Genomic DNA, 115,343 nt, shown 5'->3' with positions numbered 1-115,343 from the left:
TAGAAATACCTGAAGCAATCAGAAAAGGAATAGAAGATGCAAAGAAAAATCTAATTGATGTTGCAATAGTAGGTACTACAGTACCTCATGATATTATAGGAGAGTTTGGTACTGGAAGAGTTCTTATAAAAACAGCATCAAAAGGAACCGGTGTTATAGCTGGTGGACCAGCTAGAGCAGTACTCGAACTTGCAGGAATAAAAGATGTAAGAGCAAAGTCACTTGGAACAAACAATCCAACAAATATGGTAAATGCCACTATTGACGGTTTATCGAGACTAAGAACAGCAGAACAAGTTGCTAATCTTAGAGGTAAAACTGTTGAAGAGATTTTAGGTTAGGAGGTAATACCTTTGGCTAAACTTAAAATAACTTTGGAAAAAAGTTTAATAGGAAGAAAAAAAGATCATATAGCTACGATTCAGGCACTTGGATTAAGAAAGATAAGAAGCGTAGTTGAAAAAGAAGATACTCCTCAGATAAGAGGTATGATAAAAAAAGTTAGTTATCTTTTAAAAGTTGAAGAAGCGTAATAGGAGGAGGTGCAAAAAATGAAACTTCATGAGCTTAAATCTGCATCAGGATCAAAAAAATCTCCAAAAAGAGTTGGTAGAGGTACTGGATCTGGATTAGGTAGAAATGCCGGAAAAGGTGAAAAAGGCCAGAAAGCTAGATCTGGAGGCGGAGTAAGATTAGGATTTGAAGGAGGACAGATGCCTCTCTTCAGAAGAATTCCTAAAAGAGGATTTACAAACATATTTTCAAAAGAATACTCACAAATTAATGTTGAGAAATTAAATGTTTTTGAAGATGGAACAGAAATAACTTCTCAGGTACTTTTAGAAAAAGGCATGATTAAGAAGTCTAAAAATGGATTGAAAGTACTTGGAAATGGAGAGTTAAACAAGAAACTTACAGTAAAGGCAGTTAAATTTACAAAAGCTGCAGCAGAAAAAATAGAAGCCGCTGGAGGAAAAGTTGAGGTGATATAGGGTGTTATCAACCTTACGTAATGCCTGGAAGGTTCCAGAATTAAGAAAGAGATTGTTATTTACTTTAGCTATGGTACTTATTTTTAGGCTTGGTAATTTTATTCCTGTTCCAGGGATTGATACTACAAAGTTATCCAGCTTAACTAGTGGAGGTTCACTTATTGGATTTTATGATTTGATATCAGGAGGAGCCTTTAGTAGATTTAGTATATTTGCTATGGGAGTTGTACCGTTTATCAATTCTTCCATCATAATGCAACTGCTTACAGTAGCTGTGCCCCGTCTTGAACAATTGTCAAAAGAAGGGGAAGAGGGAAGAAAAAAGATACAGGAGTATACAAGGTATGTGTCAGTTCCTTTGGGATTGGTACAGGGTTTTAGTATATATGCAATAATAGCAAGTGCTGGTGCACTTGTAAATCAATCAAGCAAATTCGATATTTTTATGATAATTCTCACTGTTACAACTGCTTCCACGTTTTTGATGTGGCTTGGAGATAAAATTACCCAGCATGGTATTGGTAATGGAATTTCCCTTATAATATTTATAAATATTATTTCAAGGTTTCCATCTACGATAACTGGAATTTTTAAGTTGCAGGAGACTCAAATAGTAAATTTTGTTGAAGTTATAGCTTTTGCAGTAGTTGCCATAGTACTCTTTGTAGCAGTTGTAATTACCAGTCTGTCTGAAAGACGAATTCCAATTCAATATGCTGGTAAGACTGCCGGCGGAAGAATGTATAAGGGACAGTCTACCAATATTCCTATTAATGTAAATGGATCAGCTGTAATTGGAATAATATTTGCTATATCAGTTATGCAGTTTCCAACGACTATAGGACAGTTTTTCCCTAACTCAGCATTTTATAAATTTGTGACTGCGGGTAAATTTAGTCCTTTCAAGGAAAGTAACTGGGAATATGCAGTATTGTATTTTGTGTTGACAATCTTTTTTACATGGTTCTATACTCAAGTAACCTTGAAACCGGATGAAATGGCAGAGAACATGAATAAGTCTTCTGGATTTATTCCGGGAATAAGGCCAGGCGAACCAACAGCTTTATATATAGAAAGAGTTCTGACTAAAGTTTCGATTTTAGGAGGAGCTTTTGCAGGGATAGTTGCAATAGCACCTATATTTTGTGAGGCTTATAGCAATTTCAAAGGAATATATTTTGGTGGAACTGGGCTTCTTATAATTGTAAATGTTGCAATTGAAACTATTAGACAAATAGAATCTCAATTGGTTGTGCGTCATTATCAAGGATTTTTAAAGTAAATATAATTTGGAGATGATGCAGTTGAAGATAATTTTATTGGGTCCTCCAGGGGCCGGTAAGGGAACTCAAGCTAAGTTTATAAGCGAAAAGTATAGTGTACCCCATATATCTACTGGAGATATTTTTAGAAAAAATATCGCTGAAAAAACTCCACTCGGGATTAAGGCCAAAAGCTATCTCGATGCTGGAAAACTGGTTCCGGATGAGTTGACTATAGATATAGTTAAAGACAGACTTGGCATGGAAGATTGTCAAAAAGGATTTTTACTGGATGGATTTCCAAGAACGGTAAACCAGGCTAAGGCTTTAGATGATTTTTTGAAAAGTGATTCTAAGTCCGTAGATGCAGCTTTATTGATAGATGTACCAAAAGAGTTCATTCTTGAAAGAATGACAGGAAGAAGAGTTTGTTCATCGTGTGGTGCAAGTTATCATATTAAGTTTAATCCTACTAAGGTCCATGGTAAGTGTGATGCTTGTGGTGGGGATGTAGTTCAGAGAAAAGATGATACTGAATCTACAGTTAAAGACAGACTTGATGTTTATGCTGAACAAACACAACCGTTAATAGGTTATTACAAAAATGAGAATAAGCTTTTAGCAGTTGATGGAACTGGTGATATAGATGAAGTTTTTGAGAGAGTAAAAAAATCCTTGAATAGTTGTGCATAAATGATAACATAAAGAAGGAAAGAAAAATTGAACTTAAGAGCCATGAGATTTGGAATAACTAAACATTAATTGGACAGAATTTCATATGAATATATGAAATCAAAGAGTACGGTTTTACTATCCGCAAGAATACTTCTGTTAATTTAGAAGTTGCTTATGTCATGTATGCAGAACTTGAAAAAGGGGATGCAATGGGCATTTACTGTGGTGCCATGCTAGATGGATGTATTTGAATTTCTTTGTTGTATGAGATTATACAGGTTTTGGAGAATAGCTCACCATGTTCATGGAGATCCCCCAGTATGTAATTTTAATGAATAAGTTAAAAAGGACCTTAAATTATTGCAATGAATGTGTTTAGCTGTTGGATCTTTATATGGAAGCTCGTTGGCTTATTATGAGAATACAATTGCTTAGTGTAAGATGGTCCGGAAATAGTAACCTTAATAGAATAATAAGAGGTGATTTTATTGGCCATTTGTGATTGTATAGGAAAAGTAGTTTTATCTAAAGCTGGAAGAGACAAAGGAAGATTTTTTATAATAGTAGGAATTTCAGATGAAAATCATGTGTATATAAGTGATGGTGGACTGAGGCCGCTTGAAAGACCGAAGAAAAAAAAGTTTAGGCATCTAGTTTTTCTAAGTCATGGATATTGTGACATGGAAAATTTATTGGGCACCCACCAGAAAACTGCTAATTCAATTATAAAGAGTTTTTTACAGTCTTACGACAAGAGTAAGGAGGTTTGATTACCTTATGTCAAAAGATGATGTTATAGAAATGCAGGGTACGGTTGTAGAGGCTTTACCTAATGCAATGTTTGAAGTAGAATTGGAAAGCGGACAAAAAATACTGGCACATATATCAGGTAAACTAAGAATGAATTTTATAAGAATCTTGCCAGGTGATAAAGTAACAGTTGAACTTTCTCCGTATGATTTAACACGCGGAAGAATAACCTGGAGAGCAAAGTAATTAAGGAGGATTAACTATATGAAAGTAAGACCATCAGTTAAGCCCATTTGTGAGAAGTGCAAAGTAATAAAAAGAAAAGGAAAAGTAATGGTTATATGTGAAAATCCTAAGCACAAACAGAAACAGGGCTGATTAAAGAGTAAGTACTAAGCTAGATAATATTTTAAGGTGCGGCTGTGGCAGGATAAGTATTCTGCTTACCTTAAGATTTTTTATAAACTAAAATTAAAATCCTTAATAAACAGATAATTGGGAGGTGTAAATTAATGGCAAGAATATCAGGAATTGATCTACCAAAAGAAAAAAGAGTAGAAATAGGTCTGACATATATATTTGGAATAGGTTTATCTACTTCCAGAAAAATTCTCAAAGAAACTGGTGTAAACCCAGATATAAGAGTAAAAGATTTGACAGAAAAAGAAGTTAATCTTCTCAGAGATTATATAAAGAATTTAAAAGTTGAGGGTGACTTAAGAAGAGAAACTGCCCTTAATATTAAGAGATTGATAGAGATAGGATCATATAGAGGAGTAAGACATAGAAGAGGACTTCCAGTTAGAGGACAGAAGACTAAGACAAATGCAAGAACTAGAAAAGGTCCTAAAAAGATGGTAGGAGCTAAGAAGAAAAAATTAGTATAAGGAGGTAAGTAGATGGCAGCAGTATCCAAAGTTAAAAAATCAAGAAGAAAAAAAGAGAGAAAAAATATAGAACATGGTTGTGCACATATAAAGTCAACTTTTAATAATTCTATTGTTACTATAACTGACGCTGTTGGAAATACATTGTCTTGGGCTAGTGCTGGTGGATTAGGCTTTAGAGGTTCAAGAAAAAGTACTCCCTTTGCTGCACAAATGGCAGCTGAGACTTCAGCCAAAGCAGCTATGGAACATGGCCTTAAGAGCATAGAGGTATATGTAAAGGGACCAGGAGCAGGAAGAGAAGCGGCAATAAGGTCACTTCAGGCTGCAGGACTTGAAGTTACTCTCATAAAAGATGTAACTCCAATACCACATAATGGATGCAGACCACCAAAGAGAAGAAGAGTCTAGTAATAGGAGGTGTAATTTTAATGGCAAGATATACTGAATCAGTGTGCAGATTATGCAGACGAGAAGGCTTAAAACTATTTCTTAAGGGAGATAGATGTTATACAGATAAATGTGCAGTATCCAGAAGAGGATATGCGCCGGGACAGCATGGACAAGGAAGAAAGAAGATATCAAACTACGGTTCACAATTAAGAGAAAAACAAAAGGCAAAAAGAATATATGGAGTCTTAGAAGGACAGTTTAGAAGATACTACAGGGAAGCTGACAGGAAAAAGGGCATAACAGGTGAAAATTTGTTAAGGCTTCTTGAAATGAGACTTGATAATGTGGCATATAAGTTAGGATATGGACAGTCAAGATCAGAGGCTAGACAATTAGTTACACATGGTCATTTCTTGGTTAACGGCAAGAAAGTTGATATTCCTTCTTATGAAGTATCTGTAAATGATGTTGTTTCTATTTGTGAAAAGAGCAGATCATCTGAAAAATTTAAGGTTTTTGCAGAAAATCCTAAAACTTTACCTGCTTGGTTAGAGGGAAATGTAGAAAATTTTGAAGGAAAAGTTGTAAGGGAACCTTCAAGAGAAGATATAGACATTCCAGTTAATGAAACATTAATTGTAGAGTTATATAGTAAGTAGTTAATATAGAGATCAGTTGCCCTCGAAATAAATTATAATATAAATAGAAGGAGGGTTATATCATGTTGGAAATAGAAAAGCCAAAAATAGAATGCGCAGAGCTAAGTGAAGATGGCAAATACGGAAAATTTGTAGTAGAACCATTAGAAAGAGGTTACGGTATTACTCTTGGAAATGCACTTAGAAGAATACTTCTTTCATCTTTACCAGGAGTTGCTGCTAATCATGTGAAGATTGAAGGAGTCCTTCATGAATTTTCAACAGTCCGTGGAGTTAAAGAAGATGTTGCTGAGTTAATTTTAAACATAAAGTTATTAGCACTCAAAATGAATGATGATGAACCGAGAACTATATATATAGATGCCGAGGGACCAGGAGAAGTAAAGGCTGGAGATATAAAAACTGACGGTGATGTTGAAATAATAAATCCTGATTTACATATAGCTACTTTGGATGATGATGCAAAATTATATATGGAGATCATGGTTAGTACAGGAAGAGGATATGTATCTCAGGCTAAAAACAAAACCGAAGATATGCCTATAGGTACAATTCCTGTGGATTCTATATATACACCGGTAAAAAGAGTTAATTTTAATGTAGAGAATACTAGAGTTGGCCAAATTACTGATTATGATAAATTATCCCTTGAAGTGTGGACAAATGGAACGATAATGCCGGATGAAGCTGTAAGCTTGTCAGCAAAGATATTAATAGAACATTTTAAGTTATTTATGACACTTACTGACCATGCCAATAATGTGGAAATAATGGTTGAAAAAGAGGAAGACAAGAAGGAAAAAGTACTTGAGATGACTATCGAAGAACTTGACCTTTCTGTAAGAAGTTATAATTGCTTAAAGAGAGCTGGCATAAATACCGTCCAGGAATTAACTGAAAGAACTATGGATGATATGATGAAAGTCAGAAATTTAGGTAAAAAATCTTTAGAAGAAGTTGAACAAAAACTCGATGCTTTGGGATTATCTTTAAAGCAAAATGAGGAATAGAAAAAATATATTGCAGATAGGGAGGGATATAGATGGCTTCACATCGTAAATTAGGTCGTCCAACCGATCAGAGAAAAGCAATGCTTAGAAATCTTGTTACTAGTTTTTTGAAACATGAAAAGATCCAGACTACATCTACTAGGGCTCAGGAAACTAGAAATCTAGCAGAAAAAATGATTACACTTGCTAAAAGAGGAGATCTTCACGCAAGAAGGCAGGTGCTTTCCTTTGTAACAGAAAAGGAAGTTGTAAAAAAATTGTTTGACAATATAGCTCCTAAGTACAATGAGAGAAACGGCGGATATACAAGAATGTATAAAATGGGTCCACGAAGAGGAGACGGAGCTGAGTTAGTTATATTAGAATTGGTATAAAAGCTCGGGGGATTAAGTTAGCTTAATCCCCATTTTAATATATTCTTTAATTCATGTATTAAACGTGATATATTTAATATTAGTATAAATTATGATGCTTCTATGTATTGGAAGTGAGGTGCCTGAATGGAAAAAAGTATGATTGATTGTAAAAATTTAAGTTTTAGATATGATGCTGAGAGTGAAAGTAAATCAAAATTAGTCGTAGATCATGTTACGTTTAGTATAAAAAGAGGAGAGTTTGTTGCAATTTTAGGAAGAAATGGCTCTGGAAAATCCACACTGGCTAAACACATGAATGCGTTGCTTGTACCAACTGAAGGAAAGATGTATGTTGGTGATTTGGATACTTCAAACGAAGAAAATACATGGGATATAAGAAATAAAGCAGGAATGGTATTTCAGAATCCAGATAACCAAATTGTTGCCACTATTGTGGAGGAAGATGTTGCTTTCGGTCCAGAAAATCTGGGAGTTCCTCCGGAGGAAATACGTACTAGGGTGGACGAGTGTCTAAAAAGAGTAAATATGTATCAGTATAGAAGAAATGCACCTCATTTACTTTCAGGGGGTCAGAAACAGAGAGTTGCAATAGCAGGGGTCTTGGCTATGATGCCTGACTGTATGATATTTGATGAATCTACTGCAATGCTTGACCCGTCGGGCAGGCAGGAAGTAATGAATACAATAAAAGAGATAAATAGCAAATATGGAATTACTGTGATACTTATTACACATTATATGGATGAAGCTGCACAGGCGGATAGAATAATTGTTATAGATGAAGGAAAAGTTTCTTTGCAGGGTACTCCTAGAGACGTATTCAGTAAAGTTGAAAAAATAAAAAGTTTGGGACTTGATGTACCTCAGATGACTGAATTGGCATACAAACTTGGTAAAAGTGGAATTAACATAAAACCAAATATATTGACTATAGATGAGATGGTGAAAGAATTATGTCGATTGAAATAAAAAATTTGACCCATGTATATATGAAGGGATCTCCTTTTGAAAAAAAGGCTATAGACAATGTTAATGTTAAAATAGAAGAAGGGGAATTTGTAGCTCTTATAGGACATACCGGTTCTGGTAAGTCTACACTCATTCAGCATATAAATGGTCTTTTAAAGCCAGACTGTGGTAGTATAACGATAGATGGAACTGATATAACAGACAAAAATACGAATCTTAACTTTATAAGAAAAAAAGTTGGATTGGTATTTCAATATCCGGAATATCAATTGTTTGAAGAAACTATTGAAAAGGACATCTCTTTTGGACCTAAAAATTTGGGATTAAGCGATGATGACATACATAAAAGAGTAGAGAGAGCCATGACCATGGTTGGACTTGATTATGATAAATATAAAGATAAATCTCCATTTGAAGTGAGTGGCGGGCAGAAGAGAAGAGTCGCAATAGCAGGTGTAGTTGCGATGGAACCTAAAATTCTAATATTGGATGAACCTACTGCAGGTCTTGATCCGGAAGGAAGAGATGAAATTCTCGGCAAGATAAAGGATTTGCACAATGAGTATAATATGACAATAATATTTGTATCTCATAGTATGGAAGATGTGGCGAAACTTGCGAATAGAATACTTGTAATGCATAAAGGAAAATGTATATTAGACGGTCCTCCAAGTCGTGTATTTTCGGAAGTAGATACATTGGAAAGTGTTGGATTGGCTGTTCCGAAAGTAACTTATCTTGTAAGAAAACTTAAAGCAAAAGGGTTCAATATTTCTGAGAACTTGTTTACTGTAGACCAGGCAAAAGATGAAATACTTAAAATATTAAGTAAGTGATAGGGGAGTTAGTTATGATTAAAGATATTACTATTGGACAGTACATACCTGGAAACTCTTTTATTCACAAATTAGATCCAAGAGTTAAAATATTGATATCCATAATCTATATTGTAGATTTATTTATAGTAAATAACTTTAGAGGGTATATTTTTATAGTGATTTTCACATTTTTATGCATAGCAGTATCTAAAGTGAAATTTTCATATATATACAAGGGATTGAAGCCAATTTTAATTCTTGCTCTTATAACAGCCGTTTTAAATGTGTTTATGACTACGGGGGTAAATCCGCCTCTTTTTAAATGGAAATTTATAACGGTATACAGGGAAGGTATAGTACTGGCTGTATTTATGGTTCTAAGGCTTGTATTTTTGATTATAGGAACGTCACTTTTAACTCTTACAACATCACCTATAGAGCTTACGGACGGGATTGAAAAATTGCTTAATCCTATGAGAAAGATTGGATTACCGGCTCATGAATTAGCTATGATGATGACTATAGCACTTAGATTTATACCAACACTTATGGATGAGACTGACAAGATAATGAAAGCGCAAATGGCAAGAGGAGCAGATTTTGAGTCTGGAAATTTAGTAAATAGAGCAAAAAGCCTTATACCAATTCTGGTACCACTTTTTATAAGTTCATTCAGACGTGCAGATGAACTTGCTATGGCTATGGAAGCAAGGTGTTACAGAGGCGGAGAAGGGCGAACCAGAATGAAACAGCTTAAGATCACAAATAAAGATTTTATTGCTTCGTTATCTATGGGATGTTTGGTTGCCATATCAATATTCAGTAGAGTATGGTGGAATTAATGATAAATATAAGACTTATTGTTGAATATGATGGGACCAATTACTCGGGATGGCAGAGACAGAAAAATGCAATGACAATACAGGAAAAGCTGGAAACTTCCATTAAAAAAGCAACTGGAAGTTTTTCCGAGGTTATAGGATGCAGCAGAACTGATGCGGGAGTTCATGCAAGGGGTTTTGTTTGTAATTTTATGACTGACAGCGGTATACCGCCGGATAATTTTAAAATGGTTTTAAATGGAATATTACCCTGTGATATAGTTGTTCTCGATTCGACGCAGGTTTCGGAAAGTTTCCATGCGAGATATAACAGTATAGGAAAAAGATATACTTATACTATTGTCACAGGTAAAAACAAACCGGCCATAAACAGAAATTACATGTATTACTTTTCTAGAAAGCTGGATTTTAATAACATGAAAAGGTCATGTGGGTTTTTTCTTGGAACTCATGATTTTTCGGCATTTAAATCCAGCGGAAGTTCAGTAAAGACTTCAGTAAGGACAGTAAAGGAATTTACTGTAACACAGAAGGGAAAGTTTCTTGTATTTGATGTTGTAGGAGACGGATTCCTATATAATATGGTAAGAATAATGGTGGGTACTGTACTAGAAGTAGGTGTTGGGCGCTTTAAACCTGAAGATGTAAAAGTGATACTTGACTTAAAAGACAGGTCAAAAGCTGGGAAACCAGTGCCGCCAATGGGATTGTGTCTTGAGAAAGTGTTTTATTGAATATAAATATGTATACATTCATCGTTGACACACCAGGGTGATTGTATTATAATAATAATGTTTGTATCTAAGCATGAAAGATCCACTAGCCCCGGGTCTTTATATAGATAACTACGATTATAGTAAAAGATCAAGGAGGATAAACCGGATGAAATCATATATCGCTAAGCCACAAGATATTGAAAGAAAATGGTATGTTGTTGATGCAGCTGGAAAACCGTTAGGTAGGGTGGCAAGTCAGATTGCTTCAATATTGAGAGGAAAGAACAAGCCTATATTTACACCACATGTAGATACTGGAGATTTTGTTATAGTAATAAATGCAGAAAAAGTATTATTGACTGGTAAGAAATTAGATCAGAAATTATTGAGACATCATTCACTTTATGCAGGTGGATTGAAAGAAATAACTTACAGGGAAGCAATGGAAAAGAAGCCTGAATTCGTATTTTCAGAGGCAGTTAGAAGAATGCTTCCAACTGGAGTACTTGGAAGACAAATGTTCAAGAAATTGAAAGTATATAAAGGTTCAGAGCACAACCATGAGGCTCAGAAGCCAGAAGTATTAGAATTAAAATATTAGTTTGTAAGCTGAAGGGAGGATAAAAATGGCTAAGGTTCAGTATTTAGGAACAGGAAGAAGAAAGAAATCAGTAGCAAGAGTTAGACTTGTACCTGGAGAAGGTAAAGTAATAATAAATAAAAGAAATATTGAAGACTATTTTGGTCTTGAAACATTGAGAGTTATAGTAAATCAGCCTTTGGAATTAACATCAACAAAAGGAAAGTTTGATGTACTTGTAAATGTCTATGGTGGTGGATTTACTGGTCAGGCAGGTGCTATAAGACACGGAATATCAAGAGCACTTTTAAAAGCTGATGAAAATTTAAGACTTGAACTTAAAAAAGCAGGATTTTTAACAAGAGATCCAAGAATGAAGGAAAGAAAGAAATACGGTCTTAAAAAAGCAAGAAGAGCTCCACAGTTCTCAAAGAGATAGTAAGTGGGTTTTTCAGGAACATAATGAGTTTTATAAGATGTTTTTCAGATGGATGTATCTATTTGAAAAACATCTTTTTTTATAAAGTTTTTTTGATTTCTGCATATTTTTATATCCTTGTGATAAAAATAATGATTAGATTTCATGAAAGGATAGATGTTTATCATGGAGAATAAAATTAGCAGGAATATACTTGTTTTTCTTATTATGTTTTTATTTATCATACAGGCATTTTGCTATACAGTGGATGCAGAGAGTACTTTCTATCATACAAATCCAAAGGGAGAATTTTCGATACTCATAGATCCAGGCCATGGTGGGATTGATGGTGGAGCTGAAACAAAGGATGGTATTGTGGAGAAGGATATAAATTTAAAGATAAGTATTAAACTAAGGGATATATTGAAAAAACACGGCTATAAAGTATTTATGACAAGAAATGGTGATTTTGGTTTATATACTGATGGTGGAAGAATAAGAAAGAAAAAAATCGAGGATCTTGCCAATAGAAGCAAGATGAAAAAAGATACCAGCTGCAGCATGTTTGTAAGTATACATTTAAATATGTTTCCAGAATCCAAGTATCGGGGAGCACAGGTATGGTATTCAAAAAATGAAAAGAGTAAGCAGCTTGCAGGGATAATGCAGAAAAACCTTATAAATGATTTAGATAAAAGTAATACGAGATGTGAAAAGCCTGCTTTGAATTTATACAAGATACTGAGGGATAATGACACGATGCCATCTGTAATAGTGGAATGTGGTTTTCTATCCAATTATGATGAAAGACAAAAATTAATATCTGACGATTATCAAAATAAAATAGCCAGTTCACTTTTAAAGTCTGTTGATGAATATTATGGAAGTATTAATAACTAAACATTATTGCATATTTATAATTAGTTGTGATACTATTAGTTTGCAGTGTAAGTAATTGGATAGACTTTGAGGTGATTAAAATACAGATTAAATTAGATAAGGTAAGTAATGTTCCGCTTTATCTACAGGTAAAGAAGCAAATAATGTATCTTATAAGAAACGATATTTTAAAAGTAGGAAACAGGATGCCCACTGAAAGGGAATTGTCTGAGAATTTAAAGGTAAGTAGAAACACAATAAGTTCTGCCTATAATGAATTGGAACAGGAGGGCGTTTTGAGATCTTATCAGGGGAAAGGTACTTTTGTTGCAGAAGATACTAATCCCTGGAAGGTTCAAACTTCCAAGGAGAAGATAATAAAGTTTATAGATTTTGCTTTTGAAGAAGCCGTGGAAATGGGTGTAACGCCTAATGAATTCATTGAAATTGTGACTAAAAGAGTAAAAGAGAAAAGAAAATTAATGAAGAAAATTACAGCTGCGTATGTTGAATGTAATATAGAACAATCAAGAATGTTCAGTAAACAGTTAACTGATAGTACTAATATAAATGTAGTACCACTTACCTTGAATGACTTAAAGAGTGGTAAAGGGGAGGTACAAGATGTACTGAACAACTGTCAGGTGATTATATCTACATTTAATCACGTAAATGAAGTGGTAAGTCTCACAAGTGAACTTAAGAAAGAGGTTTTAGGACTTGCAATAAGTGTGGATCTTGAAACAATAGTTAAAATTGCAAGATATCCAGATAAAACAAGATTTGCTTTTGTATGTATTTCAAATGAATTTATGTTCAAGGCAAAGGGTGCACTTGAAAAAGCGGGACTTGGAAATATAGATATTAAATATACAAATACAGTTGATGATGGACAGCTTAAAAAGGTTGTGGATGCTTCTGATGTTATAATAGTATCTCCAGGAAGGTATGAAGATGTGAGGAATGTAATGTCCAAGAACAAACAGGTACTCAAATTTGTGTATAATCTTGATGATGATTCGGTAAAAGCTTTGAAATCAAGAATAGTTGAATTGAAGTATCAAAATTAAATTTTGATAAATATTGTTTGGGGGGGAAAACTGGACATATGAAAGAAATTAGCACTGAACAAATAATAAAAGAAGTAAAAAGGCTTTGTATTGAGGCAAATTATTATCTTTCAGAAGATGTTGTTGATAAGATAGAAAGTGCTAGAAATTGTGAACAATGGCCTAATGCAAAAAATATACTTGACAAAATTTTAGATAATATTCATATAGCTGCAGACAATGATATGCCAATATGTCAGGATACTGGCATGGCCTGTGTGTTTGTAACAATTGGACAAGAAGTCCACATTGTTGGCGGCGGATTGGAAGATGCTATTAATGAAGGTGTGAGGCAGGGGTATATTGAAGGATACCTTAGAAAGTCCATAGTATCTGATCCATTGAAAAGAATTAATACAAGTGATAATACTCCGGCTATAATAACCTACAAAATGGTTAAAGGGGACAAACTAAGCATAGTAGTTGCACCGAAGGGAATTGGATCCGAAAACATGAGTCAGATAAAGATGCTTAAGCCTTCCGACGGTGTTGAAGGGGTTAAAAAATTTGTGCTTGATGTAGTAAAAAGCGCCGGTCCGAACCCGTGTCCTCCAATTGTTGTTGGAGTAGGAATAGGCGGCAGTTTTGATAAGGCGGCAGCTTTAGCAAAACAGGCACTTATAAGGCCACTTGACAGAAAAAATGAAGATGAATTTTATGCAAAAATGGAAGATGAGCTTCTATTTAAAGTAAATCAGCTTGGAATAGGACCTCAGGGTCTGGGAGGAAAGACTACGGCACTTTCTGTGAATATAGAAACATATCCTACTCATATAGCCGGACTTCCAGTAGCTGTAAATTTAAACTGTCATGTTACAAGACACAAAGAAGTTGAATTTTAGTAATATATATGAAAGGAGATGAAAACTGCTTATATTGCAGTGTAAATATGGATAAGATAATAGAGACACCTCTTACAATAGATAAAGTGAAAATGCTCCAGGCAGGTGACAGTGTATTTATTTCCGGAACAGTGTATACTGCAAGAGATGCTGCGCACAAAAAACTCATAGATCTTTTGGATAAAGGTGAAAAACTTCCCTTTGATATAAAAGATCAGATAATATACTATGTAGGTCCAACCCCTGCAAAGCCAGGAAAACCAATAGGTTCTGCCGGACCAACTACAAGTTACAGGATGGATTCTTTTACTCCAAAACTGCTTGATCAGGGACTTAAAGGAATGATCGGTAAAGGGCTCAGATCAAAAGAAGTTGTAGAATCAATTAAAAAAAATTGTGGGGTATATTTTGCAGCTATAGGGGGAGCGGCTGCACTTATGGCTGAATCCATAAAGGAATCAGAAGTTATCGCATATGAAGAACTTGGCTCGGAAGCTATAAGGAAACTTACAGTGGAGAAGCTTCCTGCAATTGTAATAATCGACTATGAAGGAAACAATTTATATGAATTGGGACAGGAAGAATATTTAAAGAGTTTAAATAAACATAGGAGATGAAGTATGAGATCAAGAAGGTCTTTTATTAAAATTTCACTGAGATCCAAAATAATAATTTTTTGCGTTTTGAGTGTTATTGTTGTGATTATAGCTGTAAATGTTGCAGTTACGAATAGAAGAAGCAATCAGGCTAAAACAAACAATGTTGCTGTTTCAGAAAATAATAAGCTTGTTAAGCGGTCAAAAAATCAACAAAAATCAACAAAGGACAATAAATTGGAAATTGAATATAAAAAAGCAGAGGGGCTCTTTAGACAAAAGCAATATTCAAATTCTATAAAACAAGCTGATGAAATAATAAGAAATAATCCTAAGTTTTATAAGGCTTACAATATAAAGGGAATAGCCTTGTGCTACAGTGGAGATTATGAAAACGGCATGAAAAATATAGATTATGCACTTGAAATCAGTCCTGAATATGGATATGCAAGATTCAATAAAGCATTGGCATATGAGCTTTATGGAAAATATGATGAAGCACTTGCATGGTATGACAAAGATCTTGAAATTGAAAAATATGTATGGAGCTATTATGGAAAGGCAAGTATATATGGAAGGCGTGGCGATGTTGAAAATACGGTCAAATATTTAAAAGAAGCACTTCACATGTCTCCAGAGATAAAGAGTATTGCGAAAGAAGAAAAGGATTTTGATCCTGTAAAAAATTCCAGTGAATTTAAAAAACTGATAGAATAAAAGAGAGGGGAACAAACATGATTTTTATATGAATCATAGTTGTTCCTATTTTGACTAGAAGATTAATTTTGTGTGATTCCATATTTTTTGCATTTTAATGAAACAGTGCGGTGGGTAAGGCCCAGCACTTTACCGGCTTTGTTGAAGCTTCTGTATTTGTGTACCGCTTTTTCTATGATTTCTTTTTCGTATTCTTCAATGGTGGCAACTTCACCATTCTTCAAATTTATAAGGTTTTCGTTATCGGAGTTTTCACCGTGTATATAAAATGGAAGATCGTTTAAATGGATAATATTCCCATCACACATATTTATTGCTCTCTCTATTATGTTTTCAAGCTCTCTTATATTACCTGGCCAGCGGTATTCTCTCAAACAATTTAACGATTTTTTGTCTATTTGAGTAATGTTCTTTTTGAGCTTTTTATTTATTTTCTTTATAAAATGTTCAACTAGGAGATTTATGTCTTCTTTTCTGTCCCGAAGAGGTGGGAGGATAATACTTATTACATTCAGTCTGTAATATAGGTCTTCTCTGAATTTATTTGTTTTAAGCATTTTCTCAAGATTTTTATTGGTAGCGGCAATTATTCTTACATCAACTTTATGTGTTATAACTCCACCTACACTTTCAAATTCTTTTTCCTGTAGAACTCTTAGAATTTTTACCTGCATTGAGAGTGGCATGTCACCTATTTCATCTAGGAATATTGTACCTTTGTCTGCCAGCTCAAATTTGCCAGGTTTGCTTTTTACAGCGCCTGTAAAGGCACCTTTTTCATATCCAAACAGCTCGGATTCAAATAAATTCTCTGGTATTGCAGCACAATTTATTCGTATGAAAGCTTCATTTTTTCTATCGCTGTTATTATGAATTGCTTTTGCTATAAGTTCTTTTCCAGTACCACTTTCACCGCGTATGAGGACTGTTGAAGTGGATTTTGATGCCTTCGAGGCAATAACAAGACATTCCTGCAGGGAACCACTGTTTCCTATTATTAAATTGAATGAGGCTTCCATCCTATTATGTCTGTTCAATTCTTCTTTATAGTAATTGAGTTTTTCCTCTGAGTTTTTTAATCTTTGTGCGAGATATTTAAGTTCATCTGCCGTTCGTGATATAGACATTACACCTTTGAATTTTTTGTCTGCAAATATAGGAGTAACAGTTGATATTATAGTTTTATTGTCTTTATGGTAAACTTGATTTTCAATTGGTTTTTTTGAGTTGAATACTTTTATTCGCATACCGTTTGGAGACACATCTATAAGATCTTTTCCAACTATGTCGGAACTTTTTATGTTGTAGTGGTTTTCATATGCTGGATTTATGTAGCTTATTATTCGTTGTTCATCTACGAAGCAGATTAATTCATGAGATGCTTCAAGTATCTTTTTAAACCTTTCGTTTAATTCTTTTATTCCAACGAGATCGGATATATCTTGAAAAACTCCAAGAGCACCTATTATTTTATTATTTGAAAATATTGGAGATCTGTTTGAAATTACTATATTATTGTTTATGTATTGAGTTTCTCCAACTTTTTTTTCACCACATTTTACTATGTCCGGCAAAACAGATGTTGGAATTACGTCTTTTACAAATCTTCCAGTAACTTCATTTATATTCTTTTTAGCTATTTTTAGTCCGTAATCATTCATTGTTGTGATTCGACTGTTTTCATCTATAACTACAATGCCCACAGGTATGTTTTTAACTATTTGTTCATAGGCTATAGTGTTTTGTTCTATTATGTCATCTATTTTTGATATTGCAGGATTATTTGTAGAAAGTTCTGTTGTTATAAAATTACAGAGTTCTTCTACAGCTAATTTACCATCTTTTGAATTTTCATTGCAGGATACTTCAATTGTTTCATCTTGTTTTATTTTAAGCGACACAAGAGCAAGCATGCTTATGGCAAGTGGAGCTTTTGCAGATAGAGCTTTTATGTAGAGATTTATGCCGTATTTATTTTTTATTTGAACAGCTTTGTGAACAATTATTGCTGCTATTCTAGTATGAATTCCATTTGGAATTGGGACAATTATACTTTTTTTGTGCATAAATAGTACCTCCTTGATAAAAAGTATCAACATGTTAAATTGTCTTGATAAAAAGTATCAACTATTATATTATACTAAAAGTCCTGTGAAGTCTATAATATAGCCTCAATTTGGGGACAATTTACATATATAGATATTTACATATGATATTTTTTATCATGAGTAAAATTAAAAATGACGTTGAAAGCTGTAATTTCAATGTTGGCATGAAATTTGCTGTATAAATTATAAATGATTTTAATAAATATAATAAAATCAATAATTAGGGAGGAACATAAATGAAAAAAGGTATTGCGGCTTCAAAGGGATATTCTATAGGAAAAGTTTTTTTAAAAGAGGATAAGGAAATAAAAATAGAAAATAAAAAAGTAAGTAATATTGAAGCTGAATTGTCAAGATTCAAGACAGCTCTTGAAGTATCAAAAAATCAAATTCAGGCAATAAAAGATAAAGCGGAAAAAGAGATCGGCGAAGAAAAAGCTGCAGTGTTTGACAGTCACATAATGCTACTTGATGATCCGGAATTTGCAGGTTCAATAGAATCAGAAATCGAAAGCAACGGCATAAATGCAGAAAAAGCACTTTCAGATGTAGTTAAAACATATATGGCAACATTTGCTGCAATAGAAGATGAATATCTTAGAGAGAGAAGTGCAGATGTAGAGGATGTTGGAAGGAGAATACTCAACAATTTAACAGGAAATACATCTGATATTTCCGATGTTGACGAAAATACAGTAATAGTTGCACATGATCTCACTCCTTCTGATACTGCGCAGCTTGATAGAAACAAAGTTATAGCATTTTTGACTGATATAGGTGGAAGAACTTCACACAGCGCAATTATGTCAAGAACTCTTGAAATACCTGCAGTTGTAGGTATGAAAGATATAACATCATGTGCAAAAACAGGGGATGTTGTAATTGTTGACGGTATTGAAGGCACAGCTATAATAAATCCTGATGAGAAGACCATAAAAGAGTATGAAGCAAGGAAAGAAGCTTACGAAAAGGAAAAAGAGGAACTTAAAAAACTTGCAAGTGTTGAAACAACTACAAAATCAGGAAAACGTGTTTTGGTTGCAGGAAATATAGGAAAGCAGTCTGATGTAGAACAGGTTATTAAAAATGGAGCAGATGCCATAGGACTTTTTAGAACAGAATTTTTATATATGGATAGAGATGAAATGCCTGGAGAAGAGGAGCAATTTGAAGTATACAAGTACGTTCTCGAGAATATGGGGAAAAGACCGGTTGTCATAAGAACTCTTGATATAGGTGGAGATAAGAAACTTTCATATCTGCCGCTTCCAGAAGAGATGAATCCATTCCTTGGGTACAGGGCTATAAGACTTTGCCTTGACAGACATGATATATTCAAGGTTCAGTTGAGAGCACTTTTAAGAGCATCTGTATATGGAAATCTTAAAATAATGTTTCCTATGATATCTTCACTTGAGGAAATACTTCAAGCAAAAGATGTAATTAAAGAATGCAGAGAAGAACTTAAAAAAGAAGGAAAGCAATACAAGGATGATATAGAAATTGGAATAATGGTTGAGATACCGGCAGCTGCAGTAAATTCTGAAGAGCTTGCAAACTATGTTGACTTTTTCAGCATAGGTACAAATGATTTGATTCAGTATACTTTGGCTGCAGACAGGATGAATGAAAAAGTATCATATTTGTATAATCCGATGCATCCTGCAGTTTTGAAGCTTATAAAGATGACTATAGAATCTGCACATAAAGCAGGAAAATGGTGTGGAATGTGTGGCGAAATGGCAGGAGACGAGAAGGCAATTCCTACTCTTGTTGAATATGGTCTTGATGAGTTCTCGATGAGCGCATCTTCAATACTGAAAGCAAAACAGATAATAATGGATAATTAAAATAAGCGACGAAAATCCCCAAATTGTTGAAATTTGGGGATTTTTATGTATAGCGTTGAAAAAATACAGATTTATTGGTAATCTATAAATACAATTAAATTACTTTAATAGGAGGAAGCTGTATGAGAAACAACAAGCTGATAAAGGGTGTTTCTATGATTGCCATTGCTTTGGCACTTACGTTTGGATTTTCTTCGTGTGGAAACAAGACTGACTCGGAGGGTACAAATTCAGGGAGCACTAAAAATAACCAGGCATCTGAGAAAAAAGTTCAGACTAAGAGTTCTGAAAACGAGAGTTCTAAAGATCAGGCTCTAGATAGTCAGAAAGCCAAAACTTCAGGTGGAATCAAGTTTGTAAAAGAGGAACTTTCAGATACATCCAGTGTTGATTTCAATACTCCATGGCAAAAATCACAAAATGGCAGTTATAGCGCTTGCATAGCGGGAAGAGGGGAAGAAGCTCAGGAGGAAGGTCAGGGCAGGATAATATTGAAACAGGGAAATGGTAAAACATATTCCTTTACAGTCAGTGGAAGTAGTAAGAAATCTCCAAAATCAATTCAATGGATAGACAATGACAATATTCTTGTCGTTATTGGGAATCAATCAGGAACAGTATCAAAGGGCGGAAATTTGTATATGCTTAATGTAAAAGATGATAATGTATATCTTGTGCTTGATACTAAAGATCAGAAAAAGGAAGTTATGAAGACCAGCAAAAGTGGTGATAGACTGGAACTAAAAGTAAATGTGTATGATGATGATGTGTATAACAAATCCCACATAGAATACTGGCATATAGATTCTTTCGATTCCACTTTAAATAGTAATATGAAGGTCAAAGATTCCAGCGGAAAAATAATAATGGAAATATAATGTTTTAATTGTTGAGGGGATACATATGGACAAATCTCAGAAATTATATATTAAAGCGCTTAACAAGTATAATGACGGTTATATAGATAAAGCCATTAATTTGTGTGAGAAAAGCATATCGCTTAATATAAGAAATGCTGCTTCTATAAATCTTAAAGGACTTCTAAAGTATTTAAAAGGCGATATAAATACTGCAAGAAAGCTCTGGAAGATGAATTGTAAGGTTAATAATGACGGGGTATCAAAAAAATATATTGAGAATTCAGGCAGCGATGCGGAAAGTCTTGATTTTTACAAAAGAGCTGTAGTTCTTATGAAAGCATTGAAAATAAATGAAGCTTTAATGCTTCTTGAAAAATGCAGTAATAGTGATTTTAATTTGATAAATGTAGGCAATCGTATTGCAGAATGTTATATCAAAAAAGGTGAATATGAGAAGGCTGGTGCGTCAATCGAAAAAGTTTTAAAAGTTGATACACGAAATTCGAAGGCTATTTCCATGAAAAAAAATCTTCAGAGCATGAATATATTAAAAAAGCCTGGAAAAGGGAAAAAAATAATTTTATTATGTGCATGTGTGGGGATAGTTGCAATATTGTCAGGGATTTTCCTTGTATTCTATAAAAATACAGATTCTAGAAAAACCGGTCATGTAGTTTCAGATAAAACTGCCAGTGTCAGTGCGGCAAAGAGCAAGGACAAAAAGAAAGATAAAATTATAAATAAAAGCGATAACTATTTTTCGAGTTCTTTAATGAAAGCATATATTGAAAATAAAAATTATGACAAGTTGTTTTCAGAAATGGAAAAGGTCAAATCTCCAGACAAACTTGCTATAAATGACAAAGTTATATGGACAAAGGCAAAAGATTTTATGTCTTCGGAAGGAGCGGTTTATTTTTATCAGCGAGGATGCAACTATATGTCTAGTAAAGAGTATAATAGTGCGAAAGATTCTTTTCAAAAAGGTTTTAAATACGGTGAATTATCTTCTGTATATCCGGATATAACATATATGCTCGGGTATGATCTGGATTTGAGTGATGATAAAGAAAATGGCATAAAGTATTATGAAAAGTATGATCAAAGTTATTCAAGCGGGGACTATGAAGAAACGGTATTGTATAGGCTTGCTCTTATTTATAAGGATATTAATGCATCAAAGGCCAAAAGCTATGCAGTTAAACTTGCTGATAGATATCCGCAATCAATTTACAACAATTCAACTATAAAGTATTTAATTCAAAATTAAAATGTGCGGTTAAAAAATGTTGACTAAGTTGATAATAGAGTATAAAATATAAATAAATAGCATACCCCTATCGGGTATAAGGAGGCTGAAAAATGATAGAAGAAATAAAAGATGAAAATTTTTCAAAGTCGGTAAGTGAACCATCTGAACCTGTAGTTGTGGATTTTTGGGCTTCATGGTGTGGTCCCTGCAAGATGCTTTCTCCTATAATGGATGAGGTGTCTGAGGAAATTGGATCGAAAGCAAAATTTTTCAAGGTAAATGTGGATGAAAATCCTAACACGGCATCCCAGTTTAAAATTGCAAGCATACCTACCGTAATGGTATTTAAAGGTGGCAGCGTAGTTGACCAGTTTGTTGGTTTTAAGCCAAAGGAAGCTGTAAAACAAGTAGTTGAAAAGCATATATAAATAAATTGAATTCAGGTAAGATGACAAGTTGACAGAAAGTTGATTTGTCATCTTATGTATTAGATGAGGTGATTCGTGTGGAAGAAAGGTATGATATAGCCATAGTTGGAAGCGGTCCGGCAGGTTTGTCTGCGGCAATCAATGCCAAAATAAGGAATAAAAAAATAATAATATTTGGAATAGAAGACTTGAGCAATAAGATGATGAAGGCTCCAAAAATAAATAATTATCTTGGAATTTATGATATTACAGGAACTGAATTTACGGAAAAGTTTAAAAAGCATATAGATCATATGAACATATCTGTAACCTGTGAGAGAATAAATACAATATATGCCATGGGTGAATATTTTGCATTGGATTCAAATGGAAAGATGTATGAGGCAGATTCTTTGATACTTTCCACAGGAATTGAATATACAAAGCCACTTAAAGGGGAGGAAAAATTCCTTGGAAAGGGTGTTGGTTATTGTGCAACTTGTGATGCACCTCTTTACAAGGGAAAAACAGTAAGCATTATAGGATATAACAAGGAAGCGGAGTCCGATGCGAACTATGTAAGTGAACTTGCAGGGAAAACCTATTACATACCTGTGTATAAAGGCGATATTGATTTAAAAGACAATATAGAAGTAGTTAGAGGAAGAGTTTTGGAAATACAGGGGAAAGATAAAGTTGAAAAGATTGTGCTAGATAATGGTGAAATAAATTCAGACGGAGTGTTTGTCCTAAAAGATAGTGTATCACCGGATCAACTTGTACCAGGACTTGAAGTTGAAGACAATCACATAAAAGTCAACTTGAATATGGAAACTAATATAAAAGGGTGTTTTGCTGCAGGTGATTGTACAGGGAAACCTTATCAGTATATGAAGGCGGCAGGTCAGGGACAGGTAGCTGCTTTAAATGCTGTTGCCTATTTGGATTCAATTAAAAACAATTAGAATTTTGAATTAAAAATACGCTGCAATGATGTGAATTATCATTACAGCGTATTTTTTACATGCTTCAGTCAGCTGCAAAAAAGACATGATTTCCAATAGATTTTACATTTCTCTTATTAATATCTCTCATCCATGAAGAAGTAGCTATTCGTGGATTGTAGAAAAATGTAGCCTTGTTTGTAGGGTCTATTCCCTTGAGTGCTTGAGACACAGCGTTATAGTTGTTCTTGTTTGGCACTGCATTTATGGTACCATGTCTTACACATGAAAATGCACCACTTTGCTTTACAACACCTTCCACTGTCTTTGGAAATTTTGGATACGTAAGTCTGTTCAATATAACAGATGCTACAGCTACTTGCCCTTCAAAAGGTTCACAGTTGCTTTCAGCGAAAACAACCTTTGCCATTAAGTCGACGTCTTTTTGGGTTATATATAATTTTTGATTTGAATAGTTAAATACTTGAACCACTTCTTCTTCTCCATTGAACAAATTTGTATTTTTGCTGCTTTTTGAATCTGCTGCCGCTTTTTGAAACGGAGTGAAGGTAAGAAGCAATAGTAAACTTACAAAACAAAAAATCTTTTTCAAGATATATCCTCTCCTTGTTACCTACGGGGTTAGCTGACGGGTTCGGTAAAGGCAAAACCTACGTTATATTACGATTCACCCCAATTGTTGGTTCCCCCGTGTTTTTTTATTAAACTTTGGCTAATGATATTGTGTCCGTTTTATAAAAAAAAATGCAAATTATGATGATTTTATTAAAATTTTATAAAATAGCAGGCGGCTCTGATATAAATAATAGCAAATAGTGTATAATGATAAATAGATATTTTTAAGGATGGTGGAAGGCTTGGAGCTATTGCAGGTGCTTGTTAATTCAATAAAATATATAAATTTTTCATCCGTAATGGATATACTTGTGGTGTCTTATATTTTATACAAAGGTTATATGTTGATGAAAGAAACAAGGGCCGAGCAGCTTTTAAAGGGTATAGTGCTTTTAATACTTTTGATACCCGTAAGCAGCTTTTTTAATTTGACAATGCTTAACTGGATACTTTCAAAAACTTTGACCATAGGAGTTTTGTCAATTGTGATTATATTTCAGCCGGAAATCAGAAGTGCACTTGAACATCTTGGAAGAAGTGCATTTACAGACGTACGGATTCTGGATGATGAGGAGACAATGAAGAAAGTCATATCTGAAATTATGAATTCTGTTGAAGGCATGTCAAAGAGCAAGACCGGTGCCTTGATTGTAATAGAACAAATTACGGGACTTCAAGATATAATAAAAACAGGTACTAGACTTGATGCGGTAGTATCATCGGCGCTTCTTGAAAATATATTTGTAGTAAATACGCCTTTGCATGACGGAGCTGTTGTAATAAGAAATGACAGAATAGTTTCTGCGGGATGTTTTCTTCCGCTTACACACAACAGTGATTTGAATAGAAAACTCGGAACAAGACATAGGGCGGCCATAGGAATATCTGAGAATTCAGATGCACTTGTTATTATTGTGTCTGAGGAGACAGGCACTATATCCCTTGCAGTTCATGGAAGGATAACTAGAGATTATACAAAGGAGAGATTAAGTGGTCTCCTTATTCGTATAATGAAAAACAGATCCAGAAAAAAAGTGAATTTTAAGGAGAGGGTGAATGAATGGAAAGAAAAATTTCACAAAACCAGATCTTCATAAAAATTTGCTGTGTTGTAGTTTCCTTCATAATATGGCTTTATGTTTTCAACGTTCAAAACCCAGTAAGGCAAAGAAAAATTGATGTTCCTGTAAAGATAGTAAATAAAGGGGAGCTTTCAAAGTCGAACCTTGTTCAGGTGGATGGGGGAGATTTGCAGGTGTCACTTGAGATAAAAGGAAATGCCTCCGACGTATTTTCAGTGAAGCCACAAGATTTCAAACTCGAATGTGATATAGGATCTTATGTGGTTAAAAAAGGTGAGAACAATGTTCCTGTAAAAATAAAAAAACAGCCGGGCAATGTAAGTGTAGTAAACAATCAGAATTTATGGATAAGTATTAATCTTGATTCTATTGCGAGAAAGACTCTTCCAATACAGCTTGTGGTAGAAGGGCAGACAAGTGAGGGCCTTAGTGCTGTAAATCCGAGCATTAGTGTAAAAAGTGCTCAGATATCAGGAGCTGCTGAAGATATTGACAATGTACAGAGAGTGGTTGCACATTATAATGTTAAAAACATTAAGGACAGTGCCGAGGTTTATATAAAACTGAAAGCTGAAGATTCATCCGGGAATAATTTGAACAATATAGATATAAATCCTGAACAGGTGAAAGCTATTATACCGCTTGGAAAGGTAAAAAGTGTTCCAATCGGTGTAAAGATAGGAAAGGAACCGGAAGGGGATTTTGTTATAGAGTCTATAACATCTTATCCTGACAGAGTTTATATATCTGGGGATGAAAAGATAATTTCAAAAGTCAGCAGTATTAATACCCAGCCAGTTGATTTGAGCAGTATTTCAAGCAGCGGGAGTATAAAAGCATTACTCAATATACCGCCTGGAGTGAGTATTGCAGATGGAAGCAGTTATGTAACTGTAAAAGTAAATTTAAAAGATGGCGGAAAAAGTGACAATGTATTGGAAAAGAACTTTAATGTGGCTATAAAGCCACTGAACCTTAATAAAGAGTATAGTGCCCAGATGGAAAATCAAAATGTATATATAATTGTTTCAGGAAATGCAGATGCAGTAAAAAAATTGCAAACTGACAATATAGAATGTTATGTTGATCTTTCTTCTGCAAATGAAGGTATGGGTGATTTTACTGTAAATGTAAAGCTTCCAGAGGGGGTTTCTCTTATATCCAAAAACCCTGGGAGTGTTAAAATAGATATTAAAAAGATATCGGAGGATAAGGATGCCAATTAGAATAAGCAACTTGACAATAAATTTGAATGAAGATGAAAAAATTCTCATTAAGAAGGCAGCAGCAAAACTAAATGTAAGCCAGGAAAGCATTGAAAAATTTAGTGTAGTAAGGGAATCCATAGATGCAAGGAGAAAAAACAAGGTAAGATTGAATTATATAGTTGAAGTCTCCATTAGTGGAGAAGAAAAGATTGCAGGCAAAGTCAATGATAGAAATGTAACTTTGGTAGAAAGTAAAAGCTATAAATTAGAAACCGGCAGTGAAAAATTGAAAAGCAGACCTGTAATTGTTGGGATGGGACCGGCAGGAATGTTTGCGGGTTTTATCCTTGCGAAATACGGGTATAAACCTGTAATAATTGAACGTGGAGAAAAAGTAGAAGACAGGCAGAAAACTGTTGAGCATTTTTGGAACACCGGTGAACTTTCGAAAGAATCGAATATACAGTTTGGCGAAGGTGGTGCAGGTACCTTTTCTGATGGAAAACTTACAACGAGAACAAAAGACAAAAGATGCAGAACAGTTCTTGGAACTTTTGTAAAATATGGGGCTCCAGAAGAGATAATCTACAGTGGGAAACCTCACATAGGAACAGATATACTTAAAACAGTAGTAAAAAATATAAGAAAAGAAATAGAAAAAAATGGCGGTACTATATTATTTGGAACAAAGTTAGAAGGTATAAAAATAAAAAACAAAAAACTCTGTGCGGTAACTGCAGGAAAGGATGAGATTGCATGTGATAATTTGGTGCTTGCAGTAGGACATAGTTCCAGAGATACATATGAAATGCTTTTAAAAGAAGGTGTAGCTATGGAGCAGAAGCCTTTTGCAATTGGGGTAAGGGTGGAACATCTTCAAAGCATGATAGATGTAAATCAGTACGGAAGATATGCTGGACATCCAAAATTAAAGGCGTCGGACTACAGGCTTACGGCCAAAAGCCAAGATGGCAGGGGAGTTTATAGTTTCTGCATGTGTCCGGGGGGACAGGTAACAGCGGCATCGTCAGAGCTTGGAGGTGTTGTTACTAATGGAATGAGTAACTATAAAAGAGATGGTAAAAATGCAAATTCAGCCATTGTTGTAACAGTTGGAAGAGATGATTTCGGAAATGACAGTCCACTTTCCGGAATGGAGTTTCAAAGATATTATGAAAAGCTTGCATATGAGATCGGAGGCAGGGATTACAAAGCACCTGTTCAGCTTATAAAAGACTTTTTAGACGACAGGGTTTCAACTAAAATTGGAAGTGTAGCCCCAACGTATGCCCCTGGATATGAATTGCGTGATTTAAAAGAATGCCTTCCATACAAAGTTTCCTCAGCTTTAAAAGATGGCTTTTTAAATTTTGAAAAGAAGATAAAGGGATTTTCTCTTGGAGACGGTATAATGACGGGTATAGAAACAAGGACTTCCGCTCCTGTAAGGATACTCAGAAATGAAAATCTTGAAAGTATATGTGCGGAAGGACTTTACCCGTGCGGTGAAGGAGCAGGGTTTGCAGGCGGAATAATGTCATCTGCAGTTGACGGTATCAAGGCTGCCGAAAAAATAGCAGCCAGGTATAGGCCTTTTGATTAAAAACTCAAATAAGATTGTACAAATGTTTTTAGTATAATATAATATAACAGGAATGTTTTTAAGTAGTGATATTAACAATTGATAAGAGAGGTATTGTAATGCATAGAATGTTTGGAACCGATGGAGTAAGGGGAATTGCAAATAAGGAATTGACCTGTGAGTTGGCATATAAGCTTGGAAAAGCAGGAGCCTGCGTACTTACAGAAGGTGCAAGAAGTCCAAAGATACTTGTTGGAATGGATACTAGAATATCTGGAGACATGCTTCAGGGAGCTTTGGTTTCGGGAATACTTTCAGTTGGAGCAAAAGCAGTATGTGTAGATGTAATACCAACGCCTGCAATAGCTTATCTGACCAAGAAATATGGTGCGGATGCGGGAGTTGTAATATCGGCGTCACATAACCCTGTAGAGTACAATGGAATTAAGTTTTTTAATGGACAAGGATACAAGCTTTCAGATGAGCTGGAAGATAAAATACAGGAACTTATTGAAAATGATTTTTGTGGAGTAGAAATACCAGTAGGTGAAAATATCGGTGTTAAAACTGACAAATCGCATAAAGCCATAACTGATTATATAGAATTTGCAAAATCAACCATAGATATAAATCTGAAAGGGCTTAAAGTCGCTTTGGATTGTGCAAATGGGGCTTCCTCAAAAACGTCGGTCAAGGCGTTTAAAGAACTTGGAGCCGATGTTTATGTCATAAATAATGATCCTGATGGAATAAATATAAACAAAAATTGTGGTTCGACACATCCAGAAGAACTCATGGATTATGTAGTAAAGAAGAAGTGTGATTTTGGTCTTGCATTTGACGGAGATGCTGACAGATGTCTTGCAATAGATGAAAATGGAAATCTCATAAATGGAGATTTTATAATAGGAATAATAGGTAAATATTTAAAATCAAAGAACAAGCTAAACGAGGATGCTGTAGTTGTAACTGTAATGAGCAATCTCGGACTTGATATTGCTCTTAACGAAACAGGTATAAAAACTGTAAAGACAAAGGTTGGGGACAGATATGTTCTTGAGCAGATGAGAGAGTGCGGATATGTCCTTGGAGGAGAACAGTCGGGGCATATTATAATGCTGGATTACAATACTACAGGTGACGGACTTGTAACTGGACTTAATATTGCATCCATAGTAAAACAAAGTGGAAAAAAATTATCCGAACTTGCAGGATTTATGAAGGAGCTTCCACAGGTTCTTGTAAATGCAAAAGTCGCAAATGCAAAAAAGAATATATACCTTGAAGATGATGAGATAAAAGGCGAGATAGAGAAAATGGAGAAAAAACTCGACGGCTGTGGCAGAGTGCTTATAAGACCTTCGGGTACAGAGCCTCTTGTAAGGGTAATGCTTGAAGGAAAGGTTCAGTCTGAAATAGAAAGTATGGCTGAAAGTCTTGCAAGTCTTATAGAGAGAAAGGCAAATGCTTAAAGAAACGTGTTAATATAAAATTAATAAATTATTCCAAAGCATTGAAGTTGTGCCACAATCCAGTATATCTAAATGATATGCTGGATTTTTTATATTGATGAATAGTTGACAACAAATCCGTTTAAATCATATAATGTATTGACGGAGGTTTTAAAACCGTTATTATAGTGATAGTGGAAAGTTGGTGATAGTTTAAATTGAATTGAATTGAAAAGCGCCAGGACTTGAATATTTTAGTTTTTTAACTTTTTCAAGTTGACGAGGATGGGGAGAATCGAATCTTCGGCGGGTGCCCCACGGTATATCGCACTACCGTTAACGGCTGATAAACTCGGAAAGTGATTTTCGAAACAACATCAGTCTGGTGTTGAAACCTCAATATTCATTGAGTGGAGATAATTTCATTATCTTTTTTGTATCAATATATTTTTTGTTTAAAAAATTCATTTTTGATGAGTCTATTTCCTTTACAGTTTTTTAATGAAGGAGTATAGGTTTTATTACTTGTGCAAATTTTTATTTGAAGTGAAAATGAATTGTATTTACAGGACAAATCTAAAATATTAAATTTGAGAGGAAGATTATATATGTGCGGAATAGTTGGATTTATTGGTAATGAAGATGCAGCACCAATACTTGTGGAAGGACTTAGTAAACTTGAATACAGAGGATATGATTCTGCAGGCGTTGCAGTGCTTTATAATGATAATATAAATGTGGAAAAATGCAAGGGAAGGCTTTTAAATCTTGAGAACAAGCTTAAGCAAAAGCCATTGAAAGGTTGTATTGGAATAGGTCATACAAGATGGGCAACACATGGAGAGCCTTCGGATGTAAATGCACATCCACATAGTAATGCAGATGGGACTATAAGTGTAGTTCACAACGGAATAATAGAAAATTATGTTGAACTCAGAAATATGTTGAAATCGAAAGGATACAAGTTCATTTCAGATACTGATACTGAGGTTGTACCTCATCTTATAGATTATTTTTATGATGGAGATCTTACTGATGCAGTTATCAAGACTGCTTCAAAGTTAAAGGGAAGTTATGCAATAGGTGCAATTTCATCAAAAGAACCTGATAAAATTGTTGCAGTAAGAAAGGACAGCCCTTTGATAGTTGGGGTTGGGGATAAAGAGAATTTTATAGCATCTGATATACCTGCTATTTTGAACCACACAAGAGACATCTATCTTTTAAATGACAACGAATTTGTAGTTCTCGACAAAAATGGTGTAAAAATTTTAGATGACAAAAAAAATGAAATAAAAAGAGATATATTTCATGTGACATGGAATGCTGATGCTGCAGAAAAAGGCGGATACGATCATTTCATGATAAAAGAGATAAGCGAGCAGCCAAAGGCTATAAAAGATACTATGACTTCGAGAATAATGCCTGGAAAACCAGTTACTCTTGATGATATAAGTCTGACTAAAGAACAGATTGAAGATATAAATAAAATTTATATTGTAGCTTGCGGAACTGCATATCATGCAGGACTTGTAGGAAAGTATCTTATAGAAAGATTTGCAAGAATGCCTGTAGAGGTTGACGTTGCTTCGGAGTTTAGATACAGAGACCCTATGATAGATGACAAGACTTTGATGATACTTGTAAGCCAGTCAGGTGAAACTGCAGACACACTTGCAGCACTTAGAGAAGGAAAATCAAAGGGAGCAAGAACAATAGCCATTACAAATGTTGTTGGAAGCACAATATCAAGGGAAGCACATGATGTGCTTTACACATGGGCAGGCCCTGAAATTGCAGTTGCCTCAACTAAAGCTTATGTTACACAGCTTATTATAATGTATACAATATCCCTTTTCTTTGCACAAGCCAAGGGAATTTTAAAGGAAGATCAAATAGAACAACTTAAAGCTGAAATGCTGACACTTCCTGAAAAAGCAGAAGAAATTCTCAAGAAAAGTGATGTTGTTAAAAAGTTCGTTGATGAAAACTATGAGCAGAGAGATATGTTCTATATTGGAAGAGGACTTGATTTTGCCGTAGCAAAGGAAGGCTCACTAAAGGTTAAAGAAGTATCTTATATTCACTCGGAAGCTTATGAAGGCGGAGAACTCAAACACGGACCTATAGCTCTCATAGAAAATGGAACTGTAGTTGTTGCAGGAGCAACACAGAGCAAACTTAAAGAAAAGATGATAAGTAATATAAAGGAGCTTACTACAAGAGGAGCAAAGGTTCTTGGACTTGCCATGGAAGGCAGCAAGGATGTGGAGGATGCAGTTGATTCAATTATTTATCTTCCAGAAATAAATGATGTTTTTGCTCCAGTTCTCGAGGTAATTCCACTCCAGCTTCTAGGATATTATATGGCAGTTAAAAGAGGCTGTGATGTAGATAAGCCAAAGAATTTGGCAAAGTCGGTTACTGTTGAATAGAAGTTTGTAAAGATAGAGTATATGTAATTTTGAAATAAATCATAAAAGGCTAGACATTTTAAAATTAAAATGTTTAGCCTTTTTCTGTTAAATATTTTAAATTAATGAGTATAAGCTAATGTAAACATTATAAATTGTATTTATAAGTACATAAATAAACTATATTTCAAATGTAAACCTTTTTACTGTATAATATAAATGAATTCCAGATATTTTACTCTTGCAGGGTGAGGGATCTGGAATTAAATATAAAATTAATATTTTTTATATTCATAATATTTAGTTAAGGGAGGAGTTTTATGAAGAAAGGCTATATGTTTATAATTCTAACTGCATTCTTTTATAGCACACAGGAAATATCGGGTAAATTTCTTGCAAAAAACGGACATATGGATCCGTTTCAGGTAATGTTTATTGTTTTTTTGATTGGAGCAGTACTTCTGTTCCCAGCTGCTGTTAGAGATATCAAGGTTAAAAAGATTAAAATAACAGGAAAGGATATAACTTATTTTGCAGTCTGTGGAATTCTGTCGGCTACAATATCAATGTCAATGCTGCAGTTCGCCGTTACTTATACAAAAGCATCCACTGCTGCAGTTATATTCTGCACCAATGCAGTTTTTACAGTTCCATTTGCTTATTTCATATTGAAAGAAAAAATAAACAAAGCAACTATATTGTCAATGATTATATCTCTGATAGGAGTAATTGTAATTTTTAATCCTGCGGAACTGATGTCTGGTTTCAGCAGTGGCAAAGATATTCTGGGAATACTTCTTGCACTTTTAGCAGCAGTAACCTGGTCTTTATATACAGTATTGAGTAAAAAAAGGATATCTTCTTATGGAGGATATGTATTTAATTTTTTCGCTTTCTGTTTTGGAGTTATAACATTGTTTGGAATATTGATTTTTACAGGAAGACCTGTTTTTTCCGGTATAAATTTTAGTAATTTTTTAATCCTATTATATATGGGAATATTTATAAAGGCACTTGGATATGTATTCTACCTTGGTGCAGTCAGAGAAACCTCTGCAGTTACAGCATCAACTGTATTTTTGATAAAGCCTGCACTTGCATCAATACTTTCTGTAGCAATTCTCGGGGAGAGCATTGAATCAAGCATGGTGATTGGGATCTTATTTATAATTGGAGGGTCGTATATAAATTTTTTAAGCAACAAAAAGCAAGAAATTGTATCTAATATTAATACTAATAACAGCTGATGATATTTACTCATAAATATTATTTATAACTAGATAAGTAAACATTATTTCAAATGTAAATGTTTTGATTATATAATATAGTTGATTAACAAAGAAGGGGGAAATTACAATGGTAACGGACACTCAAACACAAAAACAATCGCCTATAAGCAAAACTTATGTAAAACTTGTTATAGCTGTAGCGGTTGGAATTTTAATATGGGTTTTGCCTGCACCAAAAGGTGTGGGGATTCAAGGATGGCATATGCTTGCAATTTTTATAGCAACCATAGTTGGATGTATATTAAAGCCTTTTCCAATAGGTGCTGTATCTATAATGGGTCTTACTGCCTGTGTTCTCACAAATACGGTAAGCATGAAAATTGCATTGTCTGGGTTTAGCCAGAGCAGTATATGGCTTATAGTAATGGCATTCTTTATTTCGAGAGGTTTTATAAAAACAGGGCTTGGTTCAAGAATTGCATATCAGTTTGTAAAGTTGTTTGGCAAGAAAACTCTTGGGCTGAGTTATTCAATTTTGTTTTGTGATCTTGCGATAGCACCTGCCACCCCGAGCAATACTGCGAGAGCGGGAGGAATAATTTATCCGATAGTAAAATCGTTGTCCGAATCGTTTGGATCAAAGCCTGAGGATGGAACCGAAAGAAAAATTGGAAGCTTTCTCATGTTTTCTGAATTTCATGCAGATATTATAACTTCTGCAATGTTTATGACTGCAATGGCCGCAAATCCACTTGCACAGACACTTGCATCAAGTTTTGGAGTCAATATAACATGGTTTGGATGGTTTCTTGCAGCACTGGTTCCGGGAGTTATCTCACTTATAGTAATTCCACTTGTTATATATAAAATTTATCCGCCTGAAGTTAAAAGCACTCCAAATGCAGGCGAAATTGCACAAAAAGCAATTAAGGAAATGGGCTCTCTTAAAAAGAATGAAAAATATATGTTGTTTATATTTGTTATAGTATTATTATTGTGGGTTACAGGAACAATTACTCATATAGATGCAACGCTGACAGCTCTTATCGGCCTTTCACTGCTCTTGCTTTTAGGTGTGCTTGACTGGAATGACGTTAAAAGTGAAAAAGGAGCATGGGACACGCTTATGTGGTTTTCTGTACTTGTAATGATGGCAAATGAGCTGAATAAACTTGGACTTATACCTTGGTTCAGTAAAATTGTTTCATCAAGTGTAAAAGGATTCAGTTGGCAGGTGATATTACTTGTCCTTGTTATAGCCTATTTTTACAGCCATTATATATTTGCCAGTGCAACGGCCCATGTAAGTGCAATGTATTCAGCATTTTTGGGAGTTGCCATAGCAGGAGGAGTTCCACCTATGCTTGCAGCACTTGTCCTAGGTTTCTTTGGTAATTTATTCGCTTCGACTACACATTATAGTAATGGTCCTGCCCCGCTTCTGTTTGGTTCAGGATATGTAAGTCAGAACAAATGGTGGAGTATGAATTTTATACTAGGAATAATATACATTGCAATATGGCTTGGAATAGGACCTATTTGGTATAAAGTTATAGGAATATATTAATTTATTTAATAATAAAAAATACTATTAAAAAGGAGTGTTTTACAAATGGCTACCCTTAAAGGACAGCAAATGTTAAGAAACCCGTTTTTGAACAAAGGAACTGCATTTTCAATGGAGGAAAGAAAAAAATATAATCTCATGGGACTTTTACCTGGAAAAGTGATGTCCCTTGAAGAGCAGGAAAAAGTGATTTATGAAAGAACCAAGACAATTGAGGATAACCTTGATAAACATCTTTATCTAATGAATATATATGATACAAATCGTGTTCTTTTCTACTATCTTGTATCAAAACATGTAACTGAGTTTCTACCTATTATATATACACCTACAATAGGAGATGCTGTAATCAACTATTCTAAAAATTATGATACTCCAAAGGACGCTGTTTTTCTATCGGTAGACAACTCTTATGATATAAAAGAAAGAATCAAATCATGTATGGATGATCTTGATGAAATAAAGCTTATAGTTGTAACTGATGGTGAAGGAGTTCTTGGAATAGGCGACTGGGGAGTCCAGGGTGTTGACATATCGATTGGAAAACTTGCGGTTTATACTGTAGCAGCAGGAGTTAATCCTAGAAATGTCCTTCCTGTTGTTATAGATGCAGGAACAGATAATGAGAAGCTTTTGAATGATCCTTCGTATACTGGAGACAGGCATAAAAGGATTAGAGGAAACGAGTATTATGAATTTATAGACAGGTTTGTAAAAGCATGCCTTGACATGTTTCCGGAAGTGCTTATCCATTGGGAAGACTTTGGCAGGGGAAATGCCAGAAAGATACTTGAAAAATACAGGCCTAATATATGTACCTTCAATGATGACATTCAAGGAACAGGGGTAATGATGGTGTCTGCAATGAATGCCATTGCAAGAGTTACAAAAATACCTGTAAAAGATCATAGAATTCTTGTATTTGGAGGCGGTACTGCAGGTGTTGGTGTATCAGATCAGATAATGCTTGAAAAAGTAAAAAGCGGTTTATCTTATGAAGAGGCTAAAAATCAATTTTATATTGTAGACAGACAGGGACTTTTAACAGATGATATGAAGGACTTGACAGAGGGACAGAAAAAGTATGCAAGGAGTAAGTCAGAGTTTAAAGAACCTCTTAAGGATCTTGCAGAGATAGTAAAGGTAGTAAAACCTACAGTTCTCATAGGAACTTCAGGACAGCACGGTGCATTTAAGAAGGAAGTAATTGAAAACATGGCACAAATTAATGACAGACCTGCAATTATGCCTATTTCAAATCCTACTAAACTTTGCGAAGCAAGGGCTGAGGATATTATAAATTGGAGTTGTGGACGTGCACTTGTTGTGACAGGAAGTCCATCAGATCCTGTTGAATATAAGGGGGTTGTATATAATATAGGCCAGGCAAACAATGCGCTTCTGTATCCGGGACTTGGACTTGGAATAGTGGTTGCGAAGTCAAAGGTTGTTACAGACGGCATGTTGTCTGCTGCAGCTAATGGAATAGCATCTCTTCAGGATCTCTCAAAACCGGGGGCCCCTATACTGCCTCCTGTTGCAAAGCTGAGGGAAGCTTCAAAACTTGTTGCAACTGCTGTAGTTGAGCAGGCGGTGAAAGAAGGAGTAAATCGTGCAGATATAACTGATGCGAAGAAAGCTGTGGAAGATGAAATATGGGAACCGTGTTATAGATAAGTTGATGCTTTGTAAATATGTACTTCATTATGCTTCGGGCATAATGAAGTATGTTAATATATGAAGAAAGAAGTGTTTTTATGAAATGTAAATTTGGATTTGCAGATAGGGAACTTGAGGTTTCCGTAAATGAGGAGAATTTTGCAGGGCTGCTTCATGCAAATGACATAAAAGCAAACTTAACTGGAAGTGATGAAGTTAAAAGAGCTATTCTAAATCCTATAAATTCCAAAAAACTTTCTGATATAGTGAAACACGGTGAAAAAGTAGTTATAATAACAAGTGATATAACAAGGCCAATGCCGAGTAGTATTGTAATACCTTTAGTAATCGAGGAATTGCTGAGGGCCGGAGTTGAGTATGAAGACATTACCATTGTATTTGCAGTGGGGAGTCATAGAAAGCATTCGGAAGAAGAAAAAAACATCTTGTTTCCGAAGATATATATTCAAAGGTAAAATGTATAGACAGTGACAGCAGTGATTGCGTCCACATGGGATATACAAGTCATAATACACCTGTTGATTTATTTCGTGTTGTTGCCGAGGCAGATAGAAGAATATGTCTTGGAAACATTGAATACCACTATTTTGCAGGATACAGCGGAGGAGCAAAAGCACTTATGCCGGGAGTATCTACTAGGGATGCCATACAGGCAAATCACAGCATGATGGTTAATGAAAATTCATATGCAGGAAACATAAAAACAAATCCTGTGAGAAAAGATATAGATGAAGTTGCAAAGTTTGCCGGAATAGATTTTATAGTTAATGTAGTATTGGATGAAAATAAACAGATAATAAGGGCTGTAGCAGGACATTATATTGATGCCCACAGAGAAGGCTGCAGATTTCTTGACAGTCTTTATAAGGTCAAAATAAGTGAAAAAGCGGATATAGTAATAACATCCCCAGGAGGATTTCCGAAGGACATTAATCTTTACCAGTCTCAAAAGGCTCTCGATAATGCGAAACATGCAGTTAAAAAAAGAGGTATAATAATACTTGTTGCATCGTGCAAGGAAGGATTTGGATCAAAGATATTTGAGCAATGGATACTGAATTCAAAAAAACCTGAAGATCTTGTTAAACGGATAAAAAGCAATTTTGTACTTGGAGGGCACAAGGCGGCTGCCATCGCAATGGTACTTGAAAATTGTGATATTTATCTTGTGTCGGAACTGGAAAATTATGTAGTCCAGAGTATGCATTTTAAGCCGTTTCATGATTTGCAAGGTGCACTGGATGCTGCGTTTTTTAAGATGGGAAAAGAAGCCAAAGTGTTAATGATACCGCATGGAGGTTCAATATTACCTGTGATAGAATAATTGAATGTTGATGTAATCTAAGTATTATAAAGGAGAAAGCCTATGAATATGAGAGACCTTGAATATTTCAATTGTTTATGTATTACCAAAAGTTTTACAAAAACTGCAGAAATTTTGTATGTTTCGCAGCCGTCAATAACAATGGCATTAAAAAGACTTGAAAATGAACTGGGAACCAAACTCATAATAAGGAATCATTCTCCAAAACAAATAGATCTCACGAATACGGGAAAAGCTTTTCAAAAAAGAGTAAATAATATTCTTTACGAGATAAAAGAAGCTAAAATGGAGATAGGAAGAATAAAGGGCGGCAAGATAAAATTGGGAGTACCACCGATAATAGGGGCCTATTATTTTCCGACAATAATGAAAGAACTCGCCAAAAGAAATCTAGTAAAGTATATAAAACTTGTAGAAACTGGTTCCGTAGCTATGGAGAAACTTATAAAGTCATGTGATGTTGATATTGCACTTATAGGATCTGTAAAACCGAAATTAGACAACACCTTGAAAAATCGTATCCTCGATACTGACGAATTTATGGTATGTATAAGTCGTGACAGTATACTCTCAAAAAGAGATAAAATAGATTTCATGGAACTTGCCAATCAAAAGTTTATAACACTCGGAGACGGTTATGTTCACAATCATGTCTTGAAAATACTCTGCAAAAGAAATAACATTTCAACTGATGATTTTTATTATACGGATGAAATACAAACGGCAAAATCACTTACAGCTTCAGGGCTCGGAGTTAGCCTTATGGTAAGCAAGTCTGTCAGGGATATGGATTCTATAAAAGCAATACATCTTAATGATTCTATAACCTTTTATATATCTATTGCATTTAAGAAAAATCATTATATAACTTCTGTAGAAAGAAATATAGTTGATACAATACTTACTTCAAGTAAAAAGTTCAACAAAGTTTAAAACCAATTTGAAATATAGTTTTATTTCTTGTATAATACAACTATTTGTTAAAGAACTTCATGGAGGAATATGCTATGTTTTCAATGAATGGATTTGACAATAATATACTTCAGTTTATACAAAATCATATGAGAAGTTCAGTTATGGATGAAGCAATGATTGTTGTAACATCTCTTGGAAATCTAGGAATAATATGGATTGTAATTTCAGCATTTATTTTGATTAGAAAGAAAAACAAAACTGCGGTCATAGGGGTTTTATGTGCGATGCTTCTTGGAACTATTCTGGGACAGGAGATATTAAAGAATATAATACAAAGGCCAAGACCTTTCTTAGAATCCAGTGTAATTAACATGATTATTGAAAAACCAGTTTCATATTCTTTTCCTTCTGGACATACGACTGCAGCATTTGCGGCTGCAGGAATTTTGTCGAAGTATTTTAAGAAGTATTCTGTACTTTTTTTTACAATTGCTATTTTGATAGGATTCTCAAGATTATATTTATACGTACACTATCCTACTGATGTTATTGCAGGAGCAATTCTTGGATTAGTATGCAGCAGAATAGTGTACAATGGATTAAATAGGAATAAGGTAATTAAGAAGAGTTAGAGTTATTTTGAAAGATGAGCTGTATTGTTTAGAGTATATAAAACGGGAGCATGATCATCGCTGAAAACTAGCTCTGTTACAGAAGTATTTGTCAAAAACATATTGTGGTACATTCCCGGATCTAAATTAAAGATAGCCAAGATAGCTGCTTTTAATATACCTCCGTGGGCTACCACAAGTATTTTTTTGTATTTGTTTTTGGATACAATATCAATAAGTGCCTTTTTGATTCTATCACAAGCATTTTTTAAATGCATTTCTCCTTCATACAAAACAGCATCACCGGGATTTTTTTTCCATACTTCAAATTGTTCTTCATAGCTGTTTTCTATTTCATCTATGGTAAGGCCTTCCCAGAGGCCAAAATTTATTTCACGCAGGTCATTAACAATTATAGGTTTGGTTTCACTTTTGGCTGCAATTATTTCTGCAGTTTTCCTTGCACGTTTAAGCGGACTTGCATATACACAATCAAAATTTCCATTTAAGTATTCCGAGAGATGTTCAGCTTGCTTTATGCCTTCATCCGATAATTCGATGTCAGAGCATCCCTGAAATTTTCCAAGTTTATTCCATGGAGTTTGTCCATGTCTTATCAATAATAATTTTGTCTCCATATGTATACCTCCTAAATATTTAGCACCTATTAAATAGTAAAATATTTTAACATTTAAGTCAAACAGCGATGCTATAGACTTATTTTTAAAATGGATAAAAGATAATGAAAAATATTTTATTGACAAAATTAATTTGCGTGTGGTATTATTTAATTAATTTAATATGAAAATTCTTATCACGAGAGGTGGAGGGACTGGCCCAATGATGCCCGGCAACCTGATTTGCTTTCCATGGTGCCAATTCCAGCAGGTATTAAGTCACCTGAAAGATGAGAAACTTGAAGATACTTTCTTGTAACTCATTTCAAGAAGGTTTTTTATTTTATAAAAAGTTATGACCAAAATGGTTAAAACGAAAAAGAATTGATTGTATATTTTACGTAAAATAATAAGGAGGAAATTTATGAATATAAAGGTAAACGGAGAAGAGAAAACTATAAAAGACGGTGTAACAATTACTGAAATCTTGAAGATAGAAAATGTGGAAATGCCGGAGATGGTTTCTGTTCAGCTTAATGATGAATTTTTAGATAGAGATAAATTTGACGCTGTTGTTTTGAAAGAAAATGATAGGATAGACTTTTTGTATTTTATGGGGGGTGGAAGTTTTGGATTTTAGCGAAGATCAGATAGAAAGGTATTCGAGACACATAATATTGTCTGAAGTTGGAGTTGAGGGACAGGAAGAACTTTTAAATTCAAAGGTTCTAGTTATAGGAACCGGAGGACTTGGAGCGCCAGCAGCCATGTATCTTGCAGCGGCAGGAATTGGTACAATAGGGCTTGTAGACGGTGATGTGGTGGATCTTTCAAATCTTCAAAGACAGATAATACATCAGACAAAAGATGTAGGAAAACCAAAAGTACAGTCAGGAATGGAAACTATAAATGAACTCAATCCGGATGTAAATGTAGTAACTTATAATGAACTTGTGGATTCGAGTAATATTTTAGATATAATAAAGGATAAGGACTATGATTTTATAATAGATGGAACAGATAATTTTCCTTCAAAGTTTCTTATAAATGATGCGTGTGTACTTGCAAAAAAGCCTTTTTCTCATGGAGGCATAATAAGATTTCAGGGACAGCTTACGACTTATATACCAGATAATGGTACGCCATGCTATAGGTGTATATTCCAGTCACCGCCACCAGCAGGAGTTGTACCGACATGCAGGGAGGCGGGCGTTCTCGGAGTGATGGGCGGAGTTGTAGGAACACTTCAGGCAACCGAGGCTCTTAAATATTTACTCGGCCTTGGTGATAATCTTGCAGGATATCTTTTGACTTATAATGCACTTACAATGAATTTTAGAAAAATAAAAGTATCAAAAAATAAAAAATGCGGAATATGCAGTGAAAATCCTAAAATAAAGAACCTTATAGATTATGAACAGGCGGCTTGTGATTTGAAAAATGGTAATTTAAAAGGGTGATTGATTATGATTTATTTTGATAAAATTGAGTATAGTAAAATTATAAGACAGGCAAAAGAAGAATTCCCAAATGAGTGTTGTGGATATATTGGAGGACACAAAGACGAGAAAGGGGACGTATATATAGACAGGGTATATTCCTTAACCAATATGGATCACAGCAGTGAACATTTTTCAATGGATCCAAAGGAACAGTTTGCTGTTGTGAAGCTTATAAGAAGTGAAGGATTTGTTATGATTGGAAACTATCATTCACATCCATATTCACCTTCAAGGCCGTCAGAGGAAGACAAAAAACTTGCATTTGATCCGGGAATATTATATGGAATACTTTCTCTTCAAAAGAAAGAGCCTGTTTTTAACTTTTTCAAGGTTGACAAGGACAAAAATGTTGAAAAACTTGAATATAAATTTACTTAAAATAAAAATATAAGTTTGTTAAGGAGTGTGATATTTATGATAGATATAAGCCAGGATAATTATGATTCCATAGAATCTATAAAAGAAAAATCCAAACAGTATGCCGAAAAAAGCATAAATCCTGTCAGATTCAAGGCGTTTAGAGTATCCATGGGGTTGTATGAACAGAGAGAAAAAGAGACATATATGCTGAGGACTAGAATACCTGGAGGAGTTATAACATTAAAACAGTTTCAATGTATAAGCGACCTGGCAAAGAAATATGCAAATGGGAAAATAAAATTTACTTCGAGACAGGACATACAATTTCACGGTGTAAGCCTGGATTCAGCTTATCCTTTGATGGATGCACTTGTAAAAGTAGGAATAATAACAAAGGGAACAGGTGGAAACACTGTAAGAAATATCGAATGTTCACCACTTTCGGGAGTATCTATCGATGATGTATTTGATGTAACGCCATATATGAAAGCGGCTACAAACTATCTTATCAAGGATCCTACAACAATGAACATGCCTAGAAAATATAAAATAGCATTTTCAAACAGCCCTGAAGATACCGGTAATGCAGCTATGTCAGACCTTGGCTTTATTGCAAAGATAGTGGATGGGAAAAAGGGATTTGTGCTGTATGGAGCAGGTGGCTTTGGAGGAAATCCAAGAGTATCTATAAAACTTAGAGATTTTATAAATGCAGAGGATATATTGTACTATATACAGGCTATGAAAAATGTATTTGAAGCAGAGGGTGACAGGACTAACAAACACAAGGCACGAATAAGATATATACTTATGAGGCTCGGACAGGAAAAATTCATAGAGTTGTTTGAAAGTGAAGTGGAAAAACTCAAGAAAGAGGGCGGACTTGAAGTAAAAGTAAAGGAAGATGAGTTCATAGTCAACAAAACAGAACGGTTTGTGAAAAACGTGGAAATATCGAAAGAACTTGAAAATATACTTTTCCCTCAGAAACAGCCTGGATTTTATTCAGTTTATGTACATCCGCAAAGCGGGAATCTGGAAGTTTCGAATTTAGATAGTGTACTTGATTTTATAGCACAGCTTGATTATGAAATTTCAATTAGAATTACAAATACACAGGCATTTTTTATACGAGATTTGAAAGAGAAGGATGCTGAGAAACTTATAGATATAATAGGAAAGTTTACCTCGATATATGCAATGGATAATTCAGTAACATGTGTTGGAGCGTCTACCTGTCAGCTTGGACTTTGCCTTTCACAAAATCTTCTTCAGGCAATAAAAGAGAAATTTAAAAATGAAACATCCGAGGTTAGATGCGCACTTCCTAGATTATTTATATCGGGATGTCCTAATTCATGTGCTCAGCATGAAAAAGCAGTTATCGGACTTCATGGAAGGGCAAAGAGAACTGATGATGGCCTTATACCAATGTATCAGATATCTTTTGGTGGAAAACTTGGAGAAAACCCGAGGATGGGAGAAGCTTATGGTGATATTCCTGCTAAAAAAGTTCCAGAATTTTTGCATGAACTTGCATATCTCAAGCTTAATTCAGGATGTGAAAATTTTTATGACTTTATAGAAAAGAATAATTCGGATATAAGAACTCTATTTAAAGAGTACACAGATGTGGATAAATTCAAGGGAGATTCGGGTATATACTTTGATTTTGGTTCCTGCGAGAAATTTTCACTTAAAGGGCGTGGACCGGGAGAATGCAGCACTGGTGTTATGGATGTAATTAATTTGGATCTTTCAAATGCAAAAACAGCTCTCGACAAATATAGAAATACGAAAGACAATAAGGATTTGTATGCGTCGGCACTTGCATCTGCAAGAACACTTCTTGTTCTTAGAGGGGTTGATACAAATAAGGACAGGGAGATATTTGCACAATTTGCAAAGAACTTTGTGAATGCAGGATATGTGAAAAAATCGGTTAAAGATTTATTTGACACTCTAATAGATTTTAAAATTGGGGATATAGACGATATTTCAGATAAAATTGATGAAGTTGAGTACCTTTTCAATAAAGTAAATGACATGTATAAGTCATTGGATGGAAAACTTGAAATAACACTTGCAAAAGAAAATGAAACAGTTTCGAAAGCTGTAAATACTGAAAACAATTCTGAAGCTGAAAATGACACTGAAGTTGTAGATTTCAGAGGAGTAAAGTGTCCCATAAATTTTGTCAAGGTTAAAATTGAACTTTCAAAAATAAGGTCCGGCGAGAAAAAAGGATTTTACATTGATGATGGAGATCCTATAAACAATGTTCCGGAAAGTGTTAAAAAAGAGGGTCATAAGATAGTTTCAATAGACAAAAATTATGATGGATACAATTTACTTGTAATAGAAAAGAAATAGATAGAATCTTTTTATGGGTACCTTTGAGATTTGAGGTGAAATTATGAAATTCGATACTAAACTGATACATGGAAATTTGAATATAGATTATACCGGTTCTACAAATACGCCGGTGTACCTTACGAATGCATATGCGTATACCAGCGCTGAAAAGCTTGAAAATATATTTAATGGAAAGGCTATGGGATATGCGTATACGAGGATGTCAAATCCTACGGTAATGTCCTTTGAAAGAAGAATGGCAAGTCTTGAAAATGGATTTGTTGCAACAGCTGCAGCATCTGGAATGAGTGCAATTTATCTTGTAATAATGAACACAGTTGCTCCAGGAGATGAAATAATTGCATCAAGTGGATTGTATGGAGGAACTTATACGCTTATAAGAAATCTTACTTCGCTGGGCATAAAAGTAAAATTTTTAGATGATATTACAAGAGAGTCACTTCAAGAGGAGATAACTGAAAATACAAAGCTCGTGTTTGCAGAAACCATAGGAAATCCGAAACTTGATATACTCGATATCGAAGGCATTGCTGGAATATGCAGTCTAAATGATATAATTTTTGCAGTGGATTCCACAATAACAACTCCTTATCTTATAAGACCTCTTGAGCATGGAGTGGATATTGTCGTGCATTCTGCCTCCAAGTATATAAATGGAACGTCCAACTCAATAGGTGGAATTATAATAGACGGAGGAAGTAGCAAATATAGAAGTCCAAAGCATAAAGGCTTTGCAGCTTATGCAAAACAGTATGGGAAAATGGCATTTACGGCAAAATTGAAAGACACGATAGGAAGAGATGTAGGACCTGCCATGTCACCTTCTACAGCCTTTCTGAATTTAACCGGAATTGAGACTCTTTCACTTAGGATGGAGAGACACTGTAAAAATGCCCTTGAAATTGCGAGATATCTTGAGAAGCAGGATAAAGTTGATGCGGTAAACTATCCTGGACTTGAAAGTTCGAAGTATCATTGCCTTGCTGAGAAATATTATAAAAAGGGTGCGGGGAGTATACTTACGTTTAGACTTGGCAGTAAGGAAAGGGCATATAAGTTTTTAAACAGTTTAAAACTTATATTGAATCTTACGAATATAGGTGATACTAAAACTATAATAATACATCCGGCATCTACAATATGTGCAAACAACACGGATAAGGAAAGACAGCAGATGGGTGTGTATGATGACTTGGTAAGACTATCTGTGGGTATAGAAGATACGGATGACATAAAAGAAGATATAAAAAATGCACTTTCACAAATATAAAAAAAGTTTGAAATTTATATTGACAATTAAAATTCAAGAATGTATAGTAAACATATATTTAATACAAATTTAATATTGAACTTCTTATCAAGAGAGGCGGAGGGACTGGCCCTATGATGTCCGGCAACCTGAATGAATTTTTATTCGACGGTGCTAATTCCAGCAGGTGAAACCTGAAAGATGAGAAACATTGATAATTCTTACTTCTTACAGTTTCACTGTAGGAAGTTTTTATTTTTTAATTAAAAAGGAGAGATAGGAATGAGCAAAGAGAGAAAATTGTCATTTGAAACATTACAGGTTCATGCAGGACAGGTACCGGATCCTGCAACAGGAGCAAGGGCGGTTCCAATATACCAAACCACATCTTTTGTTTTTAAAGATGCAGACGAGGCAGCTGATTTTTTTCAGCTTAAGAAACCGGGAAATGTTTACGGAAGAATAATGAATCCAACAGAAGATGTATTTGAAAAGAGAGTTGCAGCTCTTGAAGGCGGAAGTGCAGGACTTGCAACAGCATCCGGACTTGCAGCAATACTTTATGCAGTTTTGAATGTTGCGAGTGCAGGAGACAACATAGTTGCAGCAAGCACTTTGTACGGTGGGACATATGAGTTGTTTTCAGTAACACTTAAAAAACTTGGAATTGATGTTGTATTTGTTGATCCCGATGATCCTGAAAACATAAGAAAAGCCATAAATGACAAGACGAAAGCTGTTTATGCAGAAACGATAGGAAATCCAAAGATAAATATTCTTGACATAGAGGCTGTAGCAAATGTAGCACATGACAACAAAATACCTTTTATCATAGACAATACATTTGGAACCCCATATCTTGTAAGACCAATAGAATATGGTGCAGACGTAGTTGTACATTCCGCTACAAAATTCATAGGAGGACATGGAACAACTCTTGGTGGAATAATAGTGGACGGAGGAAAATTCGACTGGGCCGGAAGCGGAAAGTTCCCTGATTTCACAACACCTGATGAAAGTTATAACGGACTTGTATATGCAGATCTTGGTCCTACTGCTTTTGCAACAAAAGCAAGAGTACAGCTGCTTAGAAATACAGGAGCGACCTTAAGTCCACAAAGTGCATTTTATTTCCTTTTAGGACTTGAATCACTTTCGCTTAGAGTTGAAAGACATGTAGAAAATACAAGGAAAATAGTTGAATTTTTAAGCAACCATCCAAAAGTTGCATGGGTAAACTATCCGGAACTTGAAGGAAATCCATACAAAGAGCTTGCAAAGAAGTATTTGCCAAAGGGAGCAGGTTCAATTTTCACCTTTGGTATAAAAGGAGGACTTGAAGCAGGGAAGAAGTTTATAAACAGTCTTGAACTTTTCTCTCTCCTTGCAAATGTGGCAGATGCAAAATCACTTGTAATCCATCCTGCAAGCACAACACATGCAGAACTTAATGAAGAGCAGCAGAGAGCAGCCGGGATAACTCCGGATCTCATAAGACTTTCAATAGGAGTTGAAGGTGCGGACGATCTTATATATGATTTGAATCAGGCGCTTTCTAAAGTTTGATATGACTTTAAAAGAGAATAATTAGATACAGCAGACCTATCCAAATTGGATGGGTCTGATTTTTATAAATATACTTGTAAATGCTATAATGTCTATATATAGATTACTTTTGGAGGAAAAGGGATGATTAATTTAACATGCAAGCGTCAGTTTGTATATAAACATACCCTGGGTCTTGTAGCTGCAGCCGTAAAGTCAATAGAAAATTATCTGGAAACATATCTATGATCAAATAGCAAGACCAGAATATGAAAATACCGATGGTACGGTATATCTAAATAAAAAAAGCTTCACACCGATAAGGGATGGAAAAGATAAAATGCTGGCTGTAGTTATAATGCTTAAAGATATTCAAAAGGTATATAATATGGTAAATAAATATACTGGAATGAGAGCAAGATACAGTTTTTCGGATATACTGGGTTGAAGCAGATGCATGATGAGGCTTAAGAAATATGCAGTTAGCATTTCAGACAGTCACTCTACTGTACTTATAGAGGGTGAAAGTGAAAATCTTGAAATACCAAGAGAAGAATGGGGATGCGGAATGGCCCATAAGACAATAAAAGGTGGATTATGTCCTGGTGGAAGGCTAAGAATGGAGAGATTGATTGATCTTGTAAGACACAATCGTGTTGATTCTGGAAAGCTTGTTACATATGTGTACCATGGTTTTGACCATATAGAGGAAGCACTTCTTCTTATGAAAAATAAGCCAAAGGATTTAATAAAACCAGTAGTTATATTGTAGATTAAATAAAAGAGCTGCCCGAGGCAGCTCTTTTATTTAATGAATCATTTTTGCATGGACATGTATTTGTCACTTGATGATATTATTAAATTAGTGTTGTTCTTTTCAATGAATTCCACGTAATTATCCTGAGGTTTTTTGTCTGTTATGATATAATCTACGTTATCCATGGAACAATATGTCATTAAAGAGGAAATCCCAAATTTTGAGTGATCTACAAGAACGTATACAGTATGACTCTTTTGTACAACAAGTTTTTTTATCTCATATTCCTGCATTGAACTGTTTGTTATGCCATTTTTTATTGATATTCCCGTGGAAGCCATGAAAGCCTTGTTTATGTTATATTTTTTAAGAAGTTCAATGGTATCGGAACCTACAAAAGAATTTGCTTTTCTTATGAGATTTCCACCAGTTGAAATTACATTCAAATTTTCATACTTTACGCATTTATTAATAAAATTAAGGTTGTTGCTTATTACAGTTACATTTTTTTTGACTTTGAGAAAGTCTGCGAGATTCAATGTAGTAGTACCTGAATCTACAAAGATTATATCTCCGTTGGATACTAATTTCGCGGCTTCTTCAGCTATCAAAGATTTCGAATATATATTCTTTATTTGTCTTGTGTCAAAAGGAACAAGGGAACTGGAATTTGCAGATACGCCGCCATATACTTTTCGTATTGTACCCTTTTGAACAAGTTCGTTTATATCACGTCTTATTGTATTTTTGGAAACGTTGAATACAGTAGCTAGTTTGTCAAGCGATACAGTATTGTTGTCCAGTATATATTCCTCTATTTTCTGTATTCTTCTTAGTTTCATGATGACCTCCCAAAGAGATATTATTCTTGTTAATTTATATTATATATAAAAAAATCAAAAAGGTAAACAATTTACTCAAAATATAATCATAAAATACCTTATATCATAAAATTTTATAATTTTAAACAATTTGTATTGACAACCATAAAGTGTAAGTGATAATATCTAATCAAAAGATAATCATAACTTAATCAAAAAATAATCGATATATGAGGAGGGAATAAAACTTGAGCAATTTATTTTTAATGCCGAGGTACATTTTTTCCGGAGAAGGGGCACTTGAGAAAGCTGGAAACAGTGTAAAGCTGCTTGGTGGCAAAGCCCTTATTGTCACCGACGATGTCATGCTAAAGATAGGAAGTGCTCAAAAGATAACATCTTTTTTAGATGCACTTTCCATAAAGTACTCTGTGTATCATGAAGTTAATGGTGAGCCCACAGATCGTATGGTTGAAGGTGGAATTAAAAAGTACAAAGAAGAAAACTGTAATTTTTTAATTGCACTGGGTGGAGGCAGTCCTATTGATACAATGAAAGCCATAGGTGCAATGATAACGAATTCAGGAGAGATTACAGACTATCTCGGAAAAACTATTGAGAACAAAACACCACCTATGGTTGCAATTCCTACCACTGCCGGTACTGGTTCTGAGGCTACACAATTTACAATAATAACAGATACTCGAAGAAATATAAAAATGCTTTTGAAAGGTCCATATCTTATACCGGCTATTGCCATAATAGATCCTGCTTTTACAGCTTCATCTCCTAAAAATGTAACTTCAGCTACAGGGATTGATGCTCTTACTCATGCTATAGAATCATATACTTCAAAACTTGTTCAGCCAATGTCAGAAATATTTTCAATATCAGCAGTAAAAAAAATATTCAAAAATTTATTGAATGCATATAATTCTGGCTCAGATATGAATGCAAGAAGTGAAATGTCAATAGCGGCACTTCAAGCAGGCATAGCGTTTAACAATTCCTCTGTGACTATAGTTCATGGAATGAGCAGACCTATAGGCGCACTTTTTCATGTACCTCACGGGCTTTCAAATGCAATGCTTTTGCCGGACTGTCTTGAATTTATAATGCCTGGTGTTCCTGAAAAATTTTGTGATCTGGCAAAAGAAATTGGAGTCTATAAAGACGGCATGAGTGACATGGAAGGAGGAAAGGCTTTCATATCTGAGGTTAGAGAGCTCTGTAATAATTTAAATGTACAAACTCCTGAACAATTTGGAGTGGATAAGAAAAAGTTTTTTTCTAATTTGGACAAGATGGCGGAGGATGCCCTTGAAAGTGGAAGTCCACAAAATGCTGTAAGGAAGGTTAGTAAGCAAGAGATAATTGACATATATAAAGGTTTATGGAAGTAGGTGAGATGCTATGTCGCTTGTAAGACTAAAGGAATTAATGGAGGAAGCTGAAAAAGGAAAATATGCAGTTGGAGCTTTCAGTGTTGCAAATATGGAAATGGTAATTGGAGCCGTAAAAGCTGCAGAAGAGTTGAAATCTCCAATAATACTCCAAATTGCAGAAAGCAGGCTTAAACATTCGCCTCTTTATCTCATGGGACCTGTAATGCTTGCAGCTGCAAAAAAAGCAAAAGTTCCAATCGGAGTACATCTTGATCATGGGGTTACTTTCAGGTGTATAGATGAGGCATTAAGCCTTGGTTTTACGTCTGTTATGATAGATGGTTCAAGATATGATTTTGATAAAAATGTGGAAATTACAAAGAAAGTTGTTATGAGGGCGAAAAGTTGTGGTGTATGTGTTGAGGGCGAAATCGGCCGTGTAGGTGGAAGTGAGGATGGTTCAGATGATATATCCTGCATGTATGCAGATCCCGATCAGGCTGTGGATTTTTTAAGAAGTACCGGTCTTGATGCCCTTGCGGTTGGGATAGGCAATGCTCATGGTGTATACAAGGGAACTCCGAAGTTGAATTTTGGTGTGCTTGAAAGGATTAGAAAGAAAGAAAAAGCCTATCTTGTACTTCATGGTGGATCAGGGATAAGTGCAGATGACTTTAGAAGGTGCATTTCTCTTGGAATGAGAAAAATAAATATAGCTACCGCCACTTTTATGTCAGTGGCTGCAAAAGTAGGATCAATGATTGGAAAATATGACGATAACGATTATTTTAGACTTCATGAAGCAGAAATAGAGGGAGCCTACCTGAATGTTAAAAAACATATAGAAATTTTTCAAAGCGATAATAAAGCTTAAGGAGGGAGAAAATGCAGTATATTAAATTTGATAATAGCAGAAAATTTGATGTAATACCCTTGGGAAGGGCAACAATAGATTTGAATCCTGTCGATGTAAACAGGACCTTGGGAGAAAGTATGACCTTTAAAAAATATTTGGGAGGTTCACCTGCAAATGTGGCTGTGGGACTTGCCAGACTTGGAAAAAAGGTTGGCTTTATAGGGAAAATATCAGATGACAGGTTTGGAGATTTTATTATTGATTATTTCAATAAAGAGGGTATAGACACTTCACAAATTTATAGAGCAAATAATGGCGAGTCCCTCGGACTTACTTTTACGGAAATACTCAGCCCGACAGAAAGCAGTATATTGATGTATAGAAACAGCATTGCCGATCTAAGCCTTAATGCAGATGAAATAAGCGAGGAGTATATAAAGAATGCAAAAGCTATTTTAATATCCGGTACGGCACTTTCGCAGAGTCCATCCAGAGAAGCTGCATTAAAATCAGTGGAATATGCAAAAAAACACGGTACCGTTGTAATCTTTGATATAGATTACAGGAAGTACAATTGGAAAAATGCAGACGAGATTGCCATTTATTACTCAATAGTGGGTAAAAGCAGTGATATTGTAATAGGCTCAAGGGAAGAATTTAATTTGATGGAGGGGCTTGTTGCAGAAAACAGCAGTGATGTAGAGACATCTAAAAGGTGGATCAAATTTGGTAATAAAATAGTTGTCATAAAGCATGGAAAAGAAGGTTCAACTGCTTATACAGAAGATGGACAACAATATAGTATAAGACCTTTTCCAGTCAAGCTTATGAAGTCATTTGGAGGGGGAGACGCATATGGTTCGGCATTTATATATGGACTTCTTGAAGGATGGGATATAATGGATGCGCTCGAATTTGGAAGTGCCTCGGCTGCAATGCTTGTTGCAAGTCATAGTTGTTCAGATGCAATGCCTAAAGTTGAAGAAATAAAGGAATTTATAAAAGCTGAAAAAGCTGAATATGGTGAAATGGTTGCAAGATGTTAAACAGGGGGGAGTTCGAACATGAGTCTAAGTGAGTTTGGAAATTTAGGTACTTTAAAATTTGGCTCAAATAAAATATGCGGTATAAATGGACCATATAAAGAAATGCTTATGAACATTTCTGTAAATAAGATTGAAAGTGGTTCAGTAAAATCCTATGAGGAAAGTAATAAAGAATTGGCTATTCTTCTGCTTGATGGAAAGATTCAGATAAGTTGGCATGGTAATAAGAATGTAATTGAGAGACACTCGGTATTTGATGAAGAGCCATGGTGTCTTCATGTCCCACATGATACGAAGGTTGAGATAAGGGCTATCGAGCAAAGTGAAATAATTTTGCAGGCTACTGAAAATAGAGATGATTTTACAGCAAAATTGTATTCACCTGAAGATTGTCAGAGTGATGTATTTGGAAATGGAGTATGGGATGGTACAGCAAGAAGAATTGTAAGAACTGTATTTGATTACAACAATGCACCTTATTCAAATATGGTAATGGGTGAAGTAATTACATTCCCTGGAAAGTGGTCAAGCTATCCGCCTCATTTTCATCCGCAGCCGGAAGTATATTATTATAAATTCAACAAACCACAGGGCTTTGGACTTTGTCTTACGGGAGATGACGCACATAAGATTACACAGAACAGTTATATTGCAATTCATGGAGGAGATGTTCATCCACAGACGGCTGCACCTGGTTATGCAATGTATTATTGCTGGATGATAAGACACCTTGAAGGAAACCCGTGGAAAGATAGAATTGATGTTGATGAGCACAAGTGGCTATGGCAAAAAGATGTGAAGATATGGCCAAAATAATATTCAAATTTTGCGACATTTTGAAAAAGTGTCGCAAAAGAATTAAAAATTGTAGGGGTGATTTATAATGCTTGATAATAGTAAAGTTAAAATAGGAATTTGTCCTATAGGATGGACAAATGATGATATGCCTGATTTAGGAAAAGAGAATACTTTTGAACAGGCTGTAAGTGAAATGGCGCTTGCCGGATTTGAAGGCACGGAGATAGGAAATAAATATCCCAAGGATGTAAATGTTTTAAAAAAAGCACTTGAGATGAGAAATCTAGCAATAGCAAGTGCATGGTTTAGTTCGTTTTTAACAACGAGGCCTTATGAGGAAACAGAGACAAAATTCATAGAACACCGCGATTTTTTACATGATCTCGGGGCAAAGGTTATAGTTGTTTCAGAACAGGGTCATAGTATACAGGGAAAGATTGACGTACCTATATTTGAAGGTAAATACCATATGAACGAAAAAGAATGGAAAAGGCTTGCAGATGGGTTGAATAAACTTGGAAAGCTTGCAAAGGATAGAGATATAAAAATAGTGTATCATCATCATATGGGCACTGTTGTACAGACAACTGATGAGATAGACAAACTTATGCAAATTACTGATGAAAATCTTGTCTACCTTCTGCTGGATACGGGACATCTTGTATATTCGGGGGAAGATCCAGTACTAATAGCAAAGAAGTATGTAAAAAGAATAAAGCATATACATCTAAAGGATGTAAGACCTGAGGTAGTAAAAAGGGTAAAGCAGGAAAAACTTAGTTTCTTAAATGGTGTCAGGCTTGGAGCATTTACAGTACCCGGCGATGGATGTATAGATTTTGTTCCGATATTTAATGTAATTGCTGAAAACGATTATAAAGGCTGGATGCTTATAGAAGCTGAACAGGATCCTGCATCTGCAAATCCACTCGAATATGCTCTAAGGGGAAGAAAATATATCAGAGACAAGATTGGATTTTAAATATATGAATATAAATATGGGGGAATTAAAATGGAAGAGGGGAATACCAGGGAAAGAAAGTTATTGAGAAAAATATCAATACTGGCTACTTTTGGATCACTGTTATTTGGATATGATAGTGGGGTTATAAATGGTGCTTTGAGTTTCATATCAAGAAAAGATCAACTTAATTTGACACCTTTAACGGAAGGTTTTGTAACAAGTTCTCTGCTTCTCGGCGCAGCAATTGGTGCCGTGATTATGGGAAAGTTTTCTGATAAATATGGAAGAAGAAAAATTTTAAAAATGCTTGCCGCGATTTTTTTCTTTTCAACTATAGGATGTGCGTTATCTCCAAATTCAGCTACAATTATTGTATGCAGGTTTATAGTCGGGCTTGGTGTTGGTGGTGTATCCGTTGTAGTGCCGACGCTTCTTGCAGAAATGGCACCTACGCAAATAAGAGGAAGTATAGTTTCACAGGACCAATTCATGATAGTTACAGGGCAACTTTTGGCATATATATTCAATGGAATACTTGGAAATATTTCTTCAAATCCTGGAGTATGGCGTTATATGATAGCTCTGTCGTCAATTCCTGCAGTTGTTTTATGGTTTGGAATGCTTGTAGTACCGGAAACTCCAAGATGGCTTGCGGCAAATGGAAAAGTTTCAGAGGCTCTTGATATATTGAAGCAAGTTCGCAGTGAGCAAGCTGCCGAACTTGAAATCAAAGAAATTAGAAAGAATATTGAAGAAGATAGTAACATTCAGTGTGCTACATTCAAAGATCTGGGGACGCCGTGGATACGTCGTATAGTAATCATTGGATGTGTAATAGCACTTATACAGCAGTTCGCAGGAGTAAATGTCATGATGTATTATGGGACAACCATTTTAGAAAAAGCAGGATTTGGGACTAAAACAGCATTAATCGCCAATATAGGAAATGGAATAATGTCAGTTATTTCATCATGGTTCTATATGCATGTTATGGCCAATAAGTGCAATAGAAGAAGTGTAATACTGTTTGGATATTGTGGCACTACTTTGATTTGGATTATAATAGCTTCAGTTTCACATATTTTTGCAGGTACTCAGATGCTTCCATATATGATAATTATATTGACCATGATGTTTCTTGCTATAGACCAGGCTACTATAGGACCTCTTACATGGCTTCTTTTATCAGAAATTTTCCCTTTGAGGGTAAGAGGAATTGGATTTGGAGTTGCAACTTTCTTTAACTGGATAGGAAATTTTTCAGTGGGACTTACATTTCCAATATTGATTTCTTTGTTTGGACTTTCGAAAACGTTTGTAATATTTATAGTACTAGGGCTTGTATGTATATTATGTGTAGCTAAAATGGTACCTGAGACAAGAGGAAAATCGCTAGAAGAAATGGAAGCTTATTTTAGAAATTATGATAATGACAAGGTAACAATTCAATAAGCTTTAATGAGCATGACATATAATTTAATTTTTTATATGATTAATTTGATAAAATCTGATTGTATTGAAATAATGTAAGATGTGGAAGTACATTAAAATGAAAAAATATAGATAGATTTATGTAAAATAAATCTATCCTACTCTAATATAACTGGAAATTATGATTTCCAGTTATATTTTTTATATTCAAAATACAACTTAATAAATTAGAATCAGTAATGGTCCTTTCTGTTAAGGGAGTTAAGTTGGTTGTTGATAAATATGAGTCCAACTTATCTATAGAGTAGCTAGACAAAATTGCTTTTCCCATTGCTGATGAATACAAAGGCATTGTTCCTCCGATTCTTGAAACTAATTTTATGCTATTAGGACTTTCAAGCTTATTTAGCAAAATAACTTCTTTATCATCAAGAATGCCTAAGTTAACAGTCTCTTTGGTTTTGTCTTTTAGATTGCTTAAGTAAGGTTTTGCTAGAGTATTTCACAAATAAAAAAAATAGTAAAAATTGCTGAAAATGTAGATGTCATTGTTGGAATTGAACCGGGAATAAATCATTCTATTTATGATAATAAAGTTACTAAACGTTTGTTAGATGAAGTAAATTCACCCATGAATCTTGTAAGACACAAGAAAGATGATGAACTTCGAATTCTAAAAGAAGCAATTCAGATCTTTGGAGATCAAATTTATGCTTTCCATATAAAAGATTATAACTTTATAAATGGGGAAAAGAGAGTGGTTCCTGTAGGTGAGGGGATTGCTCCATTTAATCAAATTGTTTTAGAAATTGAAAAATTACAGAATAAACCGTATATGATATTAGATGAAACTCCAGAGGAATATTTTGATCGGTCAATACAAAGGGTTTCTAGTATTTTTAACTGTTTAAATTGATTTAAGCATATGGGTAATTTTAATATGAATAATATCTCACATATGCAGATACTGTTTGTTGACAAACAATATCTGCATATAATATAATAATATTCATTAACTAGATAAGAGGTAATGAATATGGAGTTAAACGAATGTATAAATTTTTTATTAACTAAAGCACAGCATAATGTATTTCAATGTTTGAAGTCGAGCCTTTCGAAATTTGATGTTACGCCTGTCCAATACGGTATCTTGAAATGTCTGTGGGATGAAGACGGCAGAACACCAAAACAGATAGCAGATATACTTGGACTGGATGGTTCCACCATTACAGGAATACTTGACAGAATGGAGAACAAAGGATTTGTAAAAAGGACAGAAAATCCGGAAGATAGAAGAACACTTAAGCTTGTTATAACGGAAAAAGGTTTGAATCTTCAGAAACCCGTAGAAAATGTAGTAGATGAAGTTAACCATGATATACTCAAAATATTTACAGAAGATGAACAAAATCAATTTAAGGATTTTTTGAGGGGAGTTATTAAAGGCTAAATTTTAATAAGTTTATATTGAAATGTCAGTATGTTTTATAATATACTGACATTTTTTAAATTCAAATTACTTGTTGACAAATAATTTGTATACAATATAAAATAAAGAATGAAATAGCTTGAACAAAATTTATGGATGTAAAGCTTTAAAAAAGAATGGAGGTATGTGAAAATGACTGGAATTGCTATTAGCTGGTGGGGAGCTGTTCTCGGGTTGATTATTGCTATAGTGCTCATACTTAAAAAAGTAAATGCAGTATATGCACTGTTTGCAGGGTCGATTATAGGAGGGGTAATTGGTGGCGCAGGACTGAATCAGACTGTTAATATTATAATAACCGGAACCAACAGTGTTATGCCTGCTGTAGTCAGGGTTCTAACTGCTGGGATACTTGCAGGAGTACTCATTGAATCTGGTGCCGCAGAAAGAATTGCTGAAACAATAGTTGATAAGCTTGGGGAAAAAAGGGCGCTTCTTGCAATTGCGCTTGCCACTATGATAATAACTGCAGTCGGTGTTTTTGTTACTGTTGCAATTATTATAGTTGCACCTATTGCACTGTCTGTGGCAAAGCGAGCTGGAATTTCAAAAACAGCTGTTCTTCTCGCCATGGTTGGAGGAGGAAAGGCTGGAAATGTGATGTCGCCAAATCCAAATGCAATAGCAGTAGCGAAAGGATTTAACTTAGAGCTTACCCAAGTTATGATTGCCGGATTTATTCCTGCAATTGTAGGACTTGTAGTAACTTGTATTGTCGCTGGATTATTGGGCAAAAAGGGCGAGAAAATAGAAGAGTCAGATTTGGTTGTAAAAGCATCATCGGATGCCGGGCAAGAAAAGCCGAGTTTTCTAAAATCCATGACGGCTCCTATATGTGCAATCATACTTCTTGGCATAAATCCCGTCGGAAATATATTGAATATAGAAATTCTGAAGAAGATAAGTATAGATTCAATGATAATTCTTCCAGCAGCGGGTCTTGTAGGGCTGATTGCCATGGGAAAGGCAAAAAATGTTCTAGATTATACTGCTTCAGGATTGAAGATGATGTCAGGTACGGCAATTTTGCTTATAGGAGCAGGATCTATTGCTGGAATTATTTCCAGTTCAAATTTGAGTTCAGTTATTGTAAACGTTATAAAAGCTTCTGGAATTTCAGGAACGCTTCTTGCACCTATTTCAGGAATACTTATGGCAGCTGCAACAGGTTCAACTTCAACAGGAGCTATACTCGCATCTGGTTCTTTTGGAAAAGCCATTCTGGCTATGGGAGTATCGCCGATAAGTGCTGCTGTAATGGTTCATACTGGAGCCGTTGTAATAGATCATCTTCCTCATGGAAACTTTTTCCTGGTGTCTGCCCAGTCTGTTAACATGAATATAAAAAACAGAATGAAGCTTATACCTTATGAATCCATAGTCGGTGGAAGTATATGTCTGTGTGCAACTGTAATATATGGATTTCTTATGTAATATTAATAAATAAAGGTAAAGTATTTTATCAGATTAAAAAAAATTAAAACACTTGTTGACAAATGATTTGTATACAAGTAAAATTAGATTAAACGTTAACATAAATAAAATTTACTAAAAAAATAAAAAATACCAATTTTGGTATAGATGGGGGTAGTTTTATGGAAAATGTTATTTTGAAAAAAGAAAATGGTATAGCTTATGTAACAATCAACAGGCCAAAGGCACTTAATGCTCTAAATAGTGCAACTTTGAACGAACTGGATTCGGTTTTTGATGAAATATCAGGGGATAATGATATTAAAGCTGTAATATTAACAGGCTCAGGAGAAAAATCTTTTGTTGCAGGGGCGGACATAGCTGAAATGAGTACCATGAATTCTATAGAAGCAGTAACTTTTTCAAGAAAGGCACAGCAAGTTTTTTCCAAAATAGAAGATCTGCCAAAATTGGTTATAGCAGCTGTCAATGGTTTTGCTCTTGGCGGCGGATGCGAAATTGCGATGTCTTGTGATGTAAGATTCGCTTCTAAAAAAGCAAAATTTGGACAACCAGAAGTAAACCTTGGAATATTGCCAAGCTTTGGAGGCACACAAAGGCTGCCAAGACTTGTAGGAAAGGGAATTGCAAAGGAATTGATATTTTCCACAGATATGATAAATGCCGAGGAGGCATATAGAATAGGTCTGGTTAACAAGGTTTATGAGCCTGATGAACTGATACAGAGGTCGGAAGAGTTTGCAAAGAAAGTAATGAGCAAATCTCCTTGGGGAGTAAAGTTAGCTAAAGCATCAATAAACAACGGACTTGATGTTGATCTTGAAGCAGGTCTTAAATATGAGGCAAATTCCTTTGGATTATGTTTCTCGACTGAAGACCAAAAAGAGGGAATGAAAGCATTCTTGGAAAAGAGAAAGGCAAATTTTAAAGATTGTTAAGCATCCCTGTCATGAAGAAATTTTTATATATTTAACAGAAATTCTAAAAGGAGTGATCTAATCATGGGGTTAAAATTTTTGGAACCTTCCGATGCAGCTGAGCTGGTTAAAGATGGAGACTTGATCGTTACAGGCGGTTTTGTAGGAAGTGTATGTCCTGAGGCACTTACTATAGCTCTTGAAAATCGTTTTAAAAAGACAGGTCATCCAAGAGATCTTACTTTAGTATATTCAGCAGCTCAGGGAGATGGAAAAGGAAAAGGGGCAGATCATTTTGCACATGAAGGGTTTGTAAAGAGAGTTGTAGGCGGACACTGGAATTTATCTCCGAAGCTTGGGAAAATGGCAGTTGAAAACAAAATGGAAGCATACAATCTTCCTCAGGGTACCATATCGGAACTTTACAGGGATATTGCAGGAAATAGGATCGGAAATATAACCCATGTTGGATTAAATACTTTTGTAGATCCAAGAATACAGGGCGGAAAATTAAATGATGTTACAAAGGAAGATATAGTAAAAGTCATAAATATAGAAGGTCAGGAAAAGTTACTATATAAGTCATTTCCTATAGATGTATGTTTTCTGAGAGGTTCTTACGCCGATGAAAATGGAAATATATCCATGGAAAGAGAAGTTGCAACCATAGATACACTTTCAATGGCGCAGGCATGCCGAAATACCGGGGGAATTGTAGTAGTACAGGTGGAAAAGGTAGTAGCTTCGGGAATGCTTGACCCGAGACTCGTTAAGATACCTGGAATATATGTTGATGCTGTTGTAACAGCGGAGCCTGAGCACCATGAACAGTTTTTCGGATGCAGTAAGTTTGATCCGTCACTTACGGGAGAGATAAAAATTCCGCTTGGAAGTATAGAGAATCCGCCGCTTAATGCAAGAAAAATAATAGCTAGAAGAGCGGCAATGGAACTCAAGCCTGATACTGTGGTGAATCTTGGAATTGGTATACCTGAGGTAATATCACTTGTAGCAAATGAAGAAGGAATAGGAAGTTATATGACAATGACCGTTGAGGCGGGCCCTGTTGGTGGAGTGCCTCAGGGAGGAAATGCCTTTGGAGCGTGCGTAAATCCAGATTCGATTTTGGATGAACCGTATCAGTTTGATTTTTATGATGGAGGGGGAACTGACCTTGCTTTCCTTGGACTTGCTCAAGCTGACAAGGAAGGAAACATAAATGTAAGTAAATTTGGTTCGCGAATAGCTGGATGCGGAGGATTCATAAATATAACCCAGAATGCAAAGAAAGTGTTCTTCTGTGGAACATTTACTGCAGGTGGATTGAAAATTGAGACCGGAGATGGAAAACTTGAAATAATCAAGGAAGGTAAAGTATCGAAATTTTTGAATGAAGTTGAGCAAATTACTTTTAGTGGTAAATATGCAAGGAAAATTAAGCAGCCTGTTTTGTATATAACTGAGAGAGCGGTGTTTGAATTGAAGGAAGATGGTCTTTACCTTACAGAGATTGCTCCAGGAGTGGATGCTGAAAAGGACGTTATTTCACTTATGGAATTCAGACCTAAGGTTGATAATATAAAGACCATGGATAAAAGAATTTTTATGGATGATCTTATGGGACTCAAGAAGTAGAATACTATAAATTTTGGAGGTAATGCGATATGAATTTTGAATTGTCAAAAGAACAAAAGCTTGTTCAACAAATGGTAAAAGAATTTGCAGAAAAGGAATTAAAGCCAATAGCTATAGATAATGACGAGAAAAGTGAATTCCCGATAGACAAGTATAAGAAGATGGGTGAGATGGGACTTATAGGATTGCCTTATCCAAAAGAATACGGTGGAGCAGGTGCAGACTACCTCTCTTATGTACTTGCTGTTGAAGAAGTTTCAAAGGTACATGCATCTGTTGGTATATCATATTCAGTAACTACATCTTTGTGTGCAGGAGGAATAATCAACAATGCATCAGAGCAGCAGAAGAAGAAATATCTTCCGGATATACTTTCTGGAAAGAAATTTGGATCATTTGGAATGACGGAGCCAAATGCAGGCTCAGATGCATCGGCAGCAACGACTACTGCAGAGAAGAAAGGCGATTATTATATTCTAAACGGTACTAAATGCTTCATTACAAACGGACCTCTTTCAGAAACTTTTCTTGTGTTTGGTATAACTGATAAAAGCAAAGGACCTAAAGGATTGTCTGCGTTTATAGTTGAGAAAGGATATCCTGGATTTTCTATAGGTAAGATAGAAGATAAATGCGGAATAAAAGCTGCACAGGTATCGGAACTTGTATTTGAAAATTGCAAGGTTCCGGCAGAAAATCTTGTATCGGAAGAAGGAAAAGGACTTAAAATAGCATTAAGTACATTGGATGGAGGAAGAATAGGTGTCGCAGCACAGGGACTTGGAATAGCAGAAGGAGCTTTTGATCGTGCAAAACAGTACATGAAAGAAAGAATACAGTTCAACAGGCCTTTGTTCAAGCAACAGTATCTTGCATTCAAGATGGCTGAACTTGCACTTGAGATAGAAGAGGCAAAGTATATGGTATACAAAGCTGCCATAGACAAACAGGAAGGCAGGGACTATGGCTTGTCTGCTGCTAAAGCCAAGATCGCATGCACAGATGCAGCAATGCATGTTACGACTGAAGCTGTACAGATGCTTGGCGGAAACGGCTATATGAAAGAATTTGAAGTTGAAAGAATGCTGAGAGATGCAAAAATAACCCAGATATATGAAGGAACAAACGAGATACAGAAACTCATAATAAGTGGAAAGTTATTTAGATAGAGGTATAAAATATACCGCAGACGATAATGTCTGCGGTATATTTTTGTTCATCGGATGATATAATTAGTAGAGCTGATTAAATTTTCAATTCTTTACTGTCTAGTTAGTTTATAATATAAAATGAGAAATGGGGAAGCCTTTATGAGAAAAGATTTTAATGAGGTTAAAATGACTAGAAAAGAGAGTGTGTATTTCAAGCTTAGGGAGTTAAGCAGGGATTTGGAGCTTCGGGGTACTTGTGACAGTTCGGGCAGAGTGGGATTTGATACACAGTTCATAGCTGAGAGAATTGGCATAAACAGAAATAATACAAGTAAGGAATTAAATGTTCTTGTAAAAGAGAAAAAAATTGTCAAGATACTTGGAAAACCAGTTATGTATATTGACAAGGAAAGTCTTGAAAGTATGTTCAATGTCAAGGTGGAAAATTATATTATACGGGATATCCATGATGTAACTGATAAGTTAAGAAGTGATGCAAACATTGAGAATAAAAGTAATGAAGCTGATAAAATGGGAATATTTAGTCAAATAATAGGGTATAATGGAAGCCTTAAAACCCAAGTAAGGCAGGCCAAAGCTGCTATATTGTATCCTCCAAAGGGACTTCATACACTTCTCACGGGTTCTACAGGTGTTGGAAAGACTACATTTGCTGAAATCATGTATCGATATGCGGTGGAAAAAGGAAGACTTGGAGCCAAATCTCCGTATATTATTTTCAATTGTGCAGATTATGCAGATAATCCACAACTTCTGATGTCTCATCTATTTGGACATACTAAAAATGCATTTACAGGAGCTGAAAATGACAAGGCCGGACTTATAGACAAGGCGAATGGCGGTATATTATTTTTGGATGAAGTTCACAGACTTCCTGCAGAAGGTCAGGAAATGCTTTTTTCCATAATGGACAGGGGTACATACAATAGACTGGGAGAATCTGAAAATATGAGAAAAGCAGATGTTCTTATAATTTCAGCTACTACGGAAGATCCCAAGTCAGTCATGCTTGACACTTTTCTTAGAAGAATACAGATGGTGATAAGGTTACCTGACATTGAAGAAAGAACCTTAAAAGAGAGAATGAAGTTTATATGCAGTTTTTTTAGTGAAGAGTCGTCAAAAATAAAAGTTAAAGTGAGTGTGTCAAAAGATGTTTTGAAGGCACTGCTTTTGTATAAGTGTCCGGGCAACATAGGACAGCTTAGAAATGACATAAAACTTATATGTGCGAATGCATTTTTAGATTACATTACTGAAGATCAGGATTATGTCAAAGTTGAGATTTCTCAATTGTCCGATAGATTTAAGTATGGATTGTTTGAAGTGAATGACAAACGTCATGAATTAATTAAAAATTTTGATTTTGATGGGTTTGAAAATATATTTTTTAATGGACATATGGATGATAGGGATGATGTTAAAAACAGCAATATATTTGTATATGAAGATGATAAGATTAAAGTCGATTTATATGAAACTATGCTTCAGGATGCACAAAAATTATATGAAAACGGTTTGACAAATAAGCAGATCAAGCAGAGTATAAATAGGAGGATAAAGGAATACTTCAATAATAGCTGTTTTCACGAAAATACTGAAAAAATAAAACTGAAAAAAGAAGTACTTTCCAAAATAATAACACCTGAAATAATTGATATGGTTCAAGATTCTTTTAATATAAATGAATATGGAACAAACAAGCCTGATTCAAAAATAATATACAGTATTTCACTTCATATAGAAACTTTGTTGGAAAGAATAAAACTTAAACAAATTGCAATATATCCGAAAATAGAAAAGGCTTATAAAGACCACAAGAAAGAATACATAGTTTCTGAAACAATAAAGCAAAAGGTTGAAGAGAAGTTTCAAGTCAGTATACCGGAGGATGAAGTGGCATTTATGACCATGTTTATATACTGGGCAAATAAAAGCAACACCAAAGGAGACATACAGGTACTTGTAATTGCTCATGGATACAGTACGGCAACAAATATGGTTCAGGTTACAAAAACTCTTCTTGGTTATGACTGTATTTATGCACTTGATATGCCATTGGAGGAAAGGGTAAATGTAGTTTTGGAAAAAGCCATTGACCTTGTAAAAAAAATAAACAAGGGAAAAGGTGTGCTCATTCTTGTTGATATGGGTTCTTTGACTACATTTTCAGATATAATTACGAGTAGGACAGGAATACCTACAAGATATGTAAAAATGGTCAGTACACCCATGGTAATTGAGGCTGCAAGAAAGGCTGTGGAACCAAATATGGATTTGGATATACTGGTGGACAGTGTAAAGAGTATAAGTCCGCTGATAGCTGAAAGGGTAAAGGTAAGTACCCAGCCTAAAATAAACAATTTAAAGCTTGAGTATCAGGATAAAACGATTGACATGCTTAAGGATATGCTTACCTTTCTTGATGTAAATAAAATATCTGAAGTGCTCAATAAAATTATAATGAGCATTGAGAAAGAGTGCAAGCAGCAAATGTCTTCTATATTGTGTATAAAATTTTTATTTCATTGTTCTTGTATGGTTGAGAGAGTTATAAGAAATGATCCATTGCCGTATAAAAATGTTCATATTATAAAAAATGAAAACAAAGCTTTGTTTTATATAGTTAAGGATAAGTTTATGATTGTAGAGGAAACTTTTGGTGTAAAGATTCCGGATTCTGAATTTGCATATATTGTCGAAATGCTGAAAACAGATTTTGAGTTTTAAAAAGACTATGATACCTGGATTTATGTTTTATGAATTCAGGTACTTTTTTAATACACATAATAATAATACACGTCTTTCAAAATTGATATTAATACAAAATAGTTAATTGGAAAGTCTAAAGATCGGGTATGAAAACTCTTTTATATAAACCCTTTCTGGGGTTTTGATACACTTTGAATGATATAACTGGCATGGATATTGCTAGATAAATAACTGAAAGATTGATTTTACTAGAATAGAGGAAGTGATGATTTTTATGATTGGGATACTTGTGATAACTCATGGGAACCTTGCAGAGGAAATTTTAAAAACAGCCCAGCTGATTGTTGGAAGACAAGAACGTGTATTATATTTGGGACTTCATTATGGAGACAGCATTGAGGAATTTTCAGTAAAAGTAAAAGATACTATAAGCTCTCTTGACGATGGCGATGGTGTTTTGGTTTTTTCAGATTTATTTGGTGCTAGTCCATATAATGCAGCGGCTTTTAGTGCAGGTAAAATTCAAAGTTCAAAGTTCAGGTGCATAACAGGAGTTAATTTGCCGATGTTGTTGGAGGCTCTTACTACACGAGATGGGTGTAACCTTGAAAACCTGACAGAGGCATGTATGACCTGTGGAACTCAGGGAATAAAAGAGTTGTTTGACCAAATTAAATTAAAAATGTAAAGGAGTTGTTTTTTATGTTGAATATTGTTCTTACAAGGATAGACGACAGATTGATACATGGACAGGTGGCTACGGCATGGTCAAAAGTTACAAATGCAAACAGAATTATTGTAGTAGATGATGAAGTGGCAAAAGATTCATTTATGAATTTGGTATTGAAATCTGCGGCGCCAAGTTCACTTTCTGTGGATGTTCTTACAGTAGAGGATGCATCAAAGCTTATAAATAGCGATGATACAGGAGAGAAAGTAATTGTTCTTGTAAAAACGCCTCTTACAGTAGTGGCACTTTTGGATGCAGGTGTAGATATTAAAAAACTCAACTTGGGGGGGATGGGTGCAAGGAAAGGCAGAAAGCAGCTTTATAAAAATATATCTATTTCGGAGGAAGAGAGAAATGCATTCAGGGATCTTATAAATAGAGGTGTAAACGTATTTTTGCAAATAGTTCCCGATGCAAAGCAAATATCTGTATCAAAATTATTGTAGTCCAATTAAAATAATTCAAAGGAGATGAAGTACAAATGCATATTACTTTATTGCAGGCAGTGTTAATTGGTATCTTTTATTATATTTCTTGGAGTCCATGGTTTACCTATGTAGGATTCTTCACATTTAACAGGCCACTGCTTGCAGGATTTATAACTGGTATTATATTGGGACAGCCTCTCGAGGGGGCACTTATAGGAGCTGGAATAAATGTAATTTATCTCGGTTTTATATCGGCAGGAGGAGCCCAAATGGGAGATCCGTCATTTGCAGGATATATAGGAACAGCACTTGCAATAGCATCAGGGCTTGATGTAAAAACAGCCATGGCAATATCTGTACCTCTTGGAACAGTAGCTACTATTCTGTGGATTGGAAAAATGACAATAAATTCTTTCTTTGTTCATTGGGCGGACAAGGAAGTTGAAAAAGGAAATATCGACAAGGTATCTTTTATAAATATAGTTCCACCTCAAATTGTACTGTTTTTATTGAGTTTTATTCCTGCAATGCTTGTAGCTTATTATGGTCCAAATGCAGTTGACGGTCTCTTGAGTGTTTTGAACAAAAATGTACTGCATGTGTTTAATGTAATAGGTGCTATGCTTCCTGCACTTGGAATTGCAATGAACTTGAAACTGATAGGAAATTCATTTACAATGCCATTTTTCTTCCTGGGAGTAATTATGGCAGTATATTTCAAGCTGGACATAGTTATTATTTCTATAATAGGAGTAATACTTGCACTGACTATAACTTCAATAAAAAACAACAATTCTGCCGCGAAAGCTTAGAATTGTCATTAAGGAGGGTTTCTTATGAAAGATTCAAATACAATGGTTGAGAATAAGTCCGGTAATAGCAGAGACGAAAAAAAGCTTTCTAAAAAAGACATAATTAAAAGCTGGTTTAGATGGTTTATGTTTGCACAATCGAATTACAATTATGAGAGATTGCAGGCTACAGCATTTGCACATTCCATGATGCCTGTTATAAAAAAGCTTTACTCATCCAAAGAAGAGAGAAAGTCTGCGGTTGAAAGACATTTATCGTTTTTTAATACTGAACCTATATGCGGCTCGGTTATACATGGAGTAACTATAGCGATGGAAGAGGAAAGGGCAAATGACAAACCAATAACTGATCAAAGTTTGAATGCTATAAAAACAGGACTTATGGGACCACTTGCAGGAGTTGGAGATACTCTTACGCAGGGAGTCATTACACCAATAATTCTTGCTATATGTATTGGCATAACAAACACACAAAATATAGTAGGCCCAATAATATTTCTAATTGCACAGTATGTTATAATGACAACTATTTCTTTTACAATGTGGACTAATGGTTATAAATTCGGTAAAAAAGCTGTTGAAGAAATTTTAAAAGGAGGTAAAATAAACAAGGTAATTGAGGCCGCTTCACTTCTTGGAACACTTGTAATGGGCGGGCTTGTAGGAAGATTCGTAAATCTGCAAACGTTTATAACGTTTAAAATGGGAGAAGTGAATTTTAGTCTCCAAAAAGATCTTTTGGACAAGTTAATGCCTGGATTGGTACCACTGGTTTTAACTCTCTGGGTTTTACACCTTGTAAAAAAAGGTGTTTCACCTATAAAACTTATGGGAATTCTTATAGCTTTGGGTACGGTTACCGGTATAATGGGAATATTTTAAAAATAAATGTATAGTACTGTAATGAAAGGGAGTATTATTTATGAATCTTACGCTTGAAAATGTGGATAGCCTGCGATTAAGTGATTTTTTGAGAGATGATTTAAAATGCTGCTGCGGCAGGAAGCATTATATTGAATTGGAAGATGTGATAATTGAAGAAAATGCTTTAAACAGGCTTCCGGAGCTTCTTAGAAAGTACAAGTTAAAAAAGGTACTGCTTGTCTGTGATTCGCACACATATGAGGCGGCAGGAGAATTAGCTGTACAGATTCTTGAAAAAAGCAACTTTAGATACAAACAATTTGTATTTTCAGTTGAGGAGGATCTTGTGCCGGATGAGCAGGCAGTAGGGAAATTGCTTATACAGGTTGATAAAGATATAGATGCCATAGTTACAGTTGGAACTGGAAGCCTGAATGATTTATCAAAATTTGTAAGTTATAGAACAGGGATACCTTCTATTATTGTTGCCACTGCACCATCTATGGATGGATTTGCTTCAAATGGTGCAGCTCTTATAGTTGGAGATTTGAAAATAACTTATGAGGCTTCGGTGCCAAAGGCTGTAATTGGAGATGTGAACATACTTAAGAAGTCTCCGGAAGACATGATATTAGCTGGATTTGGTGATATATTGGGAAAATATTCGGCGCTAAACGATTGGAAGCTGAGCAAAGTTGTAAACGATGAATATTACTGTGATGTCACGGTGAAAATGGTGCAAAATTCTTTAAAAAAATGTATCGACAATGTGCATGGAATAAAGAAAAGAGAACCTGATGCAATAAAAAGTTTAATGGAAGCTTTGGTACTTACAGGAATAGCCATGAGCTTTGTTGGAAATTCAAGACCGGCGTCAGGCTGTGAGCACCATCTGGCGCACTATTTTGAGATGATGCTGCTGTTTGAGCATAAAAAGGCAATACTTCATGGAAGAAAAGTTGGTGTAAATACAGTTATAACGACTAAGTTGAGAGAAATGCTGTTAAGTGAAAATGTTGATTTTGATAGTGCAGTGTCTGCTGCTGAAGATTTTGATATTGATAAATGGACCCAAAAAGTTAATGATACGTTTAAAGAGGCGGCGAATGGAATTATTGAAATAAGCAGGAAAGATGAAACTACTTCCGTTGAAAAAAGAATTAAAAGAATTAATAGTATAAAGAAAAACAAGGAAAAGATAAAACAGATATTGAGTGAAATTCCGAAAACAAGTGAAATTCAGAACATACTCAGAGAAGCTGGAGCTCCAATATTTCCTGAAGAAATAGGAATAAAAAATGAACTTGTATTAGATGCGGTTTTGATGTCAAAGGAAATAAGAACCAGGTATACAGTACTGACTATGTTGTCAGATCTTGGACTTCTTCAAAAATTTGCAGGCGGCATAGTAGAATATTTAAATGGGGCAAGTGATTTAAATGAAAGATAAAGGCAGAATAAAAGTACATGGTGAGGCTGCTTCTAATTTGCTTGGCAGGATAAAGTGTTTCATATTTGATCTTGACGGCACGGTTTATCTCGGAGATAAAGTTTTGGAAGGCTCTATGGAGTTTTTCAAGATTCTTGATAAAAACAATATAAAATTCAAATGTTTTACCAATAATTCATCTAAAAATGCGGCAATGTATATAGAAAAGATAAAAAATATGGGTTATGATTTGAGAGATGATATGATGTTGATTTCAAATCAGGTAATAATCAGTCACATTAAGAATAATATGCCGGATAAAAAAGTATTTGTGCTTGGAAATAAATATTTAAAGGGAGATTTTGAAAAAGCAGGCATAAAATTGGTTGATGAAAATGCGGATATAGTTGTAGTTGGATTTGATACATCTCTTGAATATAAAAACGTATTAAAAGCATGCAGCTTTATAAGAAATGGTGCTGAATTTCTAGGAGTCAATCCCGACTTTAATTGTCCGGTTGAAAATGGATTTATGCCGGATTGTGGCTCAATATGCGCCATGATAACTGCATCAACTGGGGTTAAACCGGAGTTCTTTGGAAAGCCCTCCAAACATACATTGGGTTATATTGCAGCTGATACAGGCTTTGATGTAAAAGATATAGCTTTTGTTGGTGACAGATTATATACGGATATTGCAATAGGGAATGGAAATGAGTCAGTCACTATACTTGTACTTACAGGTGAGACAAAAGAGGAAGATCTTGAAAAGTCTGATATAAAACCAACGCTTGTATTTGATTCATTGCTTGAATTGAAAAATTTATTTTTAAAGATATAGTAGACTACTTATGAGGTATGTTGAAGTTGAATATCAAAATTGATACAATATTATTTGATATATTTTATAAGATAGAGGGGAAGCTATATGCAGGAATTAGTTCAATCAGTGGAAAGGGCACTATCTATTCTTGAAGTTTTGGCTGATTATGAGGATGGAATTGGAATTGCCGAAATTAGTGAGAAAGCAGGTTTGCATAAAAGTACCGTTTACAGATTGATAAATACTTTAATTCATAAAAACTATGTGGAGCAAAATCAGGATACAAGCAAGTATTTTCTAACTTTGAAGCTGTTTGAACTTGGAAGCAGAAAAATTGGTAAAATAGATCTTGCTCCTACTGCAAAACCATATTTGAAGGAACTTGTGGAAAAAACAGGGGAAGTTGTTCATCTTGTAGTTAGGGAAAAAAACCGTATAGTCTATATTGATAAGATAGAACCTGAAAAGTCAATAATGATGTATACACGAATAGGTATGAGCAAACCAATGTATTGTACAGCCATGGGCAAGGCAATAATGGCTGAACTCGAGGATGATGAAGTTGCAAAAATATGGAATGAAAGCGATAAAAAAGTATATACTGAAAATACAATAGTGAAACTTGAAGAATTAAAGGAAAATTTGAAAGATGTAAGATTAAAAGGTTATGCTATTGATAATCAGGAAGTCGAGAAGGGAATCATATGCCTTGGGGCTGTTATTAAAAATTACGATGGAGCCATATGCGGAGCTATAAGTGTATCTGGATCCATAATAACTTTGACTGATGAAAAAATTGAATATGTTTCAGAGCAGCTGGTTAAGTGTGCTAAAGATATCTCCAAAAAGCTTGGATATAAATACTGATGATTTTTAAGTATGGGTAATCAATATAAAAAAAATGTTGATCGCCCATATTTTTTTGCATATATACTTGAAATTTACAGCCATATTTTGTATAATAAAAGTAAATTCATAATATGAAACTATAGTTCACGATACGAATAAAACAAATGGAAGGGAATGATTAAAAAATGGAAATAAGATATGCGACTGATCCGGAAGATTCAAAAAAATATGATACGGAAGAGCTTAGGAAGCATTATCTGGTAGAGACAATATTTGAAGAGGACAAGATACTATTTACCTACAGTCATGTTGATAGAATAATATTTGGGGGAATAATGCCAAAGGAAAAAGAGCTTAAACTTGAGGCTGGAAAGGAACTTGGAGTTGACTATTTCCTTGAAAGAAGAGAACTTGGCATAATAAATATAGGAGACGAGGGTGAAATTACAGCAGATGGTACAACCTATACCATGAAAAAATACGATGGAATTTACATAGGAAAAGGAACAAAAAATGTAACATTCAAATCAGCAAATCCATCTGCACCTGCAAAATTTTATGCGGCATCTTCACCAGCACACAAAACTTACAAAACAGTTCATATAGATTTTCAAAAGGCAGAGCATACAAAAACAGGAAACTGTGAAAATTCAAATGAAAGAGTAATAAACAAATATATAAATCCAAGCGTTCTTGAGACATGCCAACTTCAAATGGGGATGACAGCACTTGAGGCAAATAATATGTGGAACACAATGCCTGTTCATACTCACGATAGAAGAATGGAAGTATACTTTTACTTTGAACTTGGAGAAAATGACAGGGTATTTCATCTCATGGGAAAACCACAGGAAACAAGACACATAATAATGAAAAACGAGCAGGCGGTTATATCTCCAAGTTGGTCAATTCATGCAGGAGTAGGAACAAAGAATTATATTTTTATATGGGCAATGTGTGGTGAAAACCAGTCATATGATGATATGGATAATATAGAAACCAAGAGTTTAAGATAGAGCTTTACAATACAAGGGAGTGAATGATATGGATGAAGGACTAAAAAATTTTTCATTGGATTTTTTTAAATTGAAAGGTAAAGTTGCAATTGTTACTGGAGGAAATACTGGACTTGGACAGGCATATTCTGCAGCACTTGCAAAAGCGGGAGCTGATCTTTTCATAGTAACTCATAACAGCAGTTTTGATGAGATAAAGGAATTTGCAGAGTCGCAGGGTGTAAGGGTCGGGTTTTATAAAACCGATCTCAGCAAAAAAGAGAACGCAAAGGCAGTTGTAGATAAATGCATTGAAAGGTTTGGAAAAGTAGACATACTCATAAATAATGCAGGAACTATAAAAAGATCCCCTCTTCTTGAATATAAGGATGAGGATTGGAAAACTGTAATTGATATAAATCTGAATGCAGTGTATTATTTGAGCATGGCGGCAGCTTCTTATATGGTAAAACAGAAATCCGGAAAAATAGTAAATGTATGTTCAATGCTTAGTTTCCAGGGAGGAAAATTTGTACCTGCATATACTGCAAGCAAGCATGCTGTTGCAGGACTTACAAAAGCCTTTGCGAGCGAACTTGCGGCCTATAATGTCCAAACAAATGGAATTGCACCGGGATATATAGAAACAGCAAATACAGAACCTATAAGAAGAAATAAAGAGAGAAGTAACGAAATACTTTCAAGAATACCGGCAAATCATTGGGCAAAACCATCAGAATTAATGGGTGCAATGGTATTTTTGTGTTCGAGTGCGTCTGATTATGTAAATGGACATATACTTGCAGTAGATGGTGGATGGCTTGTTAGGTAATAATATATATGTTGTTTCAGAATAAAAATGTTTTTTTGAACAGCATGTACTTATGATCAGCATAATTGTTCACGTGAACAATTATGCTGATTACAAAATATTAGAAGAGGAGTGAGTGTATTGAAAGAATACTCAAAATGGATGGCTGATTCAATTATTGAAAAAAACATAAATTTGACAGATCACTGGGGATATGAATATGGATTGACATTGGATGGAATAGCCAGGGTATGGCAAAGTACAGGCGACGAAAAGTATTTTGATTTCATTGAAAAGGTTATGAATGCATTTATAAAAGAAGATGGGACTATAGAAGGATACAGGGAGGATGAATACAATCTTGATCATTTGAACAATGGAAAAATTTTAATTACCTTATACAAGGCAACGAAGAAAGAAAAATATTTAAAGGCACTTAAACTTTTGAGGGCACAGATAGATAGACAGCCAAGAACTAAAGAAGGTATATTTTGGCATAAAAAAATGTATCCAAATCAAGTATGGCTTGACGGACTTTACATGGGTGCAACTTTTTATGCCAAGTATATAAAAGAATTTGGAGATGAATCAGAATTTGATGATGTTGCATCACAATTTATAAAATGTGAAAAAAATTTAAAGGATGAAAAAACGGGGCTTCTATACCATGCGTGGGATGAATCAAGGAAAATGTATTGGGCCGACAAGAATACGGGATTGTCACCACACTTTTGGGGAAGGTCAATGGGATGGTATGTAATGGCTCTTGCTGATACTATAGAAGTTCTGCCGGAGAAAAACAGTTATAGAGAAAAACTCATTGAAATTTTTAATGATTGCATACAGGCTTTGCTTAAGGTTCAGGATAAAGATACGAATGAATGGTATCAAGTGCTTGATCAGGGAGCAAGAAAGGGAAATTATATAGAGGCTTCAGGGTCATGTATGATAGCGTATTCATTACTAAAAGGCACCAGAAAAGGATACTTGTCCGAAGAACTGATTAAAAAGGCAGAAGAATCCTACAAGGGTCTTATTAGGGAATTCGTATCGGAAACTAAAGATGGATTCATAAATCTAAACAAAATATGTTCAGTAGCTGGACTCGGTGGAAAAACAAGAAGAGACGGTAGTTTTGCGTATTATATAAGCGAACCAATAGTCAGCAATGAGCCAAAAGGACTCGGTCCATTTTTGCTTGCGTCAGCAGAATATGAATTACTTCAATAATATGTAAAAGATCGGTACAAATAAAAAGTAAATATGATTTAAATTTTATTGGAGGGAACAAATTATGAAAGAGAGAATAAAGTTAAGAAATATAATAGGTTATTCCAGTATAAATTTTCTTGGAAGTGGGGCACAGGGGTTAATGTCTGCATGGCTGATGTATTTTTATACAAGCTTTTGTGGAATAAACCCGGTAAAGGCAGGACTTATATTTTCAATTGCAAGGCTTGTAGATGCAGTTGGAAATCCAGTTATAGGTTTTATAAGCGACAGTCTTGGAAGAACTGCACTAGGAAAGAAATTTGGAAGAAGAAAACCAATTATTTTCATAGGAATAGTTGGAATTGCAATTATATTCCCGGTACTGTGGCTTCCGTATAAATCCTTTTCATTCTATTTTATCTGTAATTTTATATATGAGATATCATACACTTTGATTTTCGTACCAGGTACAACGCTTCCTGCAGAGATGACACAAAGTGCAGCAGAAAAAGCAAAATTAATTGGTGGAAAGCAATATTGTGGAACTATAGCCAATGTTCTCACAGGATTTTTGACGGCACATCTCTTTGTTAAGTATGGAAAAAGCTCTGTTGATGCATTTAGGTATATAGGTTTGATTTATGGAGCAATAGTTACAGTGGCATTGATTTTCTTCATTTTAAATGTATATGAAAGAGATCCTGAGACAGTTATATACGAAGATGCAGCTGGATCACTGAAAGAGATATTTAGAAAACTTGGAATAGATATATCTTCAAGTATGAGAAATAGATCATTTAGACTTCATACTGTAATGTGGTTTTTGGGAAGTGTATTCAAGCAGCTTGCAGGAGGAGTGCTTACTTACTTTGCAATATATGTTGTTGGAGTATCAACTGTAGTACTGTCTAATGTAAACGGTGTATCGTCAATTATTTCCTGTATTGCACTATTTGTATATATAATACTTGCATACAAATATGGAGGGCCTAAAACTTATAGAATAGGATCTACAATAGTTTTTGCAGCCAGTGCAGGTTATCTGTATCTTTCACTTGTCGGATACAATTCAATGACGATTGTATTGTTTGTAACGTTTGCCATAGTTCATCTTATAGGAAAAACTGCGGTGGATTATGTTCCTACCTATCAAATGGGATTTATAGCAGATATAGATGAAGCTATAACTATGAAGAGAAGAGAAGGGGTTTACAATGGAGTAAACGGTTTATTTGGAAAATTGGCCTCTGCAATTGAACCTTTTGTACTTGGAGTTGTTCTGTCAGGTTTTGGATTCAAGGCTGCAAATGCAAAAAAGCATATATTCCCTGTCCAGCCGCACAGTGCAATTGTTGGAATAGCTGTAGTTACAATAGTTGTTCCTATCGTACTTCTTGCAATAGCATGGATTGCATCAAAGAGGTTTAAACTCACAAAGGAAACACATAAACTTCTCGTAGATGAAGTTGAGAGAATAAAAGCAGGTGGAGAAAAAGAAGATGTTACTGAAGAAGCAAAAAATGCTGTTGAGGAATTAACAGGATGGCAATATGACAAGTGTTTTGGCAATAATAATGTGGCATATACAAACAAAAATAATATTGACAATGCTAGTAGAGTATAGAGGTGAGCCTTTATGGAAGAAATAAAACAGTGGAAAAATATATGCAAGGCTAAAAGTATAGTGGAAATTTTAAATAAAAAACACTTCAAGGCTTCTTATGTAGAAACTTTGGAACAGGGGAAAAATCTCCTGCTTTCAATGATAGAGGAAAATTCAACTGTGGCAATAGGAGGATCTGAAACACTTGCCGTCATGAATCTTGTGGAAATTTTGAGAAAGGGAAAGTATAAATTCTTTGACAGATACAATAAAAGTCTTCCTTTTGATCCTGACATAGTAGAAATTCATAGAAAGTCACTTACAGCAGATTATCTTATAACAGGAACAAATGCCATAACTAAAAATGGGGAACTTGTGAATACAGATTGTACAGGAAACAGAGTGGCACCTATGATATTCGGTCCTAAAAATGTCATAATAGTATGCGGTGTAAACAAAATAGTTGAAAACATAGATGATGCTTTTAAGAGAATAAGGGAGATTGCCCCTATGAATTCCAAAAGAATACACCATGAAACTCCCTGTGTTGAAACAGGATTTTGTACAGACTGTGACTGCAAAAAAAGGATATGTAATTTCACTACGATAATTCATAATGGGATAAAGTTTGAAGGAAGAATAAAAATTATAATAGTAGCTCAGGAATTAGGCTATTAAGGGGGGATCTGTAATGCTGGAACTGCTTTGTCTGACTTCCACATCGGCTTCTTTTGAAATAACCAGCAGCAGTTGTTTTTACTGTGATGAGAAAGCTGATATTTATGTAAATGATAAAAGGGTATTCGAAGTAAAACAAAATGTATTTACACTAAATAATTTAAAGCCAAGCACAGAATACACTGTATGGTCACAGAATTCGAAAACTAAAGAAAAAAGCGAAAAAATCAGTATAAAAACAAATGAGGAATCTGGTTTTGTTGATGTAAGGAACTTTGGAGCAGTAGGAGACGGAAAAAGTGTAGACACATGTTTTTTACAGGCGGCAATAGCAAGTTGTCCTAAAAATGGAAGAGTTATAGTCAAAAAAGGGATTTATCTGACTGGACCTCTATTTTTAAAAAGTGATATAACTATTGAACTTCAAGAAGGGGCAGTACTTTTAGGATTAAAAGATAGAAAGGACTATCCTATACTTCAAGGGACAGTCAAAGGACAGAAGGATGAATTCTATCTTGGATCCTGGGAAGGCTGTGAGCAGGATATATTTGCCAGCCTTATTACAGGAATAGGGGTGTCAAATGTAAATATTACAGGCAAGGGTGTAATTGATGGAAATGCTGATTTTGACACATGGTGGTACAAACCCAAGGAGAAAAATATTGCCTACAGACCAAGAACAGTATATATAAATAACTGTAGTAATATACTGCTTCAGGGAGTTACCATAAAAAATTCTCCATCATGGACAATTCATCCTTTAATGTCCAGGCATTTAAAATTTATAAATCTAAATATAGAGAATCCCTTTGATGCTCCAAATACCGATGCACTTGATCCTGAGTCCTGCGAAGACGTACTAATTTGTGGAGATGTGTTTTCGGTGGGAGATGATTGTATTGCAATAAAATCGGGAAAAATTGCAAGAGCTCAAAAAGACCCTGTGCCATCTAAGAATATAAAGGTAAGAAACTGTAGTATGAAATCGGGACATGGGGCAGTTGTAATAGGAAGTGAAATGTCATCTGGTGTTATGGATGTTTTCATAGAAAAATGCATTTTTGATGAAACAGACAGGGGACTTAGAGTAAAGACGAGAAGGGGAAGAGGTTCAAAGGGAATTATAGACAATATTTGCCTCAAGAATGTTGAGATGAACAAGGTTTTAACTCCATTTGCCGTAAACTGTTTTTATTTTTGTGATTCGGATGGAAAGACGGAATATGTATGGAGCAAGGAAAAGCTTCCGGTTGACTGTAATACTCCATATGTTGGAAAAATAAACATAGAAGATGTGGTTTGCAAAAATTCTTCAGTTTGTGCTGCATTTATGTATGGACTTCCAGAAAGAAAAATTGAAAAAGTTCAAATGAAGAATGTATTTGTAGATTTTGATGAAAATGCCAAAGAAGGATATGCGGATATGATGAGCTTTATCCAGCCTATGAAAAAAAATGGAATGTACTTCAATAATATAAAGAACCTGTTGCTTGATAATGTAAAGGTGAAAAATTCACTTACAGAGGATGTTGAAAAGTCAAATATAGAAAAGTATTTTAGAAATTAAATAGGGGGAGATGAAATGAAAAAAAGTGTGTGGCAATTCTCACGAAAGGCAATTATAGGGGTTATGGCCTCATCCATGGTAATGGTTCCGGTTTTCGGAGTCAGTGCAGCTTCAAATTATACTTCTAAAAATAGTATCTCGGTTTTATCTCAGAACAATGATCAGGTTCAAATAACTGAAAGTTCAGGATGGCTTGAGTCTGCAAATGTAGAATGGAAACCTGTATCGGAAGCTTCCGGATATAATGTCTATTTCAAGTCTAAAAGTGATCCTGATTCAAGTTACAAAAAATTGGACAGTGAATTGATAAGACAGTATGCTTCATATTTTAGGGCTGATGTATTAGGGCTTGAGAAAGGGGAATATGTACTGAAGATAGTTCCTATTATAAATGGACATTTGGATAGTTCCAAGGAGTCTGTTACCCAAACTCTAAGCGTTGCTCAAAACAAAAGAGAGGGATTTGGATTTTCAGCAGCGTCGCCTATGGGTACAGCATCAGGTGGATATAATGATGATGGTACTCTTCCAGAGGATGCAAAAGTACTGTATATAACACCGTATAATGTAAACACTGTAACAGCTGAGGTTATTACAAACAACAAGGGTTCCAAAACACAGTGCACCGGGCTTACTGATATTCTGGCAAAACGTCAAAAGGGATATGACAAAACACATCTTGTAATTCGTATGATAGGACAGGTTAAATCATCTCAAATAAAGGGACTTAACGGAAATGGATATCTTCAGCTTAAAGGATGTTATAATGTAACTTTTGAAGGTGTTGGGAAAGATGCTACAGCGTATGGATGGGGATTTCTTGTGAGAAGTGCACACAATGTGGAAATTAGAAATATTGGAATAATGCTTTTCCCGGACGATGCAGTCTCTCTTGATACGAACAATGAAAATATATGGATTCACAACAATGACTTTTTCTATGGTACTGCAGGTGGAGATGCAGATCAGGCAAAAGGTGACGGTTCCTGTGATATAAAGAAAAATTCAACTTATGTTACTGTTTCTTACAATCATTTCTATGATTCGGGGAAGACTTCTCTTTGCGGAATGGGGGACAAGGAAAAGTTTTTTGTGACATATCATCATAACTGGTTTGATCATTCAGATTCAAGGCATCCACGCATAAGAGTTGGTAGTATTCACATATACAACAACTATTTTGATGGAAATTCAAAGTATGGTGTAGGTGTAACAATGGGTGGTTCTGCGTTTGTTGAGGCAAATTACTTTAGAAACTGCAAAGATCCTATGTTGATTTCACGTCAGGGCACGGATGTATATAAAAATGCCAAGGGTACTTTTTCAGGTGAAGACGGAGGAATGATAAAGGCATACAACAACAGAGTAGAAGGGGCGGAAAGACTTGTTTATGCAAATCAGGATTCATCACAGTTTGATGCCTATCTTGCAAAGTCGAGAGATGAAAAGGTACCAGCTTCCTATAAAACAGCAGCCGGGGGAAATACCTATGATAACTTTGATACAAGTTCATCTATGTATAAATACAGTGTTGATTTACCAGAGAATGTAAAGACAATTGTTACTACCTATGCAGGGAGAGTAGATGGAGGTGATTTTTCGTGGAAATTTGCGGATACTGATGATGGAAGCTATTCTATGGACAAAAATCTTATGAGCAAAATAAGGGGCTATCAGTCAGGAATAGTATCATTTGGAGAAAATTTAATACAAGTGAATAAAAAGTACAACAACAGTGCAAGTTTAAATTCAACAGGAGTTGAAGTATACGTATCTCCAAATGGAAAGTCACAAAATAGTGGAACTTATGACAATCCTGTAGATTTATTAACTGCTTTATCAAAGGTGGAAAATGGAAAGGCAAGTTCAATCATTTTAAAGGATGGAACCTATACATTTGATAAACAGATAACGATAAATGCAAGTGGAAGAAGTGATGCACCAAATGTATTAAAATCCATGAGCGGTTCAAATGTAATATTGGATTTTTCAAAAGAACCGTATAATACAAGTGATACCTCCAAAAATGACAGAGGAATTCAACTTAATGGAGACTACTGGAATATATCAGGAATTAGGATAAAGGATGCGGCAGACAATGGAATGATGCTTTCAGGAAGTCACAATGTAATTGAGAGATGTATATTTGATGGAAATAAGGATTCAGGACTTCAAATAAGCAGAAGCAGTTCATCTGTAACTGATTTTAACAAATTTCCAAGCTATAACAAAGTAATAAACTGTACTTCCAAAAACAATTGTGATCCTGCAACTTATGAGAATGCAGATGGATTTGCAGCAAAGCTTACTTGTGGTAATGGAAATGTTTTTAATGGATGTTTGTCTTACAATAACAGTGATGATGGATGGGATCTTTATGCAAAGAAAGCAACAGGTTCAATAGGGGTAGTTACAATAGAAAATTGTATTTCCATGAGAAATGGCAGAACAGAAGATGGAAAAACAAAATCAAGTTGTGATGGGAATGGATTTAAACTTGGTGGATCTGGAGTACCAACGCCACACAAGATTATAAACTGTCTTGCGATAGAAAATCTTCACCATGGTTTTACAGACAACAACAATCCTTCCGCTCTTCAAGTTGTAAATTGTACAGCTTTTGATAATAATCAGGGAGGCGGTAAAAACAATTTTAGTTTGTACAGATGCAAAAATGCCACCTTGTCGAATTCAATTTCATATACAACCAATGGTACATCCGATAAATTGCAAAATTTAACAGGGGATCACATTGTATATACAAACAGTAAAAAATGGTATAAGGTAACTAACAAGCAGAGTGTAGATGTAAAGAATTCCAATGAAAGAGGCGAAGCTATTTCAAATGGAATACAAAAATCTGATTTTATAAACACCAATATTCCTGCTGTGGGAACTGATTTTGATAAAGTTTGGAGAAATACAGATGGAACTTTAAACACAGGCGGAACATGTATAATATCACCTAAAAGTCAATACGGAAAATTTTCAAGTGATGGTGGCGTAATTGGAGCAAGATTTTAAATTAAAAAGGGATGAGACACTAAAATTTTTAATGTCTCATCCCTTTTACTTATTTTACAGTGCCCTTTAAATCATATAATGTTTGAGATCTCATATTATCCATACCGCCAAAGCCACTGTCTTTAGAGTCTTTGTTTGTTTGATTTTTCTTTGAACTTGTGTTGTTCCATAAATCTTCAGAAACTTTTTTCCCGTTTTTCTGAATCCAGGACATGATTTGGCTGGAATCTCTACCATCCATTCCTCCCGAGAGGACATATCTTACTTCACCTTTTTTTACAAGTTCTTTAAACTGACTTAATGTAAGTATTTTGTCAGAACCTGAGAAGCCTCCAAGAGCCATTACGCTTTGACCGCTTTCCAAGATTATACTCCCTGCAGTATTGGAACTTGATACAACAAGTGCATACTTTGAGTTGGAAGCGTTCTTTTCAAGAAAACTTATAAGCGTGCTGTTTGCATTCTCAGCACCCATTTTTCCACCGCCTGTACCGCCAGGTCCATGTTTTGAGTTATCACTGTTTGATAAAAGTTCAAGCCCGCCGGCAGGAATTGATCCATTTACAGAGTGAGTTATGGTAGCAGAAGCGCCTATAGCAGGTGTAGTCAGAATTCCAACAAGGGATACAGCGGTAAGTATCTTTGCGGTATTTAAGCTTTTATTTTTTATAAAACTAAACAGTATAAGTAAAGCTGATGCTCCAAAGCATAAGATTATAGCTGCAATTATTACTGCTTTTATTGAAGCGGAAATACTGCTTGCAAAGTATGACAGCATAACAAGATGAACGATTCCCTCTATTATAAAACTTACGGGGAGAATAAATGATTTTATGCCGCCCTGTTTATAAAGCTTCCACATAGAGGTAATTCCAATTCCGGACAGTGCTGCAGCTGGAGGTGCCATCATAGTAAGATAATACGGATGGAACAGTCCCTTTGTGTAACTAAAATATATAAATTCTGGAAAAAACCATAAAAACCACAATATAAGGTCAAGTTTTTTCTTGTTATTGAAGGAACCTTTTAATTTTTCCACCAGTGCTGCTGCTATAAATCCTATAAAAGCAAGAGGTATAAACCAGACTATCTGATCGGACAGTACATTTTTTGAAAACAATCGTGCAACTCCAGCTTCAGTTTGTCCTCCGAAACTTCCGGAAAGGCCTGACATTCCTCCGCCGGGTCCGCCGCTTGGCATGCCGGATTTTCCTTTGAAATTTTTACCTGATTTGTTTTGGCCTCCTCCAAAGTTTGGCTTTTCTCCGGAATTACCTTGAGGGTTTGACATACTAGGAGAGGCATTTTGTTTACCACTTTGGCTGCTATTTGCACCTGATTGTGAAGAGTTTGTTGAATTCATTTCAGGAGGCTTCATCTGATTGTTTCCTGATTTTTTGGAACCATTTCCAGGAGCACCGCCCGTACCCATGCCGCCGCTGGAACTGCTTAATCTTTCAAGACCATTATGTCCAAATATGAGCTCCATAACAGTGTTATTTGTACTGCTGCCAACAAAAGGTCTGTATTTTGAAGGAACAAGATCTACTGCAAAAGCCCAGGAAAGAGATATTACAAGTAATACCAAAGTTCCTACAGCAAGATGAATGATTCTTTTCTTTAGAGGCAGTGCAGCTGAAATCAAGTAGGTTATATATATTGCAGGTCCTACCATATATGCCTCAAGCATTTTTATGTTAAATCCGAGACCGACAAGTACAAGACTTATTATCAGGTATTTCAGTTTTCCCTGTTCTGCTGCCTTTGACAGGAACATACAGGAAATTAGCAAAAATACGACCAAAAGATTGTCTACAGTGTTATTTCTGCTTGCAGCTACAAATACAGGTGTAACACACAGACACAGGGCTGATATTATTCCAGAAGAAAATCCAAAAGATCTTTTTACCATATAGTAGATTAGGCCTACTGATATTACACCGGCCAGAGCCTGTGGCAGAAGTATGCTCATGCCGCTGAAACCAAATATTTTTGCAGATATTGTCTGTATCCAGAACCCTAAAGGTGGTTTGTCTATAGATACAAAACCAGCAGGATCGAAAGATACAAAGAAGAAATTTTTAAAATTCATCATCATACTTTTTACACCAGAGGCGTAGTACTCATTTGCATATCCTTCTATAGCTAAATTTGCAAAATTCAGTATTGCAGATAATAAAATTACAAGAGATATTGCAATCCTTTCTTTTGTAAGTTTAAGTTTTCCCATAAAGTTTCCTCCTTAGTTAAAAACCCAGATTTTATATAGTATGAAGTTAACAATCTGAGCTGCCAGTGTTACTATTATTTTGGCAATGTACAAGTTAAATCCGAAATTATTTATGAGGAATTTCATAAATATTACTGTGATTAATAGGGACAATATGTTTACAACTATAAATTGTAAAAGTTCATGTGAGACTTTCTTGTTATCACCATTTGACTCAAATGTCCATTTTTTGTTGAATATAAAGCTGTTTGCCACGCCAAAGCTGTATCCGATTATCTGACTTATAGTGTAATATACTCCGAATATACTGCTGCATATTGTAAATACAATAAAATCCACCAGAGTATTTATCACTCCTGTTGCAGAAAATCTACTAAAAAGTTTTAATTTTCCATTGAATATGGAATCCACTGTTTTAACTATTTGATTCATGATTATCACATGCCTTGTTTTTATTTATTATATTTTTGATTATATAGTTGGGTCTGTTTTTACTTTCGTCAAATATTCTTCCGAGATATTGTCCCATCACTCCAATACATGAAAGCACTATACCAAACATTAAAAAGTTTATGCCTATTATTAAGCCAAAGTTGACTATGGAAGTCCCTGAGATTATATATCTTATTAAAAGTGCGATTATACATACAGCTCCTAAAAATAAAGAGGCTGCTCCAATATACAAAGATAAAATAAGTGGTTTATATGAAAAAGAAGTTATTCCGTCAAGTGCAAGTTTGAGCATTTTTTTTAGGGGATATTTGCTGTCGCCTGCGAATCGTTCATGTCTTGTAAATTTTACCGAAGTTTGATTAAAGCCAATCCAGCTTACAAGACCGCGTACGTATCTGTTCCTTTCAGGAAGTGAATTAAGCACATTGCATACTTTTCTGTCTATGAGTCTGAAATCACCAGTGTCTACAGGGATACTTATGCTTGTCATGCTGTCTAAAATTCTGTAGAAAGTTTTTGCAGTAAATTTTTTAAAAAAGCTTTCACCCTGGCGTTTTTCCCTTTGGCCGTAAACTACGTCGTATCCTTCTTTCCATTTTTGAATCATCTCTAAAATGACCTCGGGAGGATCTTGAAGGTCGGCGTCTATTACAATAACTGCCTTTCCACAAGAATTTTCCATACCTGCCGTTATTGCACACTGATGACCGAAATTTCTTGAGAAATTAATAAGCTTTATATTTTTATCCCTTTCACAGATTTTTTGAGTAAGTTCAATTGTATTGTCATGACTTCCGTCATTTATAAATATGATTTCATAATTTTCATTAGTAGAGTCCATTATGGTTTTTAATCTCGAATAAGTTTCATTAATTACGAGTTCTTCATTGTACAGGGGAACTACAATAGAATAAATTATGTTTGTAGCCATTTCTTTCACCTCAATTCAACTTTAATAATTATACTTATCATTTTGTATATTTAACCTTAAAAAAGCCTTAAAATGACCAGAAATAAATGTAAATTAAATTTGAATATTGTATATGATACTTCATAAGTTCAAGTTATAATATATAATAAAACAGGAGGTAGCGTTTATGAGATTACTTTTAGTTGAAGATGAAGTTATGCTTTCTGATGCACTTGTTTATATTTTAAAAAAGAACAATTATAATGTAGATACAGCCTACGATGGAATTGAAGCCGAGGAGATGGCGGAAACACAGATATATGATTTGATAATACTTGACAGAATGCTTCCTGGGAAAGATGGAATAGATGTATTAAAGGAACTTAGAAAGAAGGAAATTGGGGTGCCGGTTATAATACTCACCGCCATGGATTCAGTTGGCAGCAGAGTCGAGGGGCTTGACAGCGGAGCTGATGATTATCTTGTAAAACCATTTTCTACAGATGAGCTTTTAGCAAGGATAAGGGCACTTGGAAGGCGGCATATAAATTTTATTCAGGATAATAGTATTGAACTTTCTTCCATGTGCTTTGATCCTTTGAGAGGTGAGATAGAATGTCATGGAAAGAAGATAAAGCTTACATCAAAAGAATCACATCTGTTTGAACTGCTTGTGAGAAATAAAAATCAGGTTATAACCAAGGATCAGATTTTAGACAGAGTATGGGGTATTGATTCCGATATAGAAATGAACAACAATATAGAAGTGTATTTCTCACATTTAAGAAAAAAACTAAGGTCGATAAACAGCAGTGTAGTTATAGAAACAGTTAGAGGAATAGGGTATTGTTTGAGAGAGGATTAAATTATGTTTCGTAAGCTGAAAATAGAACTTATATTGATAAATTTAATACTTACAGGTTTGGTGCTTGTTACGATATTTTCAGGCATATATGTGATGATGAAAAAAAGCTCGGATAATTCCGCTTACATGAGAATGGAGAAAATAGCGGAAAATGGGAATGTGCCGCCTCCAGGTCCGCGTGAAGACAGGTTTGACTCACTTAGGGACATAGTTGTGAAAACAGATAAACTTGGAAATGCTGGAGAGATGCATTTGAACTCAAATTTATCCGTTGATGAGGCAAGGGAGATATCAAAAAAGGTATTTTACATAAAAAGTGAAAAAGGTTCTATAGATTACAATGGTTTTTCTTTGAGGTATATAAAGGTTCCCAAAAGTTATGGTTTTATTATGGTATTTTCGGATAAGTTCTTCGATAATCAGGTAATGAAGCGCTTGATTATCATATCCATAATAGTATGTACCATAAGCCTTGTGCTTGTATTTGTAATTAGTCTTTTTCTGGCAAATACATCACTTAAACCTATAATAGACGCCTGGAAAAAACAGCAGGCTTTTGTTGCAGATGCATCCCATGAGCTGAGGACACCCTTGGCTGTCATAAGTACGAATCTTGAAATAGTTATGGAAGATAATAATGAGAGTGTTGGAAATCAGAGAAAGTGGCTTGAAAATATAAGCCTTGAAACAAAAAGAATGACGAAGCTTATAGAAGATTTGCTTTTCCTTGCACGGTCTGACTCTAAAAAATTATTGAAGTTTGCCGAATTTAATTTGAGCAGAACTGCTGAAAAATCTATTGCTTCTTTTGAAGCTGTAGCTATAAAACACGGTATAATTTTAAAAAAGGATATAGAACCTGAAGTGATTTTTCGGGGAAATGAAGGACGCATAAAACAGCTTATAGTAATACTCTTTGATAATGCAGTGAAGCATACCAAGGAAGGTGGATGTATCCAGTTAAAGGTACACAGGGATAAAAACAGGACGGAAATAACTGTATCCGATACGGGAGAAGGAATATCAGAAGAATATATAGACAAGATTTTCGACAGATTTTACAAAATAGATAAATCAAGATCAAAAAGAGGCGGTAATTTTGGGCTTGGACTTTCAATTGCAAAGAGCATTGTTCAAGAGCATAATGGAAATATAGATGTTTCAAGCGTTGTTGGAAAAGGTACTACATTTAAGATTGTATTTTGAAATATAAATAGTTTATCATTAATGGCGGATTCATATAATTAGATTTGTATGGATGCGCTGTTTTTATATTGCTTTATATACAAAATATCCATACTTTATTTTAAATTGTAGTGATATTTGAAATAAAGTATGGATATGATAAAGAATCTAGAAATATCTATGTCTCAAGGCGGGTCTTTATTTTAATTTTTGTATGGAATGAGATTTGCTATTTAAAAATAATGAACAGGGGTGTAATTTATGGGATTGTCAGATAGGCTTTTATGTTTGATAAATACAGAAAACAAGAAGAATCCATATGTAGATACCAAACTTGCAAAGATGCTGTCTACTGCACGTGAAAATGTTACTGCAATGAGAAAGGAGTTGAATATACCAAACTCTAGGGAAAGGAGGAGACCTTATTTAGAAAATGCCGTTGAAACTATATTGGAAGGAAATGAAAGCATATCTATTTCTGACGCTACAAAGCAGCTTGTTAATTATGGATTCAATGTCTCGAGGCATGTAGTGGAGGAAATATTAAAAGGAAGAAAGACTGGTCAGAAAACTGCTTGTTTTGATACAGACCCATTTCAAAGTTTGATTGGCGGGGCAAAAAGTTTGAAAACATGTATAACCCAGGCTAAAGCTGCAGTATTATATCCGCCTTTGGGATTGCCTACATTAATTATAGGCGAAAGTGGAGTTGGTAAAACTCAGTTTGCAGAAATAATGTATAAATTTGCTTCTTCCAAATGGTCTTTGCCAGGTAAATTGCCATTTGTAGTTTTTAACTGTGCGGATTATGGAGATAATCCCCAACTTCTTCTTTCTGTATTGTATGGTTATAAAAAGGGTACATTTACAGGAGCTAATGAGGACAAGGAAGGAATTGTAGAGACCGCAAACAATGGTATTTTATTTTTGGATGAAATTCACAGGCTTCCACCCAAGGGGCAGGAAATGTTGTTCTCGATATTGGACAGGGGTGTTTTTAGAAGACTCGGGGAAACCAATGTTGAAAGAAAAGTAAATATGATGCTTATAGGTGCTACTACCGAGGATATTCAATCGAGCTTATTGGTAACCTTCAGAAGGCGCATACCGATGATAATAACCATACCAACACTGCAGCAAAGATCTGTTGTGGAAAGGATTCAGCTTATACAATATTTTTTTCAGCAGGAATGTAATAGAATAAATATAAAAATTTTCGTAGAGGCAAAAGTTATTGAAATATTTGCTGTATCAAAATTCAATGGAAATATTGGAGAATTGAAAAGTAAAATACAGGTTACATGTGCAAGGGCATTTATGAAATATATCAATGAAGTTCAAGAAACAATATTAATAAATACAAGTGAAATTTTCAATCAGTTTGTAGAATATAAAAATTTAAATTTGGAAGGCTCGGATATGATTCAGGCCAGAAGTTATGCAAAAGATATGATATTTGTTCCGTTTTTAGATAATGAGATTAGTATTTCAAAGCATATGGAAAATGACGAGTATTCACTTCCAAAGGATTTTTATAAGAAGATAGAACAAAAATATTACGAACTCAAAAATGACAATATGGGTTCTGAAGATATAGAAAGAGTATTGTGGAAATTTGTGAACAAGCAATTCAAAAAACTTGAGTTTACAGACAATAAAAACAATATATTTTCTTTAAGCGAACTTGTTAGTTTGGTGGATATAGGAATATTAAAAGCTGTAGATAAACTTAGAAGTATTATGGAGGAGGAATATTCCAATTGTAAATTTAATGAAAGAATATTTACCTGCCTTGCAATTCATCTTCAGGAAACAATGACTAGATTAAGATTGAACAGACCAATAATAAACATGAATTTGTCCAAAATAAAAAAAGAAATACATGTTGAATATGAGCTGGCTGAGAGGTTTGGTTTGTATTTTGGAAAAATAAAAAAGGTTACTGTACCGAAAGATGAAGTAGGATTCATAGCAATGTATATAAAATCGGCAGTCCAGGATAAATTTATAGAAAATCATGTTGGAGTTATAATTATATCCCATGGCAGGATAGCCAGCGAAATTATAAATGTAGTAAATACTCTTCTCAATACAGATTTTCCGGTGGCAATTGATATGCCTTTAACTGAAAATCCATCAGTGACCTATGAAAGAATTATAGATGTTTCTAGAAAAGTGGACAATGGACGTGGAATATTGTTTCTTGTTGATATGGGATCACTCGTAAATGCAGGCGATATAGTTTCTGAAAAATTGAATATAAAGACCAGGACAATTGATAAAATTGATTTGCTTACAGTTATTGAAGCAGTGAGAAAAGCATCCACCTCAGAAAATGACCTGGACAGTATATATTTTAATTTAATTCAATCAAGATATGGATATTCACCTTTACATATAAATGTAAACAACTGCAGCAAACAACCTGCAATATTGACGCTGTGTTTGACGGGCAGGGGAACCGCTAGACGTATACGTGAACAAATTTACAGCAGGTATAAAAATATAAGGATTTTTGAAATTGGAATTATGGACAACTCATTCTCAACAAAATTAGAGCAAATAAAGCAGGAATATAGGATAGTTGCAGCTATAGGCACTATAAATCCGGAAATTGAAGGCATAAATTTTATACCGTATGAACCTGATTCGTTTAATCATAGAATAAGAAAGCTGGATTTCTTTTTATACTCCAGCAATAAAAACGACTTGAATGCTGTAATAAATGAAGATTTAATTTTGTTTGAACCTAATATTTCTGACAAGGACAAATTAGTTGATGTTATGTGTTCCTTTTTAATCAATAACGGATATGTTAATAAAAAGTTTATCGATTCTGTTTTGAAAAGGGAAAATATATCATCCACGTTTTGCAAAGGGGGATTGGCACTTCCACATGGAGATTTTTCAGAAGTTATGAAATCAGCAATTGTTTTTGCAAAACTCAAGTCACCTATCGAATGGGACGGGGGAAAGGCTTCAATAGTTTGCCTTCCAGCATTGAGGATAAATGATAAAAAGATTGTGATGAAGCTTTTGAAACCGTTTTTAAATATGGATTTCATGGATAAATTGAAAAAGTCTCGTGGGGCTTTTGAATTTAAAAATATAGTGTTGAATGAAATAGAGAAGTCACAAAAATAAAAATCTAAAATATTGACAAAAGGAAGTGATCTTAAGATGCTTGATTCAAATTTGATTTTATTAAATACAAAGGCGGAAAGACCAGAGGATGTAATAAATACGTTGGGAAAAATTATGTTGTCAAAGACATATGTTAAAGAGGATTATGTAGATTCAGTTTTAGAGAGGGAGAGGAACTTGCCTACTGGACTTGATACTGGAAGTGTATGTGTTGCCATTCCACATACTGATTCACAGCATGTAAATAAGTCAAGTCTTGGTGTAGCAACACTCAAAAATCCGGTTGAATTTAACATGATGGTAAATCCTGAAAAGAAGTTGAGGGTAGATATAGTATTTTTACTTGCAGTTAAAGATCCAAATTCTCAAGTAGAGCTTTTGAAGGATTTAATGTCAGTTTTTCAAAACCAAGAACTCCTTAAAAGTTTAAAAGAGGCTGAAAGCAAAGATGAGGTTTTAAAATTATTAAGTTTTATAACTGTGTAAAGCAGATTTATACAGTTACAATATATAAATTATTTATTATGAAAAGGGGCTGTGATTTATGAAAAAAAGTTTTAATGTATTGTCTGTATGTGGTTCAGGTACTGTAACGTCGTCTATGATTGCACAGAAGTTAAAAGATGCAATGGAGAAAAATGGAATTAGAATTACTGCAACAGAGGCTAAGCCAACAGAAGCGCTTAATTTGGCGCAGGGAGGACAGTTTGATTTTATTACACATACAAGTCCTCTTCCAAAGGCGGATTATGGGATACCTACTATAAATGCAGTGGGTTTTCTTACTGGATTTGGGGAAGAAGAGTTTTTGGAAGAGGTTATGAAGGTTATAAATCAAATAAGAAATAATTAAAAATTATATGTTCAGGGGGGAATCATTATGTTTTTACAGGGAATGAAATATGTGTTTGATACATTTGGTGCTCCAGTGTTTGTTCCAATAATTGTATTTATAATATGCAAAGTACTAAGAGTCAGTATGAAGAAGTCATTTTTTTCAGCATTGTATGTTGGAGTGGGACTTGAAGGATTTAATCTTTTGATAAATTCATTTACTCCAATTATTACTCCCGTTGTAAGACAGATGGTAAAGGGAACAGGAATTGATTTGCCGGTATTTGATGTTGGATGGCAGGCCACAGCACTGGTTGCATATTCCACCAATGCAGGGATGATATTTTTATGCATAGGTCTAGTTTTGCAGATTGTATTGTTTCTTGTGAAATGGACGGATGTATTTCAGCCGTCTGATTTATGGAATAATTATTCGTATATGGTTTGGGGATCAATGACTTATGCCGTTACAAAGAACATGATTTTATCTGTCGGTTTAATGATATTTTTGAATTTGGTGAGTTTGCTTGTAGCAGAGATTATGGCAAATAGATGGTCTAATTATTATCATTATCCGAATTGCACCATAATAGCCATGCACAATATAGAGCCGGCAATTTTTGCATTGATTCTGGATCCGTTTTTTAATAAATTGGGATTGAATAAAGTAAAATTGAATCCCGACGAGCTCCAGAAAAAGCTTGGATTTTTGGGAGAGCCGGTTTCACTGGGCTTAATGCTTGGTTTATTAATAGGGATACTTGGAAATGTATCTCGTATAAACACTATTGCCGGATGGGGGCAAATTGCAATAACAGGTGTTGCTACTGCTTCAATAATGGCGATATTTCCTAAAGTTGCAGGAATATTTGCACAAGCTTTTTTACCTATATCTGAAGCTGCAAGCAAGAGTGTAAAGGGAAAGTCTGAAAGTAAAAGAAAATGGTTTCTTGGAGTAAATGATGCAGCAGGATACGGTGAACCTGCAACATTAATATCGGGTATTATTTTAATACCGATAATGGTGGTTATAGCAATGATTCTGCCTGGAAATAAAACTTTGCCGGTTGTGGATCTGGTAGCTATACCATTTATGGTGGAAGGTATGGTATGTCTTGTAAATGGAAATATACTGAAAGTATTGATTTCAGGAGTTATATGGTTTTCAATAGGGTTGCTTATGTGTACACATACTGCAGCACTCTTTACTCAAATAGCTGCATCTGTAGGTGTAAAACTTCCGGTTGGAGCGCTTTTAATAACAAGTTTCAATATACTTGGCAAACCGCTTATAGGACTTATATTCATGGCATTTTTGACACAGTCTCCGGTATTTATAAGTATTTGCGTTATTGTATATCTTGTAATTTACTTCCTGTTCAAAAAGAATAAAGATGCTGTTTATGATTATTTGGAGAGAAATGCAGCTAAAAATGAGGGGATAGAAGGAGGAGAATCTTAAAGAATGTTAGAAAAACTGAAGGATGAAGTATTACATGCAAATTTGGAGTTGTTTCGATATAAACTTGTAAAGTTTACATGGGGCAATGTCAGTGGAATAGACAGGGAATCAGGATTATTTGTAATAAAACCAAGTGGAGTGGATTATGGCAAAATGAAGCGGGATGACATGGTAGTTGTAGACTTAGACGGGAATATAGTGGAAGGCAGTATGAGACCATCATCAGATACACCTACCCATTTAGTTTTGTACAATAAATTCCCAAATATAGGCGGAATAGTGCATACGCATTCAACTTGGGCCACTGTAATGTCCCAGTTGGGCCTCGGAATACCAGCCTTCGGGACTACACATGCTGATTTTTTTCATGGAGATGTTCCATGCACTAGAAAGTTGGATGAGGGTGAAGTAAATGGAGATTATGAAAAGGAAACTGGGAATGTCATAGTTGAGACTTTTAAGGGAAGAAGTGAAAATGAAGTTCAAGCTGTTTTAGTAAGGGGACATGGGCCTTTTACGTGGGGAGAGAATGCACTTGATGCTGTAAACAATTCTGTTGTTTTGGAGGAAGTGAGTAAAATGGCATACTGCGATTTAAATATAAACAGCAAGCTTGAGGATTTAGATAGATATATACTGGACAAACATTATTTTAGGAAGCATGGTAAAAATGCCTATTATGGACAAAAAAATAAGATTTGAAGGAGAAATATATATGAAAAATTTATCGGAGTTGAATATTGGGCAAGTTCCAGGACTTGTGTATGAATGCTCATGTGGAAAAACCCATACAGTGGAGATAGACAATATAGAAATTGGAAGTGGTGTTGTAAATAAAATTCCAGATATAATAAAAAATTATGAAGGAAAAAATATATTTATTGTAGAGGATGTTCATACGTTTGAGGTTGCGGGAAAAAAAGTTGAATATTTGCTGCAAGATAAATTTAAAGTAAAAAGGTATATATTTCAAGAGGAACATCTTTTACCAAATGAACTTTCACTTGGCAGGCTTATTGTTGAAATACCAAAAGATACAGATCTTGTAGTGGCGGTTGGATCAGGTACAATAAATGATCTGTCGAGATTTTTAAGTTACAAAGTTGGAGTGCCGTACGTTATTGTCGGTACTGCCCCTTCAATGGATGGTTATGCCTCCGTGGTTTCACCGCTTGTATTAAATGGGGTCAAGGTTACGTATGACGCAATTTATCCAAGGGCCATCATAGCAGATTTGGATATTATGAAGAATGCACCGATGCAAATGCTTCAGGCGGGACTTGGCGATGTAATTGGAAAATATACTGCACTTGCTGACTGGGATATGGCAAATCTTATTAATTGTGAATATATTTGTGACGAAGTCAAAGGGTTGGTTATGAAATCTGTTAAAAAGTGTGAAGAAGCTTCGGTAAATCTTGGAAATAGAAAAGCAGAGGTTATAGAGAATATGACAGAAGCGCTTGTCTTGTCTGGAATTGCAATTGGAATGGTTGGAGCTTCAAGGCCTGCATCCGGATCTGAACATCAAATATCACATTGCTACGAAATGATTTTTATGAGCAGAGGCCTAGAAGAAAAATGGCTGCATGGAAATACTGTAGGTATAGGAGTTGGAATTGCAGCTTATGCGTATAAATATGCAGGAAAATTAGATATCGACAAGATAATTGAGAAACAGGATTATATTAATTTTGACAGGGATATATGGGTAAAAAATATAACAGACGTGTATATGAATAATGCAAAGAATATTATTGAATTTAAACAGGATAGTATTAATTTTGATAAGGAAAAAAGAAAGTTGCAGATGGATAAGATAAAATCAAAGTGGAATGACATAAAAGAAATATGTACTCATCACGTTCCTGATCCGGACAAAATAATAAATATTTTAAAAAGTTCAGGTTGTGTTTGGAATCCAAGGGATATAGGAATAGATAAGGAGCTTTTTATAAAAAGTGTTATTGCTGCAAAAGACATGAGAAAAAGATATGGAATATTTCAATTGCTTGAAGATATTGGAGAATTAAAAAACGCAGCGGAATATGCGGCAGAAATTTATTACAATTAAATGAAAGGTTTAAATCATGAAAGAAAATGTAAAAGAAATTTTGGAGAATGTAAAATGTTTTATACTTGATCTTGATGGTACATTTTATATTGGAAATAAAATATTAGACGGATCTTTGAAATTTATAGAATGTTTGAGAAAAAATAAAATTCAATTTAAATTTTTTACCAATAATTCATCAAAAAATTCAGCATTTTATGTTGATAAAATCTGCAAGATGGGTTTGTCAATAACAGAGGATATTATGTTGACTTCTAATCAGGTTGCTATAAATTATATAAAAAAGAATATGATGGACAGAAAAATATTTGTCCTAGGAAACGATTATTTAAAAAGCGATTTTCGAAAATCGGGAATTAGTCTTCACAACTACAATGCAGATGTTGTTGTCGTTGGTTTTGATACTTCACTTGAATATGCAGAATTGTGTAAAGCTTGTGATTTTATACGAAATGGCGCCGAATTTTTAGGGGTTAATCCTGACATTAATTGTCCGGTTGAAAATGGGTTTATCCCGGATTGCGGGTCAATATGCCGGATGATAACAGCTTCAACAGGTGTAAAACCAAAATTTTTAGGGAAACCATCACAGTATGCGTTTGAGTATATTTTATACAATACAGGCTTTAACCAAGATGAAATTGCATTTGTAGGAGACAGAATTTATACTGATATAGCTATCGGACAGGGAAATGATTCTGTAACTGCGCTTGTTTTATCGGGAGAAGCAAAAATTGAAGATTTAAATAAGTCAAATATACAGCCGACGTTGGTTTTTGAGTCACTTGGGGATTTAAAAAATACATTGGATCAAATTTATAATTGATTGTAAAAGAGGGGAGATAAATTTATTATGAAAATTGTAGTAGTGGGGGATACTCTTGTAGACTCGGACTATATGGCGAGACAGGCAGAACTCATTTTACCTTCCATAAAAAAAGAAATTATAAAATATGATTGGAAGGTTACTTCCAAGGAAAACTTTCAGACTGTAATGTTGAATATAGAGAAGAATGGACCATCATCTGAAAAAGTTCCGGAGTATATTGAAAATTCTATTATTGAAGATGCTGATATATTTATAGGCCATTTTTGTCCTCTTTCTGCCGAGCTTATTGGCAGGTGTAAAAATTTAAAATTGATAGGAACCTGCAGAGGAGGAGTTGAACATATAGATGTAAATGCTGCAACGGATTTGAATATTCCTGTGATACACGCAATTAGAAATGCCGAGCCTGTGGCAGAATTTACTATAGGGCTTATGATTGCTGAGTCAAGAAATATAGCTAGAAGCCATTTGGAAATAAAAAATGGAAGATGGAGAAAAACTTTTATGAATAGTCAGCATACATCATGCCTTAAGGATAAGAAAGTTGGGATTCTTGGATTGGGCAATATAGGAAAATTAGTTGCTGGCAAGCTTGCAGCCATGGGAGTGGAAGTAATTGCGTATGATTTCTATATATCTCAAGATGCACTGGATTCCAAGGGAATTAGAGTAAAGATGACATCACTGGACGAATTGTTCAGCCAGTCTGATATAGTTTCCATACATCTAAGGCTGACTGAAGAGACAAGAAATTTTGTCAGTAAAAAGTTGTTAACCAAAATGAAACCAAGTGCATATTTGATTAATACTGCAAGAGCAGGAGTACTTGATCATGATGCGATAGTCGAGGTTCTTAAAGAAAATAAAATAGCTGGAGCCGCAATGGATGTATTCTGGAATGAACCTATTAATTCAGATGATCCTATATTAAAGCTTGATAATATAACTATGACATCCCATATAGCAGGAGATACTGTAGATGCTATACGCAAGTCACCAAAACTTATTGTAGAAAAGATAAATGAGTTTCTGGATAAGGGCGTTGACGATATGGTAGTGAATAAAGAGACAATTGAAAAATTCAGTATATGAATTTATGGGAGGTTTATAATATGGGAATTGAAGACACGAAATTTGCGAAAAACTTTATGAAAATCTGCTATGATGCCTGGCTTAAGGGATGGCATGAGAGGAATGGTGGAAATTTAAGCATTAGAATCAAAGTTGACGAGATAAATAATATAAAAGATCAATTTAATAAAAATTCAAGGATTGAGCCTATAGGCATATCTGTTCCAAGTCTTGCAAATCAATATTTTATGGTAACGGGAACGGGAAAATACATGAGAAATATGAGTGTTAATCTTGAAGGCAATGCAGGTATAATAAGAATAGATGAAAAAGGCGAGAATTATGAGATAGTCTGGGGACTTTTAAATGGAGCAGCACCTACAAGCGAGCTTCCATCACATCTTATGAATCATGCAGTAAAACAAGTTGCTACTAAAGGAAAAAATAGAGTTATATATCATGCGCACACTCCCAATATAATGGCTCTTACTTATGTATTGCCAATTGATGCCAATGTGTTTACAAGACAGCTTTGGGAAATGGCAACGGAATGTCCCATAATATTTCCCGAGGGTGTTGGAATTTTACCTTGGATGGTGCCGGGAGGCGCAGCTATTGCGAAAGAAACCAGCAAGCTAATGAAGGAATTTAATATAGTAATATGGGCACATCATGGAACATTTGTGTCTGGAGAAACGCTTGATCTTGCCTTTGGGCTTATGGATACAGTAGAAAAATCAGCCGAAATTCTTGTAAAGGTATTGTCAATGGGAGGAAAAAAACAAACTATAACTGTAGATGATTTTAAAAGTCTTGCAGGAGAATATAATATTAATATACCTGAAAAATATCTTTACGATTAAAAAGCAACTGTTGAACTAAAAAAACGATAGGCTCTCTTCCAGTTAAATAATGAAACTTATTTAACTGGAAGAGAGTATTTTTTTATAAATTTCTACAAATATACACAAAATTATTTATAAATAAAATATAATATTAATGTTTCACAAATTCTGCCGGCATTTGGAACGAATATTGCAGTAATAAACTTGGGGGTGCTTATTTTGTGTACCGATAAAAAATCAGATATATTTTCAATAATACAGAACGAAGATAAAAAAATCCATTGACAGATGAAAAGATCTCAGAAATTTTAAATGTTAAAAGAGAAAATGTGACTGAACAAAGATTGTCACATGGAATACCCGATTCAAGGGAAAGAAGAAAGCATGTAATAATAAAGGATATAAAAGATATTTTAAAAAATGACATTAACATATCCGACAGAAGACTTACAAGTTATCTGCAACAAAATGGATACATAATATCAAGATTTACAGTTTCTCAGCTGAAAAATGAGGTCAAAAAGAGCAGTTTGGTTAATTTAGAAGAAACAGATAAGGATGAAAATGTGGATGATTTAGTGGAAAATAAAGAATTTAATATATATAATTCATATTCTTTTGATGAACTTATAGGATGGAATGAAAGCTTGAAACTTCAAATAAATCAGGCGAAAGCTGCAATACTTTATCCGCCACATGGTTTGCATACTCTTCTTGTAGGTCCGTCAGGTGTAGGAAAAAGTTATATGGCAGAGTCCATGTATAATTTTGCTATTGCTTCTGGAACTTTTAAAAAAGATGCACCTTTTGTAATATTTAATTGTGCGGATTATGCTGACAATCCACAGCTCCTTCTTTCCCAGCTTTTTGGTTATGTTAAAGGTTCTTTTACGGGTGCAGATACAAGCAAGGAAGGTTTGGTTGAAAAAGCAAATAATGGAGTTCTGTTTTTGGATGAGGTTCATAGGCTTCCAAACGAAGGCCAGGAAATTTTATTTAACCTTCTTGATAAAGGAAATTACAGGAGACTTGGAGAAACAGAAAATCTTAGAAAGGCTAAGATTATGATTATTGCAGCTACTACAGAAAATCCAGAGTCATCACTTCTCATTACTTTTAGAAGAAGGATTCCAATGGTTATAGAAATACCGTCGCTTGAAGAGAGACCTCTGATGGAAAGATACTATATAATAAAGGATTTTTTTATTAAAGAAATGCATAGGTTACAAAAAAAGATAATAGTTAAGGCGGATGCGATAAAAGCACTTATGTTTTATGATTGTCCAGGTAATATAGGGCAGATAAGAAGTGATATACAGGTTGGCTGTGCCAGAGGTTTTTTAAATTGTATGGCAGATAAATCCCATGAAGTTGTTATAACTATGCACGATATGCCAAGTTATGTTAAGAATGGAATGCTGAAGATGGATAAGAGAGATCCTGAAATAAACAGCATAGTTAATAAGAATCTTATAATAAATGAAGATAAAACTTCAACTATTGAAGTTAAGAATGATAGATATGTAATGAATCAAAATATATATCAATTTATAGAAGAACGTTATAAAGAACTTGAGAATAAAGATTTTTCAAAAAAACAGATAGATGGTATAGTTGGCAATGAACTTGAACAAGAGTTGGAGGATTTTGCACAAAATGTAAATCAGGGAATAATATCCATTTCTAAGGAGGAACTTAAGGAGATAGTTGGTATTAAAATAATGGAAACAACAGAAAAGGCTATTTCTGTTGCAAAATCTGAAAACATAAATATAAAAGATAATTTATATTATTCTCTTTCAATTCATCTTAGTTCGACTTACGAGAGAATAGTTAGTAGGAAGATTATAAAAAATCCGCATCTTGGAAGCATAATAAAAAATAATCCTAAAGAATTTAAGGTAGCAGAGAAAATGTCTGATGTAATAGGGAAAAAATTAAACATAGATATTCCTAAAGATGAGGTTGCATTTATTGCTATGTATTTAAAGACGTTTTCAAATGGAAAAGTTATAGAGGAAGGAAAAGTTGGAATAATAGTAGTTACTCATGGACATGTGGCTTGTGGTATGGTTGAGATTGCAAATAAACTTTTCGGAGTAAACCATGCAGTTGGTATAGAAATGGCTTTGAATGAGAGTCCTAAAACTGTGCTTGAAAAAACAATAAAAGTTGTGAAGAAAATAGATGAAGGACGAGGATGCATCATCTTAGTAGATATGGGTTCTCTTGTAACATTTGGAGAAATAATAACCAAGAGAACGGGAATTCAAACAAGGGTTGTTGGCAGAGTAGATACAGTAATGGTTTTAGAAGCATTAAGAAGAGTGGTTATTCTAAATAATAATCTGAATGATGTAGTGAATGATTTGGATGAGGATAAAAAATATGTAGCCAAGGTACATGGAATACCAGAAAATATTAAAAAAATGAATAAAGCCATAGTTACTATGTGTATTACAGGCCAAGGTACAGCACTTAAAATGAAGACATATGTAGAGGATTTGCTCATAGAGTACAAAAATAGTATAGATATAATACCTTTGGGATATATTCAAAAAAGCAGTATTGAAAAGGAAATTGAACAGATAAGTGAAAGGTATGAAATTATAGCTATCATAGGAACTATAAATCCAAACATAAAAAATTTAGAGTTTATATCTGTAGAAGAGGTTCTTAATAGAGAGGGAATTTTAAAAATAAAAAGATTAATTGAAAAAGATAATATAACATACAGTCCTATAAGAAAAATACTTGATCAAAATTTGATTTTGATGAATTTTGATGGAAGTGTTAAAAATCAAGTTATAGATTCACTAATGGAAGTTTTATTTAATAACGGATATGTAAGCGAAGGGTTTCCTCTTAGCGTGTATAAGAGAGAAGCTTTAGGGGGGACTCTTATAGATGGAAAAATAGCAGTTCCGCATGGAGATTCAATTTATACAACAAAACCTGCCATTGCCATATGTATACCTAATAAGCCAATAGAATGGGAACAAGGTAAAAGTGCAGAAATAATATTTATGCTTGTAATGAATGAAAATTCGCGAATATATATAGATGAGTTTTACAAAATAATAAGTAATCTACATATTATAGAAAAAATAAAATCTGCAAAAACCAAGGAACAGGTTATAGATACAATAAGTTTTATATAGTTAAAAAAGTTCTTTACATATTATGAACTTGATTTTGGCATCATACTTGCTTTATGTATTTCTGAAGGTGAGGTGATAAATGTGGTTGATATAGGAAGTTTCTCGAAAGCTACAATAATATTGAGAGGTTTTGATTATGTCCAAATAAAAAATGTACTGGCTATATTAAGTGAAAGCAGAATAAACTCTGTTGAAATATCATTGACAGGTGAAGGAAATAAGAAAAATATTGAGAAAGCCTTGAATGAATTTGGGGATAAGATGTCAATTGGAGCTGGAACAGTTTTGAATAAAGGAGATTTACAGGATGTTATAAGTCTTGGAGTTAAATTTGTACTGTCGCCTATAATGTTTTCGGAGGAAATGTTTGATATTTGCAAAAAAAACAATGTAGTAAGTGTTCCTGGAGCATTTAGCCCAACAGAAGCTTATCAAAGTTTTATAAATGGTGCAGATATAGTTAAAGTATTCCCTGCTGATGTAGTGTCTCCCGGATATTTTAAAGATATAAAGGCACCAATACCAGAATTTAAACTTATGGCAGTTGGAGGAGTTAATATTCAAAATTCACAACAATTCTTAAAAAATGGTGCAGATTATCTGGGAATAGGTTCAGGCATATTCAACAAAGAAGACATATTGAATGGAAATTATTCTGGATTAAAAAAAAGAATAGAGTGTCTTGAAAGAGAAATATACAATTAAAGGCGAGGAGAAAATGTATGGAGCACACTATGAATTTAACTGATCTTATAAAAGAAGATTTGATACTTATCGATTTAAAAGCTGAAGATAAATTTGAATTGATAAATATATTGTATACAAAATTGCATGATAAAGGTTATGTTGGAGAATCGTATTTAAAAGGGATACTTGAAAGGGAAAAGCTATACCCTACAGGAATAAGCCTTGGTTCAACTTATAATGTTGCTATTCCACATACAGAGGCGGACTATGTTTTAAAACCAGCAATATGTCTTGCTATATTGGATAATCCTATAAAGTTTAAACGTATGGATAATCCTGATGAAGAAATAGAAGTCGATGCAGTTTTCATGATAGCTTTGAATGATAAGGAAAAACAGGCTATATTACTTGAAAAACTGATACAGGCGTTTACAAACGAAGAACTTATGAAACAACTTCTTAAAGAAAAAGAAGCAAAAAATATAATAACTTTATTTAAATAAGGAGGATTTTGTTATGAAAAGAGTATTAGTTTGCTGTGGTTCCTCAATGATCACAAGTTCAATTGCAATAAATAAATTAAGAGAAATTTTTGAGAATGAACACATAGATGTAAAATTTGGACAGTGTAAGTTTTCTGAAGTCCCTTCTGAAATAGAAACTTTTCATCCTAATGTCGTTGTTCCTACAGGACCTCTTGATGAAAAAGATGCAAAAGGAGTTCCAGTAGTTAGAGGTACTTGTTTTATAACAGGGGTAGGTGTTGATCAAGTTGTAAACGAAATAATTGACATTTTGAAAAAATAATATGAGTGTTATTAAAGTTTTGTTTTGCTGTATTTAAACATTAACTGTATTTTTTATATAGTTAATGTTTAATAAGTATTTTTAAGGAGGATTAATATGAAGAGTATTCTTAATGTTTTAAATTATGTGTCATCATTAGGACCTATGGTTATGATGCCGATTATAATTCTTGTAATAGGTATTGTGGCAAGATTAAAGAGAGCAACACTTATAAAATCTGCACTTTTGGTTGGAATTGGTTTTGCAGGAGTAAATATAACGGTCAATTTTTTTCTTGAAGGTGTTGGACCTGCAATACAGACTATGGTAAAATTATGGAATTTGAAAACTGATATAATGGATGTCGCTTGGCCTGCAAGAGCGGCTGCTACATGGGCTTTCCCGCTTGCTGCAATAGTGGTAGTAGTAGTTCTGGCGCTTAATGTTTTGATGCTTGTATTAAAATGGACCAAATGCGTGATGGTGGATTTTTGGAGTTATAATCATTTTATTTTTACAGCTGCATTAATATGGTATACAACAGGAAACGCATTTCTTGCAATTTTGGGAGCTGTAATCACTGCCGCGGTGTCTTTTTGGCTGGCGGATTGGACGGCACCTTTGGCAGAAAAATATTTCGGACTTCCGGGAGTATCGTTTCCAACTTCAAATTCTGTAAACTGGGCTCCGATAGCATGGTTTATGGATAAAATATACGAGAGAATCCCTGGATTTAGAAATATAAAAGCTGATCCTAAAAACATACAGAAAAAATTTGGTATGCTTGGTGAACCTATGTCAATGGGTTTCATATTTGGAATACTTATAGGTATACTTGGAAAACAAAGTATAAAAGAAATACTTAGTGTAGGAATGAGTACTGCAGCTGCAATGGTTCTTATACCTAAAATGATGCAGGTTCTCATGGATGGACTTATACCATTTGCAGATGCTATGAAAGATATGTTGAATAATAAATTTAAAGGGTCAAATTTTACTATAGGAATAGATGCAGCACTAACAGTTGCAAATCCTGCAGCAATAACGGTTGGAATACTTATGGTTCCAACGACACTGGTACTTGCGGCAATAGTTCCAGGAAACAGGCTTCTTCCGCTTCCTGATATATCGTATCAGGCTATGTGGCTTGCAGCGTGGCCGGTGGCGTTTTCAAAGGGAAATATACTTAGAGGATATATAACTACAGTGATTATAACTGTAATAGTGCTTTTAACTGCAACAAGCATGGCTGCCGTTCATACTCAACTTGCAATTTCAGGAGGTTTTAAAATACCGCAGGGAATGAACTTGATATCTACTGAAGATGCAGGTACTCATCTTATAAACTGGATAATATGGAAAGTGATGTCGTTATTTTAGGATTATATTTTGAATAGGGATGATTTTTATGAATGATAAGAGCAATTATGCTGTATCAGTTTTAGGAAAATTAGATGTTGAAAGGCTTGGAGTTACTTATAGCCATGAACATCTGCTTGTAAAACCAAATATTAATGATAAAAAATATTATGATTACACTTTGGATAATATCGACAAATCCATAAGTGAAGTGTTTTCCTTTAAGAACTCAGGAGGAAATACAGTAGTTGAGATGACTCCAATAAATTATGGAAGGAATCCACTTGGATATGCAAGAATATCTAGGGAAACAGGAATTAACATAATTTGCTGTACTGGATTCCATAAAAAAGAATTTTTGCCCGACTTTGTTTATAACTTGAATGATGAAGATATATTTGACATTTTGCTTAAAGAGGTAAATGAAGGTATAGATGGGACGGATGTAAGGCCTGGAGTGCTTAAAATAGGAACTAGTTATAATATTATATATAATATTGAAAAAAGACTTATATCCATAGTTGCAAAGGTTCATAAATCAACTGGACTTCCGGTAAGCACTCATTGTGATAAAGGTACAATGGGAATACAACAGGCTAATCTTTTAATAAAACAGGGTGTACCACCGGAAAGAATAATACTTGGACATGTAGATATACCTAGAAATCTTGAATATCTCGTGGAATTATGCAGGATGGGCGTGAATATACAGATAGATCATGTTGGAAGGGAACTTGATAATGGAGATCAATTTAGAATTGATATGATAGATACTCTTATAAAAAATGGTTTTGATAATCAAATATTTATATCTGGAGATATGGGTAAGAAAAGTTATTTTAAGTCATATGAAGGAGAACCGGGTCTTTGTTATATTGTAGAAGCATTTAGAAAAAAATTAATATCTAAAATCGGAGAAGATAAATACAATAAGATTTTAATTGAGAACCCGAAAAGATTATTTGAAGTGAAGAATAATCTTTAAAAATATAGTTTATGGAAAGGAAAAAATTATGAAGATAACAAGTATTATTACTTATAAAGTAAAGCCAAGATGGATATTTGTAAAGGTAGATACTGATGAAGGAGTGTCTGGATGGGGAGAACTTATATCTGGAACAAAAACTGAAACTGTAGTATCTGGAGTAAAAGAACTTTCCGAGGATCTTATAGGTAAGGACCCAATGAAAATTGAAGATATGTGGCAGTTCATGTATCGTTCGTTTTTTAGGGGCGGACCTATAAATATGACTATTATTTCTGGAATTGAAATGGCTCTTTGGGATATAAAAGGAAAGTATTACAACATTCCTGTATATGAATTTTTAGGTGGAGCTGCAAGAGATAAACTTATGGTATATTCATGGATAGGAGGTGATAGACCTTCCGATGTTGGAGAACAAGCATTGGATAGAAAAAATAAAGGATTTAAAGCTGTGAAGATGAATGCCACATCGGAACTTCACTATATTGATTCATTTGATAAAGTTCAGGGAGTTATAGATAGAATGGCTTCTATAAGAGAAAAGGTAGGAAATGATATACAAATAGGTATAGATTTTCATGGAAGAGTTCATAAGGCAATGGCTAAAGTTATAGCAAAAGAGATAGAGCAATTTAGACCTATGTTTATTGAGGAGCCTGTTCTTCCTGAAAATGAAGATTCACTTATAGAATTTGCACGAAGGTGTCCCATACCAGTTGCTACAGGAGAAAGACTCTATACTAGATGGGGATTTAAAAATATACTTCAAAGTGGTGCAATAGACATAATACAGCCAGATATTGCAATAACGGGTGGTATACTTGAAGGAAAGAAAATATCTGCAATGGCGGAGGCCTATGATGTAGCAGTTGCACCGCATGCACCATATGGACCTATATCACTTGCAGCAACTTTTCAAATGGATGTATGTACACCTAACGTATTTATACAGGAACAGAGTCTTGGAATACATTATAATCAGGGATTTGACCTTCTAGATTTTGTAGATAACAAGGAAATGTTTGAATACAAAGATGGTTTTGTAGATATTCCAACCAAACCTGGTCTTGGAATAGAAATAAATGAAGATTACGTAAAAGAAATATCTGCACAGGGACTTAAATGGAAGAATCCAAAATGGAGAAATTATGATGGTACAATATCAGAATGGTAGGATGGCACATTAAAAAAACAAGCGTACTGTTTACTGTGAACGGTACGCTTGTTTTTAATACTTATTTTTGATATCCATCAGGATGTGACATGTGCCATCTCCATGCGGTTTCGATTATTGTTTCAAGAGAATTGAATTTTGGTTTCCATCCAAGCTCATTGACTGCTTTTTCCGATGAAGCTACAAGTATGGCTGGATCACCGGCACGTCTTCCTGAAATTTCCGATTTTATATTTACTCCGGTAACTCTTCTTGCAGTTTCTACTACTTCTTTTACAGAAAAACCTTTTCCGTTTCCAAGATTGTATATTTTGCTGTTTCCTCCATTTTGCAGTCTTTTGAGAGCAAGAAGATGAGCGGAGGCAAGGTCGGATACATGTACATAATCTCTTATACAGGAACCATCAGGTGTATTATAGTCATCTCCAAATATCATTATTTTTTCTCTCTTTCCAGAAGCAGCTTGAAGTATTATAGGTATAAGATGAGTTTCAGGGTTATGATCTTCTCCGATACGGCCACTTGTATGTGCACCACAGGCATTAAAATATCTTAAAGCCGTATATTTTATTCCATATGCGTTATCACACCATTTTAATATCTTTTCTACAGAAAGCTTTGATTCTCCATATGGATTTGTAGGAAAAGTTCTGTCTTCTTCTTTTATAGGAATGTTTTCAGGCTCACCATAAGTTGCGGCAGTTGAAGAAAATACAATATATTTTACATTATATTTGTTCATGGCCTGAAGAAGTTTTACTGTTGAATATATGTTGTTTTCAAAATATTTAAGTGGATTTTCAACACTTTCTCCCACAAGGGAATTGGCGGCAAAGTCTATTACGGCATCTATGTGATTTTCAGTGAATACTTTATCCAGTACATTTTCATCTCTCAGGTCGCCTAGGTAAAATTTCCTATCTAGTACTGATTCTTTGTGTCCTGTCTGAAGGTTATCCAAAATTATTACATTTATATTTTTCTCAATGAGGTGCATTGCCATATGACTTCCTATGTATCCTGCCCCTCCGCAGATTAATATGTTCATTATAAATTCCTCCCTCATAATTTTGTGTTTAAATAAATTATAACAGTCTATATTGTATAAATTATATTATAAATGTTAATTGATTTTAAATTTATAATAAAAAATTCCAGAAAAGTAACCAGATGAAATAAAATTGAAAAAATTTAAGATAAATACTTGCAATTTAATATTTAATATTATATAATAATAATTGTTCAAAGGAAAACAGTATTTAAAAATAAATCAAATAAAATAAAATTGTATTTTTGATAAAGGGAGGAAATTTATTATGAAAAAGTTTGTATGTTCAGTCTGTGGTTATGTATATGAGGGAGAAAAAGCACCGGAAAAATGCCCTGTATGTGGAGCATCTTCCGATAAATTTGTTGAAAAAACTGAGGATTCAGCTTCATGGGCTGATGAGCATAAAGTAGGAATTGCAAAAGGGGTTGATCCTGAAGTACTTCAGGGATTGAGGGATAACTTTACTGGAGAATGTTCGGAAGTTGGAATGTATCTTGCAATGGCACGTCAGGCAGACAGAGAAGGATATCCAGAGGTTGCTGCAACTTATAGAAGAGCTGCTGAAGACGAAGCTGATCATGCTTCAAGATTTGCTGAACTTTTAGGTGAAGTGCTTACAAATGATACAAAAAAGAATTTGCAGATGAGAGTAGATGCAGAGAGAGGTGCCTGTGAAGGCAAAAAGAAGCTGGCTACACTTGCCAAGAAATTAAATTATGATGCAATCCATGACACAGTACATGAAATGTGTAAAGATGAAGCAAGACATGGAGCTGCTTTTCAGGGCGTATTAAAAAGATACTTCAAATAAGAGCATAAAAAAAATCCGTACTTTAAGAGCACGGATTTTTTTTATGCGGGTAAATACATGAAATAAGAAATTTTATCTTTAGGTCCTGAGGCAGCTATATTTCTTTGATGGTATGCATCATTCGAGAATTCATTTCCCTGATTGTCGCATACATAAGCATAGTTAAAACTTTTTGGATCAACCCACCCCATGAAAGTGTATGTATGTGTAGGACCTGAAGAATCATAGGCAATTGTAAAACAAATGTCTCCTGGAAGCATGAGCGAAAGATCTGTTGATTTTACCCATCCCAGGCTTAAAAGTACGTTTGTAAGTGTTCTTGTATTTGCAGTTAATTGAGGAACACCTACACCAATGCTTCTTAAAGCTTCGCTCTGGTAAAACGCACAGTTATTACTGTAAGGATTATCTCCAGGAAGTTGTGCGGCATGAATTGATATTGCTCTGTTTAAAACATCATTTCTGTTTTTAGAATTCATTAAATAAGTATATAATTTTTTACCTGTAGCCGACTGAGTTCTTTTACTGTTTGAAAAATTACCTGATAATTGTGTTTTGTTTATGGTTAGGGTCATGTTTATGGCGCCATATCCCGAAATAGTTCCCTTGAAAGTATATGTACCCGGAGTATCTGTGTTCTCCAACGGCTTGTCCCATTTAACAGGAACAGAAGAAGTAGTTCCGTCTGACATATTTGCAGTTACTGAAGTTGGCAGCGTGTAGTTGTCCCACTGGTTTATGTTTTTCGAAATATCGGCTATTGATAGTATAACAGCAGAAGTTTTGAAATTTAATACAGTCGGTTTTGAAAGCTGTTTACCGAATTTTGAAACTATATCTTTTGACACTGATAACGTATAATCGGTCTGTGGGGAGAGGGATGCAGTAGGTGTTACAGTGACAGTCTGCTGAGTATTATCGATAGTTAGGTTAATTGGTATAGTATTATTGTTGAGATTATTTACTAATTTTATTTTGCCGTTTAATGTGTTTATATCAACTGGTTCATTGAATTTTACATTCCAGATTTTAGTTACAGCTATATTACTTTTGGTAATTATGTTACTTTCACTGCCGGAGTCTACTTTAGTTCCGGTATTTGTTTCCTGAGAAACTGTTGTTTCTGCAGAGAGACTGTCCACATTACTTGAGGCAAATACTACATGTCCTGGCACTTGTGCAAGGGCATAAATTCCACAAGCTAATATGAAGCATTTTGTAAATCTGTTCATATTAGACCTTCTTTCTTTTATTTAGTACAATAAGACACATTATATAGTTTAATCTTTTTTCTCGTCATTTTCAATATAATATAACGATATTATTTATACATATGAAAAGTATTAATTACAGTAAATTGAATAATATAAATAATATAGAAAATGTAGAGGAGGAAATATTGTGCATGGAAAATTACCGCACTACTTGAAATACACTGCAGTCAGGTTTGTAAAAGACAATGTAATGGCTCTTTCGTCACAACTTGCATACAGCCTTGTATTTTCATTTTTCCCATTTTTAATATTTGTAATAAGTCTTATTGGATATATACCTGTTCAAAGTGGGGATGTTCTTGCAATTTTGAATGGAGTGCTCCCTTCTGATATATTAAGACTCATTGATGATACAGTTGTCAATATTGTTAATACGAAAAACATAAGAACACTGTTTCTGAGTTTTGTATTTACTGTATGGACGGCTTGCAGTGGCTTTCAAGCTGTTATAAGAGGACTGAACATGGCATATGGATTAAAAGAAGAAAGAAGTATTTTAAAATTATATGCTATTTCTATTTTGTGTACACTTGGATTTATAATAATAATATTTATAACGAGTATGCTTTTGGTTTTTGGTCAGATAATTGGTGGATTTTTGATTTCAAGGTTTAAGATGCCACCGGAATTTAGTGTTATCTGGAATTTTTCACGATATATTGTAATAATATTTTCGATAAGTTTTATTTTTGCAGCAGTATACAAGTACACACCAAGTATAAAACTAAGGTGGAATGAAGTTCTTGCAGGTACGGTTACTGCAACTGTCAGTCTTGTAATTGTATCTATATGTTTTGCGTTTTATGTCAATAATTTTTCGAGTTATTCTGTTTTATACGGAAGCATAGGTGCTGTTATAGCATTACTTACATGGCTTTTTATTTTGTCCAATATAATAATAATAGGTGGGGAGGTAAATGCCATAGTATACAAGAAGAGGTAGTTAATGTATTTAAAAAAGGAGTATATTGCTTTGAATTGTATCTATTTTGCAACATTAAATGTTATAAAAATATTTTAATGCTTTTGCAGCATATACCTTATATATATGTTTTGTTAAAAAATATAATTGAATTTTAATAATTATTCCTGTTATATGGTAAGATATTGCTATAGTGATATTTGAAGCAATACAATATTAAATATAATTTGCAACATTTAGAGGAACATCTTTATTATTTTAAAAGTTACAATAATGTATTAATATAAAAATTGAGGAGTGGCAATAATGTTTCTTACTGAAAGACAAAAGTTTATATTAAATGATTTGATGAATGAAGAGAATAGTATTACTGCCAAATCACTTGCTAAGAAACATGGTATTTCAGTTAGAACTGTAAGATATGATCTGGATAGCATTGATTACTGGCTTAAAGAAAAAGGAACATCGCTTTTAAAGGTTCCAAGGGTTGGTATAAAGATATCGGATAAATCAGTAATAACTGAATATGTTGAATCCATGGAACTTGAGAAAAAAGATATTTTATTTACAGGCAGTGATAGAAAGAATATTATTTTGTTGAATTTAATTTTAAAACGGGATCCTTTGATATCTGAAAAAATTGCCAATGAACTTAACGTATCAAGGAGTACTATAATAACTTTAATTTCAGAATTGAACGAAGAATTAAGTGAATATTCCATTATTATAAAGGGAAAAACCAATTTTGGATATGTCTTAGAGTGCAGGGAAGATGACTTGAGAGGATATGTGCGAAAAGTTTTCATACCATTTGTCGTAAACAACTGCAGAAAAAAATTGTTTCCGTTTATACATAAAATACTTAACACGCAAGTTGAGATTGCAGCTATGGATGTAGTTGCAATTTTAAAAAGTGAGCTGAATATGAGACTTGATGATAATACCCTCGATATACTTAAAATAAGAGTTATGTTTTTGATCCAGAGGATTCAAAATCATAATTTTATAAATATCAATGTTGAGGAATCGTCAAAGTACAAGACTATAAAAATTTATACTAAAGCAAAGAAAATATATTCATTTTTAAATGACAAATACAAACTCGAGTATGAAGATGGTGAGATAACATACCTTTGCAATATGGTAATTATAGACTATGCTGATTTAAAATTTTTGGAAAAAGAAGATTTTGATGATGAAAAACTAAGATATGTAATTTCTAAAATTGTAAAATCATCCTTTAAATATCTAAACATACAGGAATCTCAATTGGAGAGTTTAAGAAATGAATTGTTTTCCCATCTTAAAATGACTTTGAGCAGATATGAACTGAATATAATAAGTGAAAATCCAATATTGGATCAGATAAAGGCCAAATATGGAGATACCTTTAAAATAGTTTCAAAATCATGCAGGATTTTTAAAAATGAATATGAGATTGAACTAAGTGATGATGAGATAGGGTTTGTAACAATGTATTTTTTAAAAGCTCTTGAAGAGAGCAAAATCAGAGTTAAAAAGAATATATTGATAGTATGCAATACAGGAAGAGGAGCATCAAAATTACTTGCCACCAGAGTAAGAAATAATATCCCTGAGGTAAATATCAAGGGTGTGGTGTCTGTACTTGATATAGACAAGGATAAACAACTTTTAAAAAATGTAGATTTGATAATAGGAACTGTCAAGGTCAACAATGTAGATAAGCCTTCGATTGTTGTAAGCCCTATAATTACAGCATATCAGCTAAATAAAATAAGAGAGTTTTTGTATATAGGGGAAATGCATTCAAAAGAAGTAAAGGATAAAAGCTATATTGACGATCAGTTGAACAATATAATACAGAAATATGTATCTAAAAAGAATACTTACAAGTTTTATAAAGAAGTTAAAAATTTGATTGGATTTTATTCCGATAATTTTCATCGAAATTCAAAAGAAAAGGAATTTTTCAAGCAAACTGAATTTATAGGACTTATATTGGTTGAAATATCAGATATGGTATTACAGTTGTTCCCAGAAGGTTTCAACAGAAATGAATTTAAAAAGGTATGTGGTATATTTATACATATTATAATGGTAATTCCTCATTGGCTGAACGGTGAATATGTCAAAGAAAAAAATGTAGGTGAATATGAAAAAACATATCCTCGTGAGTTTAAGATTATAGAAAAAACATTCAATAGAATAAATGAAAAATACAATATACAAATTAAAAGAAGTGAAGTTATTTCAATATTAAGATATTTGATTTGAAGTTTTACTGAGGAGATGAATCATTTGAAAAGTTTTTTGATAAAAGGTGGAAGACTGCTTTCACCAAAGGATAATCTTAACTATGAAAAGGCTGAAATTTTAATACAAGATGGAAAAATAGAAAAAATAGCTGAAAGTATAGATGCAGAAGATGCGGAAGCATTGGATGTGAATGGCTCTATTGTGTCTCCTGGTTTTATTGATATACATACGCATTGCTATGTAGGAAAATCACCTATAGGTACTGATCCAGATACTATAGGGATAAAGCGTGGATGTACTTCGATATTTGATGCGGGAACTTCAGGACCACTTAATTATTCAGACTTCAAAGGTAAGATTTCAAAGGCCAAAACACATATCTATACTTTGCTTAATATATCAGACTGGGGACTTGATATTCTGAGTGAACTCAGTGATTTAAATAACATTAATGAGGAAAATATAATTTCGGTCGTTTCTGAAAATAGGGACAATATAGTTGGAATTAAAGTAAGAGCAAGTTCTTCGGTTGTAGGAGAGAATGGTATAACTCCTATAAAAATGGGAAAAAAGATAGCTGAGCATGCAAAATTGCCTATGGTTGTTCATATAGGAAATTTTCCTCCAAGTATTGAAGATGTATTAGACGTAGTACAGAAGAATGATGTTATAACCCATTCTTTTCATGGAAAACCAAATGGGTTGTTCCAAACGGATGGTTTTCCGAGAGAATCAACTCTTTCTGCAAGAGCCAGAGGAGTAAAGTTTGATGTAGGACACGGCAGTGAAAGTTTTAGTTTTAATGTATGTGAAAATGCCTTGAAAAATTCTTTTGAACCGGACTTTATAAGCACGGATTTATATCATAATAATATGGTTAAACCTGTTGGAAGTTTACTTGATGTAATTACAAAACTGATGAGTTTTGGGCTTAGCCTCGAGAAATGTGTTAATAAAGTTACGTATGAACCCGCAAAGCTTTTTGGGTTGAAAAACAAAGGAAGATTGAAAAGCGGTTTTGATGGAGATTTTACTATTTTTAAAGTAGAAGATTGTGATTTAGATTTGATTGATTCTTATAAACAGAAAAAAAATATAAAAAAGAGACTAGCATTAAAAGCGGTTGTGGTATCAGGAGGAAAAAATAGTGAACTACTTGAATGTGATTAAAGATGACTTGAAATTTACAGATCAGCAAATACTATCTATAAAAGATGATATGGAAATAATACAGAAAATTCTTGATAAATATGATATAGAATTTAAAAATCCGGTTAATATTGCATTTTATAATCATTTAACAAGTGCAGTAGATAGAATAAAAGAAGGAAAATTTGTGGATGAAATTGATGAGGGCACAGTGTCTGAACTTACGTCCAAGTCAATTTCCATTTCAGAAGAGATCCTTGGAGATATTTTTAAGAAATATGGTCAGGATATTAATAAGTCTGAAATATATTTGGTAGCCATCTATGTTGAAACATTTTTCAAAAGTAAATTATAAATATTTGGAGGGATAATTATGGATAAGAAGATTCTTGTGGTTATAGGGCACAGATTGGGAAAAGGACAAAATGTGGCAAAGGGAGTTGAAAAGGCAGGAGGAGAGGCAATAGTTATTGAAGGAATGGCTGCTGATATGAAGCTTGGCGATGTTATGCATGAAAAAAATGCTGATCTTGGTATAAGTTTCTGTGGATCAGGAGGTGCAGGTGCACTTATGGCTGCCAACAAATACGGTTATAAGGCTAAACATCATTTAAGATCTGTAGAAGCAGGTGTTACTGCATTAAAAGAAGGAAACAAGGTGCTTGGATTTGGATTTCTTGATGTTGAGGAATTGGGAGAAAAGCTTGTAAATGAATATAAAAAAGTAAGTAAGTAATAAATGGATGTGAATAATATGAAATACATCGATAGAGAAAATCTGATGCAGGAAGATGAAATTACAATATCGCTGGATGGCACTGGAAAAAGTAAAAATGAAGCTTTGGGAAATGTTTTTTCGAAACTTAGAAAAGATATCTATGATAAGGTAGATGGCTATATTTTATATATGGAGCCGAAGCAGGTTTTTATGGATAAATGTGATGTAAAGAAATATACTGAAAGATTTATGTTCATATTCATGCCTAGGGAAAAAGAGGAAGTTTGTTTAAAAGTTACTATTGTTGTTAAAGTAAAATATATTAAATTTTAAGGGGGAATTTGAAGTGCTTCTAATTATTATAAAATCAATTATAATTGGAGCTTTGCTTGGTTTTTCAGTTTCAGCAGGAGTGGCTAGAATGTTTCATGCACCTGAAAAACAAGGGCTTGGTGCATTTAGAACTCTTGGAGAGTTGAATGCATGTAATGGTGATCCTGTAGCACATTTTTCTTTTGGACTTGGATTTCTATTTAATTCAGCTGCGTCCGTCGTGGCTTCAGGAGCTTTGACTCAGGATGTAGTTCAGAGGGTTATTCCTAACTTTTCAGCAGGTGTGCTGCTTTTGAAAAACAAGAAGGTTGAAGATACTCTGCACAATCCAAAGAAAATGGCTGCAGTTGGTACTTTTGTTGGAATTGTAGTTGTAACATTTTTGAATACATTGTCGTCTATAGTTCCTGACAGACTCGCAAACATAGCTGCCAAGGTACTTACTCCGGCAGCAAATCTCATGATTAATCCGGTAATGCCCATAGTTTTCTGGCTTGCTGCTTTTGACGCAGGAAAGATAACCGGTATATGGGCTACTGTACTTGGAGGAGTTTCACATATGGTAACTGGAAACGCAACTCCAGGAATAGTTCTTGGAATATTGATAGGACAAAGTGTTGAAGATAATGGATATAAGAATAAAGCGTCAATAGTCCTTATTACTCTTATTGTTGTAATGTTTATAGCAATTGCGTACTTTAGAGGCTTTTTCGCAAAACTCGGATTATAATTTAAGATTGAGGTGATATAAATTATGGAAAACAAACAGGATTTGAAAATTGGCAGTAAATTTGATGAATTGATGCTCTCTGATAGAATGTTTCCGGTAATTGTGGCTATAGCCTGTGCTGCTATTTTTGCAGGAACGCATCTTTACATACATAATCACACAGGAGCATTCAATGAAATTTTTGTAGTGCAAATGCTTGATAAAGGACTTCAAGGTGGAGACTACGCAGCTGCAGCTGGATTTGCCACAGGATTTTTATTGGCAAGAATACTGGAAGGCCCACTTGTTGGAATTTTGGATATAGGTGGTTCGCTTTTAACAGGTGTTGGTATTGGAATTCCAGCAATAATGATGGCATCTGGAATAAAAGCGCCTATGGATAACTTTGGACTTGCTATTTTAACAGGAGCAATAATTGGAATATGTGTAGGACTAATTGTAATTATTGTAAGAAAAATTGCGCCTCAAGGTATAGCAGCCAGTGGAACCGGAATAATGATGGGAGCAGGTAATGCTACAGGAAGATATCTCGGACCACTTATAATACTTTCCGCAATTGATTTTAGCGTAGTTACAGGCATGGGAGCATTTATCGGCGGAGCCATATTTTACAAGTTTGACAGACCTGTGGTAGGAGGAGCCATACTTGGAGCTATGATAGCAGGAGGAATATTCTTATAGTTCGTTATGCAACGACAAGGAGGAAATTTATGAGCGTTTACGAAGAAATAGGTTTGAAGAGAGTAATAAATGCATCTGGAAGGATGACGTTTCTGGGTGTATCAACTATAAGCGACGAAACAGCAGAATTTGCAAAGCAGGGCGGACAGAATTATGTAGTAATAGATGATCTGTTTGACAGGGCAGGAGAAATAGTATCACAGTATACTGGAGCCGAAGATTCCTGCGTAACATCCTGTGCATCTGCGGCAATAGTCCTTTCCATAGCTGGAATTATAACAAAAGGAAGGATTGACCTGGTTCAGAGACTTCCTGAAAGCGACGGACTGAAAAACGAGATAATAATTCAAAAAGGACATGCAGTTGACTATGGTGCTCCAATGACAACAATGATAAGACTTGCAGGCGGTGTGCCAAAAGAAGTTGGATATTCAAATCTAGTAGAAAAAGAGCACATTGAAAATGCAATAAATGACAAGACTGCGGCACTTATGTATGTAAAATCACACCACTGCGTTCAGAAGGGAATGGTTTCCCTTGAAGACATGGTTGAAATTGCACACAGACACAACCTTCCTATACTGGTAGATGCAGCTGCGGAGGAAGACCTGAAAAAATACGTTAAAACCGGTGCTGATCTTGTAGTATACAGTGGAGCAAAAGCAATAGAGGCAATAACCTCCGGCTTTGTAACAGGGAAAAAGCAGTACATCTCCTATGCAAAGAAGCAGTACAAGGGAATAGGAAGAGCCATGAAAGTTGGAAAAGAGAGTATAATGGGGCTCTTAAAAGCACTTGAGCTGTATACGAATAAAGATGAAAAGAAACAGGTAGAGAGACAGAAGAGCATTGTAAATTATCTGAAGGATGAAATAAATAAGATAGATGGTTTGGAGTGCAAAATTATAAAAGACGAAGCAGGAAGAGAGATATACAGGGCAGAGGTAAAGGTGGACGAGGCAGCTCTCGGTATGAATGCGGAGCATGTTGCAGAAGAACTGAGCTCTGGAAACCCGATAATATACGGGAGAAACCACAAGGTTAATCTTGGATTCATGAGTTTTGACCCAAGGCCTATGCTTGAGGGAGACAAGGAAATTATAGTGAAGAGATTAAAGGAAATCATAAATAGATAAATAAGGAGAGATTACAATTATGGCAGGAAAAAAGATAAGCTTTTATAAAGACAAAGTTGCAATAAATGTTCTTGCAAAGGATGTAGAAAATGCAGCAGAAGTAGTTGATGCAGCAGATGGACACGTTGCGGTAGGAGTGCTCTCAAAACAGTTTAATTCAGTTGATGAAGGAATTTGCGAGGTAAAAAGATGGCTTGAGAAGATACCTACGGTATCAGTAGGACTTGGAGCAGGAGATCCAAGCCAGTGGGAAAAGGCGGCAAAGATAGCAGCAGCAACGGATGCGGGACATGTAAATGAAGTATTTACAGGAGCACCTGTGGCAAGAGGAATGCTTATGGCAAACAATGCAGAAAATACAATGGTAAATTCTCTTGTAAGCCCTACCGGAACTCCTGGAAAAGTCAAGATTTCAACAGGTCTTTTAAGTTCCAAGGCAGAAGATGCAGTTGTAGATGCAGACACAGCAGTATTGATGCTGAAGGATATGAAAGTAGACTCAATAAAGTTTTTCCCTATGGGAGGATTGAAGAGCATAGAAGAGCTTAAAGCACTTGCGGAGGCATGCGCAAGACATGATCTTCCTATGATAGAGCCGACAGGCGGAATAGATACGAAGAATTTCGAGGAAATATTGAAGACATGCCTAGATGCAGGAGTAAAGAAAGTTATGCTTCATGTATATACTTCGATTATAGACAAGCAAACTGGAAAAACAAGAACTGAGGATGTAAAGAAATTGTA

At 34.5% G+C, this 115,343-nt stretch carries 111 protein-coding genes, 3 pseudogenes and 3 riboswitches (1 of these 117 running past the window's edge); of the genes and pseudogenes, 104 read left to right on the top strand and 10 right to left on the bottom strand.

Annotated elements, in window-relative coordinates:
* The 24 genes from rpsE to AC4CVH_RS10110 all read left to right on the top strand — a co-directional run.
* Nucleotides 1–341 carry the 3' portion of a 30S ribosomal protein S5 gene (rpsE, locus tag AC4CVH_RS10225; protein ID WP_490787661.1) on the top strand. 157 nt of this gene lie to the left of the window's left edge, so 341 of the gene's 498 nt are visible here — the last part of the coding sequence; its start codon lies off the left edge, out of view; it ends in the stop codon at nucleotides 339–341.
* A 12-nt stretch (nucleotides 342–353) separates the two neighbouring features.
* Nucleotides 354–533, top strand: coding sequence for a 50S ribosomal protein L30 (gene rpmD / locus AC4CVH_RS10220; RefSeq protein ID WP_490787660.1), 180 nt, complete (start codon nucleotides 354–356; stop codon nucleotides 531–533).
* Nucleotides 534–551: 18 nt separating this feature from the next.
* Nucleotides 552–992: a 50S ribosomal protein L15 gene (gene rplO, locus AC4CVH_RS10215; protein ID WP_490787659.1), complete on the top strand. Its 441-nt coding sequence runs from the start codon at nucleotides 552–554 to the stop codon at nucleotides 990–992.
* A gap of 1 nt (nucleotide 993) precedes the next feature.
* Nucleotides 994–2,274 carry a preprotein translocase subunit SecY gene (gene secY / locus AC4CVH_RS10210; protein WP_490787658.1) on the top strand — a complete coding sequence of 427 codons (1,281 nt, stop codon included), beginning with the start codon at nucleotides 994–996 and terminating at the stop codon, nucleotides 2,272–2,274.
* 22 nt (nucleotides 2,275–2,296) lie between these two features.
* Nucleotides 2,297–2,947 carry an adenylate kinase gene (locus AC4CVH_RS10205; protein WP_490787657.1) on the top strand — a complete coding sequence of 217 codons (651 nt, stop codon included), beginning with the start codon at nucleotides 2,297–2,299 and terminating at the stop codon, nucleotides 2,945–2,947.
* A 470-nt stretch (nucleotides 2,948–3,417) separates the two neighbouring features.
* Nucleotides 3,418–3,699 carry an RNA-binding protein gene (locus AC4CVH_RS10200; RefSeq protein ID WP_490787656.1) on the top strand — a complete coding sequence of 94 codons (282 nt, stop codon included), beginning with the start codon at nucleotides 3,418–3,420 and terminating at the stop codon, nucleotides 3,697–3,699.
* 7 nt (nucleotides 3,700–3,706) lie between these two features.
* Nucleotides 3,707–3,925: a translation initiation factor IF-1 gene (gene infA / locus AC4CVH_RS10195; protein WP_490787655.1), complete on the top strand. Its 219-nt coding sequence runs from the start codon at nucleotides 3,707–3,709 to the stop codon at nucleotides 3,923–3,925.
* Between the two features lie 18 nt (nucleotides 3,926–3,943).
* Nucleotides 3,944–4,057 carry a 50S ribosomal protein L36 gene (gene rpmJ, locus AC4CVH_RS10190; protein WP_002509257.1) on the top strand — a complete coding sequence of 38 codons (114 nt, stop codon included), beginning with the start codon at nucleotides 3,944–3,946 and terminating at the stop codon, nucleotides 4,055–4,057.
* Nucleotides 4,058–4,191: 134 nt separating this feature from the next.
* Nucleotides 4,192–4,566 (top strand): 30S ribosomal protein S13, encoded by a 375-nt coding sequence (gene rpsM, locus AC4CVH_RS10185; protein WP_490787654.1) that lies wholly within the window; start codon nucleotides 4,192–4,194, stop codon nucleotides 4,564–4,566.
* 12 nt (nucleotides 4,567–4,578) lie between these two features.
* Nucleotides 4,579–4,977, top strand: coding sequence for a 30S ribosomal protein S11 (gene rpsK, locus AC4CVH_RS10180; RefSeq protein ID WP_490787653.1), 399 nt, complete (start codon nucleotides 4,579–4,581; stop codon nucleotides 4,975–4,977).
* A gap of 20 nt (nucleotides 4,978–4,997) precedes the next feature.
* On the top strand, nucleotides 4,998–5,618 hold the full coding sequence (rpsD, locus tag AC4CVH_RS10175) for a 30S ribosomal protein S4 (protein ID WP_490787652.1): 621 nt from the start codon (nucleotides 4,998–5,000) through the stop codon (nucleotides 5,616–5,618).
* A gap of 62 nt (nucleotides 5,619–5,680) precedes the next feature.
* On the top strand, nucleotides 5,681–6,628 hold the full coding sequence (locus tag AC4CVH_RS10170; protein WP_490787651.1) for a DNA-directed RNA polymerase subunit alpha: 948 nt from the start codon (nucleotides 5,681–5,683) through the stop codon (nucleotides 6,626–6,628).
* A 32-nt stretch (nucleotides 6,629–6,660) separates the two neighbouring features.
* A complete protein-coding gene (gene rplQ / locus AC4CVH_RS10165; protein ID WP_490787650.1) occupies nucleotides 6,661–7,002 on the top strand; it encodes a 50S ribosomal protein L17 in 342 nt (113 codons plus the stop codon).
* Nucleotides 7,003–7,128: 126 nt separating this feature from the next.
* The gene (locus AC4CVH_RS10160; RefSeq protein ID WP_490787649.1) at nucleotides 7,129–7,974 is read left to right on the top strand and encodes an energy-coupling factor transporter ATPase; all 846 of its coding nucleotides are present in this window, start codon (nucleotides 7,129–7,131) and stop codon (nucleotides 7,972–7,974) included.
* Nucleotides 7,959–8,810 carry an energy-coupling factor transporter ATPase gene (locus AC4CVH_RS10155; RefSeq protein ID WP_490787648.1) on the top strand — a complete coding sequence of 284 codons (852 nt, stop codon included), beginning with the start codon at nucleotides 7,959–7,961 and terminating at the stop codon, nucleotides 8,808–8,810. Before AC4CVH_RS10160 ends, AC4CVH_RS10155 begins: the two co-directional genes overlap by 16 nt.
* 14 nt (nucleotides 8,811–8,824) lie before the next feature.
* A complete protein-coding gene (locus AC4CVH_RS10150) occupies nucleotides 8,825–9,634 on the top strand; it encodes an energy-coupling factor transporter transmembrane component T family protein (protein ID WP_490787647.1) in 810 nt (269 codons plus the stop codon).
* Complete coding sequence (gene truA / locus AC4CVH_RS10145) at nucleotides 9,634–10,368, top strand: tRNA pseudouridine(38-40) synthase TruA (RefSeq protein ID WP_490787646.1); 735 nt, start codon at nucleotides 9,634–9,636, stop codon at nucleotides 10,366–10,368. The genes AC4CVH_RS10150 and truA overlap by 1 nt, the downstream gene beginning before the upstream one ends.
* Nucleotides 10,369–10,516: 148 nt before the next feature.
* The gene (gene rplM / locus AC4CVH_RS10140) at nucleotides 10,517–10,951 is read left to right on the top strand and encodes a 50S ribosomal protein L13 (RefSeq protein ID WP_490787645.1); all 435 of its coding nucleotides are present in this window, start codon (nucleotides 10,517–10,519) and stop codon (nucleotides 10,949–10,951) included.
* A gap of 25 nt (nucleotides 10,952–10,976) precedes the next feature.
* Nucleotides 10,977–11,369, top strand: coding sequence for a 30S ribosomal protein S9 (gene rpsI, locus AC4CVH_RS10135; protein ID WP_490787644.1), 393 nt, complete (start codon nucleotides 10,977–10,979; stop codon nucleotides 11,367–11,369).
* Nucleotides 11,370–11,534: 165 nt separating this feature from the next.
* On the top strand, nucleotides 11,535–12,248 hold the full coding sequence (cwlD, locus tag AC4CVH_RS10130; protein ID WP_490787643.1) for an N-acetylmuramoyl-L-alanine amidase CwlD: 714 nt from the start codon (nucleotides 11,535–11,537) through the stop codon (nucleotides 12,246–12,248).
* Nucleotides 12,249–12,319: 71 nt separating this feature from the next.
* Nucleotides 12,320–13,297 (top strand): GntR family transcriptional regulator, encoded by a 978-nt coding sequence (locus AC4CVH_RS10125; RefSeq protein ID WP_490787642.1) that lies wholly within the window; start codon nucleotides 12,320–12,322, stop codon nucleotides 13,295–13,297.
* A 38-nt stretch (nucleotides 13,298–13,335) separates the two neighbouring features.
* Nucleotides 13,336–14,178, top strand: a complete 843-nt coding sequence (locus AC4CVH_RS10120) for a fumarate hydratase (RefSeq protein ID WP_490787641.1) — start codon at nucleotides 13,336–13,338, stop codon at nucleotides 14,176–14,178.
* Between the two features lie 47 nt (nucleotides 14,179–14,225).
* Nucleotides 14,226–14,795, top strand: a complete 570-nt coding sequence (locus AC4CVH_RS10115; protein ID WP_490787640.1) for a Fe-S-containing hydro-lyase — start codon at nucleotides 14,226–14,228, stop codon at nucleotides 14,793–14,795.
* Between the two features lie 3 nt (nucleotides 14,796–14,798).
* Complete coding sequence (locus AC4CVH_RS10110; RefSeq protein ID WP_490787639.1) at nucleotides 14,799–15,491, top strand: tetratricopeptide repeat protein; 693 nt, start codon at nucleotides 14,799–14,801, stop codon at nucleotides 15,489–15,491.
* A 62-nt stretch (nucleotides 15,492–15,553) separates the two neighbouring features.
* Here the strand turns inward: AC4CVH_RS10110 and AC4CVH_RS10105 are convergent, their stop codons facing one another.
* Nucleotides 15,554–17,557, bottom strand: coding sequence for a sigma 54-interacting transcriptional regulator (locus AC4CVH_RS10105; protein WP_490787638.1), 2,004 nt, complete (start codon nucleotides 17,555–17,557; stop codon nucleotides 15,554–15,556).
* Between the two features lie 278 nt (nucleotides 17,558–17,835).
* Here AC4CVH_RS10105 and ptsP point away from each other — a divergent pair, with 278 nt between their 5' ends.
* From ptsP to AC4CVH_RS10080, 5 genes are all read left to right on the top strand, one after another.
* The gene (gene ptsP / locus AC4CVH_RS10100; protein ID WP_490787637.1) at nucleotides 17,836–19,449 is read left to right on the top strand and encodes a phosphoenolpyruvate--protein phosphotransferase; all 1,614 of its coding nucleotides are present in this window, start codon (nucleotides 17,836–17,838) and stop codon (nucleotides 19,447–19,449) included.
* Between the two features lie 122 nt (nucleotides 19,450–19,571).
* Nucleotides 19,572–20,327: a DUF4652 domain-containing protein gene (locus AC4CVH_RS10095; RefSeq protein WP_490787636.1), complete on the top strand. Its 756-nt coding sequence runs from the start codon at nucleotides 19,572–19,574 to the stop codon at nucleotides 20,325–20,327.
* Nucleotides 20,328–20,352: 25 nt separating this feature from the next.
* On the top strand, nucleotides 20,353–21,579 hold the full coding sequence (locus tag AC4CVH_RS10090; RefSeq protein ID WP_490787635.1) for a tetratricopeptide repeat protein: 1,227 nt from the start codon (nucleotides 20,353–20,355) through the stop codon (nucleotides 21,577–21,579).
* Nucleotides 21,580–21,671: 92 nt separating this feature from the next.
* Nucleotides 21,672–21,989: a thioredoxin gene (trxA, locus tag AC4CVH_RS10085; RefSeq protein ID WP_490787634.1), complete on the top strand. Its 318-nt coding sequence runs from the start codon at nucleotides 21,672–21,674 to the stop codon at nucleotides 21,987–21,989.
* 77 nt (nucleotides 21,990–22,066) lie between these two features.
* Nucleotides 22,067–22,933, top strand: coding sequence for an NAD(P)/FAD-dependent oxidoreductase (locus AC4CVH_RS10080; RefSeq protein WP_490787633.1), 867 nt, complete (start codon nucleotides 22,067–22,069; stop codon nucleotides 22,931–22,933).
* Between the two features lie 64 nt (nucleotides 22,934–22,997).
* Here AC4CVH_RS10080 and AC4CVH_RS10075 read toward each other — a convergent pair whose 3' ends face one another.
* Entirely contained in the window at nucleotides 22,998–23,525 is a 528-nt protein-coding gene (locus tag AC4CVH_RS10075; RefSeq protein ID WP_490787632.1) for a cell wall hydrolase, read from the bottom strand.
* A 3-nt stretch (nucleotides 23,526–23,528) separates the two neighbouring features.
* A riboswitch (cyclic di-AMP (ydaO/yuaA leader) is annotated at nucleotides 23,529–23,657 on the bottom strand.
* 133 nt (nucleotides 23,658–23,790) lie between these two features.
* Here AC4CVH_RS10075 and cdaA point away from each other — a divergent pair.
* The 12 genes and pseudogenes from cdaA to AC4CVH_RS10015 all read left to right on the top strand — a co-directional run bounded on the left by cdaA (nucleotide 23,791) and on the right by AC4CVH_RS10015 (nucleotide 38,632).
* On the top strand, nucleotides 23,791–24,645 hold the full coding sequence (cdaA, locus tag AC4CVH_RS10070) for a diadenylate cyclase CdaA (RefSeq protein ID WP_490787631.1): 855 nt from the start codon (nucleotides 23,791–23,793) through the stop codon (nucleotides 24,643–24,645).
* Nucleotides 24,609–25,856, top strand: a complete 1,248-nt coding sequence (locus AC4CVH_RS10065) for a CdaR family protein (RefSeq protein ID WP_490787630.1) — start codon at nucleotides 24,609–24,611, stop codon at nucleotides 25,854–25,856. The genes cdaA and AC4CVH_RS10065 overlap by 37 nt, the downstream gene beginning before the upstream one ends.
* Nucleotides 25,846–27,441 (top strand): NAD(P)/FAD-dependent oxidoreductase, encoded by a 1,596-nt coding sequence (locus AC4CVH_RS10060; protein ID WP_490787629.1) that lies wholly within the window; start codon nucleotides 25,846–25,848, stop codon nucleotides 27,439–27,441. Before AC4CVH_RS10065 ends, AC4CVH_RS10060 begins: the two co-directional genes overlap by 11 nt.
* A 98-nt stretch (nucleotides 27,442–27,539) precedes the next feature.
* A complete protein-coding gene (glmM, locus tag AC4CVH_RS10055) occupies nucleotides 27,540–28,892 on the top strand; it encodes a phosphoglucosamine mutase (RefSeq protein ID WP_490787628.1) in 1,353 nt (450 codons plus the stop codon).
* A 587-nt stretch (nucleotides 28,893–29,479) separates the two neighbouring features.
* Nucleotides 29,480–31,306: a glutamine--fructose-6-phosphate transaminase (isomerizing) gene (gene glmS / locus AC4CVH_RS10050; protein ID WP_490787627.1), complete on the top strand. Its 1,827-nt coding sequence runs from the start codon at nucleotides 29,480–29,482 to the stop codon at nucleotides 31,304–31,306.
* 299 nt (nucleotides 31,307–31,605) lie between these two features.
* Nucleotides 31,606–32,532: a DMT family transporter gene (locus tag AC4CVH_RS10045; protein WP_490787626.1), complete on the top strand. Its 927-nt coding sequence runs from the start codon at nucleotides 31,606–31,608 to the stop codon at nucleotides 32,530–32,532.
* A gap of 109 nt (nucleotides 32,533–32,641) precedes the next feature.
* Complete coding sequence (locus AC4CVH_RS10040; RefSeq protein WP_490787625.1) at nucleotides 32,642–34,081, top strand: anion permease; 1,440 nt, start codon at nucleotides 32,642–32,644, stop codon at nucleotides 34,079–34,081.
* A gap of 45 nt (nucleotides 34,082–34,126) precedes the next feature.
* A complete protein-coding gene (locus tag AC4CVH_RS10035) occupies nucleotides 34,127–35,758 on the top strand; it encodes an NAD-dependent malic enzyme (protein WP_490787624.1) in 1,632 nt (543 codons plus the stop codon).
* A 50-nt stretch (nucleotides 35,759–35,808) separates the two neighbouring features.
* Nucleotides 35,809–36,386: pseudogene (locus tag AC4CVH_RS10030) on the top strand (lactate racemase domain-containing protein); the annotation flags it as partial.
* The gene (locus AC4CVH_RS10025) at nucleotides 36,381–37,085 is read left to right on the top strand and encodes a nickel-dependent lactate racemase family protein (RefSeq protein ID WP_490787692.1); all 705 of its coding nucleotides are present in this window, start codon (nucleotides 36,381–36,383) and stop codon (nucleotides 37,083–37,085) included. The pseudogene AC4CVH_RS10030 and the gene AC4CVH_RS10025, both read left to right, overlap by 6 nt.
* A gap of 42 nt (nucleotides 37,086–37,127) precedes the next feature.
* Nucleotides 37,128–38,018, top strand: a complete 891-nt coding sequence (locus tag AC4CVH_RS10020) for a LysR family transcriptional regulator (RefSeq protein WP_490787623.1) — start codon at nucleotides 37,128–37,130, stop codon at nucleotides 38,016–38,018.
* A gap of 74 nt (nucleotides 38,019–38,092) precedes the next feature.
* A complete protein-coding gene (locus tag AC4CVH_RS10015; RefSeq protein ID WP_490787622.1) occupies nucleotides 38,093–38,632 on the top strand; it encodes a phosphatase PAP2 family protein in 540 nt (179 codons plus the stop codon).
* A gap of 2 nt (nucleotides 38,633–38,634) precedes the next feature.
* On the opposite strand, the gene AC4CVH_RS10010 is transcribed toward AC4CVH_RS10015, so the two are convergent.
* Nucleotides 38,635–39,249, bottom strand: a complete 615-nt coding sequence (locus AC4CVH_RS10010; RefSeq protein WP_490787621.1) for a histidine phosphatase family protein — start codon at nucleotides 39,247–39,249, stop codon at nucleotides 38,635–38,637.
* Between the two features lie 170 nt (nucleotides 39,250–39,419).
* Nucleotides 39,420–39,525: riboswitch (SAM riboswitch) on the top strand.
* Between the two features lie 127 nt (nucleotides 39,526–39,652).
* Between AC4CVH_RS10010 and thiS the strand changes: the two genes are divergently transcribed.
* The 7 genes and pseudogenes from thiS to AC4CVH_RS09975 form a co-directional block, all read left to right on the top strand.
* Nucleotides 39,653–39,868, top strand: a complete 216-nt coding sequence (thiS, locus tag AC4CVH_RS10005) for a sulfur carrier protein ThiS (protein ID WP_490787620.1) — start codon at nucleotides 39,653–39,655, stop codon at nucleotides 39,866–39,868.
* The gene (locus tag AC4CVH_RS10000; RefSeq protein ID WP_490787619.1) at nucleotides 39,858–40,688 is read left to right on the top strand and encodes a HesA/MoeB/ThiF family protein; all 831 of its coding nucleotides are present in this window, start codon (nucleotides 39,858–39,860) and stop codon (nucleotides 40,686–40,688) included. The genes thiS and AC4CVH_RS10000 overlap by 11 nt, the downstream gene beginning before the upstream one ends.
* A 6-nt stretch (nucleotides 40,689–40,694) precedes the next feature.
* The gene (locus AC4CVH_RS09995; protein ID WP_490787618.1) at nucleotides 40,695–41,108 is read left to right on the top strand and encodes a M67 family metallopeptidase; all 414 of its coding nucleotides are present in this window, start codon (nucleotides 40,695–40,697) and stop codon (nucleotides 41,106–41,108) included.
* Between the two features lie 36 nt (nucleotides 41,109–41,144).
* Nucleotides 41,145–43,463: a ferredoxin-like domain-containing protein gene (locus AC4CVH_RS09990; protein WP_490787617.1), complete on the top strand. Its 2,319-nt coding sequence runs from the start codon at nucleotides 41,145–41,147 to the stop codon at nucleotides 43,461–43,463.
* Between the two features lie 43 nt (nucleotides 43,464–43,506).
* Nucleotides 43,507–44,736 (top strand): O-acetylhomoserine aminocarboxypropyltransferase/cysteine synthase family protein, encoded by a 1,230-nt coding sequence (locus tag AC4CVH_RS09985; protein WP_490787616.1) that lies wholly within the window; start codon nucleotides 43,507–43,509, stop codon nucleotides 44,734–44,736.
* 81 nt (nucleotides 44,737–44,817) lie between these two features.
* A riboswitch (SAM riboswitch) is annotated at nucleotides 44,818–44,923 on the top strand.
* A gap of 74 nt (nucleotides 44,924–44,997) precedes the next feature.
* Nucleotides 44,998–46,281 carry an O-acetylhomoserine aminocarboxypropyltransferase/cysteine synthase family protein gene (locus AC4CVH_RS09980; protein ID WP_490787615.1) on the top strand — a complete coding sequence of 428 codons (1,284 nt, stop codon included), beginning with the start codon at nucleotides 44,998–45,000 and terminating at the stop codon, nucleotides 46,279–46,281.
* Between the two features lie 499 nt (nucleotides 46,282–46,780).
* Nucleotides 46,781–47,032: pseudogene (locus AC4CVH_RS09975) on the top strand (NAD(P)-dependent alcohol dehydrogenase); the annotation flags it as partial.
* Nucleotides 47,033–47,076: 44 nt separating this feature from the next.
* Here AC4CVH_RS09975 and AC4CVH_RS09970 read toward each other — a convergent pair.
* Nucleotides 47,077–47,859 carry a DeoR/GlpR family DNA-binding transcription regulator gene (locus AC4CVH_RS09970; protein ID WP_490787614.1) on the bottom strand — a complete coding sequence of 261 codons (783 nt, stop codon included), beginning with the start codon at nucleotides 47,857–47,859 and terminating at the stop codon, nucleotides 47,077–47,079.
* Between the two features lie 227 nt (nucleotides 47,860–48,086).
* On the opposite strand from AC4CVH_RS09970, the gene AC4CVH_RS09965 reads away from it, so the two are divergent.
* The 6 genes from AC4CVH_RS09965 to AC4CVH_RS09940 all read left to right on the top strand — a co-directional run bounded on the left by AC4CVH_RS09965 (nucleotide 48,087) and on the right by AC4CVH_RS09940 (nucleotide 54,339).
* The gene (locus AC4CVH_RS09965) at nucleotides 48,087–49,241 is read left to right on the top strand and encodes an iron-containing alcohol dehydrogenase (protein WP_490787613.1); all 1,155 of its coding nucleotides are present in this window, start codon (nucleotides 48,087–48,089) and stop codon (nucleotides 49,239–49,241) included.
* 10 nt (nucleotides 49,242–49,251) lie between these two features.
* On the top strand, nucleotides 49,252–50,097 hold the full coding sequence (locus AC4CVH_RS09960; RefSeq protein WP_490787612.1) for a class II fructose-bisphosphate aldolase: 846 nt from the start codon (nucleotides 49,252–49,254) through the stop codon (nucleotides 50,095–50,097).
* 11 nt (nucleotides 50,098–50,108) lie between these two features.
* The gene (iolC, locus tag AC4CVH_RS09955; protein ID WP_490787611.1) at nucleotides 50,109–51,125 is read left to right on the top strand and encodes a 5-dehydro-2-deoxygluconokinase; all 1,017 of its coding nucleotides are present in this window, start codon (nucleotides 50,109–50,111) and stop codon (nucleotides 51,123–51,125) included.
* A gap of 18 nt (nucleotides 51,126–51,143) precedes the next feature.
* On the top strand, nucleotides 51,144–51,941 hold the full coding sequence (locus tag AC4CVH_RS09950) for a 5-deoxy-glucuronate isomerase (RefSeq protein WP_490787610.1): 798 nt from the start codon (nucleotides 51,144–51,146) through the stop codon (nucleotides 51,939–51,941).
* 67 nt (nucleotides 51,942–52,008) lie between these two features.
* The gene (iolE, locus tag AC4CVH_RS09945) at nucleotides 52,009–52,905 is read left to right on the top strand and encodes a myo-inosose-2 dehydratase (protein WP_490787609.1); all 897 of its coding nucleotides are present in this window, start codon (nucleotides 52,009–52,011) and stop codon (nucleotides 52,903–52,905) included.
* Between the two features lie 30 nt (nucleotides 52,906–52,935).
* The gene (locus AC4CVH_RS09940) at nucleotides 52,936–54,339 is read left to right on the top strand and encodes a sugar porter family MFS transporter (RefSeq protein WP_490787608.1); all 1,404 of its coding nucleotides are present in this window, start codon (nucleotides 52,936–52,938) and stop codon (nucleotides 54,337–54,339) included.
* Between the two features lie 142 nt (nucleotides 54,340–54,481).
* Here AC4CVH_RS09940 and AC4CVH_RS09935 read toward each other — a convergent pair.
* A pseudogene (locus AC4CVH_RS09935) lies at nucleotides 54,482–54,802 on the bottom strand (IclR family transcriptional regulator domain-containing protein); the annotation flags it as partial.
* Between the two features lie 15 nt (nucleotides 54,803–54,817).
* On the opposite strand from AC4CVH_RS09935, the gene AC4CVH_RS09930 reads away from it, so the two are divergent.
* The 21 genes from AC4CVH_RS09930 (at nucleotide 54,818) to AC4CVH_RS09830 (ending at nucleotide 79,502) form a co-directional block, all read left to right on the top strand.
* Entirely contained in the window at nucleotides 54,818–55,234 is a 417-nt protein-coding gene (locus tag AC4CVH_RS09930) for a sugar phosphate isomerase/epimerase family protein (protein WP_490787691.1), read from the top strand.
* A gap of 120 nt (nucleotides 55,235–55,354) precedes the next feature.
* Nucleotides 55,355–55,768: a MarR family winged helix-turn-helix transcriptional regulator gene (locus AC4CVH_RS09925; RefSeq protein ID WP_490787607.1), complete on the top strand. Its 414-nt coding sequence runs from the start codon at nucleotides 55,355–55,357 to the stop codon at nucleotides 55,766–55,768.
* Nucleotides 55,769–55,939: 171 nt separating this feature from the next.
* On the top strand, nucleotides 55,940–57,241 hold the full coding sequence (locus AC4CVH_RS09920; protein ID WP_490787606.1) for a GntP family permease: 1,302 nt from the start codon (nucleotides 55,940–55,942) through the stop codon (nucleotides 57,239–57,241).
* A 161-nt stretch (nucleotides 57,242–57,402) separates the two neighbouring features.
* Nucleotides 57,403–58,179: a short-chain-enoyl-CoA hydratase gene (locus AC4CVH_RS09915; RefSeq protein ID WP_490787605.1), complete on the top strand. Its 777-nt coding sequence runs from the start codon at nucleotides 57,403–57,405 to the stop codon at nucleotides 58,177–58,179.
* 63 nt (nucleotides 58,180–58,242) lie between these two features.
* Complete coding sequence (locus AC4CVH_RS09910) at nucleotides 58,243–59,793, top strand: acyl CoA:acetate/3-ketoacid CoA transferase (protein WP_490787604.1); 1,551 nt, start codon at nucleotides 58,243–58,245, stop codon at nucleotides 59,791–59,793.
* A 29-nt stretch (nucleotides 59,794–59,822) separates the two neighbouring features.
* Entirely contained in the window at nucleotides 59,823–60,962 is a 1,140-nt protein-coding gene (locus AC4CVH_RS09905) for an acyl-CoA dehydrogenase family protein (protein ID WP_490787603.1), read from the top strand.
* Nucleotides 60,963–61,103: 141 nt separating this feature from the next.
* Complete coding sequence (locus AC4CVH_RS09900) at nucleotides 61,104–63,695, top strand: sigma-54-dependent transcriptional regulator (protein WP_490787602.1); 2,592 nt, start codon at nucleotides 61,104–61,106, stop codon at nucleotides 63,693–63,695.
* A 247-nt stretch (nucleotides 63,696–63,942) separates the two neighbouring features.
* Entirely contained in the window at nucleotides 63,943–64,365 is a 423-nt protein-coding gene (locus AC4CVH_RS09895; protein WP_490787601.1) for a PTS sugar transporter subunit IIA, read from the top strand.
* A gap of 14 nt (nucleotides 64,366–64,379) precedes the next feature.
* A complete protein-coding gene (locus tag AC4CVH_RS09890; RefSeq protein ID WP_490787600.1) occupies nucleotides 64,380–64,853 on the top strand; it encodes a PTS sugar transporter subunit IIB in 474 nt (157 codons plus the stop codon).
* 35 nt (nucleotides 64,854–64,888) lie between these two features.
* Nucleotides 64,889–65,647: a PTS mannose/fructose/sorbose/N-acetylgalactosamine transporter subunit IIC gene (locus AC4CVH_RS09885; RefSeq protein ID WP_490787599.1), complete on the top strand. Its 759-nt coding sequence runs from the start codon at nucleotides 64,889–64,891 to the stop codon at nucleotides 65,645–65,647.
* A gap of 24 nt (nucleotides 65,648–65,671) precedes the next feature.
* On the top strand, nucleotides 65,672–66,529 hold the full coding sequence (locus AC4CVH_RS09880; protein WP_490787598.1) for a PTS system mannose/fructose/sorbose family transporter subunit IID: 858 nt from the start codon (nucleotides 65,672–65,674) through the stop codon (nucleotides 66,527–66,529).
* Nucleotides 66,530–66,569: 40 nt separating this feature from the next.
* The gene (locus tag AC4CVH_RS09875) at nucleotides 66,570–67,961 is read left to right on the top strand and encodes a sn-glycerol-1-phosphate dehydrogenase (RefSeq protein WP_490787597.1); all 1,392 of its coding nucleotides are present in this window, start codon (nucleotides 66,570–66,572) and stop codon (nucleotides 67,959–67,961) included.
* The gene (locus AC4CVH_RS09870) at nucleotides 67,951–68,781 is read left to right on the top strand and encodes an HAD-IIA family hydrolase (RefSeq protein ID WP_490787596.1); all 831 of its coding nucleotides are present in this window, start codon (nucleotides 67,951–67,953) and stop codon (nucleotides 68,779–68,781) included. The genes AC4CVH_RS09875 and AC4CVH_RS09870 overlap by 11 nt, the downstream gene beginning before the upstream one ends.
* A gap of 87 nt (nucleotides 68,782–68,868) precedes the next feature.
* On the top strand, nucleotides 68,869–69,630 hold the full coding sequence (locus AC4CVH_RS09865; RefSeq protein WP_490787595.1) for an IclR family transcriptional regulator: 762 nt from the start codon (nucleotides 68,869–68,871) through the stop codon (nucleotides 69,628–69,630).
* Nucleotides 69,631–69,797: 167 nt separating this feature from the next.
* Nucleotides 69,798–70,628, top strand: coding sequence for a 5-dehydro-4-deoxy-D-glucuronate isomerase (kduI, locus tag AC4CVH_RS09860; RefSeq protein WP_490787594.1), 831 nt, complete (start codon nucleotides 69,798–69,800; stop codon nucleotides 70,626–70,628).
* 28 nt (nucleotides 70,629–70,656) lie between these two features.
* Nucleotides 70,657–71,439, top strand: coding sequence for a 2-dehydro-3-deoxy-D-gluconate 5-dehydrogenase KduD (gene kduD / locus AC4CVH_RS09855; protein WP_490787593.1), 783 nt, complete (start codon nucleotides 70,657–70,659; stop codon nucleotides 71,437–71,439).
* A gap of 120 nt (nucleotides 71,440–71,559) precedes the next feature.
* A complete protein-coding gene (locus AC4CVH_RS09850) occupies nucleotides 71,560–72,648 on the top strand; it encodes a glycoside hydrolase family 88/105 protein (RefSeq protein WP_490787592.1) in 1,089 nt (362 codons plus the stop codon).
* A gap of 64 nt (nucleotides 72,649–72,712) precedes the next feature.
* Nucleotides 72,713–74,254, top strand: coding sequence for an MFS transporter (locus AC4CVH_RS09845; protein ID WP_490787591.1), 1,542 nt, complete (start codon nucleotides 72,713–72,715; stop codon nucleotides 74,252–74,254).
* Nucleotides 74,255–74,266: 12 nt separating this feature from the next.
* Nucleotides 74,267–74,911: a lactate utilization protein gene (locus AC4CVH_RS09840; protein ID WP_490787590.1), complete on the top strand. Its 645-nt coding sequence runs from the start codon at nucleotides 74,267–74,269 to the stop codon at nucleotides 74,909–74,911.
* 13 nt (nucleotides 74,912–74,924) lie between these two features.
* Complete coding sequence (locus AC4CVH_RS09835) at nucleotides 74,925–76,478, top strand: glycoside hydrolase family 28 protein (protein WP_490787589.1); 1,554 nt, start codon at nucleotides 74,925–74,927, stop codon at nucleotides 76,476–76,478.
* Between the two features lie 15 nt (nucleotides 76,479–76,493).
* On the top strand, nucleotides 76,494–79,502 hold the full coding sequence (locus AC4CVH_RS09830) for a pectate lyase family protein (RefSeq protein WP_490787588.1): 3,009 nt from the start codon (nucleotides 76,494–76,496) through the stop codon (nucleotides 79,500–79,502).
* Nucleotides 79,503–79,551: 49 nt separating this feature from the next.
* Here AC4CVH_RS09830 and AC4CVH_RS09825 read toward each other — a convergent pair whose 3' ends face one another.
* The 3 genes from AC4CVH_RS09825 to AC4CVH_RS09815 are packed head-to-tail and all read right to left on the bottom strand — an operon-like array spanning nucleotide 79,552 to nucleotide 83,116.
* Complete coding sequence (locus AC4CVH_RS09825) at nucleotides 79,552–81,732, bottom strand: glycosyltransferase family 39 protein (RefSeq protein WP_490787587.1); 2,181 nt, start codon at nucleotides 81,730–81,732, stop codon at nucleotides 79,552–79,554.
* Between the two features lie 12 nt (nucleotides 81,733–81,744).
* The gene (locus AC4CVH_RS09820) at nucleotides 81,745–82,164 is read right to left on the bottom strand and encodes a GtrA family protein (RefSeq protein WP_490787586.1); all 420 of its coding nucleotides are present in this window, start codon (nucleotides 82,162–82,164) and stop codon (nucleotides 81,745–81,747) included.
* Nucleotides 82,148–83,116: a glycosyltransferase family 2 protein gene (locus AC4CVH_RS09815; RefSeq protein WP_490787585.1), complete on the bottom strand. Its 969-nt coding sequence runs from the start codon at nucleotides 83,114–83,116 to the stop codon at nucleotides 82,148–82,150. The genes AC4CVH_RS09820 and AC4CVH_RS09815 overlap by 17 nt, the downstream gene beginning before the upstream one ends.
* Before the next feature lie 166 nt (nucleotides 83,117–83,282).
* Here AC4CVH_RS09815 and AC4CVH_RS09810 point away from each other — a divergent pair, with 166 nt between their 5' ends.
* From AC4CVH_RS09810 to dgoD, 18 genes are all read left to right on the top strand, one after another.
* Nucleotides 83,283–83,960: a response regulator transcription factor gene (locus tag AC4CVH_RS09810; RefSeq protein WP_490787584.1), complete on the top strand. Its 678-nt coding sequence runs from the start codon at nucleotides 83,283–83,285 to the stop codon at nucleotides 83,958–83,960.
* A 3-nt stretch (nucleotides 83,961–83,963) separates the two neighbouring features.
* Entirely contained in the window at nucleotides 83,964–85,166 is a 1,203-nt protein-coding gene (locus AC4CVH_RS09805; protein ID WP_490787583.1) for a sensor histidine kinase, read from the top strand.
* 240 nt (nucleotides 85,167–85,406) lie between these two features.
* Complete coding sequence (locus AC4CVH_RS09800) at nucleotides 85,407–88,289, top strand: sigma 54-interacting transcriptional regulator (protein ID WP_490787582.1); 2,883 nt, start codon at nucleotides 85,407–85,409, stop codon at nucleotides 88,287–88,289.
* Nucleotides 88,290–88,325: 36 nt separating this feature from the next.
* Nucleotides 88,326–88,775, top strand: coding sequence for a PTS sugar transporter subunit IIA (locus AC4CVH_RS09795; RefSeq protein WP_490787581.1), 450 nt, complete (start codon nucleotides 88,326–88,328; stop codon nucleotides 88,773–88,775).
* A 58-nt stretch (nucleotides 88,776–88,833) separates the two neighbouring features.
* Nucleotides 88,834–89,142 (top strand): PTS sugar transporter subunit IIB, encoded by a 309-nt coding sequence (locus AC4CVH_RS09790; protein ID WP_490787580.1) that lies wholly within the window; start codon nucleotides 88,834–88,836, stop codon nucleotides 89,140–89,142.
* 27 nt (nucleotides 89,143–89,169) lie between these two features.
* Nucleotides 89,170–90,585 carry a PTS galactitol transporter subunit IIC gene (locus AC4CVH_RS09785; protein WP_490787579.1) on the top strand — a complete coding sequence of 472 codons (1,416 nt, stop codon included), beginning with the start codon at nucleotides 89,170–89,172 and terminating at the stop codon, nucleotides 90,583–90,585.
* A gap of 3 nt (nucleotides 90,586–90,588) precedes the next feature.
* A complete protein-coding gene (locus AC4CVH_RS09780; RefSeq protein ID WP_490787578.1) occupies nucleotides 90,589–91,287 on the top strand; it encodes an L-ribulose-5-phosphate 4-epimerase in 699 nt (232 codons plus the stop codon).
* Between the two features lie 13 nt (nucleotides 91,288–91,300).
* Nucleotides 91,301–92,659 (top strand): sn-glycerol-1-phosphate dehydrogenase, encoded by a 1,359-nt coding sequence (locus AC4CVH_RS09775; RefSeq protein ID WP_490787577.1) that lies wholly within the window; start codon nucleotides 91,301–91,303, stop codon nucleotides 92,657–92,659.
* 16 nt (nucleotides 92,660–92,675) lie between these two features.
* Entirely contained in the window at nucleotides 92,676–93,485 is an 810-nt protein-coding gene (locus AC4CVH_RS09770) for an HAD-IIA family hydrolase (RefSeq protein ID WP_490787576.1), read from the top strand.
* A 27-nt stretch (nucleotides 93,486–93,512) separates the two neighbouring features.
* A complete protein-coding gene (locus tag AC4CVH_RS09765) occupies nucleotides 93,513–94,580 on the top strand; it encodes a 2-hydroxyacid dehydrogenase (protein WP_490787575.1) in 1,068 nt (355 codons plus the stop codon).
* Nucleotides 94,581–94,600: 20 nt separating this feature from the next.
* On the top strand, nucleotides 94,601–95,422 hold the full coding sequence (rhaD, locus tag AC4CVH_RS09760; RefSeq protein WP_490787574.1) for a rhamnulose-1-phosphate aldolase: 822 nt from the start codon (nucleotides 94,601–94,603) through the stop codon (nucleotides 95,420–95,422).
* A gap of 263 nt (nucleotides 95,423–95,685) precedes the next feature.
* Nucleotides 95,686–98,565, top strand: a complete 2,880-nt coding sequence (locus AC4CVH_RS09755) for a sigma 54-interacting transcriptional regulator (RefSeq protein WP_490787573.1) — start codon at nucleotides 95,686–95,688, stop codon at nucleotides 98,563–98,565.
* A gap of 81 nt (nucleotides 98,566–98,646) precedes the next feature.
* Nucleotides 98,647–99,270, top strand: a complete 624-nt coding sequence (locus AC4CVH_RS09750) for a bifunctional 4-hydroxy-2-oxoglutarate aldolase/2-dehydro-3-deoxy-phosphogluconate aldolase (RefSeq protein ID WP_490787572.1) — start codon at nucleotides 98,647–98,649, stop codon at nucleotides 99,268–99,270.
* Between the two features lie 17 nt (nucleotides 99,271–99,287).
* The gene (locus tag AC4CVH_RS09745; RefSeq protein ID WP_490787571.1) at nucleotides 99,288–99,755 is read left to right on the top strand and encodes a PTS sugar transporter subunit IIA; all 468 of its coding nucleotides are present in this window, start codon (nucleotides 99,288–99,290) and stop codon (nucleotides 99,753–99,755) included.
* Nucleotides 99,756–99,768: 13 nt separating this feature from the next.
* On the top strand, nucleotides 99,769–100,059 hold the full coding sequence (locus tag AC4CVH_RS09740) for a PTS sugar transporter subunit IIB (RefSeq protein WP_490787570.1): 291 nt from the start codon (nucleotides 99,769–99,771) through the stop codon (nucleotides 100,057–100,059).
* A gap of 96 nt (nucleotides 100,060–100,155) precedes the next feature.
* Nucleotides 100,156–101,418 carry a PTS transporter subunit IIC gene (locus tag AC4CVH_RS09735; protein WP_490787569.1) on the top strand — a complete coding sequence of 421 codons (1,263 nt, stop codon included), beginning with the start codon at nucleotides 100,156–100,158 and terminating at the stop codon, nucleotides 101,416–101,418.
* Between the two features lie 28 nt (nucleotides 101,419–101,446).
* On the top strand, nucleotides 101,447–102,382 hold the full coding sequence (locus tag AC4CVH_RS09730; protein ID WP_490787568.1) for a phosphotriesterase family protein: 936 nt from the start codon (nucleotides 101,447–101,449) through the stop codon (nucleotides 102,380–102,382).
* 28 nt (nucleotides 102,383–102,410) lie between these two features.
* Complete coding sequence (dgoD, locus tag AC4CVH_RS09725) at nucleotides 102,411–103,556, top strand: galactonate dehydratase (RefSeq protein ID WP_490787567.1); 1,146 nt, start codon at nucleotides 102,411–102,413, stop codon at nucleotides 103,554–103,556.
* A 61-nt stretch (nucleotides 103,557–103,617) separates the two neighbouring features.
* Here the strand turns inward: dgoD and galE are convergent, their stop codons facing one another.
* Nucleotides 103,618–104,604, bottom strand: coding sequence for a UDP-glucose 4-epimerase GalE (galE, locus tag AC4CVH_RS09720; RefSeq protein ID WP_490787566.1), 987 nt, complete (start codon nucleotides 104,602–104,604; stop codon nucleotides 103,618–103,620).
* 268 nt (nucleotides 104,605–104,872) lie between these two features.
* On the opposite strand from galE, the gene AC4CVH_RS09715 reads away from it, so the two are divergent.
* Nucleotides 104,873–105,418 carry an NADH peroxidase gene (locus tag AC4CVH_RS09715; protein ID WP_490787565.1) on the top strand — a complete coding sequence of 182 codons (546 nt, stop codon included), beginning with the start codon at nucleotides 104,873–104,875 and terminating at the stop codon, nucleotides 105,416–105,418.
* 41 nt (nucleotides 105,419–105,459) lie between these two features.
* Here the strand turns inward: AC4CVH_RS09715 and AC4CVH_RS09710 are convergent, their stop codons facing one another.
* Nucleotides 105,460–106,650, bottom strand: a complete 1,191-nt coding sequence (locus AC4CVH_RS09710; RefSeq protein WP_490787564.1) for an Ig-like domain-containing protein — start codon at nucleotides 106,648–106,650, stop codon at nucleotides 105,460–105,462.
* Between the two features lie 169 nt (nucleotides 106,651–106,819).
* On the opposite strand from AC4CVH_RS09710, the gene AC4CVH_RS09705 reads away from it, so the two are divergent.
* The 10 genes from AC4CVH_RS09705 to dagF all read left to right on the top strand — a co-directional run.
* On the top strand, nucleotides 106,820–107,635 hold the full coding sequence (locus tag AC4CVH_RS09705) for a YihY/virulence factor BrkB family protein (RefSeq protein WP_490787563.1): 816 nt from the start codon (nucleotides 106,820–106,822) through the stop codon (nucleotides 107,633–107,635).
* A 285-nt stretch (nucleotides 107,636–107,920) separates the two neighbouring features.
* Nucleotides 107,921–109,870, top strand: a complete 1,950-nt coding sequence (locus tag AC4CVH_RS09700) for a BglG family transcription antiterminator (RefSeq protein ID WP_490787562.1) — start codon at nucleotides 107,921–107,923, stop codon at nucleotides 109,868–109,870.
* Nucleotides 109,871–109,894: 24 nt separating this feature from the next.
* Nucleotides 109,895–111,022, top strand: coding sequence for an amidohydrolase/deacetylase family metallohydrolase (locus tag AC4CVH_RS09695; RefSeq protein WP_490787561.1), 1,128 nt, complete (start codon nucleotides 109,895–109,897; stop codon nucleotides 111,020–111,022).
* Entirely contained in the window at nucleotides 111,000–111,356 is a 357-nt protein-coding gene (locus AC4CVH_RS09690; RefSeq protein WP_490787560.1) for a PRD domain-containing protein, read from the top strand. The genes AC4CVH_RS09695 and AC4CVH_RS09690 overlap by 23 nt, the downstream gene beginning before the upstream one ends.
* 18 nt (nucleotides 111,357–111,374) lie before the next feature.
* Complete coding sequence (locus AC4CVH_RS09685) at nucleotides 111,375–111,737, top strand: SFCGS family glycine-rich protein (RefSeq protein ID WP_490787559.1); 363 nt, start codon at nucleotides 111,375–111,377, stop codon at nucleotides 111,735–111,737.
* Nucleotides 111,738–111,755: 18 nt separating this feature from the next.
* Nucleotides 111,756–112,052 carry a DUF4312 family protein gene (locus AC4CVH_RS09680; protein ID WP_490787558.1) on the top strand — a complete coding sequence of 99 codons (297 nt, stop codon included), beginning with the start codon at nucleotides 111,756–111,758 and terminating at the stop codon, nucleotides 112,050–112,052.
* Nucleotides 112,053–112,065: 13 nt separating this feature from the next.
* Entirely contained in the window at nucleotides 112,066–112,782 is a 717-nt protein-coding gene (locus AC4CVH_RS09675) for a DUF4311 domain-containing protein (RefSeq protein ID WP_490787557.1), read from the top strand.
* 24 nt (nucleotides 112,783–112,806) lie between these two features.
* Nucleotides 112,807–113,463, top strand: coding sequence for a DUF4310 family protein (locus AC4CVH_RS09670; protein WP_490787556.1), 657 nt, complete (start codon nucleotides 112,807–112,809; stop codon nucleotides 113,461–113,463).
* Between the two features lie 29 nt (nucleotides 113,464–113,492).
* Nucleotides 113,493–114,599: a DgaE family pyridoxal phosphate-dependent ammonia lyase gene (locus AC4CVH_RS09665; protein ID WP_490787383.1), complete on the top strand. Its 1,107-nt coding sequence runs from the start codon at nucleotides 113,493–113,495 to the stop codon at nucleotides 114,597–114,599.
* Between the two features lie 19 nt (nucleotides 114,600–114,618).
* The coding region (gene dagF, locus AC4CVH_RS09660) for a 2-dehydro-3-deoxy-phosphogluconate aldolase (protein ID WP_490787555.1) at nucleotides 114,619–115,343 on the top strand (725 nt) is incomplete at its 3' end.

The organism is Clostridium pabulibutyricum, from assembly GCF_058242705.1.
Note: the sequence above shows the minus strand (reverse complement) of the source record. Positions and strands in the feature narration are given on the sequence as shown.

Bases quoted from the DNA above. Each gene is read 5' to 3' on its own strand.
- AC4CVH_RS09685 (WP_490787559.1), top strand. From the start codon at position 111,375: ATGGATAAGAAGATTCTTGTGGTTATAGGGCACAGATTGGGAAAAGGA.
- AC4CVH_RS10115 (WP_490787640.1), top strand. From the start codon at position 14,226: ATGGATAAGATAATAGAGACACCTCTTACAATAGATAAAGTGAAAATG.
- AC4CVH_RS09710 (WP_490787564.1), bottom strand. From the start codon at position 106,650: ATGAACAGATTTACAAAATGCTTCATATTAGCTTGTGGAATTTATGCC.
- AC4CVH_RS10010 (WP_490787621.1), bottom strand. From the start codon at position 39,249: ATGGAGACAAAATTATTATTGATAAGACATGGACAAACTCCATGGAAT.
- AC4CVH_RS09785 (WP_490787579.1), top strand. From the start codon at position 89,170: ATGTTTTTACAGGGAATGAAATATGTGTTTGATACATTTGGTGCTCCA.
- AC4CVH_RS09970 (WP_490787614.1), bottom strand. From the start codon at position 47,859: ATGAAACTAAGAAGAATACAGAAAATAGAGGAATATATACTGGACAAC.
- galE (WP_490787566.1), bottom strand. From the start codon at position 104,604: ATGAACATATTAATCTGCGGAGGGGCAGGATACATAGGAAGTCATATG.
- iolE (WP_490787609.1), top strand. From the start codon at position 52,009: ATGCTTGATAATAGTAAAGTTAAAATAGGAATTTGTCCTATAGGATGG.
- AC4CVH_RS10120 (WP_490787641.1), top strand. From the start codon at position 13,336: ATGAAAGAAATTAGCACTGAACAAATAATAAAAGAAGTAAAAAGGCTT.
- AC4CVH_RS09830 (WP_490787588.1), top strand. From the start codon at position 76,494: ATGAAAAAAAGTGTGTGGCAATTCTCACGAAAGGCAATTATAGGGGTT.
- AC4CVH_RS09960 (WP_490787612.1), top strand. From the start codon at position 49,252: ATGTCGCTTGTAAGACTAAAGGAATTAATGGAGGAAGCTGAAAAAGGA.
- AC4CVH_RS10045 (WP_490787626.1), top strand. From the start codon at position 31,606: ATGAAGAAAGGCTATATGTTTATAATTCTAACTGCATTCTTTTATAGC.
- AC4CVH_RS10150 (WP_490787647.1), top strand. From the start codon at position 8,825: ATGATTAAAGATATTACTATTGGACAGTACATACCTGGAAACTCTTTT.
- kduD (WP_490787593.1), top strand. From the start codon at position 70,657: ATGGATGAAGGACTAAAAAATTTTTCATTGGATTTTTTTAAATTGAAA.
- AC4CVH_RS09910 (WP_490787604.1), top strand. From the start codon at position 58,243: ATGGGGTTAAAATTTTTGGAACCTTCCGATGCAGCTGAGCTGGTTAAA.
- AC4CVH_RS09805 (WP_490787583.1), top strand. From the start codon at position 83,964: ATGTTTCGTAAGCTGAAAATAGAACTTATATTGATAAATTTAATACTT.
- AC4CVH_RS09820 (WP_490787586.1), bottom strand. From the start codon at position 82,164: ATGAATCAAATAGTTAAAACAGTGGATTCCATATTCAATGGAAAATTA.
- kduI (WP_490787594.1), top strand. From the start codon at position 69,798: ATGGAAATAAGATATGCGACTGATCCGGAAGATTCAAAAAAATATGAT.
- AC4CVH_RS09670 (WP_490787556.1), top strand. From the start codon at position 112,807: ATGGAAAACAAACAGGATTTGAAAATTGGCAGTAAATTTGATGAATTG.
- AC4CVH_RS09980 (WP_490787615.1), top strand. From the start codon at position 44,998: ATGAGCAAAGAGAGAAAATTGTCATTTGAAACATTACAGGTTCATGCA.
- glmS (WP_490787627.1), top strand. From the start codon at position 29,480: ATGTGCGGAATAGTTGGATTTATTGGTAATGAAGATGCAGCACCAATA.
- AC4CVH_RS09840 (WP_490787590.1), top strand. From the start codon at position 74,267: ATGGAAGAAATAAAACAGTGGAAAAATATATGCAAGGCTAAAAGTATA.
- rplQ (WP_490787650.1), top strand. From the start codon at position 6,661: ATGGCTTCACATCGTAAATTAGGTCGTCCAACCGATCAGAGAAAAGCA.
- AC4CVH_RS09985 (WP_490787616.1), top strand. From the start codon at position 43,507: ATGAAATTCGATACTAAACTGATACATGGAAATTTGAATATAGATTAT.
- AC4CVH_RS09900 (WP_490787602.1), top strand. From the start codon at position 61,104: ATGAGAAAAGATTTTAATGAGGTTAAAATGACTAGAAAAGAGAGTGTG.
- AC4CVH_RS09885 (WP_490787599.1), top strand. From the start codon at position 64,889: ATGCATATTACTTTATTGCAGGCAGTGTTAATTGGTATCTTTTATTAT.
- AC4CVH_RS10020 (WP_490787623.1), top strand. From the start codon at position 37,128: ATGAATATGAGAGACCTTGAATATTTCAATTGTTTATGTATTACCAAA.
- AC4CVH_RS09825 (WP_490787587.1), bottom strand. From the start codon at position 81,732: ATGGGAAAACTTAAACTTACAAAAGAAAGGATTGCAATATCTCTTGTA.
- AC4CVH_RS09915 (WP_490787605.1), top strand. From the start codon at position 57,403: ATGGAAAATGTTATTTTGAAAAAAGAAAATGGTATAGCTTATGTAACA.
- AC4CVH_RS10160 (WP_490787649.1), top strand. From the start codon at position 7,129: ATGGAAAAAAGTATGATTGATTGTAAAAATTTAAGTTTTAGATATGAT.
- AC4CVH_RS09775 (WP_490787577.1), top strand. From the start codon at position 91,301: ATGAAAAATTTATCGGAGTTGAATATTGGGCAAGTTCCAGGACTTGTG.
- AC4CVH_RS09730 (WP_490787568.1), top strand. From the start codon at position 101,447: ATGAATGATAAGAGCAATTATGCTGTATCAGTTTTAGGAAAATTAGAT.
- AC4CVH_RS09810 (WP_490787584.1), top strand. From the start codon at position 83,283: ATGAGATTACTTTTAGTTGAAGATGAAGTTATGCTTTCTGATGCACTT.
- AC4CVH_RS10065 (WP_490787630.1), top strand. From the start codon at position 24,609: ATGGAAAGAAAAATTTCACAAAACCAGATCTTCATAAAAATTTGCTGT.
- rplM (WP_490787645.1), top strand. From the start codon at position 10,517: ATGAAATCATATATCGCTAAGCCACAAGATATTGAAAGAAAATGGTAT.
- AC4CVH_RS09880 (WP_490787598.1), top strand. From the start codon at position 65,672: ATGAAAGATTCAAATACAATGGTTGAGAATAAGTCCGGTAATAGCAGA.
- iolC (WP_490787611.1), top strand. From the start codon at position 50,109: ATGCAGTATATTAAATTTGATAATAGCAGAAAATTTGATGTAATACCC.
- rpsD (WP_490787652.1), top strand. From the start codon at position 4,998: ATGGCAAGATATACTGAATCAGTGTGCAGATTATGCAGACGAGAAGGC.
- AC4CVH_RS09950 (WP_490787610.1), top strand. From the start codon at position 51,144: ATGAGTCTAAGTGAGTTTGGAAATTTAGGTACTTTAAAATTTGGCTCA.
- rpsM (WP_490787654.1), top strand. From the start codon at position 4,192: ATGGCAAGAATATCAGGAATTGATCTACCAAAAGAAAAAAGAGTAGAA.
- AC4CVH_RS10015 (WP_490787622.1), top strand. From the start codon at position 38,093: ATGTTTTCAATGAATGGATTTGACAATAATATACTTCAGTTTATACAA.
- AC4CVH_RS10090 (WP_490787635.1), top strand. From the start codon at position 20,353: ATGGACAAATCTCAGAAATTATATATTAAAGCGCTTAACAAGTATAAT.
- rhaD (WP_490787574.1), top strand. From the start codon at position 94,601: ATGGGAATTGAAGACACGAAATTTGCGAAAAACTTTATGAAAATCTGC.
- AC4CVH_RS09680 (WP_490787558.1), top strand. From the start codon at position 111,756: ATGAAATACATCGATAGAGAAAATCTGATGCAGGAAGATGAAATTACA.
- AC4CVH_RS09700 (WP_490787562.1), top strand. From the start codon at position 107,921: ATGTTTCTTACTGAAAGACAAAAGTTTATATTAAATGATTTGATGAAT.
- glmM (WP_490787628.1), top strand. From the start codon at position 27,540: ATGCATAGAATGTTTGGAACCGATGGAGTAAGGGGAATTGCAAATAAG.
- AC4CVH_RS10110 (WP_490787639.1), top strand. From the start codon at position 14,799: ATGAGATCAAGAAGGTCTTTTATTAAAATTTCACTGAGATCCAAAATA.
- rplO (WP_490787659.1), top strand. From the start codon at position 552: ATGAAACTTCATGAGCTTAAATCTGCATCAGGATCAAAAAAATCTCCA.
- AC4CVH_RS09790 (WP_490787580.1), top strand. From the start codon at position 88,834: ATGAAAAAAAGTTTTAATGTATTGTCTGTATGTGGTTCAGGTACTGTA.
- AC4CVH_RS10170 (WP_490787651.1), top strand. From the start codon at position 5,681: ATGTTGGAAATAGAAAAGCCAAAAATAGAATGCGCAGAGCTAAGTGAA.
- rpsK (WP_490787653.1), top strand. From the start codon at position 4,579: ATGGCAGCAGTATCCAAAGTTAAAAAATCAAGAAGAAAAAAAGAGAGA.
- cwlD (WP_490787643.1), top strand. From the start codon at position 11,535: ATGGAGAATAAAATTAGCAGGAATATACTTGTTTTTCTTATTATGTTT.
- infA (WP_490787655.1), top strand. From the start codon at position 3,707: ATGTCAAAAGATGATGTTATAGAAATGCAGGGTACGGTTGTAGAGGCT.
- AC4CVH_RS10035 (WP_490787624.1), top strand. From the start codon at position 34,127: ATGGCTACCCTTAAAGGACAGCAAATGTTAAGAAACCCGTTTTTGAAC.
- AC4CVH_RS09740 (WP_490787570.1), top strand. From the start codon at position 99,769: ATGAAAAGAGTATTAGTTTGCTGTGGTTCCTCAATGATCACAAGTTCA.
- AC4CVH_RS10025 (WP_490787692.1), top strand. From the start codon at position 36,381: ATGCCGGGAGTATCTACTAGGGATGCCATACAGGCAAATCACAGCATG.
- AC4CVH_RS09920 (WP_490787606.1), top strand. From the start codon at position 55,940: ATGACTGGAATTGCTATTAGCTGGTGGGGAGCTGTTCTCGGGTTGATT.
- AC4CVH_RS09995 (WP_490787618.1), top strand. From the start codon at position 40,695: ATGATTTATTTTGATAAAATTGAGTATAGTAAAATTATAAGACAGGCA.
- AC4CVH_RS09940 (WP_490787608.1), top strand. From the start codon at position 52,936: ATGGAAGAGGGGAATACCAGGGAAAGAAAGTTATTGAGAAAAATATCA.
- AC4CVH_RS09745 (WP_490787571.1), top strand. From the start codon at position 99,288: ATGGAGCACACTATGAATTTAACTGATCTTATAAAAGAAGATTTGATA.
- ptsP (WP_490787637.1), top strand. From the start codon at position 17,836: ATGAAAAAAGGTATTGCGGCTTCAAAGGGATATTCTATAGGAAAAGTT.
- trxA (WP_490787634.1), top strand. From the start codon at position 21,672: ATGATAGAAGAAATAAAAGATGAAAATTTTTCAAAGTCGGTAAGTGAA.
- AC4CVH_RS10105 (WP_490787638.1), bottom strand. From the start codon at position 17,557: ATGCACAAAAAAAGTATAATTGTCCCAATTCCAAATGGAATTCATACT.
- AC4CVH_RS09770 (WP_490787576.1), top strand. From the start codon at position 92,676: ATGAAAGAAAATGTAAAAGAAATTTTGGAGAATGTAAAATGTTTTATA.
- AC4CVH_RS09665 (WP_490787383.1), top strand. From the start codon at position 113,493: ATGAGCGTTTACGAAGAAATAGGTTTGAAGAGAGTAATAAATGCATCT.
- rpmJ (WP_002509257.1), top strand. From the start codon at position 3,944: ATGAAAGTAAGACCATCAGTTAAGCCCATTTGTGAGAAGTGCAAAGTA.
- AC4CVH_RS09865 (WP_490787595.1), top strand. From the start codon at position 68,869: ATGCAGGAATTAGTTCAATCAGTGGAAAGGGCACTATCTATTCTTGAA.
- AC4CVH_RS09815 (WP_490787585.1), bottom strand. From the start codon at position 83,116: ATGGCTACAAACATAATTTATTCTATTGTAGTTCCCCTGTACAATGAA.
- AC4CVH_RS09780 (WP_490787578.1), top strand. From the start codon at position 90,589: ATGTTAGAAAAACTGAAGGATGAAGTATTACATGCAAATTTGGAGTTG.
- dgoD (WP_490787567.1), top strand. From the start codon at position 102,411: ATGAAGATAACAAGTATTATTACTTATAAAGTAAAGCCAAGATGGATA.
- AC4CVH_RS09895 (WP_490787601.1), top strand. From the start codon at position 63,943: ATGATTTTTATGATTGGGATACTTGTGATAACTCATGGGAACCTTGCA.
- AC4CVH_RS10040 (WP_490787625.1), top strand. From the start codon at position 32,642: ATGGTAACGGACACTCAAACACAAAAACAATCGCCTATAAGCAAAACT.
- AC4CVH_RS09905 (WP_490787603.1), top strand. From the start codon at position 59,823: ATGAATTTTGAATTGTCAAAAGAACAAAAGCTTGTTCAACAAATGGTA.
- AC4CVH_RS09845 (WP_490787591.1), top strand. From the start codon at position 72,713: ATGAAAGAGAGAATAAAGTTAAGAAATATAATAGGTTATTCCAGTATA.
- AC4CVH_RS09990 (WP_490787617.1), top strand. From the start codon at position 41,145: ATGATAGATATAAGCCAGGATAATTATGATTCCATAGAATCTATAAAA.
- AC4CVH_RS10060 (WP_490787629.1), top strand. From the start codon at position 25,846: ATGCCAATTAGAATAAGCAACTTGACAATAAATTTGAATGAAGATGAA.
- AC4CVH_RS10155 (WP_490787648.1), top strand. From the start codon at position 7,959: ATGTCGATTGAAATAAAAAATTTGACCCATGTATATATGAAGGGATCT.
- thiS (WP_490787620.1), top strand. From the start codon at position 39,653: ATGAATATAAAGGTAAACGGAGAAGAGAAAACTATAAAAGACGGTGTA.
- AC4CVH_RS09765 (WP_490787575.1), top strand. From the start codon at position 93,513: ATGAAAATTGTAGTAGTGGGGGATACTCTTGTAGACTCGGACTATATG.
- AC4CVH_RS09875 (WP_490787597.1), top strand. From the start codon at position 66,570: ATGAATCTTACGCTTGAAAATGTGGATAGCCTGCGATTAAGTGATTTT.
- AC4CVH_RS09890 (WP_490787600.1), top strand. From the start codon at position 64,380: ATGTTGAATATTGTTCTTACAAGGATAGACGACAGATTGATACATGGA.
- AC4CVH_RS09925 (WP_490787607.1), top strand. From the start codon at position 55,355: ATGGAGTTAAACGAATGTATAAATTTTTTATTAACTAAAGCACAGCAT.
- AC4CVH_RS09870 (WP_490787596.1), top strand. From the start codon at position 67,951: ATGAAAGATAAAGGCAGAATAAAAGTACATGGTGAGGCTGCTTCTAAT.
- AC4CVH_RS10095 (WP_490787636.1), top strand. From the start codon at position 19,572: ATGAGAAACAACAAGCTGATAAAGGGTGTTTCTATGATTGCCATTGCT.
- AC4CVH_RS09715 (WP_490787565.1), top strand. From the start codon at position 104,873: ATGAAAAAGTTTGTATGTTCAGTCTGTGGTTATGTATATGAGGGAGAA.
- rpsI (WP_490787644.1), top strand. From the start codon at position 10,977: ATGGCTAAGGTTCAGTATTTAGGAACAGGAAGAAGAAAGAAATCAGTA.
- AC4CVH_RS09800 (WP_490787582.1), top strand. From the start codon at position 85,407: ATGGGATTGTCAGATAGGCTTTTATGTTTGATAAATACAGAAAACAAG.
- truA (WP_490787646.1), top strand. From the start codon at position 9,634: ATGATAAATATAAGACTTATTGTTGAATATGATGGGACCAATTACTCG.
- AC4CVH_RS09795 (WP_490787581.1), top strand. From the start codon at position 88,326: ATGCTTGATTCAAATTTGATTTTATTAAATACAAAGGCGGAAAGACCA.
- AC4CVH_RS09735 (WP_490787569.1), top strand. From the start codon at position 100,156: ATGAAGAGTATTCTTAATGTTTTAAATTATGTGTCATCATTAGGACCT.
- AC4CVH_RS09835 (WP_490787589.1), top strand. From the start codon at position 74,925: ATGCTGGAACTGCTTTGTCTGACTTCCACATCGGCTTCTTTTGAAATA.